The sequence below is a fragment of the Maribacter litoralis genome (genome assembly GCF_902506355.1).
Taxonomy (GTDB): domain Bacteria; phylum Bacteroidota; class Bacteroidia; order Flavobacteriales; family Flavobacteriaceae; genus Maribacter; species Maribacter litoralis.
In genome coordinates this window covers 952,672-1,068,014 of record NZ_LR733271.1, presented here as the reverse complement: position 1 = coordinate 1,068,014, position 115,343 = coordinate 952,672, and the positions used below count along the sequence as shown (strand labels likewise).

General features: G+C 36.6%; 96 protein-coding genes and 2 tRNA genes (2 of these 98 only partly in view). 34 read left to right on the top strand and 64 right to left on the bottom strand.

What is annotated here, in order from left to right; genetic code table 11:
- The 3 genes in view from EXIGUO8A_RS04430 to EXIGUO8A_RS04420 are tightly spaced (at most 57 nt apart) and all read left to right on the top strand, a layout consistent with a single transcriptional unit that may run on beyond the window.
- Positions 1-961, top strand: the 3' portion of a protein-coding gene (locus EXIGUO8A_RS04430; RefSeq protein ID WP_159302083.1) for a TolC family protein. The gene continues 404 nt to the left of window position 1, outside the view; the window shows 961 of its 1,365 coding nt (coding positions 405-1,365); its start codon lies off the left edge, out of view; its stop codon occupies positions 959-961.
- A gap of 57 nt (positions 962-1,018) precedes the next feature.
- Positions 1,019-1,687, top strand: a complete 669-nt coding sequence (locus EXIGUO8A_RS04425) for a hypothetical protein (protein ID WP_159302082.1) — start codon at positions 1,019-1,021, stop codon at positions 1,685-1,687.
- A gap of 9 nt (positions 1,688-1,696) precedes the next feature.
- Positions 1,697-1,879 (top strand): CPXCG motif-containing cysteine-rich protein, encoded by a 183-nt coding sequence (locus tag EXIGUO8A_RS04420; RefSeq protein WP_159302081.1) that lies wholly within the window; start codon positions 1,697-1,699, stop codon positions 1,877-1,879.
- Here the strand turns inward: EXIGUO8A_RS04420 and EXIGUO8A_RS04415 are convergent, their stop codons facing one another.
- The gene (locus tag EXIGUO8A_RS04415; RefSeq protein ID WP_159302080.1) at positions 1,880-2,557 is read right to left on the bottom strand and encodes a head GIN domain-containing protein; all 678 of its coding nucleotides are present in this window, start codon (positions 2,555-2,557) and stop codon (positions 1,880-1,882) included.
- A gap of 236 nt (positions 2,558-2,793) precedes the next feature.
- Between EXIGUO8A_RS04415 and EXIGUO8A_RS04410 the strand changes: the two genes are divergently transcribed.
- The 4 genes from EXIGUO8A_RS04410 (at position 2,794) to EXIGUO8A_RS04395 (ending at position 7,651) form a co-directional block, all read left to right on the top strand.
- Positions 2,794-5,109, top strand: coding sequence for a glycoside hydrolase family 113 (locus EXIGUO8A_RS04410; RefSeq protein ID WP_159302079.1), 2,316 nt, complete (start codon positions 2,794-2,796; stop codon positions 5,107-5,109).
- Between the two features lie 242 nt (positions 5,110-5,351).
- Positions 5,352-5,735, top strand: a complete 384-nt coding sequence (locus tag EXIGUO8A_RS04405) for a hypothetical protein (RefSeq protein ID WP_116771073.1) — start codon at positions 5,352-5,354, stop codon at positions 5,733-5,735.
- A 123-nt stretch (positions 5,736-5,858) separates the two neighbouring features.
- Positions 5,859-6,893, top strand: coding sequence for a sensor histidine kinase (locus tag EXIGUO8A_RS04400; RefSeq protein ID WP_159302078.1), 1,035 nt, complete (start codon positions 5,859-5,861; stop codon positions 6,891-6,893).
- Complete coding sequence (locus tag EXIGUO8A_RS04395; protein WP_159302077.1) at positions 6,890-7,651, top strand: LytR/AlgR family response regulator transcription factor; 762 nt, start codon at positions 6,890-6,892, stop codon at positions 7,649-7,651. Before EXIGUO8A_RS04400 ends, EXIGUO8A_RS04395 begins: the two co-directional genes overlap by 4 nt.
- 9 nt (positions 7,652-7,660) lie before the next feature.
- Here the strand turns inward: EXIGUO8A_RS04395 and EXIGUO8A_RS04390 are convergent, their stop codons facing one another.
- From EXIGUO8A_RS04390 to EXIGUO8A_RS04380, 3 genes are all read right to left on the bottom strand, one after another.
- Complete coding sequence (locus EXIGUO8A_RS04390) at positions 7,661-8,179, bottom strand: hypothetical protein (RefSeq protein ID WP_159302076.1); 519 nt, start codon at positions 8,177-8,179, stop codon at positions 7,661-7,663.
- A gap of 4 nt (positions 8,180-8,183) precedes the next feature.
- Positions 8,184-8,684, bottom strand: a complete 501-nt coding sequence (locus EXIGUO8A_RS04385) for a hypothetical protein (RefSeq protein ID WP_159302075.1) — start codon at positions 8,682-8,684, stop codon at positions 8,184-8,186.
- A gap of 502 nt (positions 8,685-9,186) precedes the next feature.
- A complete protein-coding gene (locus EXIGUO8A_RS04380; protein WP_116771068.1) occupies positions 9,187-10,425 on the bottom strand; it encodes a DUF2130 domain-containing protein in 1,239 nt (412 codons plus the stop codon).
- A gap of 166 nt (positions 10,426-10,591) precedes the next feature.
- Between EXIGUO8A_RS04380 and EXIGUO8A_RS18825 the strand changes: the two genes are divergently transcribed.
- Positions 10,592-10,726 carry a hypothetical protein gene (locus EXIGUO8A_RS18825; protein ID WP_262885552.1) on the top strand — a complete coding sequence of 45 codons (135 nt, stop codon included), beginning with the start codon at positions 10,592-10,594 and terminating at the stop codon, positions 10,724-10,726.
- 14 nt (positions 10,727-10,740) lie between these two features.
- On the opposite strand, the gene EXIGUO8A_RS04375 is transcribed toward EXIGUO8A_RS18825, so the two are convergent.
- From EXIGUO8A_RS04375 to EXIGUO8A_RS04360, 4 genes are all read right to left on the bottom strand, one after another.
- Entirely contained in the window at positions 10,741-11,277 is a 537-nt protein-coding gene (locus tag EXIGUO8A_RS04375) for a DinB family protein (RefSeq protein WP_159302074.1), read from the bottom strand.
- Between the two features lie 29 nt (positions 11,278-11,306).
- On the bottom strand, positions 11,307-11,810 hold the full coding sequence (locus EXIGUO8A_RS04370) for a hypothetical protein (RefSeq protein WP_159302073.1): 504 nt from the start codon (positions 11,808-11,810) through the stop codon (positions 11,307-11,309).
- 24 nt (positions 11,811-11,834) lie between these two features.
- Positions 11,835-12,047 (bottom strand): hypothetical protein, encoded by a 213-nt coding sequence (locus EXIGUO8A_RS04365; RefSeq protein WP_159302072.1) that lies wholly within the window; start codon positions 12,045-12,047, stop codon positions 11,835-11,837.
- 200 nt (positions 12,048-12,247) lie between these two features.
- Entirely contained in the window at positions 12,248-13,999 is a 1,752-nt protein-coding gene (locus EXIGUO8A_RS04360) for a DUF4209 domain-containing protein (RefSeq protein WP_159302071.1), read from the bottom strand.
- Positions 14,000-14,803: 804 nt separating this feature from the next.
- Between EXIGUO8A_RS04360 and EXIGUO8A_RS04355 the strand changes: the two genes are divergently transcribed.
- Positions 14,804-16,333 (top strand): hypothetical protein, encoded by a 1,530-nt coding sequence (locus EXIGUO8A_RS04355; RefSeq protein WP_159302070.1) that lies wholly within the window; start codon positions 14,804-14,806, stop codon positions 16,331-16,333.
- Positions 16,330-16,860, top strand: a complete 531-nt coding sequence (locus tag EXIGUO8A_RS04350; protein ID WP_159302069.1) for a YceI family protein — start codon at positions 16,330-16,332, stop codon at positions 16,858-16,860. Before EXIGUO8A_RS04355 ends, EXIGUO8A_RS04350 begins: the two co-directional genes overlap by 4 nt.
- A gap of 209 nt (positions 16,861-17,069) precedes the next feature.
- Here the strand turns inward: EXIGUO8A_RS04350 and EXIGUO8A_RS04345 are convergent, their stop codons facing one another.
- From EXIGUO8A_RS04345 to EXIGUO8A_RS04305, 9 genes are all read right to left on the bottom strand, one after another.
- Positions 17,070-17,453, bottom strand: coding sequence for an endonuclease domain-containing protein (locus tag EXIGUO8A_RS04345; RefSeq protein WP_159302068.1), 384 nt, complete (start codon positions 17,451-17,453; stop codon positions 17,070-17,072).
- 342 nt (positions 17,454-17,795) lie between these two features.
- A complete protein-coding gene (locus EXIGUO8A_RS04340) occupies positions 17,796-18,671 on the bottom strand; it encodes a sugar phosphate isomerase/epimerase family protein (RefSeq protein WP_159302067.1) in 876 nt (291 codons plus the stop codon).
- A gap of 29 nt (positions 18,672-18,700) precedes the next feature.
- Positions 18,701-19,402: an NUDIX hydrolase gene (locus EXIGUO8A_RS04335; protein WP_159302066.1), complete on the bottom strand. Its 702-nt coding sequence runs from the start codon at positions 19,400-19,402 to the stop codon at positions 18,701-18,703.
- A gap of 195 nt (positions 19,403-19,597) precedes the next feature.
- Positions 19,598-20,449 carry a putative beta-lysine N-acetyltransferase gene (gene ablB, locus EXIGUO8A_RS04330; protein WP_159302065.1) on the bottom strand — a complete coding sequence of 284 codons (852 nt, stop codon included), beginning with the start codon at positions 20,447-20,449 and terminating at the stop codon, positions 19,598-19,600.
- Positions 20,450-20,478: 29 nt separating this feature from the next.
- The gene (locus tag EXIGUO8A_RS04325) at positions 20,479-21,678 is read right to left on the bottom strand and encodes a glutamate-5-semialdehyde dehydrogenase (RefSeq protein ID WP_159302064.1); all 1,200 of its coding nucleotides are present in this window, start codon (positions 21,676-21,678) and stop codon (positions 20,479-20,481) included.
- A complete protein-coding gene (proB, locus tag EXIGUO8A_RS04320; RefSeq protein WP_116771055.1) occupies positions 21,678-22,466 on the bottom strand; it encodes a glutamate 5-kinase in 789 nt (262 codons plus the stop codon). The genes EXIGUO8A_RS04325 and proB overlap by 1 nt, the downstream gene beginning before the upstream one ends.
- Entirely contained in the window at positions 22,459-23,274 is an 816-nt protein-coding gene (gene proC, locus EXIGUO8A_RS04315) for a pyrroline-5-carboxylate reductase (protein ID WP_116771054.1), read from the bottom strand. Before proC ends, proB begins: the two co-directional genes overlap by 8 nt.
- Positions 23,275-23,317: 43 nt before the next feature.
- Positions 23,318-23,509 (bottom strand): hypothetical protein, encoded by a 192-nt coding sequence (locus EXIGUO8A_RS04310; RefSeq protein WP_159302063.1) that lies wholly within the window; start codon positions 23,507-23,509, stop codon positions 23,318-23,320.
- Positions 23,510-23,649: 140 nt separating this feature from the next.
- Positions 23,650-24,510, bottom strand: coding sequence for a sigma-70 family RNA polymerase sigma factor (locus EXIGUO8A_RS04305; protein WP_116771052.1), 861 nt, complete (start codon positions 24,508-24,510; stop codon positions 23,650-23,652).
- Positions 24,511-24,873: 363 nt separating this feature from the next.
- Here EXIGUO8A_RS04305 and EXIGUO8A_RS04300 point away from each other — a divergent pair, with 363 nt between their 5' ends.
- From EXIGUO8A_RS04300 to EXIGUO8A_RS04270, 7 genes are all read left to right on the top strand, one after another.
- Entirely contained in the window at positions 24,874-26,526 is a 1,653-nt protein-coding gene (locus tag EXIGUO8A_RS04300) for a sensor histidine kinase (RefSeq protein WP_159302062.1), read from the top strand.
- Positions 26,527-26,688: 162 nt separating this feature from the next.
- The gene (locus EXIGUO8A_RS04295) at positions 26,689-28,485 is read left to right on the top strand and encodes an alpha-amylase family glycosyl hydrolase (RefSeq protein WP_159302061.1); all 1,797 of its coding nucleotides are present in this window, start codon (positions 26,689-26,691) and stop codon (positions 28,483-28,485) included.
- Positions 28,486-28,663: 178 nt separating this feature from the next.
- Positions 28,664-29,197: a helix-turn-helix domain-containing protein gene (locus tag EXIGUO8A_RS04290; protein ID WP_159302060.1), complete on the top strand. Its 534-nt coding sequence runs from the start codon at positions 28,664-28,666 to the stop codon at positions 29,195-29,197.
- Between the two features lie 24 nt (positions 29,198-29,221).
- A complete protein-coding gene (locus EXIGUO8A_RS04285) occupies positions 29,222-29,674 on the top strand; it encodes a response regulator (RefSeq protein WP_236564431.1) in 453 nt (150 codons plus the stop codon).
- 131 nt (positions 29,675-29,805) lie between these two features.
- Positions 29,806-31,734 carry a PAS domain-containing sensor histidine kinase gene (locus tag EXIGUO8A_RS04280; RefSeq protein ID WP_159302059.1) on the top strand — a complete coding sequence of 643 codons (1,929 nt, stop codon included), beginning with the start codon at positions 29,806-29,808 and terminating at the stop codon, positions 31,732-31,734.
- A gap of 123 nt (positions 31,735-31,857) precedes the next feature.
- Entirely contained in the window at positions 31,858-32,019 is a 162-nt protein-coding gene (locus EXIGUO8A_RS04275) for a hypothetical protein (protein ID WP_159302058.1), read from the top strand.
- Positions 32,010-32,999: a helix-turn-helix transcriptional regulator gene (locus EXIGUO8A_RS04270; protein WP_159302057.1), complete on the top strand. Its 990-nt coding sequence runs from the start codon at positions 32,010-32,012 to the stop codon at positions 32,997-32,999. The genes EXIGUO8A_RS04275 and EXIGUO8A_RS04270 overlap by 10 nt, the downstream gene beginning before the upstream one ends.
- 244 nt (positions 33,000-33,243) lie before the next feature.
- On the opposite strand, the gene EXIGUO8A_RS04265 is transcribed toward EXIGUO8A_RS04270, so the two are convergent.
- From EXIGUO8A_RS04265 to EXIGUO8A_RS04240, 6 genes are all read right to left on the bottom strand, one after another.
- Complete coding sequence (locus EXIGUO8A_RS04265; protein WP_116771047.1) at positions 33,244-33,687, bottom strand: response regulator; 444 nt, start codon at positions 33,685-33,687, stop codon at positions 33,244-33,246.
- Between the two features lie 179 nt (positions 33,688-33,866).
- Entirely contained in the window at positions 33,867-34,307 is a 441-nt protein-coding gene (locus tag EXIGUO8A_RS04260) for a response regulator (protein WP_159302056.1), read from the bottom strand.
- A gap of 14 nt (positions 34,308-34,321) precedes the next feature.
- Positions 34,322-35,179: an SDR family oxidoreductase gene (locus EXIGUO8A_RS04255; protein WP_159302055.1), complete on the bottom strand. Its 858-nt coding sequence runs from the start codon at positions 35,177-35,179 to the stop codon at positions 34,322-34,324.
- A 24-nt stretch (positions 35,180-35,203) separates the two neighbouring features.
- On the bottom strand, positions 35,204-35,446 hold the full coding sequence (locus EXIGUO8A_RS04250; RefSeq protein ID WP_236564430.1) for a four-helix bundle copper-binding protein: 243 nt from the start codon (positions 35,444-35,446) through the stop codon (positions 35,204-35,206).
- Between the two features lie 242 nt (positions 35,447-35,688).
- Positions 35,689-36,210, bottom strand: coding sequence for a DUF421 domain-containing protein (locus tag EXIGUO8A_RS04245; RefSeq protein ID WP_159302053.1), 522 nt, complete (start codon positions 36,208-36,210; stop codon positions 35,689-35,691).
- Between the two features lies 1 nt (position 36,211).
- On the bottom strand, positions 36,212-36,466 hold the full coding sequence (locus tag EXIGUO8A_RS04240) for a SemiSWEET family sugar transporter (protein WP_116771042.1): 255 nt from the start codon (positions 36,464-36,466) through the stop codon (positions 36,212-36,214).
- A 206-nt stretch (positions 36,467-36,672) separates the two neighbouring features.
- Here EXIGUO8A_RS04240 and EXIGUO8A_RS04235 point away from each other — a divergent pair, with 206 nt between their 5' ends.
- Together EXIGUO8A_RS04235 and EXIGUO8A_RS04230 are read left to right on the top strand one after the other, a co-directional pair.
- Positions 36,673-37,122 (top strand): hypothetical protein, encoded by a 450-nt coding sequence (locus tag EXIGUO8A_RS04235; protein ID WP_159302052.1) that lies wholly within the window; start codon positions 36,673-36,675, stop codon positions 37,120-37,122.
- Positions 37,123-37,154: 32 nt separating this feature from the next.
- On the top strand, positions 37,155-37,721 hold the full coding sequence (locus EXIGUO8A_RS04230) for a hypothetical protein (RefSeq protein WP_201304104.1): 567 nt from the start codon (positions 37,155-37,157) through the stop codon (positions 37,719-37,721).
- Positions 37,722-37,726: 5 nt separating this feature from the next.
- Here the strand turns inward: EXIGUO8A_RS04230 and EXIGUO8A_RS04225 are convergent, their stop codons facing one another.
- The 3 genes from EXIGUO8A_RS04225 to EXIGUO8A_RS04215 form a co-directional block, all read right to left on the bottom strand.
- Positions 37,727-38,158, bottom strand: coding sequence for a BLUF domain-containing protein (locus tag EXIGUO8A_RS04225; RefSeq protein WP_116771040.1), 432 nt, complete (start codon positions 38,156-38,158; stop codon positions 37,727-37,729).
- A gap of 127 nt (positions 38,159-38,285) precedes the next feature.
- A tRNA-Arg gene (locus EXIGUO8A_RS04220) sits at positions 38,286-38,359 on the bottom strand.
- A 104-nt stretch (positions 38,360-38,463) separates the two neighbouring features.
- Positions 38,464-38,910: a MarR family winged helix-turn-helix transcriptional regulator gene (locus EXIGUO8A_RS04215; RefSeq protein WP_159302051.1), complete on the bottom strand. Its 447-nt coding sequence runs from the start codon at positions 38,908-38,910 to the stop codon at positions 38,464-38,466.
- Between the two features lie 120 nt (positions 38,911-39,030).
- Between EXIGUO8A_RS04215 and EXIGUO8A_RS04210 the strand changes: the two genes are divergently transcribed.
- The 5 genes from EXIGUO8A_RS04210 (at position 39,031) to EXIGUO8A_RS04190 (ending at position 44,847) form a co-directional block, all read left to right on the top strand.
- A complete protein-coding gene (locus tag EXIGUO8A_RS04210; RefSeq protein ID WP_159302050.1) occupies positions 39,031-40,137 on the top strand; it encodes a pyridoxal phosphate-dependent aminotransferase in 1,107 nt (368 codons plus the stop codon).
- A 64-nt stretch (positions 40,138-40,201) separates the two neighbouring features.
- Complete coding sequence (gene hppD / locus EXIGUO8A_RS04205; RefSeq protein WP_159302049.1) at positions 40,202-41,332, top strand: 4-hydroxyphenylpyruvate dioxygenase; 1,131 nt, start codon at positions 40,202-40,204, stop codon at positions 41,330-41,332.
- A 75-nt stretch (positions 41,333-41,407) separates the two neighbouring features.
- Complete coding sequence (locus tag EXIGUO8A_RS04200) at positions 41,408-42,568, top strand: homogentisate 1,2-dioxygenase (RefSeq protein ID WP_159302048.1); 1,161 nt, start codon at positions 41,408-41,410, stop codon at positions 42,566-42,568.
- 133 nt (positions 42,569-42,701) lie between these two features.
- Entirely contained in the window at positions 42,702-43,937 is a 1,236-nt protein-coding gene (fahA, locus tag EXIGUO8A_RS04195) for a fumarylacetoacetase (protein WP_159302047.1), read from the top strand.
- A 19-nt stretch (positions 43,938-43,956) separates the two neighbouring features.
- Positions 43,957-44,847 (top strand): flavin reductase family protein, encoded by an 891-nt coding sequence (locus EXIGUO8A_RS04190; protein ID WP_159302046.1) that lies wholly within the window; start codon positions 43,957-43,959, stop codon positions 44,845-44,847.
- 6 nt (positions 44,848-44,853) lie between these two features.
- Here the strand turns inward: EXIGUO8A_RS04190 and EXIGUO8A_RS04185 are convergent, their stop codons facing one another.
- Both EXIGUO8A_RS04185 and EXIGUO8A_RS04180 read right to left on the bottom strand, forming a co-directional pair.
- Entirely contained in the window at positions 44,854-45,726 is an 873-nt protein-coding gene (locus EXIGUO8A_RS04185; protein WP_159304393.1) for a cation diffusion facilitator family transporter, read from the bottom strand.
- A 66-nt stretch (positions 45,727-45,792) separates the two neighbouring features.
- A complete protein-coding gene (locus EXIGUO8A_RS04180) occupies positions 45,793-46,335 on the bottom strand; it encodes a DUF4287 domain-containing protein (RefSeq protein ID WP_159302045.1) in 543 nt (180 codons plus the stop codon).
- Positions 46,336-46,586: 251 nt separating this feature from the next.
- Here EXIGUO8A_RS04180 and EXIGUO8A_RS04175 point away from each other — a divergent pair, with 251 nt between their 5' ends.
- The 3 genes from EXIGUO8A_RS04175 to EXIGUO8A_RS04165 are packed head-to-tail and all read left to right on the top strand — an operon-like array spanning position 46,587 to position 53,376.
- The gene (locus tag EXIGUO8A_RS04175) at positions 46,587-49,910 is read left to right on the top strand and encodes a transglutaminase family protein (RefSeq protein WP_159302044.1); all 3,324 of its coding nucleotides are present in this window, start codon (positions 46,587-46,589) and stop codon (positions 49,908-49,910) included.
- A gap of 11 nt (positions 49,911-49,921) precedes the next feature.
- Positions 49,922-52,483 (top strand): circularly permuted type 2 ATP-grasp protein, encoded by a 2,562-nt coding sequence (locus EXIGUO8A_RS04170; protein ID WP_159302043.1) that lies wholly within the window; start codon positions 49,922-49,924, stop codon positions 52,481-52,483.
- A 2-nt stretch (positions 52,484-52,485) separates the two neighbouring features.
- Entirely contained in the window at positions 52,486-53,376 is an 891-nt protein-coding gene (locus EXIGUO8A_RS04165) for a transglutaminase family protein (protein ID WP_159302042.1), read from the top strand.
- 5 nt (positions 53,377-53,381) lie between these two features.
- On the opposite strand, the gene EXIGUO8A_RS04160 is transcribed toward EXIGUO8A_RS04165, so the two are convergent.
- From EXIGUO8A_RS04160 to EXIGUO8A_RS04135, 6 genes are all read right to left on the bottom strand, one after another.
- Complete coding sequence (locus EXIGUO8A_RS04160) at positions 53,382-54,104, bottom strand: hypothetical protein (protein WP_159302041.1); 723 nt, start codon at positions 54,102-54,104, stop codon at positions 53,382-53,384.
- 201 nt (positions 54,105-54,305) lie between these two features.
- Entirely contained in the window at positions 54,306-54,971 is a 666-nt protein-coding gene (locus tag EXIGUO8A_RS04155; protein ID WP_159302040.1) for a response regulator, read from the bottom strand.
- A 3-nt stretch (positions 54,972-54,974) separates the two neighbouring features.
- Positions 54,975-56,639 (bottom strand): tetratricopeptide repeat-containing sensor histidine kinase, encoded by a 1,665-nt coding sequence (locus EXIGUO8A_RS04150; RefSeq protein WP_159302039.1) that lies wholly within the window; start codon positions 56,637-56,639, stop codon positions 54,975-54,977.
- 276 nt (positions 56,640-56,915) lie between these two features.
- Entirely contained in the window at positions 56,916-57,584 is a 669-nt protein-coding gene (locus EXIGUO8A_RS04145; RefSeq protein WP_116771025.1) for a bifunctional 4-hydroxy-2-oxoglutarate aldolase/2-dehydro-3-deoxy-phosphogluconate aldolase, read from the bottom strand.
- Between the two features lie 7 nt (positions 57,585-57,591).
- Complete coding sequence (locus EXIGUO8A_RS04140; protein WP_159302038.1) at positions 57,592-58,812, bottom strand: 6-phosphofructokinase; 1,221 nt, start codon at positions 58,810-58,812, stop codon at positions 57,592-57,594.
- Positions 58,813-58,846: 34 nt separating this feature from the next.
- Complete coding sequence (locus tag EXIGUO8A_RS04135; RefSeq protein ID WP_116771023.1) at positions 58,847-59,893, bottom strand: sugar kinase; 1,047 nt, start codon at positions 59,891-59,893, stop codon at positions 58,847-58,849.
- Between the two features lie 150 nt (positions 59,894-60,043).
- Here EXIGUO8A_RS04135 and EXIGUO8A_RS04130 point away from each other — a divergent pair, with 150 nt between their 5' ends.
- Positions 60,044-61,060: a LacI family DNA-binding transcriptional regulator gene (locus EXIGUO8A_RS04130; protein ID WP_159302037.1), complete on the top strand. Its 1,017-nt coding sequence runs from the start codon at positions 60,044-60,046 to the stop codon at positions 61,058-61,060.
- Between the two features lie 58 nt (positions 61,061-61,118).
- Here EXIGUO8A_RS04130 and EXIGUO8A_RS04125 read toward each other — a convergent pair whose 3' ends face one another.
- The 5 genes from EXIGUO8A_RS04125 to EXIGUO8A_RS04105 all read right to left on the bottom strand — a co-directional run bounded on the left by EXIGUO8A_RS04125 (position 61,119) and on the right by EXIGUO8A_RS04105 (position 68,819).
- On the bottom strand, positions 61,119-61,883 hold the full coding sequence (locus EXIGUO8A_RS04125) for an SDR family NAD(P)-dependent oxidoreductase (RefSeq protein WP_116771021.1): 765 nt from the start codon (positions 61,881-61,883) through the stop codon (positions 61,119-61,121).
- A 39-nt stretch (positions 61,884-61,922) separates the two neighbouring features.
- Positions 61,923-63,221, bottom strand: coding sequence for an MFS transporter (locus tag EXIGUO8A_RS04120; protein WP_159302036.1), 1,299 nt, complete (start codon positions 63,219-63,221; stop codon positions 61,923-61,925).
- A 115-nt stretch (positions 63,222-63,336) separates the two neighbouring features.
- Complete coding sequence (locus tag EXIGUO8A_RS04115; RefSeq protein ID WP_116771019.1) at positions 63,337-64,038, bottom strand: FadR/GntR family transcriptional regulator; 702 nt, start codon at positions 64,036-64,038, stop codon at positions 63,337-63,339.
- Positions 64,039-64,225: 187 nt separating this feature from the next.
- On the bottom strand, positions 64,226-65,755 hold the full coding sequence (locus tag EXIGUO8A_RS04110; protein WP_159302035.1) for a RagB/SusD family nutrient uptake outer membrane protein: 1,530 nt from the start codon (positions 65,753-65,755) through the stop codon (positions 64,226-64,228).
- A gap of 28 nt (positions 65,756-65,783) precedes the next feature.
- Positions 65,784-68,819, bottom strand: a complete 3,036-nt coding sequence (locus tag EXIGUO8A_RS04105; protein WP_159302034.1) for a SusC/RagA family TonB-linked outer membrane protein — start codon at positions 68,817-68,819, stop codon at positions 65,784-65,786.
- A 651-nt stretch (positions 68,820-69,470) separates the two neighbouring features.
- Between EXIGUO8A_RS04105 and EXIGUO8A_RS04100 the strand changes: the two genes are divergently transcribed.
- Positions 69,471-70,571: a type I phosphomannose isomerase catalytic subunit gene (locus tag EXIGUO8A_RS04100; RefSeq protein ID WP_159302033.1), complete on the top strand. Its 1,101-nt coding sequence runs from the start codon at positions 69,471-69,473 to the stop codon at positions 70,569-70,571.
- Positions 70,572-70,682: 111 nt separating this feature from the next.
- Here the strand turns inward: EXIGUO8A_RS04100 and EXIGUO8A_RS04095 are convergent, their stop codons facing one another.
- The 6 genes from EXIGUO8A_RS04095 to EXIGUO8A_RS04070 all read right to left on the bottom strand — a co-directional run bounded on the left by EXIGUO8A_RS04095 (position 70,683) and on the right by EXIGUO8A_RS04070 (position 81,817).
- Positions 70,683-71,936, bottom strand: a complete 1,254-nt coding sequence (locus tag EXIGUO8A_RS04095) for an Nramp family divalent metal transporter (RefSeq protein ID WP_159302032.1) — start codon at positions 71,934-71,936, stop codon at positions 70,683-70,685.
- A gap of 117 nt (positions 71,937-72,053) precedes the next feature.
- A complete protein-coding gene (locus EXIGUO8A_RS04090) occupies positions 72,054-72,428 on the bottom strand; it encodes a cupin domain-containing protein (protein ID WP_159302031.1) in 375 nt (124 codons plus the stop codon).
- Between the two features lie 12 nt (positions 72,429-72,440).
- The gene (locus EXIGUO8A_RS04085; protein ID WP_159302030.1) at positions 72,441-74,675 is read right to left on the bottom strand and encodes an alginate lyase family protein; all 2,235 of its coding nucleotides are present in this window, start codon (positions 74,673-74,675) and stop codon (positions 72,441-72,443) included.
- Between the two features lie 8 nt (positions 74,676-74,683).
- On the bottom strand, positions 74,684-77,020 hold the full coding sequence (locus EXIGUO8A_RS04080; protein ID WP_159302029.1) for a chondroitinase-B domain-containing protein: 2,337 nt from the start codon (positions 77,018-77,020) through the stop codon (positions 74,684-74,686).
- A gap of 232 nt (positions 77,021-77,252) precedes the next feature.
- Entirely contained in the window at positions 77,253-79,487 is a 2,235-nt protein-coding gene (locus EXIGUO8A_RS04075) for a heparinase II/III family protein (RefSeq protein ID WP_159302028.1), read from the bottom strand.
- 11 nt (positions 79,488-79,498) lie between these two features.
- On the bottom strand, positions 79,499-81,817 hold the full coding sequence (locus EXIGUO8A_RS04070) for a chondroitinase-B domain-containing protein (protein WP_159302027.1): 2,319 nt from the start codon (positions 81,815-81,817) through the stop codon (positions 79,499-79,501).
- Positions 81,818-82,030: 213 nt separating this feature from the next.
- On the opposite strand from EXIGUO8A_RS04070, the gene EXIGUO8A_RS04065 reads away from it, so the two are divergent.
- Positions 82,031-82,996 (top strand): sugar phosphate isomerase/epimerase family protein, encoded by a 966-nt coding sequence (locus EXIGUO8A_RS04065; RefSeq protein ID WP_159302026.1) that lies wholly within the window; start codon positions 82,031-82,033, stop codon positions 82,994-82,996.
- Between the two features lie 23 nt (positions 82,997-83,019).
- Positions 83,020-83,736, top strand: coding sequence for a ribonuclease activity regulator RraA (locus tag EXIGUO8A_RS04060; RefSeq protein WP_159302025.1), 717 nt, complete (start codon positions 83,020-83,022; stop codon positions 83,734-83,736).
- Positions 83,737-83,834: 98 nt separating this feature from the next.
- On the opposite strand, the gene EXIGUO8A_RS04055 is transcribed toward EXIGUO8A_RS04060, so the two are convergent.
- Together EXIGUO8A_RS04055 and EXIGUO8A_RS04050 are read right to left on the bottom strand one after the other, a co-directional pair.
- Entirely contained in the window at positions 83,835-84,344 is a 510-nt protein-coding gene (locus EXIGUO8A_RS04055) for a peroxiredoxin-like family protein (RefSeq protein ID WP_116771007.1), read from the bottom strand.
- A 111-nt stretch (positions 84,345-84,455) separates the two neighbouring features.
- Positions 84,456-84,935 (bottom strand): hypothetical protein, encoded by a 480-nt coding sequence (locus tag EXIGUO8A_RS04050; protein ID WP_159302024.1) that lies wholly within the window; start codon positions 84,933-84,935, stop codon positions 84,456-84,458.
- Between the two features lie 212 nt (positions 84,936-85,147).
- Here EXIGUO8A_RS04050 and EXIGUO8A_RS04045 point away from each other — a divergent pair, with 212 nt between their 5' ends.
- Positions 85,148-85,585 carry a BLUF domain-containing protein gene (locus tag EXIGUO8A_RS04045; protein ID WP_159302023.1) on the top strand — a complete coding sequence of 146 codons (438 nt, stop codon included), beginning with the start codon at positions 85,148-85,150 and terminating at the stop codon, positions 85,583-85,585.
- Here EXIGUO8A_RS04045 and EXIGUO8A_RS04040 read toward each other — a convergent pair.
- The 9 genes from EXIGUO8A_RS04040 to EXIGUO8A_RS04000 form a co-directional block, all read right to left on the bottom strand.
- A complete protein-coding gene (locus EXIGUO8A_RS04040) occupies positions 85,582-87,219 on the bottom strand; it encodes a sulfatase family protein (RefSeq protein ID WP_159302022.1) in 1,638 nt (545 codons plus the stop codon). The two genes, EXIGUO8A_RS04045 and EXIGUO8A_RS04040, sit on opposite strands and share 4 nt — an antisense overlap.
- Before the next feature lie 39 nt (positions 87,220-87,258).
- Complete coding sequence (bglX, locus tag EXIGUO8A_RS04035; protein ID WP_159302021.1) at positions 87,259-89,529, bottom strand: beta-glucosidase BglX; 2,271 nt, start codon at positions 89,527-89,529, stop codon at positions 87,259-87,261.
- Positions 89,530-89,550: 21 nt separating this feature from the next.
- Positions 89,551-90,345, bottom strand: coding sequence for a carboxylesterase family protein (locus tag EXIGUO8A_RS04030; RefSeq protein ID WP_159302020.1), 795 nt, complete (start codon positions 90,343-90,345; stop codon positions 89,551-89,553).
- Entirely contained in the window at positions 90,335-91,771 is a 1,437-nt protein-coding gene (locus EXIGUO8A_RS04025) for a glucoamylase family protein (protein WP_236564429.1), read from the bottom strand. Before EXIGUO8A_RS04025 ends, EXIGUO8A_RS04030 begins: the two co-directional genes overlap by 11 nt.
- Positions 91,768-93,126, bottom strand: a complete 1,359-nt coding sequence (locus EXIGUO8A_RS04020) for a glucoamylase family protein (protein WP_159302019.1) — start codon at positions 93,124-93,126, stop codon at positions 91,768-91,770. Before EXIGUO8A_RS04020 ends, EXIGUO8A_RS04025 begins: the two co-directional genes overlap by 4 nt.
- A 45-nt stretch (positions 93,127-93,171) precedes the next feature.
- The gene (locus tag EXIGUO8A_RS04015; protein WP_159302018.1) at positions 93,172-94,971 is read right to left on the bottom strand and encodes a LamG-like jellyroll fold domain-containing protein; all 1,800 of its coding nucleotides are present in this window, start codon (positions 94,969-94,971) and stop codon (positions 93,172-93,174) included.
- Between the two features lie 12 nt (positions 94,972-94,983).
- The gene (locus tag EXIGUO8A_RS04010) at positions 94,984-96,531 is read right to left on the bottom strand and encodes a RagB/SusD family nutrient uptake outer membrane protein (RefSeq protein WP_159302017.1); all 1,548 of its coding nucleotides are present in this window, start codon (positions 96,529-96,531) and stop codon (positions 94,984-94,986) included.
- Between the two features lie 10 nt (positions 96,532-96,541).
- Positions 96,542-99,580 carry a SusC/RagA family TonB-linked outer membrane protein gene (locus EXIGUO8A_RS04005; protein ID WP_116770998.1) on the bottom strand — a complete coding sequence of 1,013 codons (3,039 nt, stop codon included), beginning with the start codon at positions 99,578-99,580 and terminating at the stop codon, positions 96,542-96,544.
- A gap of 263 nt (positions 99,581-99,843) precedes the next feature.
- Positions 99,844-102,603, bottom strand: coding sequence for a helix-turn-helix and ligand-binding sensor domain-containing protein (locus EXIGUO8A_RS04000; RefSeq protein ID WP_236564428.1), 2,760 nt, complete (start codon positions 102,601-102,603; stop codon positions 99,844-99,846).
- Between the two features lie 513 nt (positions 102,604-103,116).
- Here EXIGUO8A_RS04000 and EXIGUO8A_RS03995 point away from each other — a divergent pair.
- Positions 103,117-104,157 carry a sterol desaturase family protein gene (locus EXIGUO8A_RS03995; RefSeq protein WP_159302015.1) on the top strand — a complete coding sequence of 347 codons (1,041 nt, stop codon included), beginning with the start codon at positions 103,117-103,119 and terminating at the stop codon, positions 104,155-104,157.
- Positions 104,158-104,538: 381 nt separating this feature from the next.
- Here EXIGUO8A_RS03995 and EXIGUO8A_RS03990 read toward each other — a convergent pair whose 3' ends face one another.
- From EXIGUO8A_RS03990 to EXIGUO8A_RS03955, 8 genes are all read right to left on the bottom strand, one after another.
- Positions 104,539-105,390 carry a glycerophosphodiester phosphodiesterase family protein gene (locus EXIGUO8A_RS03990; protein ID WP_159302014.1) on the bottom strand — a complete coding sequence of 284 codons (852 nt, stop codon included), beginning with the start codon at positions 105,388-105,390 and terminating at the stop codon, positions 104,539-104,541.
- 10 nt (positions 105,391-105,400) lie between these two features.
- Entirely contained in the window at positions 105,401-106,345 is a 945-nt protein-coding gene (locus EXIGUO8A_RS03985) for a glycerophosphodiester phosphodiesterase family protein (protein WP_159302013.1), read from the bottom strand.
- Positions 106,346-106,366: 21 nt separating this feature from the next.
- On the bottom strand, positions 106,367-107,755 hold the full coding sequence (locus EXIGUO8A_RS03980; RefSeq protein ID WP_159302012.1) for a RagB/SusD family nutrient uptake outer membrane protein: 1,389 nt from the start codon (positions 107,753-107,755) through the stop codon (positions 106,367-106,369).
- Positions 107,756-107,767: 12 nt separating this feature from the next.
- Positions 107,768-111,250 carry a SusC/RagA family TonB-linked outer membrane protein gene (locus EXIGUO8A_RS03975; RefSeq protein WP_159302011.1) on the bottom strand — a complete coding sequence of 1,161 codons (3,483 nt, stop codon included), beginning with the start codon at positions 111,248-111,250 and terminating at the stop codon, positions 107,768-107,770.
- A 129-nt stretch (positions 111,251-111,379) separates the two neighbouring features.
- Positions 111,380-112,366 carry a FecR family protein gene (locus tag EXIGUO8A_RS03970; protein WP_159302010.1) on the bottom strand — a complete coding sequence of 329 codons (987 nt, stop codon included), beginning with the start codon at positions 112,364-112,366 and terminating at the stop codon, positions 111,380-111,382.
- Positions 112,367-112,447: 81 nt separating this feature from the next.
- Positions 112,448-112,978 (bottom strand): RNA polymerase sigma-70 factor, encoded by a 531-nt coding sequence (locus tag EXIGUO8A_RS03965; protein ID WP_159302009.1) that lies wholly within the window; start codon positions 112,976-112,978, stop codon positions 112,448-112,450.
- A 227-nt stretch (positions 112,979-113,205) separates the two neighbouring features.
- Positions 113,206-114,861 carry a S8 family serine peptidase gene (locus EXIGUO8A_RS03960; protein ID WP_159302008.1) on the bottom strand — a complete coding sequence of 552 codons (1,656 nt, stop codon included), beginning with the start codon at positions 114,859-114,861 and terminating at the stop codon, positions 113,206-113,208.
- A gap of 115 nt (positions 114,862-114,976) precedes the next feature.
- Positions 114,977-115,049: transfer RNA gene (locus EXIGUO8A_RS03955), tRNA-Met, on the bottom strand.
- 195 nt (positions 115,050-115,244) lie between these two features.
- Between EXIGUO8A_RS03955 and EXIGUO8A_RS03950 the strand changes: the two genes are divergently transcribed.
- Positions 115,245-115,343 carry the beginning of an alanine/glycine:cation symporter family protein gene (locus tag EXIGUO8A_RS03950; RefSeq protein ID WP_159302007.1) on the top strand. The gene runs 1,266 nt beyond the window's last position, so 99 of the gene's 1,365 nt are visible here — the first part of the coding sequence; the start codon lies at positions 115,245-115,247; its stop codon lies off the right edge, out of view.

Here is a 115,343-nt window from a genome sequence, read left to right as displayed (position 1 = left end):
GCTAAGTACCTTACAGGCACGTGAGACTATTGAGAACACCATGATCCAAATGTTTACGGTCTATTTTGAAATTGCCCGTTTAACTGAAAATAGAAATGTACAAAAGCAAGCTTTGGAGATTTCTAGGGATAGGATTACCAGGTCTGAATATTCATTTGAATACGGACAAAACACCAAATTGGATATTTTGAACGCACAGGTAGATATGACCAATGATAGTATTGCATTATTGAACACTGAGCAGCAATTGGCCAATGCAAAGCGCGATCTAAACGTAGTGTTGAATCAAGATTTAAGTTCACAGTATATGGTAGATACCACAGTGGTCTTTATACCTAAGTTTCAAATAGTGGAGTTTATGGATCAAGCCATAGCCAATAACGTGGCCGTACTACAGACAGAGACCAATTTGAACATTAATGCCTATGACATTAAAGTAAATAAGTCTGGGTATTTGCCTACTATTGGGCTAACGGGTTCTTACGGTTGGAATAGAAACCAGAATGCTCCTTCTGCATTTTTAACGGGAGCGGTTTTTCCAGGTACAAATTCTAACGTTGGTAATTATGCATTGGGTGCCAGTTTAACATGGAATCTTTTTGATGGCGGTAGTACAACGGTAAGCGTAAAGAATGCAAAAATTGCCTATGCCAATCAAGAATTGTTAAGAAAGCAGGTAGAGCTAGAGGTAAATCGTGATATGCAGAACGCCATGGCGTTATATGAGAATCTGCTGAAAATATATCAAATACAAGAACAGAACGTATTTACCAACCAGAACAATTTTGAACGCTCAAGAGAGCAGTTTCAATTGGGTAGTATTACATCAATAGAGTTTAGACAGGCACAGATCAATTTACTGAACGCGCAGACCAATAAGAATTTGGCAAAGTACGATGCTAAGTTGGCAGAACTACAGTTATTGCAGCTTACTGGGCAATTATTGAATGTAGAATTATAAGCGGTAGACCTTTAAGTTTTTAATCTCGATTACCGAGTAAATTAATTACAAAAGAACATGTATAGCGATAGAACAAATAGCGAGCTCATAGAGATAATGAACCAACATTCATTGCTCACGTTTGAAGCACAATTAAGTTTACAAGATGAGTTGCAAAAACGTGCTGTTGTTGTAGATATGAGCGATTTAAATACGACCATAGCCAATAAAAGGGTACAAATTAAGAATTTGGATTACTTAAAGGATTTTGGTTTTCAAGCCAATAGAACCGCAGATGAACTTATCGTAACCAGAACTCAAAAGGCTTTGTTTACCGATATTTTAGCGGTCATAGTAGGTCTATTGGTATTCTTGTTGGGTATTTACGGTTGCATTAATTTGGTTTATACGTTTATAAACGGTGATGAGTTAGATGTGTTTACCTTGGCATATAAATTTGCCATGGCCGGTTTACTTTTTATAGGCTTTAGCTTTTTTAGTGGATTACAACGCCTATTCGACTTTTATGGCTTTGAGTTGAGAAAATCGAATAGCTCAGTTACTTTAAAAAAGCGATTTGATGTAAAATTGGAAGAGATCAACATTGATCCGGCAGATGTACATTTAGAGGAAGACGAAGATATCTTGGCTTTAAAGCTGGGGCGTGAGACCATTTTCACTTCCAATAGCGGAAACTTGATACAAACACTTACATTACAAGATTTGGCAAAAGAACTGAAAGCTTAATGTATAGCTATGTTCGAGCATTACTTTCAATGTCCGTATTGTTGGGAAGAAGTATCCATGCTTCTTGATCCATCTATTTCTCAACAAACATATGTAGAAGACTGCGAGGTGTGTTGCAACCCTATTGAAATTACACCACAATTTCAAGATAATGAGCTTATTGCTTTTGATGTTCAGAGTATAGAACAGTAGTCATTCCACTATGGCAATTTTACCACCAAAAGTATCGTCTTTATCCACAGATGTGGGGTTTCCGTAAATTGTAATGGCTCCACCGGCTTTTACCTTGGCAATGACCGCTTCACTGGCATAAACTTCGGCACTGCCACCAGAAAGTACAATTACGGTGCTGCTTTTTGTTTTTAATCCTTGGTTCAAAAGTTTTCCACCGGTATTGATCATAACCTCTTGGTGACTACTGGTACCGGACAGTTTTATTTCACTTCCACTAGTGCTTTTGGCGGACACGTTATTATAGGCAATATTTAAGGTGATGGTACTGGCATCTTGTGCTTCAATGGCTAAATCGGTACCGATCACCAGTCCCGTAGAAATAATCCTCGAATTTTTGTTGGCATCAATTATGGATAACGCCTCGGTATAGAACAACTTTAAACTTAGAATGGTATTTAATACAGATTCCCCTGAACACATTTTTAATCGTAATCGCCCGTCGTTTTCGGTAATGCTAAGGTCCTTTTTATCGCTAGCAGGTATTTCGATCTTATTCTCATCACCTTTTACAAGGGTAACACTAATTCTATCATATACCTGTAATTCGGTAAAGTCTTCTAAAGGTATGGTTGCATTGTTTTGGGCGGCCAATAGGTAAGTGCAAAAAACAAAGGTTGAGAATAGTACTGATTTCATGAAGCGTTGGCTATTTAGTAGTACAAAGTTAAGGTAGAAATAGCTTATTACCACAACAGCTATGTTTTGCAACTCTATTTGCGTAAATATCAGGTTGGGCTTCATAGTATTGATAGTACGGTCAATTACAGGTTTGGGTATACCAATGTCCTTTTTTTAAGTTAAATAATGCCTTGTTCGGCATTAGGTTTTGCAGTTTTGCTATCTTATACTGTCGTTTAATTCTCATTAGGTCCATGAACAGGAAATATCTATTGGTAGTCTTATTTGTTATTGTCGGTATCGTCGGCTTTGCCGGAGTGCAATATTTACCAACAGCTGAAAATGAGGGTATTTCGATAGGTCTGGATTCCGTTTCCTCCAGAAGGGATTTACGCAGAACTTTTTTTGATAAAAGAGAGATTTTGGTGGTTTATGGAGCAAAAGACCCAACATTACAGCAGCAGTATAAAGATTTACTTCACGAACTTTCTAAAAAAGAGATCACACGTTCACGGCGCAGTGTTAAAGTAAGCTATAAGGCTGTTGATGAGGTTGATGATAGTAGTTTTAAAAATTCAATTGTCTTTTTGGTAGGTACGGTAAATGAGAATCCGTTCATTAAAAAATATATGGGCAGTACACCGTTTCAGGTGTCGGAAACGAATATTAACATTGGTGCTAAAGAAGTACCTAATAACAATTCCATTCTTGGCGTGTGTTTTTATCCGAGTCCCGTAGATCCAAAAATTCCCTTTGCCTTTTTAACGGGTACCAATGCCAATGAAGTTTTTGAGTTATTTGCAGAAAAGGTGGCAGAAAAAGGACAGTCGTTCTACCGTCAGAATTTGGAATATGAGGTGTATGAGCAAAAGGAAAGATTGGTCATGGGCGATTTTAATGCCCAATGGGGTATCGAGGGTTCCACATTCTTCAATTTCGCCACAGGTACAGAAATAGTATTGGATACCGATGAGTTTAAGTTTATTAACCACCAACAAGCTCTAGATCCTGCAATGGTGGACAAAAAGGTAGCGGAGGTAAAGGCAGCCAAGGCTAAGGTTGTCGGTTTTGTCGGTAGAAATAATGTGCCGAAAATCACCTATAATTTCTACACCTGTACAGAAGAAAAAGGTCTAATGACGGGCAATACCGACCACTCTACTTTTGATGTGGCAACCAACTCGGTTCACACCATTATTAATAATATATATGCCAACAATTATATTGGTAGAGACAATGCTTTAATGCTGTACAACCTTATAGGGGAAAGTAATAAAACCATTTTTAATGTGGGGCTACCTATTTATTTTACCGATACTTGGCAGATGAAGGGCTATAAATATTGGGCGGCAAGATTGGTGGAGTCTGAAAACACGTATACGGTGGCAGAGTTGCTGAACAACACATTTTTGGAGATGGAATCGTCATTGATCAGGGATTGTATGGCGGGTGCGTTCGCAGATTTTCTAATTAAGACGTGGGGCAAAAACAGGTACTTGCAACAGTATAAGAATGTATCGCTTTCTAGCGGAGAGATAAAAAGCCTTGATCTTAAATGGCAACAGTATTTAAAATCCTTACCAAAAGCACATCCGAAGGAAAAAAAGGAGACCAAGAAACTACCTTACCTAAAAGGCTTCAATTTTGCCCATGAAGGTTATAGTATTTACAATGGTTATGGTTCGCAAAAAGCTACCGAAGCATTATTGAAGCAAAAGAATATGGGTAGTAATGCCATGGCCATAGTACCGTATACGGGCATCAATGACATCAACACCCCTACGCCCTTACATTTTAGTGATAATGCGGGTAGTGAAAATGATGACGCCGTGGTACATGCTGTTTCAATGGCAAGTGATATGGGTATGTATACCTTATTGAAACCTCAAATTTATGTTGGTGGTAGTTGGCCTGGCGGTATAGATATGCCTACGGATGCACAATGGGATAAATTCCACGATTATTATTATCGGTGGATTCGACACTACGCATTTTTGGCAGAAATTCATGAGATGGATGCGCTCTGTATTGGTGTGGAGTTCACAAAAGCAACATTGGCCCAGCCAGAAGCTTGGCGTGAGATGATTAAAAAAACAAGGGCGCTGTATTCGGGGCAACTAACGTATGCAGCCAATTGGGGTGCCGAATTTGAAAATATTACGTTTTGGGACGATTTGGATTTTATAGGACTTAACTCTTATTATCCTTTGAGTAAAAAGGATAACCCTACCAATGAGGAGATGAGTTTACGGTTCGATACGGTAAGAACCAAAATTAAAAAAGTATACGACTATTTTAAGAAACCGATAGTTTTTACTGAAATAGGGTTTAGAAGTATAGATGCCCCTTGGAAGAACCCGCACGCTGAGGCAGATGATACCATAAACGAAGAAGCACAGCAAAGGGCGTACGAAGTTATTTTTAAAGGTATTGAGAACGAACCATGGTGCCAAGGCATTCTATGGTGGAAATTTCCCAGCTACATAGAATACCGTGGTGAACATAATAATGCCTTCACGCCCAATAACAAATTAGCCGAAGAAACGGTGCGAGATTGGTTCACTAAGTAGAGATGTATCCGTAAAAACGAATGTTATTTAATTGTTTGGTAGCATCAAATGAATAGTGCTCAAGTACTATTATATTCAAAATTATTCCCGCTACATATCCACCGATAATAATTCATAACTGTCTAAAGCTGTTTTAGATGGCAAATTCGACAGTTGGGTCACTAATATTATCCGAGAGCAGTATTGCTCAATATCTTTGGGGTATAGAAAAACAATTCTAAAAACTTAAAAATTATAAAATCATGAAAAACATTAAAATTTTATCAGCCGTGGTCGTAGTGGCCGTCACCTTTATATCATTTAAAGGAGTACAGAAACAAAAAGAAGCAGAGAAGGCAGAAATCACTGCTATTTTCGAAGATTGTAGTATTGATTTTGAAGCACAATTAAAAGCTTCTTTAGAAATGGGCAATTTAGACGCCAGTGAAATAGAAGTGGTAGAGATTGAAGAAGAAGTAAACCTAGGTTTTGACACCTTTGAATATTTACCCCTTGATTTTGATCCCTACGCAGGTGCCAATTTATCCGATATAGATTTTGAAATTTTTGAAGAGGAAGAAATAGTGGAATTAGGTTTTGATACAGCGGCATATTTACCTGCCGATTTTGATGCCTATGCACTTTAAGAAGTTAGTGTAGTTTAAATTTAAGTTGGTCTTTACTTAGTAAAGGCCGGCTTTTTTGCGTATTGCAAATTCAAAGTTATTATTACGGTATATTTGAGAAGTACCATTTAGAAAAGAGGTTATATGGCATTGACAAAGGTTAAACAGGGCGAAGTAGTTAAAACGGCCCTGCTTATAGGTATTTTGGTATCACTGCCAAAAACAATCTATTTATATAATGGTATTATGGAGGGGAATTTAAACTTCTCTATGTCTTGGGTTACCGATTTTTTATATAGGTACCTATTCTTCTTTTGTTTTTCATGGTCGGTAATTCAGTTGAATGCCAATATAGATTATGATGCATTAAAATGGCCGCCAATAGTAAAGTGGCTATTGATATTGCTCATCAATGCTTTATCACTTTTTGCCGTGGTGAAAATCATAATAGCGGTTTATCCTTTGGTAAATGGTAGAACGTTGGATTCCCATGAAGAAGGCTGGGTCAATTTTACCTTTATAAATTTGTCCATAGTGCTATTTTTTATTGCCCGTTTATTGCGGGTAAGTACAGATAAGCAAGAAAGTAGAATAGAGAACGAGCAGCTAAAACAACAAAATTTAGAGAATGAACTTGCGGCCCTTAAAAACCAGATAGACCCACATTTCTTGTTCAATTCCTTAAACTCGTTGTCCTCTTTAATACGAGAAAACGAAAAGGCGACACAATTTGTAAATAAGCTTTCGTACATGTACCGCTATATTCTGCAGAGTAGCGAAATCAATTTGGTACCTGTAAAAGACGAAGTAAAATTTTTACGCAGTTATATCTATTTGATGGAAACCCGCTATCGTGATCGCCTACGCATAGAGGTGCATATAGCTGAAGAACTGTTAGACCGTAAAGTGCCACCATTGGCATTGCAGTCATTGGTAGAAAATTCGGTAAAACATAACGAAATATCATCTACCAACCCGTTGACCGTAAAAGTATATTCAGTAGAAAATTCATTATTCGTAGAAAACCCTATTCGTGCACGTACAACCATGGCAGAAGGTATGGGCACGGGGTTGTATAATTTAAAGAAGCGGTATTTACTTTTGCTAAAGAATGAAGTTAAGGTAAGTACCCAAAATGATATATTTAAAGTAGAATTGCCCTTAAACCGCCCGGCATGAAAGTAATTATTGTTGAAGATGAACTTGCTGCAAGTGATAACTTGGCATATTTGCTCACTAAGATCGATCCGAATATTGAGATCGTTAAGGTGTTAGATACCGTTAAGGCCGCCGTAGATTTTTTCAGTAACCCGTACGAAGGTATTTTGGTGTTTATGGATATTCATTTGGCAGACGGTATATCTTTCGAAATTTTTGATCAGGTGACCATCAATATTCCTATTATATTCACTACCGCTTATGATCAATATGCGTTAAAGGCTTTTAAAGTGAATAGTATTGATTATCTGTTGAAGCCTATTGATCAAGAAGAACTGTCTGATGCGTTGCAGCGTTTTAAGACCCAAAACCAAAAGCAAGGTATAGATGAGATGCAAATGCAAAGTCTTTTGCATTTAATACAGACCAAGCCCAATAATTATAAACAGACATTTTTGGTTGGTATGGGTGAACAGTTGATTCCTGTAAAAACTGCCGATATTGCCTATTTCTTTATAGATACAGGGGTTGTAAAAGCAGTTACGGTGCAAGAGCGTTCATATGTATTAGATGCCAAATTAGAGGAAGTGGAAGAGGCGCTGGATCCATCACTTTTTTATAGGGCCAACCGTCAATTTATTTTGCGTAGGGAAGCCATTGTTACCATAAAACTTCATTTCAACAGCAAATTATTGGTAGAGGTGCATCCCCCGTGTAGTGAGCGTATTATAGTGAGCAAGGCAAAGGCGTCGGACTTTAAAAGTTGGGTAGGTAGGTAATAAGGTTTATTAGGGGATGGTGCCGATCTCGTTTAATTTCCATACATCATCTTCATTTTTCACAAAAGAAAAAATATGTTGGGCGCCTTCAAAAAATGCAGTAGGTAGGTTAGTGGTTACCAGTATATGGGCGTATGTAACCCCATTGGTTTCTTCACTGGAAATTATGGTTTCATTTTCCTGAAGGATTTTTATAAAGTTAGGGTTGAACAAGATGTCATAATCATTTGCGATAAAACTATCTATGGGAATATAAATAAGGTCCTCATAAATTTTAGAGTACCAGAGCGAATCATTTTCTCGTAACAAGTTCATGTGTTGCACTTCGGATGGCGTATTCTCCAAACAATCATAACAACGAATGGTCTCAGCAGATGCCTTCTTAAAAGCTTCTTTATCCTCAGTCGTTAAATCAGATAAAAAGGATGCCCATATAACAGATACGTCATCACCTGATGCTCTCTTTTCTTGCTGGCATGATACGGAAGTGATAGTGAGTAGTAAGAAAAATGATAGACTTTTTTTCATAGTATTATTCTGAAAAATCTTCTATTGCTATTTTACCGTAATATTTAGGAATGATTTCTACTGTAAGCTGATTGTTTTCAATAGAGATAACTTTAAATTTTAGTATTTTAAACTTTTCAGGTGATCCCCAACTGGCATATTCTTCAGGGTCAAGTTTCTTAAACTTTTTTAACCATTCATGACCAGAATATAAACTAACTATTCTTGTGTTTTCGTCATATTCCCAAGTACCTTTTTCCATAAATGTAGTGAAGCAAACATTGGGGGCAGTGCTTTGATATTCACTCTCATTAAATGCGAGGAGAGAAATTTTTGAACCAAATTTTACATTTTCATGGGCTACATCTTCACAAGATTTATATACGATGATGCTGTTAGAAGGTCTTGTATTCTTTTCCAGTACCCAACATCCATATAAATCAAATTCAGAAATTGATGATTCTTGGGCATGGCTACTTATCACCGTAAGGATTAAAATTATACTAAGAAATAAAGATTTCTTCATACTTGTTAAGGCATCAAAAATTACACCACAAAGCGATATGTTGTTTGTTGCCTAAAATTTAATTTTTTTCTACTTTTTCATCAAAACATGTAACAATTTGCATAAAAATGCTACATATAGGTGTAATTAGTTATCAAAACTGTTCAAAAGATGCAAAAACACATTCAGCCCGTTACAATGAAAATTTTAAAATATTTTATTCTTACCGTTGGTGTTTTAGGTTTAGTAGCAACACTTTTAAATGTGTTTTATTTTAAAGATACATCAAGTAGCAATTTCGGTAGTTTTATTAGCTGTGTATATTTAATATTTATCTCCTTTAGATTTGAAAAGATGATTACATGGCTAAATTCCAAACTAAAAAAAGCTTAGCGCCCAACGCTAAACGCAATGCGTGGCACGCTTGGCGCATAATTTATTAAGGGCTTTGTGCAAAGCGCAAAGTGAAATTCATTATTTTACCAACAACCAACAACCAACAACCAACAACCAACAACCAACATTAATCATCAATCTCCGCATCCGGTAAATCTAGGATGGTAGAGGTAGATAGGGAGTTTCCGGCAATACCTTTAATGGAGCCGAAAAGTACGTTGATATTCTCCTGTACGCCCCATATTTGCTTTTCGCGAACCGCAAAATTCTTGTATGCTGCTTTCTTTTCGTAGTTCAGTTGCTTGATCATAGAATCATAGTTTTCAATAATTCTATTAATGTTCTGCACAAACTCGTTACTGGTTAAATAAGAGTACAGCAGTTCCATTTTTTCGCCCTTATTTTCATCAGAAGATTTAATGGATTGTGTTTTTAAGAGTAGCTCACGTAATACGAGCGATACACTTTTTACTTCATTGAATCCGCAGATCCAAACACCGTTTTTCTCTCCAAAACGGTCCATATCGGGCGGAAAGGTTTCCGTAACAATTACCGCAATATCTGCCTTGCAATTGATCTGGTCTTGCTTTAACTTATTGATCCAGTCGTTACTAAAATTTTTGGTACGCTTACTCTCGTATACGATAGAACCGCAGGTCTGCTGAAGCGAGTTCACCACCGTTTGTATACAGTCCGCCCCACGAATACCCTTGCCCACTTCCTCAATAGTATCGAAGGGGTAGGTGCTGCGCAACAATTCTTCTAATGCCAGTTCTTGAATTTCACCCTGCATTTGCATAGAACCTTGCTCTGCCTTGCGCTTCATTTCATCAATAAGCTTCTTTTGGTCGTCTAGCTGCTTTTGGTATTCCTTTTCTTTAAGTGCCATGGCTTCGCGCTCTTTCGCCTTGGCTTTTTCTTCAATGACAGATTGTTTCTCCAACAATTCTTTCTGCACGTTCATTTTAAGCTCTTCGGCTTTTTCCTTTAATTCGTTCTCACGCTTTAAAAGGTCGATCTCTTGTGCACGCAGCGCCCTGTTCTCCTCTTTCTTTTTTTCGTTCTCTTGTTGCAGTGCACGTAACTGTTGCTCAAAAGATTCGTTGGTCTGCTTCTGTATTTTCTCCGACTCTTTAGCAAGGCGTTGTGCCAGTTTCTCTTTAAAAAGCTCGTTCTCTTTTTCTTTCTTCTTCTCGAACTCTTCTACCTCAAGCTCAAGCTTTCTACGTTCTTTATTGAATTTCTCTGCCTGCTCTGCTACTTTACGTTCGTATTCTGCCTTAAAATGAGCCTGCATTTTGCCAGAAAGTGCCTCTTCAACATCAAACTCATGCGCACAATTCGGACATTTAATTTTATCTACCATTTTCAAATATCATTTGTAACTATAAAAATACAGAACCCAAATAAGGCATACAATCTTTAGGCGATAATCAAGGTACAAATACATCGTCTATTTTGGTGAGCTGACAATTGTCATAGAATAAACAGCCGTTAGAAATTACATTTACGGCAATTAAAATGACCAAACTATGATAACAACGAATCTTCCCTTGGTAAACTGGAGCAATGGTGTTGTAATGATCGCTGTATTTGCCGGTGTTTGTATTGCCCTGGTAGGTATAGTACTTTCTATTATGAATACCGATAAAAAGAAGCAAGAATAGTTGCTAGCTTGGCTCTATTGATAAAGCACATATCTTGGTGGCGTTAACCCGTTAAGGCGCATGGCAACCAGCATTTGCCCTCTGTGGTGCGTAATATGGTCTGCCAATAGCATGCAAATTTGCCTTTTGGAACGGTCTAGACCAAAATAATCTAAATGATCATCTAAGGCTTTAGGGTCAAATTCTTGTAAAAGGATAATGGCTTCTGCAAAGGTTTGGTCTATACGTGTCATCATTTCCGTTTTGGTTTTATTGGCGGGTTTAAAAACGGTATCGGTTTGGTACACGCGAGCTTCACGACCCCCTAAGAGCGACTGGCTATGCCAATCTAGCGCAAAGCCAATATGCATTAAATTCTCGGAAAAACTTAAGGATTCGGGCGTTACTTTATAATCGTATTTTTCTTCGGGCATCATATCGGCCACGAGCAGTATATACTTGCGGGAGTTCTCTAAGCGTTCAATGGAATCTTCCAAAAATGCATTTTGCTGAGCCAGTAGTGGAGTTGTAGTAAATAGAATAAACGAGATAAGAATAATTGTTGTTTTCATGATGATTGATGATGAGGTGAACAACTAATTTACTCCATTTGGGATAAAGCACAGCCATTTTTACGCTCTTCTTGGGAGAGAATCCAAACATTGATGACTTTTTGGTCTAAGTCATTTTCTTCATTTGGCATTACAAGGTCTATGGTCGCAATACTTTCTGTTGCAATGGTATAGGTATCATGTTCCAATAAATAACCGTTTACATATACAGGGTTATTTTCATCCAAATCTAGAAAGGTGTTCAGTTCAGCTTGTGTTTTATAGGGTATTTCCTTTTTTAGTTTGGCAAACAGAATACCGTTTGCCGTAAGATTATAAAAATACGTTTCGTGACTAGGTTTATCTTTTATTACTCCTATTTCTTCAATATCTTCCTTTGAAGTGATTATATTTTTATTGGCGATGATATGCTCGTCAATCAATAGCATTGGGCAGTTGATTTTTGCTGCTATTGGGAGTTTATTGAAATCATCTTGGGCGTAGCTGTATACATGAAGAAGGATGAAAATGATGGTGGAGAAGATGGTTTTCATAGGGATGGATAGCTTACGATAGTTTTACTCGTTTTTTTGCCTTTTGGAACTACGCACTATTTTATAAATTAAAAAAAGAGGAATCGACATAGGTATCATACCCAAGGCATTTTTCTTATAAATGGATGCCACCGTGCCAATGACAAATATAGAAGCGAGAAATCCAACTAATGCCGCATTGATCAGTTGTCTTTTTCTTAATTTCTTTTCTTGGTTTTCCAGGTTAATGTTGTTCAATCTGGTGATTGGTTTTACGGTCTTGTGTATGAAACGTAGCGTGCAAAAAGACACTAACTTTTCGGGTTAACACAGAGCCGAATTTTTATATTCTAAAAGCCAAATTTAAACATTTGGCGGTCTACGCACATAAGCACAAACCTCTCGATTTAGCAATTACTAGCTATGTTTTATACACGTCTTAAGTTTGATTCTCAGTATTATTTTTCAATTCTATTAAATTTATAATTCCCAAGTTTTAAAAAGGCACAAGTTAATAACCACATCACAGCAGCTGAATAATTTTTAGGTTTGTAAAAACAATGAGCAATATTATTTCTCAAATTCATGCCTTCTGAAGTGAATATAAATTTAAAAAAAGCAATATCATCCTCTGGTATTATATCTTTAATTTTGTCATTTTCAAGAAGCTTCTCAAATGAAATTCTTTCTTGAGTACCATTTTCTTTAATATCAATTGTTTGCGCTCCAATATTTCTGGAAAATGACCTTAGAACACCTTCAAATTTTAAAACTAACGAGTCAATTGATAAAATGTAACCAGTTACACTATTTTTATTTTCTTTTAAATCAATTTCTGATTGCGTAAAATAACTTGCAAATGAAGGCATTAAAAGGTCAAGCCAATTGAATGTTTCTTTTATCCCATCAGCATTAGTACTGATAATATCTTCTCCATACCAAGTATGACTTTTAAAGTAGTCTTTCAACGATTCAAAACCAATCTTTTGATTTTTTAAACCTTTAGTGAATATTAACCATAAATGACGCAAGGAAAAATTTTGAATATGAATGTTGTATTCATTTATTCCACTACTTTCAGAACCACTAACATTTCGATTAATATCAAAGTTCATTGTACTAACTAAATCCATCATAACAGATTTGACTTTTTTGTCAAGCACATCTGCTTTTGGGAATATATTAGCTAATATTAGATATTCATAAATTTCTTTGCTTTCTCCCTTGTCTGCAAGTTCTGTTGTATATGCTTTTAGATTATCCCACCATTTTTGTAATTCAGGACTTGAATGTTCAGACTTAATAGATTTAAAATTGAGGTTGTCCTTAGCTTTTTCAATTAATAAAGTTACTTCCTCTATTTTTTCTTTATTACCTGCCTTTTGATATTGTTTTAATGCTTTAAGATAGTAATCGTGTACAGCAAAACTCTCTTCGTGTTTTTCAGAATCTATAATATGAAAGTCACCAAGTTTATTCTGATATTCCTTAGCGGAAACACCTTGTTTTGAGCAAATTAGAATTAACAAGTTTAAATACTCTTTTGAAAAGTCCGGATATAAAGTATTATCAATTACAGATTTTGAATAGTTAAAGAAATCTTCTACATATTTTTTAATCACTTTTTTTCCTTTTGAAAGGATAAAGTCCATAATAGAATATTTTTGATATCCGTTTAATTCATCTTTGTTCAAATGACTTATAAAAAATTCAATTATCTCTTTCTTCTTATAGTTTATAGTTTCACTTAAAATGAATAAGTTTTCATAGTTTAATGTGAAACCTCGATTAGTTAAATTATCATCTTTGGGTAAACTAATATTTTTTAGAAATGTAAAATAATTATCAATAGCCCTTTTTGCATAGTCAATATGTTTCTCAGGGCTTTCCCAAATAATGTGATTGTATTTAGCTTTGTTTCGAGGATTTGCAATGTCCTTCGAAGTTGCTCGAGATTTTATGTACTCAAAGTTGTCGTCAAATAATGACAATTCTGGATATGATTTTTCTCCTATCGAATATTTTGGAATTAATTTGCCTTTTTCAAAATTCAAATCATTGAAAAACATCTCGTATGACAGTATTTTTTTTTCAGTCACATCCTGAGTTTTTTCTATAATGGAATTTAACTTATTAGATATACCATAACTCCTAATCAGACTGTTGTCCTCTTCTAAAAAATCATAATATTCTTCTAAGTTTTCAAACATTGGATATAAGTTTCTGGATATTGGGCACAACAATTGTATATATAAACAATTACACATATACGTAAATATTAAGATGTGTAGTTATTTATTAAAATTGTTTTACTAAAGTAGTAGGGGAGTGTACTTTGCTTGGTACTGCAATATAAAGAAGTTATGGTATATTTTCTTACGGGTTTCCGTAAAACTGTCAGAAAAATAATGGGTTGGTAACCATGGTGTGGGGTCGTTTTGTAGTTGAGAATTAGTGCACCGTAGCACCCACCCCTTTGGTCCCCTCCCAAGAGGGGAGGTTTTGGTTATTGTTTGCGGGTTTGTTGCTGGTTGGGGAGTTGCGTTTTTAAAAGAGTTACTTCGTCTGTTTTGCCTAAAAGGTCTAATAATAGTCACAAACTGTTCCCCTCCTCGGAGGAGCTAGGGGTGGGTCCTTTTGAGTTAGAATGTTCAATGTAATCTTAATCACCCGTAGTACCCACCCCTTTGGTCCCCTCCCGAGAGGGGAGGTTTTCGTTTTGTTTGTGGGTTTGTTGGTTGCTTTGGGAGTTGTGTTTTTATAAGAGCTACTTCGTCTGTTTTATCTAAAAGGTCTAATAATAGTCACAAACTATTCCCCTCCTTGGAGGGGCTAGGGGTGGGTCCTTTTGAGTTAGAATTTTGAATAAAACCTTCCTCACCCGATTCTTGAACAAATTACTTTACCGAAAAATTGGCTTTTTCTACCATCTGCAATGTTTTCTTAACGATACATAAAATTTTGATTTAAAAATTTTACTATGAATCGTAAATTAATAGTTCAACCATCACATTATGAGAACATTATATCGGGTGCTTCTGACTTGTATAGCACTAACAACCTTGTTTGGTTTTATGACCGTTACTATCGATATTCCAAAACCGTACATTAAAAAATATCTTGAAGGAGTGTATGTGCCGTTGGCAGATAGTACAATCAGAATAAACTACGTGCCAGAAGATCAGTATGAAAAACTGGCAACCCAAGAAATATATAAATCTTACCCTGTATATCTACCAGGAAGAGAACCTGAGGGATATTATGAGAGCTTATCACAATTAGAGCCAGAAGTAGTATTCAATGAAGATGAATTGACCTCTAATGAAGATTGGGTAAAAGCGGGAGAATTGGTTTTTGATTATAGCTTATCGCTACGCCCTTTAGACTCCGCTTTTCTAACAAGGTTGACTTTATTGCACGATAAAGAAAAGTTACCAGTTGGTAAAGACGGTATTATTCCATTTTATAAATTGGTAGTTCCGGAAAAAGGGGTGTTACTAATAACAGGGCGTTCTTGCGTTATGTGCCATACTAAAGTAATGCCCGATAGTTCTATAATTAAAGGCGCACAAGGCAATTTTCCTTTCGATCCCGATTATGCGGAAGATTTAAGAGGTTTATTAGATAATGCTCGAAGTCATAATGTTCCGCAAGAACAAATTATGCAGGGACTCTTAGGAGATAAAATGTTTCTATTTGGAGCACCGTGGATCAAATCTGTGGCACAGCAAAGATTAATGGATATGTCTCCCGAAGATTTTATAGAGAATATTGATAGAGCCTCTAGCGGTGTAGTACATAGGCATGGTACAAATATTGGAACACCGGCCAGTATACCAGATCTATATAATTTACAGGATAGGAAGTACTTGGATCATACGGGGCTCATGCGCCATAGATCGATCGAAGATCTAATGTTGTATGCCACATTTAACGAAGAAACCGATTTTATGAGCAAGTACAATAAATACAACATGCTGCGCCCTTGGCCCAATGAGCAAGAAAATCCGATGCAGGCGGGTAGGCGATATTCCGACGCACAGTTGTATGCCCTTGCCAAGTATATTTATAGTTTGAACGCACCTAAAAGTCCTATTTCGCAACCCGAAGAACTGGTGAACAAAGGGCAGCGTATTTTTGCTGAAGAAGGTTGTGTTACTTGCCACGCTCCGCCATATTTTTCCAATAATATGTTATTGCCGGTAGATGGTTTTACGTTTCCTAAATCATATAAAAGCAAGCTTGATATTTTTGATATATCTGTAGGTACCGATCCGCAATTGGCAATGAGTACCAGGCGAGGTACAGGGTTTTACAAGGTGCCATCTTTAATTGGTGTTTGGAATAGGCAGGCCTTGCTACATGATGGTAGTATTACCAGTTTAGAAGAACTGCTGAGCAAAGAGCGTTTACAGGATGATTTTGAACGTACAGGGTATAACGCAACTTATAATACAAGTCAAAAAGTTGAAGGCCATCCATTTGGGTTAGAACTTTCTACCGAAAATAAACAAGCATTAATTGCCTACGTCAACAGTCTATGAAAAGCTGCTATTTTACATTGATATTTATTGTTCTATGTAGTGGTACCGTTATTGCACAAAAACTGGTGCTAGAACAAGCCACTGTAAATTTTAAGGTTAAGAATGCAGGATTTTGGGTAAACGGATATTTTGATGAGGTAAAGGCAGAAATGGAATTACAACAATCGAAATGTAGAATCAAAAAACTGAACGGAAAGTTAAAAGTAGCTTCTATACACACAGGGATTTCCCTTAGGGATGAACACCTTATAAATGATGATTATTTCGATATAGAACAGTATCCAGAAATCTCGTTGGAATTGCTTTACTGTGAAGCCCAAAAAGGAAAGTCTTTAGATACGGTGTTTAAATTGATTATAAAAAATGTAGAACGGGAAATACATATTCCATTAACTATGGAGCGTGACTTAAATAGAATACTTATATCAGCGGATTTTGAAATTAATAGACAAGATTTTGGTATTGGCGGAGACAGTTTAACACTAGCGAACGAAGTTTTGGTAAATATTGCTGCATCTTTTAAGTGAGCTATTTGATTTTGAGAAGTATTTTTAGAATATGTGAGAACGGCGTTAGTATTCACCCACCCCTTTTGTCCCCTCCCAAGAGGGGAGGTTTTCGTTTTGTTTGCGGGTTTGTTGGTTGCTTTTGGGTTGCGTTTTTATAAGAGTTACTTCGTCCGTTTTATCTTAAAAAGTTTGTTTCAAGTCACAAACTATTCCCCTCCTCGGAGGGGCTAGGGGTGGGTTCTTCCTTGTTCTAATTCTTCAATATATCCTTTAATTTCTTCTAATACACTAGATAGATTATTCTTAACATCAGTATCTGAAAACCTGAGCATATGTACACCTAAAGATTCTAAACGTTCTTGCCTTATTCTATCTTTTTCTTGATGCCCTTCTTTAAAGTGAATACTTCCATCTACTTCAATGGCGAGTTGAAGATCTTTGCAATAAAAGTCTACTATATATTGGTCAATAGGAATTTGTCTGCTAAATTTCCGACCTAACTTTTTGCCTTTAATCTCCCGCCACAGAGCAATTTCACCTAAGGTCATATTATTCCTTAGCTTTTTAGCCAGTTCTACTAAATATGGGTGGTATGGTATTATTTTTCTCATCGTAGCACCCACCCCTCAATCCCCTCCCGAGAGGGGAGGTTTACGTTATTGATTGCGAATATATTAAGTACTGAGTGTTCTGTTTTCAAAATAATGATTTCGTCTAATATAATTAAAATGTTCTTACGTGTATTATAAGTTGTTTGTCCAGGGGAAGCATTTTAAATGTGATTTTCATCACCGTAGCACCCACCCCTTTGATCCCCTCCCAAGAGGGGAGGTTTTTGTTGGTTGGTCTTTCTTTTTGCGCTATTCATGATTGGTATAAAGTTCCATAAAAAAGAAAGCCCCAAAGAAAATTATTTCTTTGGGGCAATCTCCGTTGTTTGGTATTTAAACTTATTATTTGAACCCTATTTCTTTGAGTCCGTTGTGACTTATTTTGATAGCTTCTAACGGTTTTAGTCCGTCGAAAGTCATGTCTTGTTCTACCATATAGTATTTCATGCCAGAAAGTTCTTTGTTATCGAGGATGTTTTCGAAACCGATAGAACCTTGCCCTACAGGTGCAAATCTTCCTTGTTCATCCATATCCTTAACATGCCATATTTTAAAACGACCTGGGTATTTGTTGAAGTAGGCAATTGGGTTGGCACCTGCTTTCGTTACCCAGTAAAGATCCATTTGAAAGTTTAACAATTTGGGGTCAACATTTTCTAATAAGTAGTCGATCGGTACTATACCTTCTGCATTCTTTTTGAATTCAAAATCGTGATTGTGGTACAATAATTTCAATCCTGCTTTATTAGCTTTCTCACCTAGGGTAGTTAAAATATCAGCTAAGTCTTCTACGGTACCTGTCATGCCCATGGTCATATTCTCTTGGTTAAAAGTAAACATGCCCATTGGTGGTATAGGAACTACAAAATATTTGAAGCCTGCCGCCTTGGCATCTGCCATCATTTTGTCAGCATTATCTAGGGTAACGGCACTTTGATGCGTGCTAATTGGCTTTAGTTTTAAGGATTTTAATAAACCCTTGAAATCAGCCGGAGTCATACCATAATACTTGCCAACTTCATAACCTGCCGCTTCAATATTCTTGTAGCCGGCATCAGATACAGCTTGTAAGGTTGCCTTGGCATTGGAACCCATATCGTCTCTAACGGTGTATAGTGCCAATCCGCCAAATTTCTTTTGGGCGTAGGTAGTAACCGTCCCCAGCATAAAAAGGGCAATTACGGAACATTTAAAAAAGTTGTTAGTTGAAATTTTCATTGTTGTTGTATTAATTGAAATGTTAGTTGTTATTGTTTAAAGCTATAGAGGTATGGAGCTTTGTGAGCCTTACCTTCAAAAAGCTTTTCATGTCGCTCTAGAATGTCCATGGACAGCATTTTTCGTTGAAAGCTTGTGCGTCTTAACTTTTGGTCTAATATGGCTTCAAAGACCTGTTGTAATTGTTTCATTGTAAATTTTGGAGGCAACAAATTCATTCCTATTAGTTTCTCGCTAATGTTGTTACGAAGTACTTCTAGTGCTTTTTCCACAATTTCATTATGATCCATCATTAATTGAGGTACATTATCAATGTCGTACCAGCCAATGCTGTCTGAAAGATGGTCTGGTTTTGGATCTACCTCTTCATAATTGATCAGTGCGTAATGGCCAACGGTCAAAAAGCGCTCCATCATCCATTCATTTTTCTCTAGATCTTCATTATTCCCTTCTAAAATACGACGCGTAGCAGCAGGGTCGGACCTATCTAGTTTTCCGAAGATTTGAAATTGATCCATGAAAACATTCGTTAATCCTGTGCGGTCTTCTACACCTTTGTTGACTGCGTCTTTTAGGCTTTGATTTTTTTTGATAAATCCGCCTGGGAGGGCAAACAAACCAGTGTTGTGGTATTCAAGAATTAGAATTTTAAGTGTCTTGCCATTGAAACCAAAAATTACACAATCATATGAAAGGTTGGGAATGTAATTCGTATTTTTTGAGCCTTTCATAAGTGAAATTGATAAAAATCTATATGGTTTTTCAAATAAAGCACAAAATTGAATACAAACAAAGGATTATTGTCATAAAGTGAGACAATACATAAAAAGTGTTGATTTTGTACAATGATGAGTACAAAACCAACACTTTTAAATATGAAGTATGTTATAGTAATCTAAAGTGCCAATACACTAAGAAAATAGTTGTTATCGGTCATTTTTAAAGTACCAAACATTCATGCTTTCCATGGCATCTCTAACTATACAGTTATTGATTAGGGTTCCTGCCAATATAAAACCATGTTTACTGAATGTAATATTGAGCCCGTATGAAGTAGACCTCACCATTGTATAAATGGTTTTACAGCCCAATTTATCCATTTTGTTTTTAATGTCCTGCACCAAAAAATAAGACAGGTTCTGTCCTCTATAATTCGGATGTGTAACAAAATCAACAATTTCAACATTAGATTCGCTGGAATTTACCGCTAGAATTGCCGATACCAATAATTCTCCATTCTGAAAAAGCCCATAAAACCGATGGTTCAAATTTTTCAATTTAGAAAAATATGCAGCATCTTTAATTTGATGTGGGTGATATTTATAAGCCTTTTGGTGTAACTCTTCAAGCAAAGGAAAATCTGCAGAAGAAAGCTCTTTAATATCTAAATTTTCGGGCATCAGAAAATGTGAATCGGTATTGGGTTTATTGGCAGCTTCTGCAATCGTCTTTACCGTTGCAATGGTTTTCATGATTTTTTCATCATTAGCATAACGTTTTTCATTCGTATAATCTGCGAGAAAATACCCATCTACGCTACCATTGTAAAGACCAGGAATTTTGGCTTCCACTATAAAACCTTGTGACTTTAAAACGTTCAGGCCTTTTTCAGATGCCTTGCCAAGAATTTTCTCATAACGCTTTTTTTTGGCTAGGTCTTTCATTTTTTGAAGCAGATTATCTAAGTTAACATTTTTTGCTTCAGAGAAATAGATGCGGTTGTGCATATTGCCATGGTAGACCAATGCACCGTCTATATTTTCAATTGTTTCGAACATTATTTCACTTTTTGGGGGAGCTTAATTTGTTATTCTCGAATTTGTCCGTTACCAAATATATAATATTTATTGGTTACCAATTGTTTAAGACCTAATGGTCCGCGGTGATGAAGCTTATCTGTGCTAATTGCAAGTTCTGCACCAACCCCCATTTGACCACCATCGGTAAATCGCGTAGATGCATTTTGATATACTGCGGCACAGTCCACCTCTTCCATAAATTGTATGGCGGTATCTTTATTAGACGTCATTATGGTAGCTGAATGCCCTCCAGAATTATCGTTTATTTTTTCGACTGCTTCATCGAGAGATTCAACCGAGCCTAAGCAACATTTCATGGCAAGGAACTCTTCTTTCCAAATAGCGTCATCTTTTATTTGCTGGGCGTCTTTTAGAATATTATTTACATCGGCATCTACCAAAGTTTCTACCCCTTTCGCATTTAAAAGCTGATAAATATCTGTCAATTTCTGTTCGTAGTTTTCAATATTGGAATTGATCAATATTTTATCCAATGCATTACATGCCGATATTTTTTCGGTTTTTGCATTCATGATGACCTTTACGCTTTTCTCCCAATCTGCTTCCTTGTCTACGAACAAGAAGTTGTTACCTCTACCACTAACGAGAACGGCACATTTAGCATGTTCCTTTACAAAATTGATCAGTCGTTCACCACCTCTAGGTACAATTAAATCGAGTTTTTCGGTAGGATTTCTTAAGAAGTCCTGCGTTTCTTCTCTATTCATGGTCAATTGCTGAATGTACTCTTTTGATAGTCCATTTTCTTCAAGAGCTTTGTGCCAAAGATCAACAAGAACGGTATTGCTATGCAATGCCTCTTTACCGCCTTTTAAAAGAATTTTATTGTTCGCTTTAAAAGCAAGAACCGCAGCCTCAATTGTTACATCGGGTCTTGATTCATAAATGATCATAATTGTACCAAAAGGAGCTGTTTTATTGGTGATATCCAATCCGTTTTCCAAATTTTGGGTAGAAATGGTCTTACCTACAGGGTCTTCTTGAGACATTACTTCTTTTATGGAACCGATCATACCATCAATTTTGGCATTGGTGACGATAAGTCTATCGTACATGGCTTGATCATCCTTTTTAAAGAGGTCTAGATCTTTTTTGTTCGCATCGAGAATGCTACTTCGGTTTTCATCCAAAAGTCGCATCATGCTATTTAAAACCTTATTTTTTATTTCCGTTGAAATTATCTTCATTATGCTTCTGCTTTATCTTCTAGGGTTACTTTTGTACCCACATTTTTTCCTTCTATAATATCAATTATCGTACGGTCTTTTTTACCGTTGGCGATGAATGTTGGTATGTTTTTGGCTGCTGCCTGTTGGGCGTAATCTAATTTAGATCCCATACCACCACGACCTTCACCGGCTTTTTTATTATTATCTTGAATGAACTTATCTAAATTCTCTTCAGGATTTACATGTGCTATAAGATCACTACTCTCTGCGTTAGGGTTACCCGTATATAATCCGTCAATATCGGTTAGAATAATAAGTTTATCAGCATCAATAAGTTGCGCTATTAAACTAGCGAGCTCATCGTTGTCTGAGAACATACTCATGGTAACCGACACGGCATCATCTTCATTTGCAATGGGTATAACCCCTTCAGACAATAAACCTTCTACGCAATTGATCATATTCTGTCTGTGTACGCCGGGTGTAAAATCTCTTTTTGTAGGTAGCACCTGGGCACATTTCATACCATAATCATGAAAAATGTTATAGTATAAGCGCATCATTCTGGGTTGCCCAATGGCGGAATAGACCTGCCTACGCTGTGTGTCATTTTCAATAGTTGATGCACCTAAGACTTCGCGCCCCGCAATAACGGAACCCGATGAAACAAGCACGGTCAAAATATCCTGTTCGTATAATTCTGCTATTTGCTGTACCAAATTTCGTAATACCGGCCTCACGATACGATTGTCCTTATTGGTCATTACGTTGGTGCCTACCTTTATTACTATTTTCTGTTTATACATTTACTTTTTCTTTTCCAAGTTCAACTGCACGTTCAAATGCTGCGAACGCGGCTTCTTTAATTAATTCTCCTACATTATTATTTTCCATAGAATCTAATGCTGCACGTGTGGTGCCACCTTTGCTAGCTACTTTGTCCATCCAAGAATTTGGCGAAAGCTCGTTCTGGTTAAAAAGCTCTATTGCTCCTGTAAATGTCTGTGCTACCAAAACTTTCGATACACTTGGGGTAAAGCCCATTTTTAACGCAGCTTCCATCATACTTTGCATAAAGTAAAATACATAAGCCGGTCCACTACCTGAAATACCTGTAGAGGCATCGATAAAATTCTCATCACTTACCAGAATGGATTTTCCTGTAGTATCCAATAAACTTTCAATTGTCAATAGTTCAATTCTTGTTACATCATTAGAAGCAACAAAAGATGTTAGCCCTTTACCGATCTGTGCCGGTAAATTTGGCATGGCACGTACTATTTTCGTTAGGCCAGTTAGGTTTTGAATCGTTTCCATAGTAACCCCTGCCATTATTGAAATAACGATCTGGCCAGGTTTAACCAACGGATTCAGTTTTAAGAACACACTTTCTGCATGATATGGTTTAACGGCTATAAAAATGATATCGGCCTGTGGAGCACAATTTTTAAGGTCATCAAAAGCATCGAACTGAGGGTTCTCACGTAACTCTTCCAATTTATCTTCGGAAGTGTCGAGCACCATTATGTTTCTTTTCTTAAGTAATTTTGATTTGGACATGCCTTCAGCATAAGTCAATCCCATGTTGCCGGCTCCTATTACTAATATCTTCATGAATTCAGTTTAAAAAATGGATAATATTTATTTGTTATTGAAATTATATAAATAGCATTTTCTCAATAGCGTTATTCTTACGCCCTTGATAAATTTGTTTGTATGTATGTATTGTTTTTACTGGTATTCCCATAAAGTACTTGGTGATCGATGTGACTTTCGATTTCATTAGTCCCGTACGGGTTCGGTATAATTCTTTGATATTGCTTTCTCTTTTAATGTAGATTAATTTCATGTAGTAATTTTTTTATATAGTAACATAGCATATGCATCGCCAATTACAAATTAGCGATGTTAAGCTTGTGTTATACTATTTTTAACGGGTGTTAATAATAGGTTGTATATGAGTTTATTAGCTGTTTTTTTAGCTGTAGATTATAGATAGGCTCGTAATACCTCGGTATTGGATGCCCGGCGTAAAGATTTAATGCCTTTATCCTTAATTTGGCGTACTCGCTCTCTAGTGACATCAAAAACTTCACCTATTTCAACCAAACTCATTGGAGGTTGATTACCAAGACCAAAAAATAAGCGCAAAACATCGCCCTGTCTTTCAGGAATTTTATTCAATACTTGGTTGATATCGGTTTCTAAAGATTCGGCCATAACTTCCTTATCCGGTTTGTCTAATGTGTTAGACGCTATAACATTATATAGGTTAGAAGATTCACCTTCTTTAAAAGGGGCATCCAATGAAATTGATTTGCCCGAGTTTTTCATGGAATTTTTCACCTTTGAAACACTCATGTCCAATTCTTTTGCAATTTCTGCGGCACTTGGTGATCTTTCGTTTTCCTGCTCTAAAGTTGAATATACCTGATAGATTTTTGAATTGACCGCAATTTTGTTCTGAGGAATGCGAATCATACGCGATTTTTTAGAAAGCGCTTGTAAAATAGATTGGCGGATCCACCAAACGGCGTAAGAGATGAACTTAAAACCTCTGGTTTCGTCAAAACGTTTTGCTGCTTTAACCAGACCTAGATTTCCTTCGTTAATAAGGTCGGTAAGGCGTAGTCCTCTATTTTGGTATTGTTTGGCCGCAGAAACTACGAATCTAAGGTTCGCACTTACCAATTTATCCAATGCCTTTTGATCACCCTCACGAATTTTACGTGCCAATTCTACTTCCTCGTCAGCAGTGATCAAATCGATCTTGCTGATTTCCTGAAAATATTTTTCTAACGATTTGGCATCTCGGTTCGTAATTTGTTTTGTGATCTTTAATTGTCGCATAGAATACTTTTGGGTTAAATAGTAACATAGTAAAATTCAGTTAAAATGCAAGAATTTAACGCGTTTTATGATTTATTTGACTATTTTAAAGGGTTTTTGCTTGTTTTTGAGTAAAAATTGGCATTTTTTAAATCATTCAGTTTTATGTTTATAAACAAGAATTGAATGATTCCTTTCCTTTTCTAAATACTACTGCGATTTTTTTAAAGAGCAATTCTATTTTATTGAGTTAAAACTATTCTCTAATAATTATTTAATTTGTAGATACGGGTTTTAATAAACTATTGTAATTAGTTTTTTTAAAATAAAGTTTAGAAATAGCTTGTGAACCCTTAATTTAGAATCTTCAACTTTACGATCCTTATGAACAAAAAATTCCATTTTCTTGATGATGGTGGCGAGATGGGCAGGTTAATGCGAGAAAAAGATTGGTCTTTGACACCATTAGGTGAGCCAGATGGTTGGCCTCAAAGTTTAAGGACTACCGTTAATATTATATTGAATTCTCCATTCCCAATGTTTCTATTTTGGGGAAAGACATTAAAAAGTTTTTATAATGATGCTTATCGACCAATTCTAGGTAATGATGGCAAGCACCCAAAAATACTTGGACTAAACGGTAAACAGGCTTGGGCTGAAATTTGGGAAGAAATAGAGCCAATGCTCAAGGTGGTGACCGAAAAAGGCGAGTCTATTTGGCGAGAGAACTTATTGATTCCCATATATAGAAATGGTAGGATTGAAGATGTCTATTGGACGTTTAGTTACAGTCCCGTTAAAAATGAAGATGGTGGTGTTTCTGGGGTTTTGGTTGTTGTAACCGATACTACAGAGGCAGTATTGTCTGAAAGGAGATTGAAGGAAAGTGAGAGAAGATTCAGGGAACTTGCAAATTTATCACCGGTATGGATCTGGATAACCGATAAGGATATCAATGTTGAATATGCCAATCGTGCACTATTAGATTATATAGGTTTTCAAAAAGAGGAAGATTTTACAGGTCAAGTTTGGAAACAGGTTGTACATGCAGATGATATTGATGTCGTTAGTGCGGGATTTGCAAATGCAGCAGAAAAGCAATCTGAATTTGCATTGGAGTATCGTGTTAAAAATGCCGCTACTGGAAAATTTGAATGGTTTAAAGTTCTTGGGGTTCCAAAATTTGAAGAGGGCGAAATGGTTGGTTTTATTGGAACCGGCACAAACATTGATAAGCAGAAATCGTTTGCCGATCATATGAAAAAGGAGGTAAATCTTCGAACCAAAGAGTTGGCGAACAGTAATACGAAGCTAGAGGCCATGAATAAAGAGCTGCAATCTTTTGCCTATATATCTAGTCATGATCTGCAAGAACCGCTACGTAAAATTCAAATGTTTTCCGAAATTCTGTTAGATAAGGAATATGATAAGCTATCAGATTCTGGTAAGGTAAAGTTTGAGAAAATACAATCGGCGGCCAATAGAATGCAGTCGCTTATTAATGATTTGTTGTCATATTCCAGAACAGATACCGAAGAGAGGGTTTTTGAGGTCATCGATTTACAAAATTTGGTTGACGACGTTAAAGGTGATTTAAGTGAAGAGCTTAAGAAGAAAGACGGTAAAATTACATTGCAACAATCACGTGAACTAGAAGTGGTGCCTTTTCAATTCCGTCAACTGATGTATAATCTCTTATCTAATGCCGTAAAGTATTCCAGAAGCGATGTTCCGCCAGTAGTGACTATTGAAACGGAAATAATTACCAATGCAAAAACTTTTGATAGTAGCTTGATCAATAAAAAAGAATATGTGAAAATTACCATTACCGATAACGGTATTGGATTTGAAGAGCATTTTTCAAAAAAAATATTTGAGGTTTTCCAGCGATTACACACAAAGCAGGAATATGTTGGTACCGGTATAGGTTTGGCAATCGTAAAGAAGATCGTAAAAAATCACTCTGGGTTTATAAGTGCTACTGGAGAGCTGAACAAAGGCTCGGTATTTACCGTAATTATTCCTAAGGAAAAATAAAAGGCTTACTTTTTAAAAGTTTAATATCGATTGATTTTTCGATAAACTTTAGAATACCAGTACGTTAGAGGTGTTCGTGTAAAATTCTAAATAAATTTTATTGGGTTAAAGCATATCCTTTTCAGGTTAGCACTAGTGGGTATTGCCATCTATTTTTGGCATATGAATACTACTATAACAAAATCGGCAGGTATGGGTGCTATTGTAAGTGATGGCACCGTAACCTTTAGAGTATGGGCGCCTAATGCAGAAAAGGTCTTTGTGGCAGGGAGCTTTAACAACTGGTCAGAAAGTGAAATTCCTCTTGAGTTAGAAGAAAATGGTTATTGGTCTGTGGTAACCGATATGGCATCACCAGGTGATGAATACAAATATTTTATTGAATATGAAGGCAGTCTTTTGCCTAGAAATGATCCTTACGCTTTTGAGGTAACCAATAGTAATGGGAATTCCGTTATTCGAACATTAGATTTTGATTGGGATGATGATGATTTTAAAATGCCCAGTTGGAATGAATTGGTAATATATGAGTTGCATGTAGGTACTTTTAATAGGTCTTCGCCAGAGGCCGTTGGTACTTTCGATGATGTAATTGAAAAGCTAGATTACTTAAAAAATTTAGGTATTAATTGTATTGAATTATTGCCGGTTGCTGAATTCGCTGGTGGTATATCGTGGGGGTACAATCCTGCTCATCCATTTGCAATTGAACAAGATTATGGTGGTCCCGAAGCATTTGCCAAACTGGTGAACCTGGCTCATAAAAAAGGTATAGCGGTAATAATGGATGTGGTGTATAATCACTTCGGTCCGTCAGATGTTGATTTGTGGCAGTTTGATGGTTGGAGCGAAAATGGTAAAGGCGGTATTTATTTTTACAATGACCATAGAAGTGATACCCCTTGGGGCGATACCAGACCCGATTATGGTAGGGAAGAAGTACGACAGTATTTGCGTGATAATGCGCTTATGTGGATAGAAAAATATCATTGTGACGGATTGCGGATGGATGCCACTTCTTACATTCGCTTTGAAGGTGGCGGTATGGGGTATGATACTGAAATTGAAGAAGGGAATATTCTAATGAGAGACATCAATATGGAGCTTAGGGAGAAGTACCCACATGTGTTAACCATCGCGGAAGATCTTAAGGGAGATAGCCGGGTTACCGATGCTGCTGAACATAATGGTTTATTGTACGGTTCTCAATGGGATATGAATTTTGTGCATCCAGTAAGGGAGGTTATTGAAGATACGCATGATGACGGTAGGGATTTAGAAAAAATTGTAGGTGCTCTAAGTTATATGTACAGTAACGATGCCTTTAGCCGCGTAGTGTACACAGAATCTCATGATGAAGTGGCAAATGGAAAAGCAAGAGTGCCGGAAGAAATACAACCCGGAGATGCAGAGAGCGATTTTGCTAAAAAAAGAGCCATTTTAGGGATGGTTTTAACATTAACTGCGCCAGGTATACCAATGCTTTTTCAAGGTCAGGAGTTTATTGAAGATGAATATTTTAAAGATACCGAAGGCTTAGACTGGAATAAAGAAAAAAAACATAGTGGTATTGAAACGCTAATAAGTGATATCATTAAATTAAGAACAGGTGAAATTTTGGGCGGTAAAGGTTTAAGAAGCCAGCAAATAGAATTTCTGCACGTTAATAATAATACCAAGATATTAGCATACAAACGTTTTGATGTCAACGATCCTACAGAGCCGGTATTGGTCATTCTTAATTTTAGTAATCAAGCATATGAAGATTATGGAATTGGTTTAAACGAGAAAGAACCTTTTACCTTAAAAATTAATGCAGCCAGCGATATCTATGATGATGCATTTTCAAATATGGAGGTGACCGATATGGAAATTAAAGATAAAACGACAGATGCAAAGCAGTTAACAGGCAAAATGAGCATACCTGCATATGCCGCATTAATTTATACAAAAGCTTAACGGCAGGGCTGTTATTCATTACTAATGCACCGAAAAAATGAAATCTTTACCTTACAATTATAATTAAATGACAAAATGGCTCAATAGTGGTCAATATTTATTGTATTTTGTTATGTTAAATTTTATTTAAGTAATATTTTTACATCTTAAAATGTTGCAAATTAATTGTAGTCTTTAAATGGAATATAGTTTCATAGTCGACCCTGAAAAAATGGTTAGTGAAGTATTTCGAAGAACAATGGTTGCAGCGGGAGTTGATTTTGAAATTTTGAAAGATGGTACTATTAAGCTTCCTGAAGATTTAAGCAATGAAAAGCTTGAGTCTATATCAAAAGAGCTTAAAGACTTTGGAGTAAAAATCCAAACAAACGACAATAAGGATCTCGTTGAGGAAATAAAGATCTATATAAAGAAGATGGTGTATGATGGTAATATTAGAAATGTAAAAATATCAGAATTACTTTCTAATAAATTGGGTTTTAGTTATCCATATCTATCAAATCTGTTTTCTAGTAAAACATTTACCTCAATTGAGAATTTTTATATCTTAGTGCGCATTGAAAAAGTGAAGGAGTTAGTACTTTTAGAAAATGCAAGTTTAAGCGAAATTGCTCATGACTTGAATTTTAGCAGTGTACCTCATTTATCGAATCAGTTTAAAAAAGTAACGGGCTTGACGATAACCCAATACTTGAAGTTTAGAAAAAAGTAAGAAGAACGGTTCTTCTCTAGAAACATGAAAAGTGAAATGGATAAATTAAAGATACTCCTAGTAGACGACGACGAAGACGACAGACAGTTTTTTGCAGATGCGTTAGAAGGGATAGAGCTTAATACAGATTTACATCAATTGGAAAATGGTAAAAGCTGTATGGAGTTTTTGCTAAGTGATGAAAAAAACACTCCAGACTTGGTGTTTTTAGATTTGAACATGCCTATTATGAATGGGTTTGAGTGTTTAGAGGCCATTAGAAACACACCACATCTAAAAGATTTGTTGGTTGCAATTTACTCCACTTCTTCCGCAGAAAGAGATATTGAAGAAACTTTTGAAAAAGGGGCGAATATTTATATTAAAAAACCTTCAAGTTTTAGTGAACTTAAAAAGTCATTGAAACAGGTAGTTAAAATGAATTGGGCATATCACCTAAACGATTTTAAAAAGGAAAATTTCTTATTGAAAATATAGGTTTTCAATGTACTTTATATAAAAAAGTTGCTTCGTTAGGAGCAACTTTTTTTGTTTTAGCACTATTCAAATCATAATATAAACGCTTACTTCGCAATGCCTTAACCCTAGGGTGGTAAAAGTATAAAATAATGATAGACAGCGCAGCAGGTAGTTTTTTCGAGAAAATTGTTGATAATTGCAACGTTGCTATGCTGTTTGTGGTTCAAGAAATTGATCCTTCTTCAAAAAATAAAGAATACATAGTTAAATATGCCAATAAGAAAGCGCATGCCTTTTTTTCTGGTTCTATAAAAAATATTAAGAATATAACCTTAGGTCAACTAGCTAATTGTGATCAATTGCTGGTTGTGGCGAACAAGGTTTTTGCTACGCATGAAAAGGAGAGTTTTATAATTCTTGGAAAGGAGAATGAAAACTTAGACCATCAAGTTGAGGTAAGCTCGTTAAATGCAGGTTTATTGGTCACGGTAACAGAAATAAAGCAGGAGTATATAAAGGATCAAGAATCTAAGTTACCACTTGGTGATGCAAAATCTAGATTGCGCGAACTGGAGATTTCGAGTCTTTTTGGTATTAGGGTGTTAGATAGTAATGACAGTATTATTTGCTATTTAAAACCAATATTTAATGACCAAGAGGAAATTATTGATTTTCATATAGACTATATGAATAATCGAATGGATGAAATTACCAATGAAGAAGCTAGCAAAATAGTTGGAATGACCGTTTTGGAATACTACCCAAAGAACGCAGATAACGGAGTACTGGAAATATTGGTAGAATGCTATAATACTGGCGAAAATAAAGAGTATACCAAAGAATTCGTTTTTAATGATGAGCCGTATTGGTTAAGTACACGTGCCGTAAAAATGAATGAGGGCGTAATCTTGTTCTCGAAAGATGTTACCCAAGAGAAAAGATATGAGAACGAATTGTTCATTCAAAATAGATTACTTTCTGAAGCAGAACATGTAGCCCATATCGGAAGTTTTAGATGGAATTTAGCAAAAGAACAAATAAAGTATTCTGATAATGTTTATAGACTGTTCGGTTATGAGCCTCATGAGTTCGATGGCAAGTATGATCGTTTGCTGTCTTTTCTTCATCCAAATGATATAGAAAAGGTAAAATTTAGCTTTAAAGAAGCCAAGAGGTTGAAGACAAAATCTGATCTTGTGTTTAGGGTGTATACCAAGTCTAACGAGCTTAGGTATATGAATACCATTGGTGAGTGTTATCAAAAAGAAGGTAATTGGTACATGGTTGGCGTTATTAGGGATGTTACCAATCAAATAGAATCAGAATCGATACTTCAAATTAAAAATGCCGAATTAAAGCGAACCAATGCCGACTTAGAAGCCTTTAACAGAGTTGCAAGTCACGATTTACAAGAACCCTTACGTAAGATTCAAATGTTCGTTAGTCGTTTAGATGAAGAAGAAGCGGGTCGATTAAATAAACGTTCGCAAGGGTATTTGGATAAGATTAAATACTCATCCGATAGAATGCGCAATTTAATAAGTAATCTGTTGTCGTACTCTAAAATTGATGAGGTCAATGAGCAACCCAAACGTGTAGATCTTAATGATGTTTTAAATAATATTTTAGATGACCTTGGTGAACGCATAAGTGAATTGGACGCTAAAATAGATGCAGAAAACTTACCAGTGGTTAACGGTATCCAATTTCAATTGGAACAACTATTCTCTAACCTTATCGGCAATTCCTTAAAGTACGTGCATGAAGGTGTGCAACCACATATAAAAATCATCAGCAGTATAATTAGTGGTAAAAATGCCAATGTAAAAAGTCTGCTACCAAGCATAAATTATGTGAAATTACAGTTTATAGATAATGGTATCGGATTTGATAAAAAGTATCAAGAGAAAATTTTCGAGATTTTTCAACGCCTACATGGTAAAACCGAATTTACCGGTACGGGTTTAGGACTGTCCATTTGTAAAAAAATAGTGCAATCTCATAATGGAGTCATACACGCTGAGGGTGAAATCAATAAAGGGGCAGAGTTTACCGTTTATCTTCCTACATTGCTCTAAATGTCTTCCATTAGTTACATAAAACCCCTCTTTCTTAAAATTGTGTAACAGCTTCTAAAAATCATGTAACAGATTTACCCTTCATTGGCTGCATCTTTGTAACAACAAGAAATGCAAGTCCCTATGAATAATTTTCAATATGCTAGAGTAGGTAACGTAAGACGAAAAAGTTCTTATGACCAAACGTCAAATGTAAAAGGTAGCACTCCTGGTTCATCAGATGCTTTTGAGGCACAAGAGGCTGCATTAAATAATAACCTTCAAAATAATATATCATGCAAATAGTTCATAATCAATTAAGTTATTTCAATAATGTTTTAGGCGGAAGTATTTCTAGCTTTCAAGGCGATCGTATACTTCAGTATGATAATGATAAAGGAACCGGTAGAATACAAACTGTTTCTTTAGGATCTGGAATATCTTACAGCGAATATGATATGGACTTGAATCAAGATTTCAATTTCGATTTAAAACTGGATCAAAATCGTAGCTTATATTTTATTTACTGTTTAGAAGGTAACTTTAGATTCACAAAAGGTAAGGAGTCTCAGAAAGTAGAGGCATTACAAACTGTTGTAGTAGGTGGGTCTAATGAAACGATCAATATAAAATTAAGGGAGGCTACCAAGTCTAACTTATCTATAATTAAGGTAACTCAAGATGGTGATGCACCAAACAATAACAATCAAAAGTTATACGAGCAATTGTTCGCTACGTTCCTTAATGAAGATGGAAATGCACACATAGGTACATTTAACTTAAAGATTAAAGAACAACTTTTGCAGATTAGAGCTATTACCCAAGTAGGTTTGGTGAGAAAGCTTCTTATTGAGGGTATCGTAAACTTTACCCTGGCTTTAGAGATTTTACATTGCAAGGAAGATATGGAGAACGAAGGTCAAGTTTCGACCATGTTGACCAAAAAAGAACTTCTGAGAATAGAAGAGGCGGTAAATGCAATAAAGAGAAAACCTGAATACCCCTATACGGTAACCGATTTAAGTAAGGAATATGGTCTATCTCCAACGAAGCTTCAAGAAGGTTTTAAAGTAATGGAGGGTACTACGGTAACAAACTTTATTAGAAATGAACGTTTAATTCTAGCTGAAGAACTAATTAAGACTTCTGATATGAATATTTCTGAAATAGTATATTCTATAGGCTTTACCAGTAGAAGCTATTTTTCTAAAATATTTAGAAATAAGTACAACTGTACACCAAAAACATACCTAATGAACATTAGAAATATGTCTATTTCAGCATAAGAAAAAATATATGAAAAAGATGAAGCCAGCTCAATTGAGCTGGCTTTTTTAGTTTTATTGATGGCGATTTAGTAATTTTTAATGTTGCTCACTATGAGGTAATATACCCATATTATAAAAGGAATAAAGACCTAATTAGGGTCTTTTTAAAATGTATCGATTTTTTGTAGCTACTATATTAGTCTAAATGGATATTGAGGATGCGCAGTAGAAGATGAGGTTAAAAAGCAGTAGTAGGGTACTTTTAAATGGAGATCACAAATTCTTTGTCTATAATATTTCCATCAGCATTATTTACATAACGAAGACATTTGTGTAAAAGCGTTTTTAATTGATTGTACGAAGACGGTTTTTGTAAATATAACGATGCACCCATTTCATTTAGTCTGTCTATTTCTTTTGGGTGATAAGAAGTAGAGTATATAATTACAGGTGTATTTATATACTGTTCCAGGTCTCTTATGTCTGCTAAACACTCAAAACCATCCATCATTGGCATTTTTAAATCCAAGAATATAACATCTGGTTGCTCTGCCGTATTAGAAAGTAACTCGGCCATTAAATCTACACCATTGTTAAACTCCGATATTTTGGTCTGTATCGGTATCTCGCGCAAAGCGTCGGAGAAGAAAGTTCTGTCGTCGCTGTCATCATCTGCGAGAAAGACATTTAAAATTGGTTTGCTCATGTTCAAATATTAATTTGTACGCTAATATTATCTGGTTTGTAGTCTAATAATAATAGGTGAAACTTCAACAGCAAGGTAGTTATTGCCATACCCATGCAATAATGCGATTGATTTTAAAAATAGCTCAATACCTAAATATTGAATTAACCTTTAGAGCACAAAACGCAATTGAATAACTGTTATTCTACGTAGTTTATTATTGCAGTACCGCCCAAAGTGTTGTTTTTAATAGATTCAATTGTTCTTTTTAATGCATAAGTCAATGTTTTAAAAGAATTGGGCTTATGAAGATATCTATTGGCGCCATTTTCAAATAAATTTGAAATACGGTCAATATTATATTCATTGGAGAATATAACTACGGGAATATCATCAAAAGCTTCAATGCTTCTAATTTTAGCCAATGTCTGCTCTCCATTTAATTTAGGCATAAAGAGATCTAGAATAATAACATTGGGGCTATCGCTACTGGTATGCAATGCTTCCATTAAATCGATACCATTAGAGAACATGGTCACCTTTAAATTACCACCAATATTTGCTATTGCCTCTCTAAATATTTGTTGATCTTCTAGATCATCTTCAGCCATAAATAAATGAAACTCATCGTCTTCCTTCATCGTCAAAAAATTAATTAACCACCAATGACTTCACCACCGTTTACATGAAGTACTTGACCGGTCATGTAACTACTGTCTTCACTTGCTAAATAAACGTAAGCGGGTGCAACCTCTGCAGGTTGGCCTGCTCTTCCTAACGGTACGTCCTTTCCAAAATTCTCCAATTTTTCACCATCGAAAGTAGCGGGAATTAAAGGGGTCCATATTGGTCCGGGTGCTACGGCATTTACACGAATACCCTTCTCTGCAAGTGATTTTGATAAGCTTCTGGTAAATGAAACAATGGCACCTTTAGTACTGGCATAGTCAATAAGGTGTTCTGAACCTCTATATGCAGTAACAGACGTAGTATTGATAATAGTGTCTCCAGCTTTTAAATGCTTCATGGCAGCCTTTACAATGTAGAAATAAGGGTATATGTTGGTTTCAAAAGTAGTATGAAGATTTTCTATTTTAATATCTTCAATATGTTCCGTTGGAAACTGCATAGCTGCGTTATTGATAACACAGTTTAAAGAACCAAAATTAGAGATGGTTTTATCTATGGCCTCTTTACAAAACTGTTCATTTTTTACATCTCCTTGTAGTAAAAGACACTGGCCCCCTTCATTCTCAATTTCATTTTTCGTCTGTAATGCATCTTTCTCTTCGTTCAAATAGATGATGGCTACTAGCGCGCCCTCTCTGGCAAAATGCACGGCAATACTTTTGCCGATGCCACTATCGCCACCGGTTAGCAAAACAACTTTGTTTTTAAGTTTATCACTGCCTTTATAGCTGTCACGTATGGTAACCGGTTCCGGATTCATGTTAAACTCCTTTCCTGGTTGTGTTTTTTGCTCTTGATTTTTATCTATAGTTATATTTTCCATGTTCTTCGTTTTAATAATTACTGATTACGCTGCAAGCTTTCTGCATTCTTCGGCACATGCCAAACAAGATTCTGCACATTTTTTGCAGTGTTCATGTTCGTGTTGTTGGCATTGTTCTGCACACCATTCACAAATTTCAGCGCAAAGTGCTGCCTGTTTTGAGATAAAGGGACTATCTGCTATCAATAATTTTATAGTATTTAAACAAGCGTCAACACATTGAATGCAACAATTTGGGCAATCGTTCATACTCTCTAACTGAGCCATATTGACAACGCAGTTTTGACAATCGACAAAACATTTTTGACAGGCTTCTAAACAACTTTGATATTTTGAATTCATAATTTTAAATTTTTAGGGTGAAAAATTTCCTTATCCTGAAATTAAAGTTTGAACTCAGAATTGTTTTGCTCTTTTCATTAGAAGTTGTGCGTTATAACTATGAGAGAAATAATGGTATTAAAACAGCACAAAAAAGGTGAATTGATGGGTAATAAAGAGTAAGTTAATTATGATCGTTTTACATCTTTCAAAATCCATAAATCCAAAGGAGAATCATTTTTTTTGTGTAGAACAGATATATTACCGGTAGTTTCAAAAACAACTGCTTTAATTTGGCTCAGTTCCGTAACATTTGCTTCTCTCAATTTTGATCTAAGGTCGCCCTCGGTTACTCTTGCCTTTCTTAAGTTAGATGAGATAATTTCCTCCCCATCCATTAACAGTAATGGTGAGTTGTCTACAATTTTTTGCACCGATTTATTTCTTCGCGCTAATGCAACGCTTATCTGTAAAAGATATACTATGCCTAAACCAACGATGCCTTCAATCATTTTTACCGTAGATGATAGAATGGTACTAGCAACGATAGACCCTACGGCTACGGTCATGGCAAAATCAAAACTCGACATTTTTGAAAAACTTCGTTTGCCCACAATGCGGGTAAATAGGATTACTGCTATGTAAATTCCAAACGCGCTGACCGAGATCAGCATTACGGTTTCCCATGAAGTTTTGAATAGTTCTTGCATATCACTTTTTTCTAAATTTAATAATAAGTATGAGCATGGTTATGTTTAAGATGGTAGAAATACCGTTGGTAATAATAATGGGAATATCTTGTTTCATTGCACCGTAAACAGTCCATAGCGAAACGCCTATGGTAAGTACCAAAAACATTTTTGGGGAAACGTCATCTACTTTTTTTGTTTTCCATGCTCTAAAAATTTGTGGCACAGCGGCAATGGTCGTAAAAATTCCTGCTAAAATTCCAATAATTTCTTCCATCAGTCTGATCGGATTTTTTAGACGATAGATTTTTTATATCATTGGTATTTCTACATGTCGTCTTTCACACCAATGAAATTAAGGGGGTTCGGTTTTAAAAAGTAATCCATTAAAAACTATTCTTTGTTCAATACATTTTAGATAGATTTCGAAGCCAAAAATTTATTTAATTTTCTATATCCTAACGATTTAAATAATATTCAGATATGGAGATTTTGGCGATATTTTTCTCTGGCATTTTGGGTACCGCCATAATGACCGGGTTCAGCCATGTTGTAGAATCAGTTACCGGTCATAAGTTTAATGAAGCTCATTTGTTAAACGGACTCATATCAAATTTGAAGTCCGTTAATTCAAGTATCGGGGATAACCATTACCTCGGGTGGATTATTCATTTTGTTATAGGCATTTGTATGGCGGCTATACTGTATTGCTACTATGTGTATATAGCTGGTGATATTTTGGTTTGGACAGGTTTGTTCTTAGGATTCATTTTGGGAATAATAGGTGTTGCAGGCTGGTCAATGATGATCAGTTTTCATAAGGATCCGCCAAAAATAAATTGGACATATTTCTTTTTGCAATTGATCATTGCACATATGATTTTTGGTATTACCGTGACCTGGGTGTTTGTACGGTTTGTAATGCCATTTTAGAATTTTACGATTAATTAATTTGTTTTAAATAGATGAACATTAAAGTATCGGGGTATACAAAACGAGCAATTATTGGGGGCTTAATTTCATTGGCCTTTATTGGTTTAGGTACCTTAATGCTCGGTAATTTAAGTGGCTATGAAGCTAAGGTCTTAATAAAATCTAGCTTAACAGGGTTGAACACGCTGTGTAATACCATAGTGTTGGCATCAGCAACAATTTTGGCATTGATGTTGACTTTGCTGGGTGTTAGTTCGGGTACAAATTCAAAGTTGAAGAACGATCATTATATGCACATAATGCAAATAGCAAAGCTAGATACTGCAATTTTTATAGCTTCCTTACTGTTCTTTTTGGTTTTTAATTTACCGGTTACTGAGAGTGAAAATATACCTTCAAGCTATTTTGATGCCATTTATTACATTACGATCGCAGTAAGTGCCATATTAAGCTCGGCATTAATAGTGGTGGTATTAATGTTATATAACACCATTATCAATATTATTAAGATAATCGGTTTAGGTAGAACAGATCATCCGTTAATTAAGGACAGTGATGATGATAAGAGTGATAACGAAAATGAAAATTCAGAGGACTAAATAAATTATTTAGGTGGCTCGGCTATCATTGTTTTTGTCTTTATCCAAAAATGTTTGGCCGTTAAATTGGTGGGCTCAATAAGATCGGAAAGTAGTATTAGGTTTCTTTTAAACTGTTCAAGTTCATATTTATTTGGGTGTTCATCATCCATCGGGTAGTAGGCCATACCCCAATTAGGGAAAGTTCTGTTTGCAATCTCATCCTCAGAAAATAAAGTAACTTTTTTATGGCGTGGATCTTCGACTATTCTATCGTAAAGCTCTTGTACTTTCTTTTTATCACCTTCCAATAGTTGTACAAATTTTCCTTTATAATAAATAAGGCAGCCGGTAATGTTTTCACTTTTGTTATGTGTTCGTGCTTTTTCAAGCAAAGACTCCATTTCTGCACTGGTTAAGGTTTTAACGGCTGTAGATTCGTAAGTGAGTGTATACATAGAGGTTTGATGATGGTCTTGGTATCTCAAAAGTAGTAAAAAGCTTAAGATTAATAGACTAACATAATATTAGAATTATTTGAATAAATAAAAGGTACAAAAAAGCCCCTTAAAAGGGGCTTCAGAGTGATCGCAGGAGGATTCGAACCTCCGACCGTCTGCTTAGAAGGCAGATGCTCTATCCAGCTGAGCTATGCGACCGACACCATTTTTTCAAATGTGGGTGCAAACTTAGTGATTTTTATAGACTGGTAAAACCAAAATCAATAAAATTTTAATTATTTCTTTTATATGCTAAAATACAGCTATGAACGACCTTCATATTGGTCAAAGTTTTCCCATAATTGATCAAGAACTTTATAGAAGATTTCAAACTCTTCTTCGGTGATTCCTAGGGTACTAACTTTCCTTAAGTCAAGAATAAATGGCATTACCTGCTTAATAAGAGTAGAACCTTCTTCTGTAATCACCAGTTTATATCTTTTCTGATCATCCCTAAATCTAGACTTTCTTAGTAACCCTTTTTTGCATAATCCGCTAATGACCCTAGATGTTGTAGCCCTATTTCTAAAATTAGATTTGGCAATATCTGCCTGTGAGGCATCTTTACCTTGTAGATGTACACGTTGTAAAATTACCCACTGCTCAATAGTTAGGTCAATGTTATTTTCTGCAAAAACCTGTAAAAATGTACTCTGTACTTTTTTTAAAGTACGATCAATATATACACCAAAGCCCTCCGTCCTGTCCATAATCTCAAAGTTATTCTTCCAAAAATACAGGAGTTTATCGTTAAAATTGTTGTTAATGCAACAATATACAAAATATTTTGTATTTTTACTTTGTCCAAACAAGGTATAAAGTAGAAGAATATGCAACTAGGTTTCAAGAAATATATATTAGAAGACAGCACCTATAAAGGTGGTGGTAAGAAAATTGTAATGCCAGATGGTATTACGGTGCACAAACTTTCATCTAATGAGAATCCGTTAGGATATTCACCAAAGGTAAAAGAGGCATTGTCAAATGCACTTGAAGATTTAAGCCTATATCCAGATAATACAGATATTAGGTTGCGAGAAGCTTTGGTAAAAGATTTTGACGGAGCTTTAGTTGCAGATAACTTTATAACTGCAAATAGTGGTTCTGAGATTATTGATATGATTTCAAAGGTATTTTTAAGCGAAAATGATGAGGTAATCGTTAGTCAGCCATGTTTTCTTCCCTATACCGCTTTTACCCGTTGGATGGGCGCTAAGGCTATCAATGTGCCAATGACCGAGAATTATGACTATAATTTAGATGGAATTCTAGCAGCTATAACAAATAGAACAAAGTTGGTATTTCTTGCCTCACCTAATAATCCGTCAGGGAATTATATTCCAATGGCGGATTTAAGAAGCTTTATTGAAAAATTACCGGCACATGTAGTATTGGTATTAGATGAGGTGTACAGACATTTTGCAGAAGCAGAAGATTACACATCAGGATTACCCTTTGTGGTAGAAGGTAAAAATGTTGTAGCTATCAATAGTTTTTCAAAGACTTATGGTTTGGCAGGTTTACGAGTAGGGTATTGCTATGCTCCTTTAGAAATTAGTAATTACATGCGTAAAATCTGTAAGCCCTTTTTACTGTCCACTCCCGCTTTGGAAGGTGCTATTGCCGCATTGGAAGATGTAGGTTTTGTAAACAAGACCGTAGCATTGGTAAAGGAGGAAAGAAGGTTTGTTTTGAACGGACTTGATGCTTTACAAATCAAATACTGGCCTACCCAGGGTAATTTTGTACTAATAGATCCGCCTATTAATGATATGGAGTTTACTACATTCTTAGAGCAGCGTGGTATTATGGTGCGCCCGGTAGGCAATTTTGGAGCTCCGGGAAAAGTTAGAATTTCATTTGGAGTAAGAGAAGCGAACAAAGCACTTTTAGCAGCGTTGGAAGTAATGATGAAATCGCAAACGACCACAGCTTAAAAAATTTTAACACATATGTTGCAGAAGCAACAATAAACGAAATAAAAATATAAAACCCAGAACTATGTCAACAGCAACAGTAAAACAAAACAATCACAAAGAGGCACAAGATTTTATGCCTATTAACGGTACCGATTATTTAGAACTTTATGTAAGTAATTCTAAACAAGCGGCACATTATTATAAAACGGCATTTGGTTTTAAGTCATTGGCATATAAAGGTCTTGAAACCGGTAGTAGAGATTTTGAATCTTATGTGGTAGAACAAGATAAGATCAGGTTAGTATTGACCTCTCCGCTTAAAAGTGGTACAGATGTGGGTAGGCACATAGACAAGCATGGCGATGGTGTTAAGGTAACTGCCCTTTGGGTAGATGACGCTACATATGCCTATGAAGAGGCTATGAAAAGAGGTGCTAAAAGTTATATGGAACCTAAAACAGAAGAAGACGAACACGGTAAAGTAGTAAGTTCGGGTATTTATTCTTACGGTGAGGTAGTTCACATTTTTGTGGAGCGTAAAGATTACAGTGGTACATTTTTACCAGGATACCAAAAATGGGAAAGCGATTATCAACCAACATCTACAGGATTAAAATTCGTAGATCACATGGTAGGTAACGTCAACGAAGGTAAAATGAACTATTGGGTAGATTTCTACGCAAATGTTATGGGCTTCAAGCAAATAATGTCTTTTGACGATAAGGATATTTCTACGGATTATACCGCGCTAATGAGTAAGGTGATGAGTAACGGTAATGGTCGAATCAAGTTTCCGATAAACGAGCCGGCACCTGGTATGAAAAAATCTCAAGTTGATGAATATTTGGAGTTTTACGAAGGAGAAGGAGTTCAACATATTGCTGTGGCAACAGATGATATCGTAAAAACGGTTTCTGATTTAAAAAGTAGAGGGGTCGAGTTCTTGACCATACCTACAACGTATTATGATGTATTGACCGAAAGAGTGGGAGAGATAGACGAAGATATTGAGTCATTGAGAAAACTGGGTATTTTAGTAGATCGAGATGATGAAGGATATTTATTGCAGATTTTCACCAAAACGGTACAGGCAAGACCAACGATGTTCTTTGAAATCATTCAACGAAAAGGAGCTACTTCTTTTGGAAAAGGAAATTTCAAAGCATTGTTTGAAGCTATTGAGCGTGAGCAAGAATTAAGAGGTACCTTATAAGTTCAAAAGATTTCTTGACAAGCACAGAATAGCTTAATTTTAATAAAATAGTAGTAACTAGCAAAACGAACGTATATGCCTATTTATCATAAGCAGGGAGCGTTGCCACCTAAACGGCATACGCAGTTTAGAAAGCCAAACGGAGAATTGTATTCAGAGCAATTGTTCGGTACCATTGGCTTTGATGGTATGTCTTCTTTACTATATCATCATAACCGACCAACTATGGTCAAAGAGATTGTGAAGAGTACAGACGTTTCTCCTAAAATTGCTTTGGAGAAGAATATACGTTCGTTGAAACTAGTGAGTTTTAATGCGCCTGCAGAAGATGATTTTTTAGCTGCGCGCGAGCCACTTTTGGTCAATAGCGATATCATTATTGGAGTAGCGGCTCCACGAAAGTCATTGCGTGAGTATTTCTATAAGAATACCGATGCCGACGAAATGTTGTTCATTCACAAAGGTTCAGGTACCTTAAGAACTATTTTTGGACAGATTCCTTTTGAGTATGGAGATTATCTGATAATTCCCAGGGGTACAATTTATCAAATAGATTTTGATAGTGAGGACAATCGCATTTTGTATGCGGAATCGTACTCGCCTATCTATACGCCAAAAAGATATCGTAATTGGTTTGGTCAGCTATTGGAGCATTCCCCATTCTGTGAGCGCGACTATAAATTGCCGCAGAATTTAGAAACCTTTACAGATACCAATGAGCACTTGATAATGGTGAAAAAGCAAGGGGTCATGCATGAAATGGTGTATGTTGGGCATCCTTTCGATGTTGTTGGTTGGGATGGTTATAATTTCCCGTACGGATTCTCCATTCACAATTTTGAACCAATAACCGGTAGAATTCACCAGCCGCCACCAGTGCATCAAACTTTTGAGACAAATGCCTTTGTAATCTGTTCTTTTGTACCAAGATTGTACGATTATCATCCGCAGTCCATACCGGCACCATACAATCATTCTAACATAGATTCTGACGAAATGCTGTATTATGTTGATGGCGATTTTATGAGTAGAAACGGAGTGCAGCCAGGTAATATATCTTTGCATCCTGCAGGTATACCTCACGGTCCGCACCCAGGTGCTGCAGAACGAAGCATAGGTCAAAAAGGTTCGGAAGAACTTGCTGTTATGATTGATACTTTCAAGCCTTTAATGGTTACTGAAAATGCCCTAAAATTAGACGATGGCGATTATTATAAATCGTGGTTGGATAAGTAAAGCGATAGATAGTGGTAGTAGAAAATCATTTTGAGCTTGTCTGACTATTGGAAGGTGTTGTTTAATTGAATTGATATTGTCACCCTGAGCGCAGTCGAAGGCTAGATTGGTTAGAATATTTAAATAAAAAAGCTTGGCAAAATTAAATACATGGGTCTCAGTACCCAATAACTCAGATTTTTCTATCTATAACCTTCCTTTTGGAATCTTCTCTTTAAATTCAGATGAACCAAGAGCAGGTATTGCTATTGGTGAACAGATTATTGATTTGGCAGCAGTGTCAGAATTGGGTTTGTTAGATGTAGAGGCTACTTTTTTTAGGCAGAAAACCTTAAATGAGTTTATCGCGTTAGGAAAGAAAACCACCAACAAAGTTCGGTTAGATATTCAGAAGCTATTGGTAATAGAGAATTCTCCGCTAAAGAATCACCCAGAAGTTTTTGTGTTGCAGAAAGATGCTACAATGCATTTGCCTGTCCAGGTGGGAGACTACACGGATTTTTATTCCAGTATAGAACACGCTACTAATGTGGGTAAAATGTTCCGTGATCCAGAAAATGCTTTGTTGCCCAATTGGCGACATATTCCTGTTGGTTATCACGGTCGCGCATCCTCAATTGTGGTGAGTGGCACGGATATTCACAGACCTATGGGGCAGGTTAAGACCAATGAAATGGAAGCACCTGTTTTTCAGGCATCCAATCGTTTAGATTTTGAATTGGAAATGGGGTTCGTAGTAGGCAAATCTACACAGCTTGGTGAGCGAATATCAGTTGAGAATGCAGCGGAACATATTTTTGGTCTTGTATTGTTCAACGACTGGTCTGCCCGCGATATTCAGAAATGGGAATACGTGCCTTTAGGTCCGTTTTTAGGAAAAAGCTTTGCATCTTCCATGTCACCATGGATCGTTACTTTAGAAGCATTAGAACCGTTTAAGGTAGAGGGTCCGGAGCAAGAACCGACAGTACTTTCTTATTTAGAAGTTGAAGGAGAGCATAATTATGATATTCAGTTAGAAGTAGGCATGGCTTCGCAAGCATCGGAAGAAACCATAATTAGTCGCTCAAACTTTAAATACATGTATTGGAATATGATGCAGCAATTAGCACATCATACCGTAAATGGGTGTAATGTAAATGTTGGCGATGTCATGGCATCGGGTACCATATCCGGAAAAGATGAAAGCTCATATGGATCATTGCTAGAGATTTCTTGGGGCGGTAAAAAGCCTTTCGAATTAAAAGACGGAAGCATGCGCACCTTTATTGAAGATAATGATACCATAACCTTAAAGGGCTTTGCAGAAAAAGAAGGCGTAAGGGTTGGTTTTGGTGAAGTAACCGGCACTATATTGCCTAGTAAATAATTAAGAATAATAGAGCACAATGTCACAACACGAAGAAATAAATACCATAGATCCCGCAAATATTTCACAACAAGAATTACACGGTTATTTACTGTCTGCCGTTGCGCCAAGACCTATTTGCTTTGCCAGTACGGTAGATAAAGAGGGTAATGTAAATTTGAGTCCGTTTAGTTATTTTAATCTATTTAGCGTTAATCCGCCGATCATGATTTTTTCACCGTCCAGAAGAGGGCGTGATAATACCACCAAGCATACCTTGGAGAATGTATTGGAGGTAAAAGAAACGGTAATCAATATCGTGAATTATGACATGGTAGAGCAAATGTCATTGTCTAGTACCGAATATGGTGATGGGGTAAATGAATTTGTAAAAGCAGGTTTAACGCAAGTACCAAGTGATAAAGTAAACCCGCCAAGAGTGGGAGAGGCACCCGTGGCATTTGAGTGTGTGGTTGATCAGGTAATAGCATTGGGCGACGGACCGGGGGCAGGTAATTTAGTCCTAGCCAAAGTGGTACAGATTCATGTAAAAAAAGCGTTTCTAGATGCCGAAGGGAAACTGGATACTCCAAAATTAGATTTAGTTGCCCGTATGGGTGGTAATTGGTACTGCAGGGCTAATGGCGATGCTTTGTTTGAAATTCCTAAACCTATACGTACCAAAGGTATTGGTGTAGATATGTTACCGGAAGCCGTGCGTAATAGTACCGTTTTAACAGGTAATAATTTAGGGCGATTAGGAAATTTAGAACAATTACCTACCAAAGAAGCAATAGCCATTATTGCTGAAAATGCAGAGGTAAAATCCATATTGAATAGCGGTGAAAATAGTACTGCATTGCATAAATTAGCACAGCAGTGGTTGGCAGAAGATAAAACCGAAGATGCTTTGGCGTTGTTGCATTTGTAGTTTTTGCTACAAATCATCGGGTTCAATATGAATTAATATATGACCTAAGTTCGGAATTTCGTTATGTAAATGGTCTTTTAGTAAATGTGCAATATCATGACCTTTTGTAACCGATATAGTACCATCTACCATAGCGTGTAAGTCAATATGAAATTTCATTCCCGCTTTTCTTATAAAACATTTTTCGGTACCGGTAATCCCTGAGACCTCTAGTGATTTTTGACGTATTTCTTCTAGTAGTTCGTCATAGCGTTGCTCGTCCATTATTTCACCTAAGGCAGGGCGTAAAATTAAATAGCTATTGTAAAGAATAAAACCAGAGGCAATTAGAGCGGCCCAATCATCTGCCGTTTCGTAGCCCTTGCCAAAAATTAGGGCAATTGATATACCTATAAAAGCCATGATCGAAGTAACAGCATCACTTCTATGGTGCCAAGCGTCTGCTTTTAAAGAGGAGCTTTGTGTCTCATTACTCTTCTTAATAACAACGCGATATGAGATTTCTTTCCATACAATTATCAAACCTAGAACAATTAATGTCCATGCTTTTGGAACTTTATGGGGAGTCTGAATATTTTCAATGCTTTCATAGGCAATAACCGTTGCCGATATCACTAGAAAAGCAACAATTAGGAAAGTGATGATGGGTTCTATTTTGCCATGACCGTAAGGGTGATTTTCATCTGCTGGTTTCTCTGCATACTTAAACCCTAACAATACTAAAATAGAGGAGAAAATATCGGTTGTTGATTCTATGGCATCGGCTATAAGAGCGTATGAGTTACCGAAGAATCCAGCTAATCCTTTAATAAGAGCTAAAAGGATATTTCCAATAATACTAAAATATGTGGTTTTTATAGCAGTCTGTTCAATACTCATTGGGCAAAGGTACAGTGCCATGAAAAAGTATGATAGCTTAAAGTAATATAATTAATATGTGTTTGGTTAACTAACCTTTTCATAAGCTTCCTTTAACCAATCAATTAATTCAGAGTCCACTTGAGAAACTTCGGTGAGCTGAACCCTATGTGTACACATAGTGCCAAACGGACCAGAATTTTGTAAGCGATCTGTTGTTGGCTTATCCTTTATTTTTATGCCCAGGTCAATTCTAGTTTTAGTTGCCGGTTTAATCAAGGCAAATTGTTTTTTACGAATAAGACTTACCGTAGTTTTCTTAGGCGTTATTACAACATCATTTCCAAAGGTTTTTACAGCATTAAGAATAGCTTCATAAATTGGAAAAAGGTTTTCTTTTCCTTTATACTGCTGATCGACCAAGTCGGTAGGGGAGTTGTTTTCTTCTTTTGATAAGGTGACGATAGTGTTGGCAAACCCATGTGTTACTCCGTGTTCCTTCTTTAAAAAGTTTACTCCTTCAGAATGTTTGGCAAATGATTTTTCTTTGAGAATGGTTTTCCATTCATTTAAAGATTTTCCCGTTTTTTCGGGCATATTATCAATCATGGTCTGTAGTGCCTTTTCCATATGTTAAGAGCTTTGTGCAAGTTTCAATTTACGAAAAAATAGATGAGTCTATAATGGATAAGGTCAATATCATTATGGTTCTTCTTTTGTTCTATCCAAAAAAAGTCAACAATTATACCCTCGCATTAAGAATCTATCAATAAAAAACGTTCCAACTCTAATTTGTATAAAAATTTTGTGATTAAGGTGTAGTTGTATTCATTTGCTGATTTTAGTGCTTATATTAGGTATTACCGAAATCCCACAACCGTATGGCACTAAAAGTAGCAATCAAACACAAAACCAAATACATCTATGACAGAAGTATAAATTTGTCACCACATATTTTTAGGTTACGCCCGGCACCACATAGCAGAACTCCTATAGAGGCATATTCAATAAAAATAAAGCCAGAGAATCATTTCTTTAATTGGCAGCAGGATCCTTTTGGTAATTATTTGGCACGAATTGTTTTCCCTGAAAAGACTACAGAGCTTTCTGTTGATGTAGAAATCATAGCGGACTTAAAAACAATAAATCCGTTTGATTTTTTTGTTGAAGAATCAGTGGAGGAATTTCCTTTTGAATATTCTGAAGAGGCTAAAAAAGAATTATTGCCTTATTTGGAAAAAGTGGAGAGCGGTCCACTTTTAAAGGAATGGTTATCAACGATAGACCTAACCCCAAAACGAAGTATTGATTTTCTAATCGAGTTGAACGGCAAGCTTTATGACCATTTGAATTATACCTTGCGAATGGAGCCCGGTGTGCAAACCTGTGAGGAAACCTTAGAAGCGAAATTAGGTTCTTGTAGAGATTTTGCTTGGCTGCTAGTTCAAACACTTCGCCATTTGGGCTTGGCGGCACGTTTTGTTTCTGGGTATTTGGTACAATTAAAATCCGATGAAAAATCATTGGATGGTCCGTCAGGTCCTGAAGAAGATTTTACGGATCTTCATGCATGGGCAGAAGTATATTTGCCCGGAGCCGGATGGATCGGTTTAGATGCCACATCTGGACTTTTTACCGGTGAAGGTCATATTCCACTAGCGTGCACGCCATCGTATGAAAGTGCGGCACCGGTAAGCGGATTCAGTGATTTTGCGGAAACCACTTTTGAGTTTGAAAATTCGGTAACTAGAATATTCGAATCGCCACGAGTAACAAAACCATACACGGAAGAGCAATGGAATGCCATTTATAATCTTGGTTTTAAAGTTGAAGAAGAGCTACAGGCGAATGATGTTCGTTTAACAATGGGCGGCGAACCTACATTTGTTTCCATAGATGATATGGAATCTGAAGAGTGGAATACTGCAGCAGATGGGGAACATAAAAGAGAACTGGCGAGCAAACTATCCACAAGATTATTAGAGGTGTTCGGTAAGGGAGGTGTTCTACACCATGCGCAAGGAAAATGGTACCCTGGTGAAGCATTACCTCGTTGGTTGATCGGTATTCATTGGCGAAAAGATGGAAAACCAATTTGGAACGACCCTAGCCTACTCGCATCTTTTTCTGAGGAATACAAAATGCCCAGAAATATCACCAAGCGATTTTTAAAGACTTTAGGCGGGTTTTTGGGATGTAAGACCAATAGCGTAATGCCTGCTTATGAAGATGCATTTTACTTTTTGTGGGAAGAAGGCAAACTACCGGTAGATGTAAATCCTAAAAAATATAATAAAGATGATAGCCACCTTCGCAGAAAGCTAGGTGAGATATTGGAAAATGGTATTGGAGAAGTTGTGGGGCACGTGTATCCTCTAACTAAAAAGAACAGCAAGTGGCTCACGAATAAATGGAAATTTAGAAACAAGCATTTGTTTTTAACACCCGGTAACTCGGCTATCGGACTCCGTTTGCCCTTGGGCGCATTGCCTCAAGACCCGCCTATACCTTCTGAACCAACGGCAGAGGTTGAGTTATTTGAACCTTCACCAGACTTGCCCATACCGGGCGAAGCATTGCAGAAGCGCTTGAAAATGAAGTCAAATGGTCACCCAAGAAAGCACCCTTATGTACGTACGGCTATTTGTGCTGAGGTAAGGGAAAATAAATTTTTCCTTTACCTGCCACCATTAGATAGTGCCGAAGACTTTTTGGATCTGGTAGCGAGTATAGAAGCAACCGCAAAAGAGCTGAACGTTCCTGTAATTTTAGAAGGTTATGAGCCACCTAGGGATAATAGGCTAGAAGTACTGAAAGTAACTCCTGATCCTGGGGTTATTGAAGTAAATGTGCATCCGGCAAAAAACTGGCAAGAACTAACGGATAATACATTGACACTTTACGAAGAGGCAAAACAAGCCCGTTTAGGTACCGAAAAATTTATGTTAGATGGTAAGCACACCGGTACGGGTGGTGGCAACCATGTAACTTTGGGTGGAGTAACTCCGGCTGATAGTCCGCTGTTACGGAATCCACAGTTATTACGAAGCTTATTGACCTTTTGGCAACATCACCCAGGTTTATCCTATTTATTTTCCGGGGCATTTATAGGGCCAACGAGTCAGGCACCACGTGTAGATGAAGCTCGGTTGGAGAATTTATATGAGCTAGAAATCGCTTTTTCTCAAATACCCGATGATGAAGAAGTACCTTTCTGGATCACGGATCGTTTGTTCAGGCATTTGTTGACAGATATTACGGGTAATACCCATAGGGCAGAGTTTTGTATAGATAAATTATACTCGCCCGATTCCTCATCTGGGCGTTTGGGCATCTTAGAGCTACGTGCCTTTGATATGCCCCCACATGCACAAATGAGTTTAATGCAAATGTTATTGGTGCGTACGTTGGTATCATGGTTCTGGAAAAAACCTTACAAGCATAAATTGGTGCGTTGGGGAACAGAATTGCATGATAAGTTTTTATTGGAACATTACGTAAAAGAAGATATTAAAGACATAGTAGAGCAGTTGAACGAAGCGGGTTATCCGTTCAAGTTAGACTGGTTTGATCCTTTCTTTGAATTCCGTTTTCCATTATATGGTATGGTCGATGTCAATACCATACAAATGGAACTACGTATGGCCATAGAACCTTGGAATGTGCTTGGGGAGGAAATGACCGGTGGAGGTACATCGCGTTATGTAGATTCTTCGTTGGAAAGGGTACAGGTAAAAGTCAATAATTTTAATGAGAAACGTTATTCGTTGACATGTAATGGCGTAAAAATTGAATTGAGCTCAACGGGAACAAAGGGAGAATATGTAGCGGGCGTTCGCTTTAAGGCCTGGGAGCCGTGGTCTGCATTGCATCCCACCATTGGTGTAGATACGCCGTTGGTATTCGATATAGTCGATGATTGGAACGGGCAGTCAATTGGTGGCTGCACCTATTTTGTGGCACACCCAGGTGGTCGTTCTTATGATACTTACCCGGTTAATAGTCTTGAAGCAGAATCGCGAAGAATTAATAGATTTTGGGATATTGGCATGACGCAAGATGAAGTGACACCTACAGAATTGGTCGCTTCAACAAATTTTACGGGCAGAATGGTAGAACCTAAGAAAGGTTCAAATACATTTGTATACAAAGAGATGCCGGTCAATCCGGAATATCCACATGTAACGGATTTACGTAAGAAGTAATTGAAGAGGTAATGCCAACAACAAAAACTACCTGGTTTAATAATTATGATACCCAACGTGGCAATGATGAAATGTATTCATTGAACAATGGTATGAAACCCTATTGGAGTAAGTTATTTTCCAGTTTTGATACATTAGGAATTACAGGTTTATCAGCACGTCAAAAAGATATTGACTGGTTGTTATCTGAAAATGGGGTCACATATAACGTCTATAACGATCCTAAAGGAATGCATAGACCTTGGAACCTAAATGTAGTTCCATTTATGTTACACCAAAATGAGTGGGCAGAGGTTGAAGCAGGATTAAAGCAAAGGGCAGAACTGCTCAATTTGGTATTGAAAGATGTTTATGGTGAGCGAAAACTAATAAAGAACGGCATAGTACCGTTTGAGGTCATTTATGGTCACAGAGGTTTTCTTAGGCAATGTTCTGGTATGGAACTTCAGTTAGAGCGGTATTTATCTATTTATGCTGCAGACCTATGTAGAGGTACAGATGGTCGTTTATGGGTGGTAAATGATAGAACGGAAGCACCTTCGGGCATGGGCTACGCTTTAGAGAATAGATCCACGACCAGTAGAATTCTATCAGATCTATATGCCGAAATGAAAGTAAAGCGTTTGTCGGGTTTCTTTCAAGAATTCAATCAAATGCTAATCGATGCCGCACCGGGTAAAAAAGAAAATCCCAATATTGTAATTCTTACCCCCGGATCACATAATGAAACCTATTTTGAACATGCCTATATGGCTTCTTTCTTGGGTTATCCATTGGTACAAGGTAATGATTTGGTGGTACGTGATGGGTATCTTTGGATGAAATCCTTACAAGGATTAAAACAGATCGATGTAGTATTGCGCAGGGTCGATGATGCCTTTACAGATCCTTTAGAACTTCGTGAAGATTCACATTTGGGCGTTGCCGGATTATTAGATGTGGTACGTAGAAAAAATGTAGCTGTCATTAACCCTATAGGGAGCGGAGTAATCGAAAATCCTGGTTTAATTCCTTTTATGCCCGCCATTGCCAAGTTCTTTAAAAACGAAGAATTAAAATTACCCCAAATAGCGTCTTGGTGGTGCGGTCAAGAAAAAGAAAGAAACTACGTTCTTGAGAACATATCAAAATTGGTCATAAAAAGGATTGATCGCACCAATAGGGAAAGTATCTATTTTGGTGAGCAAATGAGCACTGAAGAGCTAGAAGAATTAAAAAAAGTAATTAAAGAACGGCCGTATCGTTTTGTTGCACAAGAACGTATCAATTTTTCTACCGCACCAAATTTTACCAAAGAACAATTGGAGCCAAGAAATGTGGTAGCACGAGCTTTTTGTATCGCTTCAAAACAAGAGTATTCGGTTATGCCGGGTGGTTTGGTAAGGGTAGCGCCAGATGGGGAAACGGTACGTGTTTCAAACCAGAGAGGAGGTACCAGCAAAGATTTTTGGATACTGGACGATGAACCTATTAAAGAAGATAAAAGCAGACATTGGCAACGCAAATCATCTGTAGCCATATCAGGCCTAAATGACCTACCGAGTTTAACGGCTGAAAACTTATACTGGGCAGGGCGCTATGTGGGTCGTACATTGGTAAATGCACGTTTTTTACGCACCGTAATGCGGCAAATGGCGATTGTTCAACATAGAGATGAACAGCCAGATTCAGAGAAATTGAAGGTGTTGTTTAAAGCAGTAACCCAGTTGACAGGTACTTATCCTGGGTTTGTAGATAAGGATAAAGATGGCAAGTTGGCCATGGATAATCCATATGAAGAAATGCTTTCGGTTATTTTAGATAAGAATAGAGTAGGCAGCTTGGCACATACCATAAGTATGTTCGGTAATTCATACTATTCCATTCGTAATTTGTGGTCCTCAGATATGTGGCGGGTTTTTGAGAATATCCAGAAAATTTGGAATTCGTTGGTTGAAGGTGAGGATCACTCCATTAATAAAATTCTGAAAGTATTAAACCAGTTGATTACTCGCTTAATTGCTTTTATGGGGCTTATTGAGGAAAGTATAATGGTACAACAAGGTTTGTTGTTATATTTTATAGGCTTGCAATTAGAGCAAAGTACCTTGAATATTACCAAATGTAGGGCCCTCTTAACCATAAAATATGATGAGCAGGTAGAGTATGATCTGTTAGAATATTTGTTGACCAGTCATGAAAGCCTTAATATATACAGATACAGTTACCGTTCTCATATAGAATTAGCGCATGTGTTGGATTTAGTAGTGTTGGACTTGGACTATGCCCGTTCTTTGACCTTTATGATCAATAGATTGCAAAAAGATATCGCAAGACTGCCGCACTCCAAACATGATCATCAATTAAGCAACTATCAGAAATTTGTTTTTGAAGCATTCTCAAAGTTAAGGTTGGCGGAATCTATTGAATTAGCAAAAACCAAATCAGAAACAGATTTTAAGCGAGACCGGTTAGATACCCTTTTAAAGGAGCTGTCAGATTTGTTGTATAAAACATCGCAATCAATATCTAATACTTATTTTAATCATACAGACAAGCAAACTCAATTGTTTATTCAGTCTTTTCCTATTTAACAATGATATTCAACGTTACACATATCACCCAATATGATTATAACGCTCCGGTAAGTTATTGTCATAATATTGCTACGTTACGCCCAAGAGCTTCTAAAGGGCAAGAGCTGTTAGATTATGTTATAGAAATTTCTCCCGAGCCTGCAGAAATTACCGAGCGTAGAGATTTCTTTGGTAATTATATTACCCGTTTTTCTATACAAACAGAACATAGAAACCTAAAGGTTACTACAAGAAGTAAAATTAAAAGGGAGTATGCAAAGTATCATGAATCCTTCAACAGCGAAGCATGCAAAAATATTACGATGAACGATGCCCTTGCTGCTTTACAGAGTGTGGATGCGGAAATTCTTGATGCCAAACAGTATGTTCTAGAATCGATTTTCATTAGACGAACAGATAAGGCGATACGTGATTATGCAGAATTATCATTTAAAGGAGATAGGTCTGTTTTTGAAGCGGCATACGAATTGATGCAGCGCATATATACCGATTTTGATTTCGACTCAGAATTCTCTACCATTTCTACACCAATTGAAGAAGTGATGAAGGAGAAAAAAGGTGTTTGTCAAGATTTTGCCCAAATAGCTATTGCCTGTATACGATCTGTTGGTTTACCGGCAAGGTACATAAGTGGTTATATAGAAACCTTGCCAGCTCCAGGTAAAGAAAAGTTAATAGGTGCCGATGCTTCACATGCCTGGTTTGCCATTTACATACCGGGTTTTGGTTGGGTAGATTTTGATCCAACAAACAATCAGATTCCAAAGGATCAACATATAGTAGTGGGTTGGGGTAGAGATTACTACGATGTGCCGCCTTTAAAAGGGGTTGTTTATGGAAGCGGGCAAAGTAAACTAAAGGTTGCAGTTGATATTGCCGCGGCTGTTTAACTTATTTATTCTTCAAAAAAGAATTCATGCAATTCAATTAGACTACTTCTTTTAATTTGCACGAGGTCTCTTGTATCTTTCAAGAAAATACCTAAGGATCGTTCGTTATAAATAAATTTCATCTCATCGGAATAGTCGGTAACAACATACATGTCACCGGAAAGTTGATAGAATGGTATGGTCATTTTATTTTTGATTTTGACACCTTTGTTGACAATACGTCCCTCTTGTAAAGTTGATGTTACATTGAAATCACTAGAGACACCAGATGCAACCTTAACATAAGATACCATCATGTTGGTCCATTCCGCTTCATCAATTAGAAACCATTTTATTTTATTGAAATCAATACCATATTCATTTATCCAACCGTGACTTGTAAAACCCAGCAATACTTGTTTCTTACCATTTAACTCAGGTTTATCGGCAGGTATAAATTCTTGTATTTTAAAGGTGATGACAGAGGCAGAAGACATGTCTTTTAATTTTTTACCTTCAAAATCAATTGTCTTTAATGAAAAGCTAGTGATGTTCGGGTTGTTCGCCAATAACCATTCGGTTGCGGTCAATTCGGCACGTTCTTTCATTTGTTCTACTGCAGCTACACCTGCTCCGATCGCGGCTAGTGCACCAACTGCACCGGCAACTACGGCACCATTATCTTGAGCATTGTTTGTATTGGGAATTAGAATTGAAAAAAGAAATAATAAGGTAATTAGTTTACGCATAATTTTTTGTTGAATGGTTTAATTTATTAAATAGGCCATACCCGCCAAATCGGTCAGTTCCCCCGAAATACCTTTTCAGCAGGATGGCCATGGTAATAGTTGTTTAAATTTATGGTCAGTGTGCCTATTGCTAAGCTACAACAAACCTAATATCATTATAGGTAAGAGTATTACGGTTTTCCGTAAGGTTTCAATATATTATTAAATTAGACCTAAATCTTTTACAATAGCCACAAGGTGAATGGCATTTTTGGCATTGAATTGAATTCGTAATTTGTTCAGTCTTTTTTCGATAGAACTTAAACTTGCAGGTGAAATATTCTCCTTTCTGTATAATGCACTGATTTCATCTTGAGATAAGCCCTTACTGAGATGATCTAAAAGTAAAATGTCATAGTCATCAATTTCAAGCTCGTTTTCGGTACTAAATGCATTTGAAACCTCCGGAGATAAAAATTTGTTGCCTTGGGCAATTTCACTAATAGCCTGTGTTAAATTTTTTAGTCCTGATCTGCTCTTACAAACATAGGCATCGATATGATGTTGGTTAAACAGTGTACGAACGGCCTGTAGGCGGTCTTCTACCGAGTATACGATTACTTTTAGGTTTGGGAAATCAGTTTTGAGTTTAGCGACTAAATCTTGCCCAGATGGGTATGTTTGCGATCTGTGGTCTACTTTAAAAGAAAGATCAGATATGACTAAATCAAAAGGAACTGAATCCAAATCAGCTCTTTTTATCTTTAAATAGGCATCATCACAATATTGTACCTGATCTATTTGTGTTACACCCAATTCGGTCAGTAATGAAAACACACCTTTGTTGATGTCTTCCATATCCTCCGCAATTAAAACTTTTTTGAACATGCATTAAATTATTACTGATGCCTTAAAGCCATCACCTTGCTTAGTTTCAAAATTAATAGTTCCATTTAAAGAAGCGATACGGGATTCCGTATGTTGAAGGCCATTTTTTTTAAAAAGATCACATCCTACTCCGTTATCTCGATAATTTATGTGAATTTTTGAACCTTCTTTTTGAAAAACCAAAGTGACGAATGTGGCTTGACTATGTTTGCGCATGTTCGTCATCAGTTCTTGTAAAACCCTATATATAGCGGTCTTTTTAAGTTCAGGAATATTCTCCCAAGGCATTTTAGAAAGATTTCTGGTAATTACTTTTACTTTATCATTCTTATACCCAAGTAACAAATCGTTTAATTGAAGTCCGAAATCTTGTCTTAGGTCAATTGCACTATTTTCTCTGGAAATATCTCGCGTTTTGGTATAAATTTTTTCCATTTCGTCTAAAACCTTACTATCTATGCCCGAATTATTCTCAAGAGAGGTCATTACTTTATACATATCATTTGCAACTTCATCATGTACCTTTTTGGCAATTCTAGTCTCTGTTTTATAGACTTCTTCAATTTTTGCTTTTCGGTATCTATTTCTATAAATGAAATAAGACCCAATGAAGATTAAAAAAATAATTAAAGCAAGTGCTTGGTAGGCTAAACGTTTACGTGATTCTATTTCTTGCAGTAGTATGCTGGCTTGGGTTTTCTTTTGCTCTTCTGCGACATTGTATTTAAGGTAAGCATTTTTATTTTCTGCCATTTGTTTGGCATTCGAAATACTATCGGTCAATTTCTTATACTCATGAATTAATGGGTTTTTGTTCAAGTTCATCAATTGTGAAATAGATTCTAACTTAAAAGAACTGCTATTGAGTTTATCTGATAGGGCAAGGGCTTTTTTAGCATATAACAGAGCTTTTGTAGTATCCTTTCTGTCTAGATAATACTCAGACAAGTGAGTGTTGCTAGCATGTTGGCCAATTATATCGTTATTTTTTTGCCTTAGTTTTAAAGCATTCCTTAGGTTTTGTAAACCCTCTGGTATATTAAGTTTTGATTGTACAAGTCCTAAATTATCTGTTACTAATGTGGTTTGATAGTCATTTGAAAAATGAGAACGTTTTTCAAATAAGAACGAATAAATACGTAATGCATTTTTATAGTCTAGTAGGTCTTTGTAGATGTTGGCCTTGTTATTTAAGATAATGACACTGTCATTTAATTTATTGGCAATGAGCAATGCTTTGTCAAAGGTTTTAATGGCTTCGGCTGAATTGTGAGAAGCTCTATAGATACGCCCTAATTGGTTGTAGAGACCAACTCTTGAATTGATCAATGTATCTTTTGCCTGCATAGATTCAATAAGATTCAATGCTTCAACAATGTGATTTTCACTACTAAAATTATTACCTATTTTAAATTCGGCGATAGAAAGAAGCCTTAGGTCATATATTGCGTTTAAGGTGTCTCTTAACGCTAAATCTTGATTTTTTTTCTTGGAGAAATAATGTACTCCCGAAGCAAGGTCTTGAGGTTGAGAAGGGTTTATGATAGCTTTTCTGTAATGCAGGGAGCTGTCAATTGAAGTTTGCGATTTTGAGCTAATAGGCAAAAAAAACACAAAAATAGCCAGTATTAATTGTAGCCTGTACATGGTGCTTAAATTGCATTTCATGCTTCTAAAATATAAACTAATTGGGTAATAACTTTGTTAGAGGTCGTATTAATTAAGTTATCATTATGTATTGTAATAGTAATATTAACCTATTAGGTTGATAGCCAATAATCTATTCATTGAGCGTAGACTTTCTTTCGGTTTAAAATAAAAAGGGCACAAAATCTGGCGTATTGCCATGATTTTAATGCCCTTTTCCAACTAACAACTTAAATATGCACTTTTAAAAGACAGTTCTAAATATAGTTGTGATACTTAGTGTACTGCCTCTATACTTTATGATCTTAATTTTTTGATCGTTGCCAAGGTCTCTTTAACCAAAGCTTCTAACCCTGCGTAATCTCTATTAGCTAAAATATCTTTGCTGATTAATTTTGATCCCATACCAACGCAAGTTACACCGGCATCGAACCAACCTTTTAAGTTATCCTCATCTGTACTTACACCACCTGTTGGCATAATGCTTGTCCAAGGTTGAGGTCCTTTAATTCCTTTTACAAATCCAGGTCCGTAAAGAGAACCAGGAAATAATTTTACAATCTCACAGCCCATTTCTTCGGCTTTGTTGATTTCGGTCAATGAACCACAACCAGGAGACCATAATACTTTTCTACGGTTACAAACAATTGCAATATCTTCTCTTAAAGATGGTGTCACAATAAAATTTGCACCTATTGACATGTAGTAAGAAGCTGCCGCAGCATCGGTGATAGATCCTACACCCATAATCATACCAGGTAAGTTCTTAATAGCGTACTTGTTCAATTCAGAAAACACTTCGAAAGCGAAATCGCCACGAGCGGTAAATTCCATTAAACGTGCACCACCATCATAACAAGCTTGTAAAATCTTTTTACCTAACTCAATGTCTGGGTGGTAGAACAAAGGTACCATACCCGATTCCTTCATTACATTTGCTACTTCTATTCTTGAATATTGTGCCATTTGTTTTTTATTTCTCGGTTAAAATTTTGTTGAAATCGTAGTCTGAAGGGTTGTCAACATATTTTTTTGCATCATCATAATCACCTTCGCCTACATAAAATAAATTTTGAAAGCATAATTCTGCCAATTCTGAATTAATTTTCACCAATCTAGGCGCAATTTTACCATTTTCATCTTGTATTTCAGACAAGAACAAAGGCGTTATTTCACCTCTAGAATTTGCTGTGACCATACAGCTACTTTTGCCTTCATCGAATAATTTTTTTACGCCTAGACCTAAAACCGTACAAAGTGTAAGGTCAAAACCAATAGGTCTGCAACAGCGTAATTCGTAACCCAGTTCAACTGGTCTACTTTTAATATGAATACCTAATTCTTTTAATTTTTTTTGAACGAGCATATTAAAAATATGCGCTTTGCTTACATTGCCTAATTCTGGATGCCCGTGGTCATCATATGTGAAATTAATATCGCACTTTTTCAATTCTGAATCGGGCATATTGTGAAATACACCTTCACTTATTAGAGCAACACCATAATGGATATTTTCAATTTTACGTTTGATCATTGAAGAAATGACCATTCGTACCACTTTATCAAAGGTGATAGAAGTACGATCGAACATTTCTGGTATGATCATCATTGGAAAGTGGCAACTTGCCGCTATACCAAAAGCCAAGTGCCCTGCAGACCTACCCATGGTAGACATAACAAACCAGTTTTGACTTGTACGTGCATCTTCATAAGTAGTGTTCCCTATACGTACACCTTCATCTTTTGCAGAATGAAAACCAAATGTTGGGTTTCTATCCGGTAACGGTAAATCGTTGTCAATGGTTTTAGGTACGTGAATATTAGCAATAGAAATACCTTCTTTCTCTAAATAACCAGTAATTCTGTTGGCGGTAGAGGCGGTGTCATCACCACCTATACTTACCAACAGCTTTACATTGTTATCAATAAACAGGTTAGTGTTTAGTTTTTCATTTTTAGGTTTAAAACGACTCATTATTAATGTAGAGCCGCCTCTACTGAAAATCCTATCTGCATGGAAAAAGTCAAATTCCTTTATTTGCGGATTTTCATTAAAAATTCCCTTAAAACCTTCATGCAAACCTAAAACGCGATAATCATCTTTTAAAAATGCCTTCGCAACAGTACTGATAACGGTATTGATACCGGGAGCAGGACCACCGCCACAAAGGATTAAAACAGATTTTTTCGACATTTTTTTGGTTTTAGAAGTATAGGTTATGTTCTATTTATCTTGCAACTCTACCAGAGGCATCACCACCCATAAGTTTTTCAACTTCAGAAACGGTAACTAGGTTGGCATCACCTTTAATAGTATGCTTTAAACAAGATGCTGCAACTGCAAAGTCAAGTGCGTTTTGATCATCTTCTGGGTATTTTAATAATCCGTAGATCAAACCTCCCATAAAAGAATCACCACCACCAACACGGTCAACGATATCGGTAATTTGGTATTGGCGGGTTTCGTACATTTTATTTCCGTCCCAAAGAACACCTGCCCATGTATTATGAGAAGCAGATATAGAACCTCTTAAAGTAGTAATCACTTTTTTCGCTTTAGGGAATTTTTTCATCATCTGCTTACATACAGATAAAAAAGCTTCCGCTTTAACATCGGCACCATCTTTATGTACGTCAAGTCCTTCTGGGTGAATTCCAAAGTGTTTTTCAGCATCTTCTTCATTACCTAAAATAATATCACAATACTCGGTTAAACCGGCCATTATTTTTTCTCTATGTGCATCATCACAGTATGTCCAAAGTTTAGCTCTATAGTTTAAATCCGTTGAAATCGTAATACCTTTTGCACTTGCAGCTTTAACAGCTTCTAAACAAACATCTGCGGCACCTTGTGAAATGGCCGGTGTAATACCCGTCCAATGAAACCACTCTACATTTTCAAAAACAGCATCCCAATCGATCATTCCAGACTCTATCTCTGCAATGGCAGAATGAGCTCTGTCGTAAACAACTTTACTACCTCTAGATACCGCTCCCGTTTCTAGGAAATAAATACCTAAACGATCACCACCATATACAATTTTATCTACACCAACACCTCTTTTGCGCATTTCCATCATGGCACATTCACCAATGTCATTCTTAGGTAAACGTGTTACGAAATCTACAGGAACACCATAATTAGCTAATGAAACAGCAACGTTAGATTCTCCTCCACCATATACTACATCAAAATTATTGGCTTGTGAAAACCTTAAAAATCCTTGTGGTGCTAAACGAAGCATTATTTCACCGAATGTTACTACTTTTTTCATGTTGTTTATTAAGTTTTATATGTACTAAATTATCGTTTGTTTAATCGATTAACCACTTTAGGTAAAAAATAACCAAAATAGACCTTTTTTGTTTACTTCAATTAAAGTCTTACTTTTGGTTAATCGATTAAACAAATATATATAAAGTAATTGAATAAAAAAAGAACAACTTTAAAAGACATTGCTAATGTTTTGCATATTTCTACCGCAGCGGTTTCCAAAGCTTTAAATGACGATGCGCGAATAAGTATAAAGACGAAAAAAGCCGTTAAGCAAGTCGCTGAAGAATTAAATTACCAACCTAATCATTTGGCAAGTGCCTTACGAAAAGGAAAAAGTAATTTGGTAGGGGTAATCGTGCCTAGAACGAATAGTAATTTCTTTTCATCGGTAGTCGAAAATATGGAGGAAGTTCTTAATAAGGCCGGGTATAATATTATTATCACCCAGTCTAACGAGTCATTTGAAAAAGAGTGTAAGAATATTGATGCACTTTTATATACTCAAGTTGATGGCATCATTGCTTCTATGGCCAATGAAACCGTTGATCTTTCTTATTATGAGAAAATAAAATCCAAGGGTATTCCTTTGATCTTGTTCGATAGGGGTGAGAATGACCTAAATGTGGATTATGTTGGTATTGATGATTATCAAAGTAGTCATATGATCGTGGATCATTTAGTTGCCCAAGGGTGTAAACGCATTGCACATATAGGCGGATTTAGAAGAACAAGAATTTTCAATAACAGAATACGCGGCTATGTCGATGCAATTAAGAAGCATAAGTTACCTACCGAAGACGAATTACTTATCGAAAGCGGTTTAACTTTGGATGATGGAAGATTGCAAATTGAAAAGTTATTAGCTCTAAAAAACAGACCGGATGCCGTATATGTTGCCAGTGATTATGCTGCTTTGGGAGCTTTGCAGGTTTTAAAGGAAAAAAATATAAAGGTTCCTCAAGATATAAAACTTGTAGGTTTTGGTAATGAACCGTTTACATCTTTGGTGACCCCTTCCATAACCAGTGTTAGTCAACATAGTGCACAAATAGGAAGGTTGGCTGCCGAAACATTTTTAGGCTATATAGAAAAAGAAGTCGTAAAGCAGACGTTGAATAAAATTATTTTAGAATCTCAATTGATCGTTAGGGATTCATCTAAATAAAAAAGCGTCATCGTAAATAACGATAACGCTTTTGATATATAAAAAAATAGTTTTCCTATTAAATTCCTAATGCTTGACCGCCACCAATTTGAATAGTTTCTGCGGTGATAAAAGAAGCATCTTTGCTGGCCAAGAAAGAAACAACACCAGCAACATCTTCTGGTTGTCCTAATCTACCTAACATGATATTGTTTGCCCATGAAGCAAATACTTCTGGTTTAGTAGCTTTGATCTGTGCATGGAAAGGAGTGTCTATAGTACCAGGAGATACTGCATTTGCTCTAATACCATATTCTGCCAAATCTTTTGCCAAGGCTCTAGTTATTGCGTGAACTCCTGCTTTAGACGTACCGTAGATACCAGCTCCAGGTCCACCAGCAGTCCACCCTGCATTAGATGTATAGTTGATAATTGATGGGTGCTCACCTTTTTTAAGGTAAGGGATTGCAGCTCTTGAAGCAAAGAAAGTAGAATCAAGGTTCAACGCCATAACAGATCTGTAAAATTCTGTAGTCATTTCTTCAAAACGAGATCTACCACCTAATCCACCAGCATTGTTAACCAATGTGTCTATTTTACCATACTTTTCACCAATTGCTTTAATGTTTTTGGTTACAGCTTCTTCGTTAGTAACATCGAAACCTAAGTATTCTGCGGAAATTCCTTCTGCAGTAAGTTCTTTAATTCTTTGAGCACCGGCTTCGTCATCTATTCCGTTTAAGATAACCGTATACCCATCTTGTCCTAATCTTTTAGCAACTTCAAATCCGATACCTCCAGTTGCTCCTGTTACTACTGCTATTTTTCCGTTTGACTCACTCATTACTTTTGTTATTTACTTTAATTAAAATTATATGCTTAGTTATTTTTGTTTTAAGGGTTCTATTTTACCACATAAAATCCAGATACTTGCTAGGGCAATTATTGCCATTGTTGCTCCAATGACGAAAGCTGGTGTGTAATTTCCACCTGACGTTAACCATGGTACAAGGTAAATTAGCGCTGCAGCTGTTAATTTTGCTGCCATACCGGCAATACCAGATAGTGTTCCTATTGTTTTACCTCCAAAGAAATCACTTGGTAAAGTTTGAACATTTCCGATAGCAGTTTGAAAACCAAATAATATTAGCGCCATTATGATAACAGCTGTGGTAGGTCCGCCTGGATTTGCCATTGCCAATAAGCTTGGTAACATAATAAGACAACCAATCGTAATAATAATTTTTCTTGTTTTATCTACGCTCCAACCCGCTTTTAATCGATTCTGTGCAAACAAGCCGCCGAACCATGCGCCTAGCATTGCTCCAGCATAAGGTACCCATCCGTAGATACCAATTGTCTTAACATCCATACCGTATACTTCGTTAAGGTATATTGGAATCCATACTACGAACAACCACCAAATTGGGTCAATTGCTGCAGAGGCTATAATTACACCCCAGCTTTGTTTATGAGATAGCAATTTTCCTGTATCTGGGTTATATCCTTCATCATGAGTACCATCATTATCGATATCTTGGTTTTGTTGACCTGTTAAAATATAATTACGTTCTTCCTCAGAAATCCAAGGATGTTTTTTTGGAGGAGCTTTTACTAAAATCAACCAAGGTATTAACCATAACAATCCTAGGAGTCCAACGATTACAAATATCATTTCCCAGCTAAAGTAAACCGTCATAAAAGCTATGGCAGGTATTGCAATTATACCACCTACAGCAGCACCAGAATTAAATAAACCTTGTGCAAATGCTCTTTCTTCGGTAGGAAACCATTCTGCGTTGGCTTTTGCAGCTCCTGGCCAGTTACCGGCTTCAGCGATTCCTAGAATGGTTCTAAAGAAACCAAAACTTAAAACTCCTCTTGCTAAAGCATGTAGGGCAGTTGCAATTGACCAAACTCCAATGGATAATGCAAAGCCAATACGAGTACCTACCCAATCTAATATTTTACCGAAAATAGCTTGACCGAATGCGTATGCGAACATAAACACTACCGATATGGTTGCGAAAATTTCTTTACGTTCGTCGTTAGTACTTTCAGGAAAAAGGTCTTCGGCTATATCCGGCCAAAGTACACCTATAGATTGTCTGTCTATATAATTTATTATAGTCGCTAATGCAATTAAAGCGATAACCCACCATCGTAAACCCCTAATTTTCATAATTCTTTATTTTAATTGGTTATTGCTTGTCGATGATAATATTTAGCCTTTTGAGGGTGTTGCTCAAATGCCCTTGTATTTTCATTCAGTTGGTTAATTGGATAAATTGTATCCTTTAAATATTGTAACAATACTTATATAGCTCGTTGAAATGATCTTTCATCATTTGTTTTGCTAGTTGAGTATCTTGTTCTTTGATAGCATTAAAAATATTTTGATGCTCTTTTATTCTTTTTGGACCTTGATCCTTATCACATACATGATATTTTTCAAAGTTGTTGATGATCTCTGGTGTAATAATCAACATCATTCTATTGATGGTACTATTTCTACATGCTTGTGCAATAGCTAAATGAAAAAGCAAATCTTCTTGTACGGCATCTTCGTTATTCAGTACTTTTTCTTTGTATGATTCTAAAGCTTCTTCCATTTTTGCCAAATCATCATCAGTTCTTCTTTTAGCGGCTAATCTTACTGTTTTAAGTTCTAAGAGTATTCTTGTTTCTACCAGCGATTTAAAATCTGGGTCTTCTAAAGCAAGAATATCGTTCATCATACCCTTCATGGCCACTGGACCGATGTCTGCCACAAACGTTCCACTTTGTGGTTTTGATTTCAGTATGCCATAGAATTCAAGTTTTTGTATAGCCTCACGAACATTGTTTCTACTTACTTCAAATTTTTCCGAAAGCATTCTTTCAGAAGGCAACTTGTCGCCCGGTTCAAGATTTTTAACAATTATTAAATCTCTTATTTTGGCAATAATTGTATTGTGAAGTTCCTTATGCTCATTTCTTGTTAAGATTTCTATCTTCATAGTTCACATTATTAATTACGAAAAAATTGGTTAACCAGATTGGTTTATCAAATTTATAAAAATAACTGTATAAACAAATTTTTCGTCGGTCTAATGTTCAGAACTTCTTTAGTTTTAAAGGAAAAGATGGGCTGGCTATCTCAAAAGCCAGCCATCTTTAAAAAAACCAACTCAAACAACTTCGTTATTAATACCCAGGATTCTGTGTTAAATTTGGGTTTCTTTCTAGTTCATCTTCAGGTAATGGAAGCAGATAATCATCTTCAGAAAAGAATGGTTTTTCTCCTTCAAGACCAGATGCGTTAAATACCTCGTTACCTATTTTTCTTCTTACAATGTCGTACCATCTTTTTCCTTCAAAGGCAAATTCTAGTCTACGTTCTTCTAAAATATCGTCTACAGTGACAGTGCCCGATAAGTCTGCGGGAACAGTGCTTGGAGCATATGTTACTGGAACACTAGCACCTGTTTGGGTTTCGCCACCCATTCTAGCTCTTGCTCTAACTTGGTTAACATAATTAAGTGCTGTTGCATTGTCGCCTAATTCTACTGCTGCTTCAGCAGCAATTAATAACACTTCTGCATAACGCATCATTGAATAGTTGTGGCTGGTCGCCCTTGCATTTGCACGGGCAAAAGGACCGGGAAAACGAGTGTACTTTGCTATGTATGGGTTGTTTTTTGCAAATTCATGGCCACTGATATCAAATTCAGTATAATCTACAACAGTACCATCAATAGATGCTTCGTCATCTAAACTAACCGCTCTTCTGTAATCTGCGGCATCCCATGTCGTGTACACTTCTAACGTTGGAACTGCGACAGACCAACCTCCTCCTAAGTTTCTATCGTCTCCTCTAATTCCTGTCATTGGAGCTATTTGATCGTAAGCATTGTCATCGGCTTCGAAATTATTATAGTCCAAGGCAAAAATCGGTTCAAGAGATGCGTCTATGGCATCGGCATTGAAAAGGTTTTGAAAATTAGGTTCTAATGCTAAATTATAAGTACCCGCATTATCTATAACTTCTTGTGCTTCGTCATATGCATTTTGCCATTCTCCCAAAGTCAAGTATACTAATGATAAATATGAACTAGCTGCTGCTTTTGAAGGAATTGCTCTAGAGGTAACCGTTGATGGTAACCAAGTTTTTGCATACTCTAAATCTGAAATAATATTTTGATATACTTCAGCCGCAGGAGTTCTAGTGATTGCCGTAGCAGCGTCAAAATCGGTAACAGGTTCATCGATATAGGGAACATCTCCAAATAACCTAACCAAGTGGAAATAGTAAAATGCCCTTGCAAAATAAGCTTGAGCCGTAATCGGATTTTTAATGGCGTCATCTACATCTACATCTTCTGCACCTGCAATAGCAGCATTTGCTGCAGCAATACCTTGATACGTTTTTGGCCAGAATTCACTGATCATACCGTTACTGGCAAGAGTTGTGAATTCATTCATTTCAACCCTTCTTGTTTCGTTAGAGGCAAGACTCACCATGTCTGAACGTAACATTAATGCAATCGATAATTTTCTACCCCAAAACTTCTCATTAATAGCATGGGTCAAAGAACCATCTACTGCCGTTTGAATATTCGTAGTAGTTTCAAAGAAACCTTCTGCTGACAATATACCTACAGGTTCTTCCTCTAAATCTGAACAACCCATTATTGATAAACCTACCAATAACAGTAATAATTTATATATTTTCATTTTTCTAAATTTTTAAATTAATTCTTTATTAAAACTTTAAGTTAAGACTCATGGTTACGGTTCTCACCGTTGGGTAGTTACCAAAATCAAAACCTTGTGCGGTATTTGCCGAGGTATTGTTGTTACCACCAGAACCATAATAACTAACTTCAGGATCTAAACCAGAATAATCTGTAATTGTTAATAGGTTTTGTGCACTTAAAGATAATCTTAGGTTATCAAGACCTAATTTTTCTGTAATGTTAGCAGGTACTGTATAACCTAAGGATATATTCTTAAGTCTTATATAGCTGCCGTCTTCTACAAATCTAGAAGAGATTTCCCTGTTACTGTTATTACCAACGCGTGGAGCGTTTGTGTCAGTATTTGTTGGTGTCCAAGCACTATTGTAGTAAGCACTAGTAGTATTGGCATCTCCATTAGTTAACTGTACGTTGGTCAAGTTAAAGATGTCTCCACCTTGAGAACCTTGAAAGAATATACTTAAATCTAAGTTTTTATAATTGAAGTTATTAGTGAAACCCCAAGTAAAATCTGGGTTGGGGTTACCAATAGTAGTTCTATCCGCTTCGGTAATGTCGCCACTACCATCGATATCAGCGAACAATGGATCACCTGCTACACCGCCTGATAAGGTTTGTGTTCCTGCAGGTACTGTTCCACCTTGGTAAACACCAGCATACTCATAGCCCCAAAACAGACCAACTTCCTCGCCAACTCTTAATACATAACTTCTGTCATGACTAAAATAACTTGGCGTTGCATCGAAAAACAAATCTGCATCGTTTACCAAGCTAACCACTTCATTTTTATTAAAAGCGATATTGAAATCAGTTGTCCATCTAAAATCCTCCTTAAGAATATTTTTTGTGCTCAAAGCAATTTCAAGACCTCTATTGTTTATTTCACCAACATTAGCTAAGATGTCATCACCAGAGAATCCTAAGTATTCGGTTATACTGTTATCCGTTAAAATTAAGTCTTTGGTGTCTATATTGTAGTAATCCAATGATACGGATACTCTATTATTGATTAAACCTAAATCTATACCAAAGTTTGTTTGATAAGAAGACTCCCACTTCAGATTTGGATTTTCAGCTTGTTCTGGAGTAACGGCACTTACAGTCTGTCCGTTGCTAGAAGCGTAAAGAGTCTCAAGTCTTGATAAAGATTGGTATGCACCAATTGATGGGTTACCGGTAACACCGTAACTAGCTCTAAATTTTAAGTTGGAAATTGCCTTGCTGTCTTTAAGAAAGTTTTCATTTGAGACTTTCCATCCTAAAGCTGCGGAAGGGAATAGGGCATACTTTTCATTTGCTGCAAAGTTTGATGCACCATCTCTTCTTAAAGTTGCCGTTAATAAATATTTATCATCATAATCGTAATTAAAACGACCAAATTGAGATTGAATTTCCACTTCTGATTTTGAAGAATCTGGTTGTAAGATGTTCGTTGCAGAACCTAAACCATAATAAGAAAACCCATCTGATATGAAACCGGTTGCTTCAGAGAAAAAGTTTTCTGAAACTGTTTTTTGATAAGAGTAACCTCCTAATAATGTTAAATTGCTTTTACCGAATTCTTTGGTATAGGTCAAATAGTTCTCACTTAAAACACTTGTTTCTCTATCAGTATCTACAATTGCTCTTCCACTTTCCCCACCTGCTGTCTGTGTTAGTATTGAAGGAAAGAAAATACCTCTAGTCTGATTTTCTGTACTTAAACCAAAAGTCGTTTTAAAACTTAAACCTTCTAATATTTCATAATTAGCATATAAATTAGCTCTAAAATTATCAGTTTTTGTTTCATCAATTCTTTCTGTTGCTACAGCGAAAGGGTTGTCAACTGGATCACCAACGGTATTACCAAATGTATACGTTCCATCAGCATTATAAACTGGTTGATCTGGTGCATATCTCAAAGCTAATGTGATAACATCATCTCCACCGGCAGAAACTGAACCGTCAGATTGTGTTGCAGAACCATTTTTAATACCTCTACTTCCGAAAAGGTTCATTCCTAACTTTAATTTGTCTGTTACTTGCGCGTCAATGTTAGATAAGAACGTTAATCTTTCAAAATCAGAACCTATTATAATACCATCTTGTTTGAAGTAGTTGGCAGAAGCATAAAAATTAATTTTTTCGCTACCCCCTGAAAATGACACTTGGTTATTAGATGTGCTACCTGATCTATAAATTAAATCTTGCCAATCGGTATTGGCAGGTCCTTGAGTGTATGGAGTGGTAACACCGTTGTTAGTTCGAATTTGATTTTGATAATCGGCAAACTCGCTTGCGTTCAATAAATCTAATCTGTTTGATATATTTTGAATCGCATATGTAGTATTTGCTTCAATGGATAATTTTCCGCTTCTACCTTTTTTCGTAGTAACCAAAATTACACCATTAGATCCTCTTGAACCGTAGATAGCTGTAGCTGATGCATCTTTTAAAACTTCCATTGATTCAATGTCGTTTGCCTGTGGCATTGAAGCACCAACGAAACCATCCACTACAACTAGGGGAGAACTACTAGCGTTAATAGAAGTATTACCTCTAATTTTAATGCTGATAGGAGCACCTGGCTCACCTCCGTTATTAGATTGTACAACAACACCGGCAGCACGTCCTTGCAATGCCTGTTCTGCATTTAATACCGGATAAGCATTTAGTTCTTCAGACTTAACCGAAGAAACAGACCCTGTAATATCACTCTTTTTTTGGGAGCCGTAACCTACAACAACAACCTCTTCAAGTTGGCTGGCATCTTCTGCAAGAACAACGTCTAAAGTTTGCTGTCCGTTAATAGTAACTTCTTGTTTGGCATAACCAATTGAAGAAAATTCCAATACATCTCCATTAGAAACTGTAATGGAGTAATTACCGTCAAAATCTGTAGAAGTACCTGTCGTCGTATTTTGGATAACAACGTTAGCACCAGGTACTGGCATACTTGTTTCATCGGTAACCGTACCGGTCAAAGTATACCCTTCTTGTGCGAATAAGGAGATGTTTAGGAGCAACATCATCACTAATGCTAATTTCGTTTTTAAATTCATTTGTAGTCTTGTTATGTTAATTTAAGTTCGACTTATTGAAGTCAGATTAAAGCATTTAAAAAATGAAAATCGAGTTAACTTCCATTTCTACTTATTTTACGGGCCCACGTTGCTTCCAGTTATGTATAACTCTTGCTGTGGAAGAAAGTTAAGCGGTAAAATAATTCGTTGTAAAAAACTTTTTTTGCTTGATTGTTGAAAGTGATATTGGTGATTTGTTTTTAAATTTTGATCATAGAGTTTAGATTAATTTTAAAGTTCGATACTAATTTGAGTCTAAATAAATTTTGGTTTTCCAAACTGGTTATCCAATTTGGTTTACCAAATATATGTTATTTAATCGTTAAAAAAAGAGATTTTTATATTTTAACAACTTTTACTGTGTTGAAATCTTGTAATTCTGCTTTTAAGCCCTATGAATATTGAGGATATGGTATTTTGTTAACAAATACATCAATTTCTTAAAAAGGATTCTTTTAAGCTCAATAAGATGTATTTTTCGCTTAAAATTCATTGATAATTCGTTAAATTTGAGCGGTTTTCCTCTCTGAAATTTCAATTAATATTAGGTTTTAAAAAATTCTCGATGAATTCAATACGTTGATTTTCATTGTATTTTGATATTTCTAAACATTCAATAATTACATACCTATGAATACTAATTTTCAGCAATACGCATATATACCTCTAAAACAATTTTCAAACCGGGTTTGGAGAACTTATGAAGGTGGTGCTTTAATAGATAAATGGAAAAAAGCCGCACCCGAAGTTGATGGTAGTATGCCCGAAGAATGGATTATGTCTACTGTAACGGCTAGAGGAAATGGAAGACCGGAGAATGAAGGTTTGTCTATGGTAGAAACTCCTTCAGGTACTTTTTCCTTAAAAGAATTAGTGTCATCTAACAAAGAACTTTATTTGGGCAAGGCATTGGCAGATAAGTTCGGTACTACAGGTGTATTGATCAAAATGCTTGATTCAAAAGAACGATTAACGATACAGGTACACCCCGATAAAGCGTATGCTAAAACTATGTTGAACTCCACTTTTGGAAAAACCGAATCTTGGTATGTATTGAACAAACGTGAAATAAATGGCGAAAAGAGTGTCATTTACATGGGGTTTAAAGAGGGAGTGACCCGAGAACAATGGGAAATCTTATTTAAAAATCAAGACATAGAAGGTATGCTGAATTGCTTACATAAAATAGAGGTGCATCCTGGTGATGCCTATATGATTTATGGAGGCGTGCCGCACGCCATAGGTAGCGGGTGCTTTTTGATGGAGGTACAAGAGCCTACCGATTATACCATGCGCGTAGAAAAAGTGACTCCTGCCGGATTAAAAATTTCAGATGAACTTATACATCAAGGTGTTGGTGAGCAAAATATGCTTGACTGTTTTCATTATGATGGCTGTTCTTACGAAGAGGCGTTGCGTAGGTGGAAAGTTACCCCTCATGCTGTTGATTCGTCTGAAACACACACTTTGAATAGCATATTTAATGAAACGCATACAGACTGTTTTGGGTTAAGTGAATTAGAACTAAGCACAAATGCAGAGCATACGTTGAAAGCTAATGGTAGTTTTTTTGTAGCCGTTATTTATTATGGGGAAGGAACTATAATTTGTGGGGGTAAGGAGTATAGCTTTTCGCAAGGAGATGAAATATTCTTTTCCGCAGCTATTGAAGAGGTGAATTTCAAATCAAATATAGAAACGAAAATACTTTTGTGTTATCCTCCAACTTAAAAATGACATGTAAGAGTTAAGTTAAGATTGTACAAATTGTGAAAAAGGAGAACAAAATCTAATATCTTGTTCGCTTTTTTTATGAATTACTTTGTCTTAAAAAAATAGTAACTACGATATAAAATCGATAAAACCGTTTAGTGCAACATATAGCATATAGCAATTGAAAATGAATGTTGCGCCTAATGCCAAATTCATCCAAAGTCCTATTTTATGTGATTTCATGACGCTTTCTTTGTTCAATAGTATAAGCAGAAAAAGAGTGATCAGTGGCATTACAAACGGACTCAAGGCCTGTGAAGCAATTAAAATCCAAACCGGTTTTCCTCCTAAAAGAGGAACTATTAAACCCGATAGGGCAACTAATACCACTATGAGTTTATAAAGAGGCTTTTTCATATCGCGTTCTGTACCGGTATAGTCGGAAACCAACCAAGGAAAAAGTAGTAAGTTGGGAAAGATCGATGAGAGTCCCGCTCCTATAATTCCCAGAGTAAATAAGGTAAGTGCGAAATCTCCTGCCCATGGTCCTAAAGCGTGCATCATATCGGTGGCGTCATCAACTTTACCTCCTTTAAAATATAATGTTCCAGTAGCACTGATCATAATGGCGAGGCTAATAAAGAAAGTCATGATCATAGATGACATGGCATCTTTATTTTCTGTTTTTAGATCTTTTAACCCCCAATTTTGTTCTTGAACCAAAACACTTCTAGAGGCTAAACATACACCAGCCATTGTGGTGCCCACAATACCGGCAATAACCAATCCATTATTATCGCCTGAAGGTAATTCAGGAAAAAATGAGGCGATAGAAGTACCTGCTTCTTTGACCACCATAAAACTGGTTACAATAAAAGCCAAGGCCATAAACCCGACCATTATACTCATGGCTTTTATAAAATTTTCGTGCTTTCCAGTCCAAAAAAGTGCAATTAGTAATGCTATGAAAAAGACGGCTACAATAGGGCCGTTAAGAAAAGAAATATTTGTCTTCACCGAAATCCATTCCATGGTTACCTCTGCGACAACGCCCATAACCCCTATACAAGATGAGACTATGGAGACCAATAGGGCGGTAATTATAAATATTGTTAATGGCTTACCAAATGTCTTTTTGAAATTGAACATTAGGGTATCACCAGAAACTATGGTCAATTTGCTAATGGCGACCAAAAGAAAGTAGGTAAAAAAACAAGACAACAGTAGTGCCCATGAAAGGCTAAGTCCATACTTTGCCCCAGATACTACCATTGAGGTAACACTGCCAGTACCTACAACATAGCCTATGATAAAAAATGCTGGGCCAAAATTTTTAAGGCTTCTTTTAAATTTTCCTATAGCGGATGTATTTTTTGTTGCCATATGTATTGGTCCAGCATTTAAAGTGTTATTGAAATATGTTTACATCAAGTAATTTTATGTGTTGATATAATACATTTGTTGATCCGTACAGTCTAAAACAAGACTCGGTTTACTTTGTTAAGATTTGTCGCCAAAGTACGATACTTCGCCACCGCTTAAGAAATCTTCTCTAACAGGGCTAAAAGTGTCTATAAGCATACCTTCTTCTAAACAAACGGCACTATGTAACAAGTTAGGTTCAATGTAAACACCATCACCAGCTTCTACTATTTGCTTTACACCATCAATTTCAAATTCGAATTTACCCGATACACAATATGTGGCTTGCGTATGAAAATGTTGGTGAGGTGCACCTAAAGCCCCTTTTTCAAACTTTACCTTAACCATCATAATTTGATTGTCATATCCTAAGAATTTTCTTGATACTCCGCCACCAAGTTCTTCCCATTCCATGTCTTTTGCTATGACATATTTTTCACTGAATCTTTTCATAATCTATTTCTGTTATTGTTTATTAAAGTAATAAGAACCAGACCATTCATAGTCCTTATCGTTTATTTTTAATTTATGATTAGCGTCTTTAGATGCGTTTGTATTTGCTAAAATAAAAATGCTTGTTCCATCTTTTACATCTTTAATTTCAATTGCCGTATATGCAGCACTATCAAAAATAACCTTTAGCTCTTTTATGTTGCTATTGGAATTTAAGGCTAACTCAGAAACCGGACTATAACTACCATGAGATTCTACTGTGGATACAAAAAGTGTATTTTGGGTATCTTTTCTGCGTAAAATTAAACCGGCTTCCCTTCTTAAATTAAACTCGGGATCATTTGCACCTATTCTTACGAATTTAAATTCATCATTGTTATTGGTTGCAGATGTTAAAGTGTAGAACCTACCATTTTCTAACCAACTAAATTTGGTGTTTTCATCTTCAGTTGTACCTGAACCCTCTAGCCATAAATGCTGGTATCCATAGCCGTTTCCTAGTGCCTCTAGTGTTTTAGGAGCTTCATAATCAATATTGGTACTTACAACTTGTCCCATAAAATAGAAGGGGAGGTCGTATTGATTCGTGCTGTCTGATGATATTTTTAAAATATCTAGCATAAAGGGCTTTTCAAAACCGTCTTGCTTTATTATAGCCATGGTCCTGTGCATTTCGGTGCCTGGGTAGGCATTTGTTTCTTTAGCGCTTACAATTTGAATATTTTCTTTAGCGCTATCAAAGACATATAAACTAGGGTGGTACTTGCTGCCAATATCATATTTGCCTTGGTAATGAGATTGTTCATTTAGTACTACGGTATTATGAGCTATGGTCTGCTTTGCCCAAGTTTTATTTTCTTTCAAATAATTTCCACCGCCTTTTTGTTCAATGTTTACAAAACGGGCCAATCCGTAATCTTGTAGCACTTCATCGCCGTTTTCGTAGAATGAATAAGATAACTTATCGTAATGGCCGTGGCTAGATCCTTGCGAGGCATATTTAAAAACAAGTTCTAAACCTTCGCTTCTTAAAATACCTACACCACCTTGTTTGCCATTTGGACCGTCAGATAGGTTGATCGATTTTTTTTCAAATGGTAGTGCTTTCCCATTTTTAACCCCTAATGCGACTGCCAGACCAGAGTCATCTAACAAGACTTTATTTTGCTTAGCGGCTATGCTAAGTAGACCAGGGTCTTGGTTGCCAAAATAATAGGAAATATCTACGGCTGTAACCAATGCGTTATTATAAAATGACATTCCTTTTTGCCCATCGTTAAGAGGAAAAAAGTCGCCATCGGCATCAGATAAGTTTAAAAGTGCATCTATGGATTTTAATAGCACGCCATCTTTGTATTCAAAAATTTTAAGTTCAGGTTTTACATTGTGCAATCCTTCAGCGAAAATTAGAAATGGATACATGGCATAACGTTGGTAGTAAGGACCTTCGTTGTAATAACCATCTGGAGAAAAGGGCTCTTCGATATTAGCTAAAAATCCTGCCTTACCATCTTTATTTAAAAATCCACCATCATCATCTTTGGCGGTTTTGTCTAAATTAACTCCTTTTATACCGTATAATGCCCGATCAATCAATTCTTGATCGTTCATCACCAAACCAATCATGCCTACAGCGGCATTTCCCCAAGTACTGTGATTGTGAACCCTTTGGTAAAATTGCGGACTGTCTACCGATATGTGGTCTGCAAAAGGTCTAAATAGATTTTTTTCAAGCTTTTTTCTTTCCGCTTTATCCAAATAATCATAAATACAATCATAAGCTTGGCTAACGTAAACCAACCAATTAGAGTCATTTAAACATTGCCAAAATAATTTACCCCTAGCATACGATCTTGTTTTTGGATGCAGCGGTAATGTCTTATACATAGCTTCATATTGCATAAGCATATCCTTTACATATTCGGCATACTTTTCATCTTCCAGTATTTGATAGAGAACACCTGCTTGTTGCATCACCACCATATTACGTTTATGGCGTTCATGTGTATAGCCGCCAGAATAATCTTTGGGTACGGGTGTATCTATACCTAAGTTTATTTCTGCATCTATTTCTTCTTTTAGCTGTTGTAGGGTAGCATCGAATAAAGGCACATTACCTAATTCTGCCCGAATTTTTTGCACACCTTTCTTTGTAAGAATCAAACTAGGGTGTTCTTGAGCCATAGTATTTAGGCAAAGAAAAATACAGCAAATAAGTATCTGCAATGTTGTTATGTTTTTGGTCATTCTTGTTGTTAATTTTTAATTAGACCTAAGTCTTTGCCATCGGTACCTTTACCCTTTAGAGGAGAGTCTGTACTCAATAAATAATTACTGCTTTCGTCAAATTCGGGAGCAAGTTCCCATTGATTGTCCACTTCATATTTTTGGTCGCCGGTAACAATTAGTTTTTCAGAATTGCTTAAAGCATTGTTGAGAACCTTTACAATAGGTTCACCAACAACCAAATGCATATTTATAGCTTTGCTGTCTTTAAAAATATTGTTCTTGATGTCAATTTCCTGCACACCGTATAAAGAAAGGGCGGCGTCATATTTATTTTTTTTGCCATAACCTACATGGTCGAATACATTATGCTCTACTTCTAAAAACGGACCAAATGTACTCTCATCTTTACCACCTCTGTATAGCCTTAATGCCGCACCTTGCAAATCATTGATGGCATTGTTCTTCATTATAAAATATTCTACATTATAAGCGCCTATATCGTCCGTTTCTTTATCCAATGCAGCAATACTTCCAGAAATATTTTTAAAACTGGAGTTCTTAATGCTTATGGTATCGGCAAATGTTCCTTTAGAAACCCTAAGAACATCAAAGGAGTGGTTTACTACCATGTCCTTAAATTCGCAATTTTCAATAAACAGTTTATAATTGTCTATCATACTGGTTTTACTGGTGCTTATAACAGAATTGCCGGCGTAATCAGGAGATTTGGTACCGTTAAAACTAATGTTCTCTAAAGACAAACTACCTCCGTTCTGTATTTCGAAAGCCATCATTCTTTCAAAAAGGATGGTCGCTTTTTCTTCGCCGTTAGTTTTAAAAGTTAGTGGATGGTCAATCTTTACCGCTTTGGTCAATAAATAGGTGCCTCCCTCTTCTAAAATAATAATATCTCCAGGTTTAGACACTTTTACGACCTCATATAAGGTATTGATGCCAGCATTCGCCTTTATAGTGTTGCCAGAGTTTAAAGCTATATAGTTGTCGGCTTTTGAATACCAGCTTGTACCTGTATTTTCTTTGGTCGCAATTTTAGGGCTGATAGATACTTTTGATTTAATTTTACTAGAAGTAGGAATCAATAATCCGTTTTCGTCTTTCAACAGTTTAATTTTGGCATTTTTAAACCCTTCTTCTATTGTGGTTTCAGAATTTTCACCCAGAATGTTATTCTTAAATGTAATACCGCTAATATCATCATCAATGGTGAATACATCTTTTTTGGTTTCGTTATAAATAATGTTTCCTGAAAACTCTGAAGTTTTGGGTGCCTGACTTCTTTCGTCATCGCTGCCTGCCCCAAAAAGAATGTTGTCGCAGTTTACAAATGTGTTGTTGTTCACCTTAGAGTCTATAACAGGTACATATCTATTAGGAGGTGAGTTGGGTACACCGTTCATCATAACAAAAGCACCTCTAAAACGGTAACCGGTTAAACCAATATGGTAGTTGTTTATTACTGTTTGACTTTCATTGATTACACGAATACCACCGGTACTTGGTTTGTTGTTTCCAATGAATACATTGCCATCCACTAACGTTTCATTGCCGTGTCTCATGGTCAATGTACCTGTACATTCAAAAAAAGTGTTGTACTTAAAAGTATTGTTACAGGCTTTGTTCGATATAATCTCATGCTCGCCATTGGTTCTGTCAAAATAATTGGACTCGACAAAAGTGTTCGATTTTTCCAAAGCATGATGGCTAGTGCCAATTCTTAAGGTTTCTCCACCATTATTACCGTAGGTAGGTCTTGGCCCAAAATAATTATGGTCGATTTTGTGATTGTTATCTCTACTTTCTTCAGTGTCCAAACCAACGATCATTGTAACGCCCAAATTCTTTTTGCCAGCTATATGGTTGTGGTCAATTCGATTGTTTTTTCCGTAAATAGTAATCCAGTAATCTTGTACTTGGCGTTCTGGATTATTATAATTGTCAATGACACATTCTGTTAAACGAGAATTATTGGCCATTTTTTCTCTACTTTTTCTAAAGGATATTACCGCGTTGGTAGGCGTATAGCCATTTTTAAAAACAAGCCCCTTAACTATTAAATGGTCTCCGGCAATCCTTAAATTCGACTCTCCAGATAAAATTACTTTGCCCATTTCTTCAACCGTAAGGGTTATCGGTTTTTCTGAAGTACCATTGGCTTCAAAAAGTAATTCAGCGTCCGTCCAAACTCCATTCGCTAAAACAATGCTATCACCGGGCTGAACTTGTTTTAGTTTGGTCTCAAACTCTTCTACTGTATGAACTAGGTTGGGTGTTGTTGTGTTTGGTGCAAAAGAAAATACCAAACAAAGACACAACAATGAAAATAATAGGTGATGAGGTTTCATAAATCAAAACTGGTTAACCAAATTGGTTTACCAAAAATAAGGATATTTGTAAGACTTACAAATATTTAACATAATATCGGTCGTTTTAATTATATAATCATAATTAAACCCCTGAGTGGTTACTAATTTCGTAAAATGTATAATGTCGTTATTCTTATATAAAATCCCTTAGATTATACTAAATTTTGGGTTTGCTAAGTACTTTATAATAAATTAATTAACGACTAAGAGCCTAGTGATTTAATGAGTAGAATTCCCAAGTTTCACCAGGTGAGAGGGTTTTGCTAATTTTCTTAGATTTCGGTTTTGAAATTGTTAAAGTGATTTGATCGGTACCAATTGCCGTTATTCTAAAATTGTGTTCTTCATATTGTATTAGAAAATCTGCTTTTTTAGAAGAGGTTATCTCAACTTCTTTAAATGTTATGTTAGATGCATCAAAAAAGTAAGCCGTGTTTTCTTTTTTAATACTGGTAAAATTTTCACCTTGGGAAGAAGATGTACTTATGTTCCAACCGTTCAAGATGGGTGCTTCACTTGTTTCATCTATTCTATTATCATATCCTTTATAGGGATATATAATCGTCAAAAAACTAAAGTCTTTTTCGTTAAGTTTAGAAACTTGGCTCCAATTCTTACCTCGGCTTCCTGAAGTGGTTACGCTATCTGTAGCGTTTAGTTGTAAAATATCATGTCCACTAGCATCGGGAGCAGTAGCTCTTATTAGATTAGAGCCATTTTCGGTGGTATAATGGCCTTGCCATATTTGGGTATACTCGTGTTGCTGATCAGATGAAAAATTATCTTTCACGATCCAGAAGTCATTTTTAATAAAAATAACCTGTCTTGAGTAACTTACACCTACGTTGTTAAAACCATCGTGTTTTCCAATAAATAGGTCATAGTCTTTGTTCGTGGTCCAATTAATAACTGTTGGGGTAGGTAGTTTGCCAAATTTACCAAAACCACTTCCACCTTTGTTAGAGGTCCATTGTTTACCTTGCAGTTCATTATCAACCAAAGCAACGTTTTTAACCAGTGAGTTTTTAAACAGTTCAAAATCTTCAAGAGAGTATCTAACCTGGTAATTTGGTAGAATTGCATGACCGTTTGCCATAGCCTGAATACCTAACATATCTCCATGTTGGTGATCTGGTTTGTCCTTGTCAAGTCCGGCACTAATGATCATCATTTTGTCATTTGCATTCCATCCTTCACGCATTACGTAATAGTTAGTGCTGGGCAGGGAGAGGGACTCGTAAGAAGGTTTTTTACGTTCAATATTTTGAAGTAGATCGAGTTGTTTTTTATTTAAAAACCAATACATTCTTTCTTTAACATTATCTGAAGCAAAGTATCCGAACTCGGGATCTTCAAATAACAAATACCCTAGGGTCATTATTTTTGAAATGTCATTGGTTTCTGCCCAAGGTATTTCAGTATCGTCTTGCAGTACGGGAGCACTTTTATCTGGATAAGCTATTTTTGCCAAGGTGGTAAATAATCCCTCCAGCTTATCTTTCCAGGCCTTATCAATGCTAATATCATTGATCTTTGCCAATTGGTAGACGTAATAGTAGTTATTGATATCGCTCATATGATAATGAACAGAGCGTTCAAATTGAAATCCGTCATCGTTGATTTCCTTATCTAAATGCTCCCCAAGGCGTTGCATGGCTCTATCGTACCAAAGGTCGGTTCCTTCAAAATCACGGAATAAAATGGACAACATTGCCAAAGCCGACATACCTCTGGTTTGATGGTTGCCGGGTTGAAATTCTTGATTTCGTTCGTAAAGATGTTGCCCATGTTGAAGTAGGGTGGCTATGGTAGTAAGCTGATCTTTATCTGAATATTCCTCTTCGTTTAAAATTAAATTATGGATCCATAACCAATTGAGTATTCTATACCCAGATCTAAATACTTCGTAAACCCCATTTCCGTCTTCAATTTTCTCATAAGCTCCGCTTTCAAGTGCAGTATTCAAAGAACGCATTTGAGTTTCAAAGTACTTGATGTATTCAGGATTTCTGTCTTCATTAAAATAGGTTAGAATAATATCCGCCATTTTATGTTGTCTTGCCAAGTGACGTAAAGCATAGGCATTCACCGGCTCGCCGCTTAAGTGGTTAAAGGGCAGAATCCATTGGGTAGAATCTTTAAATTTTGAAATATGGTCTTGAGCTCTATTTTTATGCTCCTCAGAATTCTTATATTTTTCGTTATAGAACTTTAGTCGTTGCGCTACAGTTCGGTAATCATAGAAAAAGCGTTTTGAGAACCTCTCTCTGAAATAGGCGGCCAATTGCTTTTCGGTGATGTTATTTCCCTCATTTAATTTTGCTTTTGTATCAGGTTTAAGAACAGATACAAGCTCGTTAAATTCTAAAACGGTATTGGAGGGTATGTGTTGTGCGCAAAGAACTGTTGAAAAACCTAATAAAAATAAGATTAGCGTATTTTTCATGTCTAATTGAGTTAGTACATTAATTTCATGGGTAAGTTTTCTTGTACGATCAATTCCCCAGAATTTTTTATGACATTATCTTTTGCGCTATTGTTTTTGGCACCCCATAGGCGAGCTACAAGTTTTACGGGGTTATCAATGAATTCATTGTTTGTTAGATTAACATTGATAATACCATAGGTGTTTAAAAGCAAACCGCTATCAGCTGTTGGGCCACAATGGGTAAAGGTGCTATTGGTAACAACAAGGTTACCCCCAACGGTAGATTCGTCATAACCACCCCTATAATAATCGATCACATTACGTGCCACACTATCAAAAGTACAGTTGTTGATAACGATGTTTTCTGCATTGTATTCACCTTTGTCCTCCACTTCTTCAGAAAGTTCCAAGCCATTCGTACAATTTAAAACCGAGGAAGATTCAAAAGTGATGTATTCAGAGAAAGAATATTTGTAGGCTTTTAAGACGTAATCGAAGTCGGATATAATACAATCCACTACGTTTAAATTATATAAGCTAGACATGTTTTCTTTTAAACTGGCAAAGGCATATTGCTCTTTTTGCCCATTTAGATGTACATTTTGCAGGCTGAGTTCACCTTTAGGGTGCATTTCAAAAGCAGGCGTTTCCTTTGGACCATTATACACTATAGTTTTTTTTGAGTTCGTTGAGGCACCCAATATCGAAAGCTTTTTATTGATTTTTAAAGGGTTGTTTATTTCATAGCGTTCGGCTGATAAAATAATGGTATCTCCATTTATGGCCGATTCTAGTGCAGTGGTAAGTTCTTTAGTCGTAGCAGCGGTATGGGATTTAGATGTGGTATTTTTTGAGGAATCTTTATTGAACCAGTCTGGTCCGTACAACGAAGTATTCATCATATCGGTTTTACCGGTTGGTTTATCAACTACGGCACCTACCATATTTTTATCGGCTCTTGAGTTACCAAATAAATCCGTTTTGATCTGGTCAAACTCAAAACCATGATACAGTTCAAAGTCCGATAAAGGTTGTTCTGGCATTAAAATATTGCCTTTAGCTACGGTCATGGAGACATCTTCTTGTATAAGTCCGTCAACAGCATTGAAAATACCGCCTTGGTTATTGATGATATTACTTTTAAATAGAATACCATCTATAGAATCGTGTCTAACTATTGGCTGTTTGTCATTTGTTTCGTTATAGATAAGGTTATTGGCAACAATTGTTCTTATTGGTGTAGCCGACCTTATTTCAGATTTTGGTAGAATATCTTTTTGGTCAATATTTGAGCCCACTCCAAACTGCCACGGAGATACACAATTGACCCACGAATTGTTTGCAACAACCACATCGGTAACCTGTAAATACCTGTTCAAAGGAGATTTTGGAATTCCGTTCATAACGGCTAGGGGACTCCTAAATGTTTGTCCGTTTAAATTATAGAAGTAATTATTGGTGACCCAATGCCCTGTCCCTATCAACCTAATTCCACCAATTTGATCAGAGTTGTCATCACCTATAAACACGTTGCCGTCTACAATACAGTAATTGCCATGTCTTGTAACTAGAGATCCCTCACTTTTATAAAACACATTGTTTCTAAATTCATTAAAGTTGGTTTTACTCGAAATTATTTCTACTTCACCGTTACAATGATCAAAAAAGTTATTGGCTACCAGAGTGTGGCTAGGCGCCATTGAGGTAAAACTGTTGCCCAATTGAATGGTCTCTGCACTGGGACCACCCTTTGGAGGTCTTGGACCAAAATAATTGTTGGTGATTTTATGGTAGTTTTTAATACTATTCTTTCCGGCAAGGTCTATTCTTACGGTAGGGCCTCTATTTGATTTTCCGGCGATGTAACAATGATCAAGTTCATTATGGCGGCCTCTAAAGCGTACCCATAAATCGGTCATATTTCTTTGGGCTTTATTAAAATCGGTTATAACACTGTTAATTACTTTAGTATGATTGGCTACAGTATCTTGAGAAATGCCGAAATCTATAACTGCCTGCGATGGCGATGCACCGTTTGTAAAATGTAGCCCGTTAACTATAAGGTGTTCTCCACCTAATTTTAAATCAGATGAGCCTGTTATTTTTACTTCACCGGCCGTTTCGGCACGTAAGGTAATTGGGCTTTCTTCATTTCCATAGCCTACAAACTTAATGTTGACATCCTTCCATTCGCCATTGGTCATGACTATTTCATCACCGGGACCGGCATTTGATATGGCCGAATTCAATTCGTTTATATCCTTTACCGTAATGGTATTGGTATTTGAAGTTTCTCCGCAGGAAACGAATAAAAAAACAGAAGCTAATAGAAAAATATACTTATTCATTGTAATCGAGTTAAACTGATTTGAACTTTTTTTGATGGATTAGTTAACGTCATCAACTACATTTCGCCTATACATAGGGAAGCAAAAGGATTTTAGTGAATTTCAAACACTAAACTGGTTAACCAATTTGGTTGACCAAAATTACATATATTTGTAAGACCTCCAAATTTTTAACATTTAAACTGGTATAAAAATAATTTTAAGCAAGTGAAAATGAGAAATGATGATAAAATGATGTCAAGGCGACAATTCACAAAACAAACGACTACCGTGCTGGCTGGTATACCGTTACTACATATTAATGGTGCTTTTGCGTCATCATTTTCTACTGCTAATAATAAATTGGAGATTAACCTGTTCTCCAAACATTTGCAGTTTTTAGATTATAATGAAATGTCTGCTCAGGCTGCGGAAATAGGTTTTGATGGATTGGATGTAACCGTAAGACCAAAGGGTCATGTATTGCCAGAAAGAGTTGTTGATGATTTGCCCCTTGCGGTAGAAGCCATGAAGAAATACGGATTGAAACCTCATATGATGACGACCAACGTATGGGACATAACCAAACCAGAGGAAAAGCAAGTGCTAGAAGCTGCCAGCAATGCCGGATTCAGTCATTATCGTACCGGTTGGTTATCGTATCCAGAAGATGTCTCAATAGATGCGAGTCAGGCACAATTTGCAGCACAAGCTGTTAAGTTGTCAGAAGTTAATAAAGATTTAGGGTTGGTTGGCTGTTATCAAAACCATGCAGGAAATCATGTTGGAGCACCAATATGGGACCTGCCACCAATTTTTGCCAATGCCAATAGGAACTACTTAGGATGTCAGTATGATATAAGACATGCAGTTGTGGAAGGTGGAAAAAGTTGGGAGCTAGATTTAAGGCGTATTCAACCGTTCATAAAATCGTTGGTCATCAAAGATTTTAAATGGGGAATAAAAGATGGGGTGTGGCAACCAATCAATACACCGTTAGGTGAGGGCATGGTAGATTTTACACATTATTTTTCCTTACTTAAAAAGTATAAAATAAACGTGCCAATATCATTGCATTTAGAATATGACCTTGGTGGGGCTGAGCATGGTGCAACTAAAATTACCATGGATAAAAAAGAAGTATTCGCTAAAATGAAAAAGGATTTAACCTTTATCAAAGAAACCTGGAAAAAAGCTTAACAATACAATTTTCAAGAGAAATTATGACCAAAGTATCTATTTCTACTAAAGAGAAACTTAAAAAAGTAAGTACGGCAACAGTGGCCACTTGCTTGTTTAAAAAAGGACTCAAAAATCAATTTATACAAAGTGTAAAGCCATTAAAGTCAGGTAGACCAACAATGGTGGGTGAGGCATATACGCTTCGCTACATTCCTGCTAGGGAAGATTTAAATCCTATTTCTGTTTTTAGAGATCCAAAACATTTGCAAAGGGTTGCGGTAGAGGAGTGCCCAGAAGGTGCTGTTTTGGTGATCGATAGCCGACAGAATGGTAGGGCAGCTTCGGCAGGGTCAATTTTAGTAACCAGACTTATGGTACGCGGTGCAGCTGGTATTGTAACCGATGGAGGGTTTAGGGATTCTGCCGAAATAGCAGCGTTGAATTTTTCATCTTATCATAACAGACCAACAGCTCCTACCAATCTTACTTTACATCAAGCTATTGCCATAAACGATCCAATTGGTTGTGGTGATGTTGCTGTATTTCCTGGAGATATTATTCTTGGAGATGATGATGGTGTAATGGTCATTCCGGCACATCTAGCAGATGAGGTAGCCGATGAATGTATCGATATGACATTGTACGAAGAATTTGTCATGGAAAAGGTAGAGGGCGGTACACCAATTATTGGTTTATACCCAATGGTAAGCGAAGAAGCAAAAGCATTGTTTCAACAATGGAAAGAAGGCAAGGTTTAAAAGAGGAGTACAATAGTATAGCGCATAAAAAAATAGTGATTTGTTTCGTTCGGAAACAAATCACTATTTAATATTTCAGACTACCTGAAAAGTTGGTCTTATTCACCACCTCTAGCGGGGTAATCATTTTTGGTAACATAATCTATTGCATTTAAGATATCGTCCCAATTAGGTCTTGCAAATGGCATAGTTTGTATGGCACTTGCGTACAAAGTATTGTCTGGGCGAATTAAAAATAAACCAGGTTCAGAAAATTCGTCCGGCTCCTTGTCAGATGTTTTTTTAGAAACATATAAACCCCATTCCCGAGCTGTTTCTATAGGTAAATCATATCCAACGGGTAGCTCTGGTATATTCCATTCTTCACCAGCTTTTTTTGCTCTCTCTTCACTGTCACTGCTTATCGCAATTAAATGAACCCCTTTGTCGCTAAAATCCTTTAACTTTTTAGTTAAAGCTTCAAGATAATTTTTACAAACCGGGCAATGTAACCCTCTATAAAAAACAAGCATTGTAAAAGTTTTACTGTCTTGGTCATATAGACTCCACTGCGTATCGTTTATCAATGGCAGTTTTAATTCAGGTACTTTTGATGTAGGTTTTATCATTGTAATATTATTTTATAATTAGTAAAGTATAAAGGTACAAGGGGCTGCTGCCATAGGTTTGTTGAATACCTTTTAGAATTGATGCAATACATTATTAAACAAAACGGTTAATTATTGGTTATTAGCTAACCACTCTTCATATTTGGCATATTGACCACTAGAAAGAATTTCTTCTAATTGGCGGGTACGTTCATTTTCAATACTACCCAACATTTCACCGCTTGGCATATTGGCTTGTTTAGTTTTGAACCTGTTCATAGCAGAAGTAAACGTGCTAATTTGTTCATCGCTCATTTCTAACTTCGAGAACATTTCAGCATACTCGCTAGCTATAGTTTTTGAAGAACCTTGTGCCATTAAGTTATTCATGGCTCCTGTTGATCCATTTGCCTGTGCTGCCATATTTTGTTGCGAAATAGCAGACGAATCTTCAGCGTCCATCTCAGAAGAAGAAGAAGAAGTGGATGTGTTTTGAACAGTACTTACTTGTTCTGTTGTAGTTTCAGTATTATTTGTTGATGTTTTTTTTGTGCTTGAACATGATGCTAATATCAAGGTCAAAGCTGCCGTTAGAACTATTTTATTTTTCATAATATTCATGTTTTAAGTGTGTTAATGAAATTTATGAGTTATATGTAAATTCTGTAGTCGTTATCAAATATAAAATTGACCCTACAGGTTCGTAGCTGGTATTTGGATTGGATTGGGAATTGTATTATTTGTAAGAAAAATATGTCTTTTTGTTCGATTGAATTGTTAAAAGATGCTATATTGAATTCTAAATAATTTCCAAGTAGTTTTCAATGTATAATTTGGTCTACAAATCTATAGCCAAGACACTTAGTACTTCGCAGATAAATGAAATACTGGTAAAATCAAGGGATTTTAATTCTAAACATGATATTACGGGTTGTCTCATATATCATGAAGGAGTATTTATTCAATATCTCGAAGGAGGGTCAAAAGATGTATTATATCTGTTTGAAAGAATTAAGGTTGATGATAGACATTATGAAGTAAAATTACTTTCTAACGGAAATATATATTCTAGAGAGTTTGACACTTGGAGTATGGCATTTTTATCTGAGGAAATACCAAATGAGGCCTTTGAGTATATTAAACTAATGGTAAGTTCTAATGATGGAGAAGATGAGGATATGTCGGTAATTCCGAACCCCACTACCAAAAAATTTTGGTTAGCTGTAAAGAATTTGGTGATCCGGTTAAAGCACAAAACCTAGTTAAAAGTAGCCGGTGTTCCTCTAAGTCTTTTAAATTGGTCGTACGATCGATCTACTTTTTCTTTCGGTGCTGATTTAAACTCAGACTGCGTAACACCGTAATGTCTTTTAACACTATCTAACTTAATATGCATTTCATTTAAAATATTGGCATATTCAGAATCCATGATCAAATTTGTTTTTTCCTTTGGGTCCTTTTCCAGATCATATAATTCCCAAGTATCTATATCATCATAAAAATGAATTAGTTTATAGCGTTTGGTACGTATTCCATAATGTTTTTTCACCATGTGAAAGGCGGGGTAGTCATAATAATGATAATACACCACATCTCTAAAATCTTCTTCTTTTATAGTGCCATTCAATAACCCTACGAAAGATTCTCCTTGCATATCGGTACTTAAATTAGAAAACCCGGTGAGGTCTAAAAACGTTGGTGCAAAATCTAGGTTTTGAACCATGGCGTCAATTTTGGTTCCCGATTTTATTGTACCTGGTAATTGCATTAATAGGGGAGTTTTAAAAGATTCCTCGTACATAAATCGCTTGTCGAACCAACCGTTTTCACCCATCCAGAAACCTTGGTCAGAAGTATAGACCACCAACGTATTTTCATCGAGACCGCTTTCTTCCAAATAATCCAGAATTTTGCCTACACCTTCGTCTACAGCTGCAATGGTCGCCATATAATCTTGTATGTAGCGTTGTCCTTTCCAAATAGCAAGTTCTTTATCTGATAATTTAGCTTTATGAAAAGCATTGTTTTTTTTCAAGTATGCCGCATCCCAAATTTCACGTTGATTTGGGGTCATTCTGTCATAATCTGTTGTCCATGGGTTGTTCAATAATTCGGTACTACCATATGCTGTTGTCATTTTAAGATCATGACCTTCGTACATGTCTTTGTAAATGGTCTGTAGTTGTTCTTTAGCGGCCCATTGCTTGTTAAATTCAGGAAAATAACTATCCGGAAGCGGAAACTGCACCGAATCGTAAAGGTTTGTATGTCGTAGTGCGGGCATCCAATTTCTATGAGGTGCCTTATGCTGTACCATTAAAAAGAACGGTAGGGAGTCTGTTCGGTCTTGTTTTAACCAGTGTAAAGCATCTTCGGTAATAATATCGGTAGCGTAACCTTCAATACGGGTAGTGTCGCCATTGTCGATAAAATCTGGGTTATAATAGTTCCCCTGGTCAACAATAATTTTCCAGTGATCAAACCCTTCAGGATAACCATGTAAATGCCATTTGCCGAATACGGCGGTTTCGTAACCAAATTGCTGCAGCATTTTTGGCAATGTAGGCTGACTGCCATTAAAATGATCGCCGTTTTGCCTAAATCCGTTTATATGACTATGCTTTCCTGTTAAGATAACGGCTCTACTGGGCCCGCAAATAGAATTGGTGACGAAACTATTTTGAAAAATGGCTCCGTTTTCGGCAATTCTATCAATATTCGGAGTTTTTGCTAATTTACTAATAGGATGTCCATAGGCACTGATCGCTTGAATAGCATGGTCATCTGCCATGATAAATACAATATTTGGCTTCTGGTCAGTATTCTTGCCCGATTGTGAATTAGTATTACAAGAAATAGAGATCAACCCAATTAGTATTAAAATACCTATGCGCATAGTCAATTTGAATTTTGTTCTAATTGTTGGTTTAAAAGATTATTCGAGCTCAAATTCGGCTGAAAGTTCAGCATTGGAATTTCCACCCACGAACACCATAAATTTTCCTGGTTCTGAGACAAATTCTAATTCGCTATTGTAGAATTTTAAATCATCTGCAGAAAGGGTTATGGTCACTGTTTTCGTCTCGCCTTTTTTAAGGAATACTTTTTTAAAACCCTTTAGTTGTCTTTTGGGTGGTGTTATACTACGCACCTCATCTTTTAAATACAGTTGTACCACTTCTTCACCATCGTAGTTGCCAGTATTTTTTACGGAAAAAGACACATTTACTCCTTCGTTTTGTGTTATTTTTTTCTTGTCGACAGCTATTGAACTATACTCAAAAGTGGTGTAGCTCAGTCCATATCCAAAAGGAAAAAGGGGAGATATTTCACTATCGAGATAGTTAGATTTAAATTTTTCGAATTGATGGGTTGGTGCTGGTCTACCTGTATTTTTCATGCTGTGGTAAATAGGAATCTGACCTACATTTCTTGGCCAACTTGCGGTAAGTTTCCCAGACGGATTATAATCTCCGAAAAGTACATCGGCAATGGCATTACCGGCTTCAATACCGGGGTTCCAGACTTGTAGAATGCTTACTGGCAGGTTAAACTCATGGGAAATGGTCAATGGTCTACCGCTAAATAAAACCAATACTACCGGTTTTCCGGTTTCTGCTAAGGCATTAATTAATTTTTTCTGACTCTGTGGTATCGATATTTCAGTTCTGCTTGCAGCTTCCCCGGCAAATTCTGAAGCCTCCCCAACAACGGCTACGATTACATCTGCATTTTCACTGTTTTTCAAAGCTTCCGCTAACATAGTCTCAGGCGTTCGTTTATCAATATCTACCCGTAGTCCAAATACATTGGCACGTTTGGCAAGCTCAGTGTCATTAGTAATATTGGCGCCTTTTGCATATGTAATTTTAGCTTTAGGGGCTACATTTTTTAACCCTTCTAAAACAGGAATTGAAAGTTGCGGGTCTCCCGTAGGAGCCCATGTACCCAACATATTGTTTTTGTCGTTCGCTAATGGTCCCACCAATGCAATTTTGGCATCCTTTTTTAGTGGAAGCACATTGTTCTCGTTCTTCAGCAGTACAAAAGATTGTGTGGCAATTTTTCTTGCAGCCGTTCTGTTTTCTACAGTTAAGATGTCTTTTTTAGGTCTAGAAGTATCCGAATATTTATAGGGATCATCAAACAGTCCTAATTGATGTTTTGCGGTCAAAATTCTTCTACATGCAATAGTAATTGCCTCTTCGGTTACTTTACCTTCTTCAACAGATTTTTTTAACGTGGTCAAAAATCCTTCGCCTACCATATCCATATCCAATCCTGCATTGAGCGCTTGTGCCGATACGGCTTGTAAATCTCCCAAGCCATGAGCGGTCATTTCATTTACGGAGGTGTAGTCGGAAACTACAAATCCTTTAAATCCCCATTGCTTTCTCAATAAATCTGTAATCAGCCATTTGTTTCCTGTAGCCGGTATACCGTCAATATCATTAAAAGAGGTCATGGCACTACCAACACCGGCATCAACTGCTGCTTGGTAAGGTGGTAAATACTGGTTGTACATTTTTACCTTGCTCATGTCAACCGAATTATAATCGCGCCCAGCTTCCACGGCACCATAAAGCGCCAAATGTTTTACCGTAGCCATCATGGTATAGGCATCACTTAAATCTTTTCCTTGATACCCTCGCACCATCGCTTTGGCAATAGCCGAACCTAAGAAAGCATCTTCCCCAGAACCTTCTGAAATTCTACCCCATCTGGCATCACGAGAGATATCGACCATAGGTGAAAAATTCCAATTGATACCATCTGCGGTAGCTTCTTTAGCCGCCATTTTTGCCGCATTTTCAATGAGCTCCATATTCCAACTAGAAGCCACACCAAGCGGAATGGGGTAGGTGGTCTTATAACCGTGAATAATATCGGAACCTATTAATAACGGAATTTTTAGCCTAGAATTCTTAATGGCGATTTCTTGAGCCTGTCTTACTTTTTCAGGACCTGATACACCAAATAGTCCGCCTACTTGACCAGCTTTAATTTTTGCCTCTACATTTTCGCTAACAACGGAGCCAGTAGCTATACCACCACCGGGAGTCAATAAGTTTAACTGCCCTATTTTCTCCTCTAAGGTCATTTTGCTCAATAGTGCTTCAACCTCAGGAATTTTTTCTTGTGCAACACTATTAAGGCCTGTTAAAGTCAATAAAAGTAAGGGGAGTATTTTATATATTTTAATCATAGATGTCAGTTTTAGCGGCTTTTACTCTTTGTTCAAAATATTCGAGAAAAGCCATGGTAATAATTCTGGTTCTGCAAATGCAGGATCCCAACTATTATGGTTGGCAAAATCGTATAAGGTAAGCCGGGGGAAAGCTCCCTCGTTCAATAGTGCGGTAACCATTTCCATAGAATGTATTGGTGCAACAACATTATCATGAGCACCATGAAATGCCCATAAAGGAATTTTTTTTGCGTAATTGGATACGAAAGCTGGATCGCCCGCACCGCATATTGCTATGGCAGCGGCAAAACGATCTGGTTGTCTTGCCAAAAGTTCATACGTTCCCATACCGCCCATGGAGAGACCCATGGCATAAGTTTGGTTTTTATTTACAAAGCTTTCTTTTTGATAGTTTTTCAGTAATTGCAAGACCATTTCCATTGCTTTGGTGGGGCCTTTTTCAAATTGAAAAACTAACTGTACGGGGTAATTTTTGCGATCTACGTCTACCTGTGCCCAATAATCATTTGTAGGACATTGGGGCATAATTACAATTGCAGGAAATTTGGTTCTATTGTTTTTATTTAAAAACAAAGAACTACCATGGGTCAGTTGCTTTTCGTTATCATTTCCTCTTTCACCTGCACCATGTAAAAATAGTACTAACGGATATGTTTTTTCGGTATCAAAATTTTCTGGATAGAGAATTCTGTACCGCAACGTATCTTTTGCAATGATCAATTCTTTTTTTTCAAATAGATTGACATCTTGCGCTGTACTTATAAAGTTGCCAATGACCAGTAAAGCAAGAAAAAGGAAGTGTTTATTTTTCATAGGTAAATCCGAGTTTGTCAAGTCCGTTTTGAACGTCTTCATTTTGCATAAAAAGATTCCAGAGTAGCCCCGTTCTGTAGTTTTCTATCATAACGATTTCAGGACCTTGGTCTATAGCCAAATATGCTTCTGCCACCCAAAAATTGTTCTGCGGACTAAAAGCATCATAAAACCCTGCAGGCCCTAATAATTCATCTTTGTTCTGATAGAAATAGCGTAACGCTTTTAGCGATTCTTCGGGAGTATACGGTATAGAACTTATGGCTGCCGTTGGCGAAACCACCCCTATATCATTGCTTGGGCTATGCGCATTGTAACCTAAAGTACCATCGGTATTTCTAGAGTAGCTTGCCGTTAATCCCCAGCAATTTTCACCATAATCGATGTAGTTTTTAGGATTCTCAACGCAGTACAGGTAGTTAATTTTTGAATGGTTTACCGCTGCGTCCCAATAATTGACGAATCCGTCACTTAAATTGTTTGGGTTAAGACCTAAAAAAGAATAGTGCGAAAAAAATAAAGGTCCGCCCTTTGGGGAGTTTCCTGCATGATCCACCACCAACGGAATATTATATGCACTGGTTGCATCTGTAATAGACCCGTTTGATGCCCAACCATTGGTATAAACCTCTTTATCAATTGAAAAATCTGGTGAAGCGGCAGCCATTACATAAGTAATCATTACCTCATTATACCCCTTTAGCTCTAGGTTGATGTCAAAACCATAATTGGGGCTCCAGTGCCAGTAAAGGCTATTTTTTTCCTGGGTATACCAGTTCCATTCAACACCTTTCCATAGGGCATCTGCCTTATCTGCCAGTGATTTTTCTGCATCGTTGCCATTCTTAAAATATTCTTTTATACAGATTAAGCCTTGTGCCAAAAATGCGGTTTCAACTAGGTCGCCTCCATTATCCATTTCGCTAAAAGGTCTAACCGTACCGTTTGCACCATCTAACCAATGTGGCCACGCACCGTGAAAACGGTCTGCAGATTCCAAGAAATTTAAAATCTGTTCAATACGTTCTACGGATTCACTACGTGTGATAAAGCCTCTTTCTACACCAACCAACAGCGCCATTAAACCAAAACCTGTGCCTCCTATACTTACCGTATTTGGATCGTTAGAAGGTTCGTTAGGATGAAAACGTTCTCGAGCCGCACCAGAATTTGCTTCAGCATAATCCCAAAAATATTTGAAGGTTTCTTGCTGGGTTAAATCCAAAAGTTCTTCATCTGAAATTTCTGGTACTTGAGGATCTGTTTCTGGTTCGGTAGGAGTTTCCGGAAGTTCAGATTCACCCGTTGGGGCATCAGGTTCCGATGATGAACATGCCATCACGGTTACCGTTAAAATTCCCAAGAGTACTACGTACGCCTTTTGGAGTATTTTCTTTTGATGCCTTTGTTGGTTTCTGCCCTTCATTGTGGTGATGCTACTGAAAATCCTAATTTATCCAAGCCTTTAACTATATCTTTATTGGTCATAAACAGCATCCAGAATAGTCCGCTTCTGTGGTTTTCGATCATTACAGGAATAGGACCTTGATCTATAGCCAAATATCTGGGCAATACCCAATTTTCCTCTAAGCTGAAAGCATCATATGGACCATATTTACCAACAAGCGTATCATGATTAGTATATAGGTTTCTTAAAAATGCCATACTCTCTTTAGGTGCATACGGCATGGACGAAAGAGCTGCAGTTGGCGAAATAACACTGATATCCCTATCTGGTCTATGCCCTGCATATCCTTTCATGGAGTAACTAGAAGTAAGTCCCCATAAATTTTCGCCATAGCCTTTAAAATTCTTCGGATTATCAACGGCATACTTGTATTGGATCATCGTATGGTTTTTGTTCAATTCCCAATAATCTGCATATTGGTCTTTTAATCCTTTAGGATTTAATCCCGTAAAGGAATAGTGTGCCCAGAACATTGGACCAACGGGTGAAGAATCACTTTCATAATGGTCTAAAACAGTTGGTAGCCCGTAAAAAGTAGTGTCTTTTGAGATTGCTCCGTCCCTAGCCCAACCTTGGTCGTAAACCTCTTTAGAAATCGGATGCGTTGGAGAAGCTGCTGCCAAAATATACATGATCAATGCTTCGTTGTAACCACCAACAGGGAAATTCATGTCCCACTCATATTCAGGTGACCAGTGCCAATACAGTACATTTTCACCTTTCGTGTACCAATCCCATTCTACTTCTTCCCATAATTGTTGTATGTGTTGGGCAAGTTCTTGTTCACGTTGGTTACCATCTTTAAAATATTCTTTAACGGTCAATAAACCTTCAATAAGAAATGCGGTTTCTACTAAATCACCGCCATTATCTTTTTTACTGAACGGCGTCATCTTTCCGTCGGGAGTTAGCCAATGTGGCCAAGCACCATGAAAACGATCAGCATTGTCTAGAAAATCTACTGCTTTTTCAAGTCGCTCAAGACCCATTTCGCGAGTAATAAAACCCCTTTCAATACCTACTAAAATTGCCATAACACCAAAACCAGAACCACCAATTGTAATGATATCTTTATGATGAGTTGGGTAAATATCGTCTAAATGAATTCTCTCCCTTGCGAGTCCCGAAGTGGGCTCTGCACCTTCCCAGAAATAATTGAACGTCTGCTTTTGAACGGAATCCAACAATTGTTCATCCGTAATTTTAATCTGTTCTACATTCTGGCTCTGTTCTCTAAGTTTGGACTTAGAGGATTGACCATTGCACCCCACTAACAAAGCTGCAATGGTCATTGAAATTAAGAATAACCTCATAAAAATCTACTGCATTAACTAATTTAAACTAAACTATTATCGTATTTAAAGACCTGCTTGTCTTATATCTTGAATTTCTTGTTGTGTCAAAGCCTTGTTGTATAATCTAAGTTCATCAATAAAACTAAGATCAAAGCCATGGCCCCATTCGGTAAATCGCGGAGCTCCCGAACCGATGGATAAAATATCGCACCCTGTCCAATCTACTCCTGTGAAATCACCTTGTGATACAATTTCACCATCAAAATACACTACACACTCGGTGCCAGAGATGGTAAATGCCAAGTGTACCCAATCTGTAGCGGTAGGGTCTAACGCAGCTGCATCGCCACCGTCAAACCAAGATTCACCTTCACCATTACCAACATTCAATTTGAAAACCTGTCGTGTGGCATCGCCCTCTCTAAAGAATCGGAACCCGTTGGTACGTTTGTTCTGTACATCGGGGTATCCTGCATTATCCACATCTTCAGGACCCATTACCAGAATGGAACCTCTTGTTGGATCGGCATTCAATTTGTACCATAGCGTGGCACTGAATTCTTCTGTAGTTAAAGCTCCGGATTCATTCGTTGGAAAAGTCAAATAAGAATCTGTTGCCCCGGCATAAGCATTATCACCTTCTACACTTTCACCGGCAAAACCTGGTGTACCTACAACGGTAGCGTCAATGTTTCTAAAACGTTCATTGTAACTACCATCAAATGGCATATAGAACATTTCACCGTCAAAAGTAGGAGGGTAGGTAGAAACAAATTCACCAGAATCGTCAGCCATTATTTGTTGAATTTCTTCTTGAGAAATGGCTCTGTTGAAAATACGAAGCTCATCTAATAAGCTTTCGTCCGATAAGTGGTTCCACGCTGTAAAGTTAGGTGCGCCCGACATAATGGAAAGTACGTTAACGTCTGTCCAGTCAATTCCGTTAAAAGCACCTTTACTTGCAATTTGACCATCTATATACACAGCTGCTTCAGAACCGGAAATAGTAAAGGCAAGGTTTATCCATTCTCCGGTCGTTGGGTCTACATCTGCAGCTTCGCCACCGTCAAACCAAGTTCCAGCATCACCAGAACCGGCATTCAGTTTAAAGCGCTGCTTACCATTGGCATTTTCACGGAAAAATCTAAATCCTTTCGTAAGGTCATTATCGGTACCATCGATCAACGGGGCACTTAAGGTTAAAATACCTGCGCGATCAGGAGTACTGTTTACCTTCATCCAAAAAATAGCACTGAATTCGGCATTTTTAAAACGTTCTGAATCTAATGTCAAATAAGTATCGGTTGCACCTTGGTATGAACCATCGCCCGCAATATTATCTTCACTTATAGATGGACTTCCAATTTCTTCAGCTTCTTCAAAACTGATCAAATCAACATATGCGCCATCAAAAGGCATGTATAGAATTTCACCTGGATATTTAGAAACATAAGCAGGTTCTTTGGTGAAGTTGACCATGCTGTTGGTTGTTTTGCCATCTAGATCGATTGCCGTAACGGTAAGCACGTGCTCACCATCTGCTAATTGATCGTATACAAGATCATCTACGACCAATCTTCTATAATCTAGAAAATCTGAATAGCTTTTAATTGTGGTGCCATCTAAGGCAACACTTACAGAAGCCAATTCGATATCGTCTTCGGCTTCAAATTTTATGGTGATCGTTGCTAGTTCTTCGTTTACTTTTACCGCCAAACCTTCGGTAGGTGAAGTAATTGTGATATTCGGTGCAGTTTCATCGGCACCTGGATCAACCTCGGTAAGAGAATCTATACCATCTTCGCAGGCAACCATAAAAAAGGCGGCCAACAAGAAAGTAAATATGTGTTTTAAATGTTTCATGGTAGTTCGTTTTTAGTTTGCTATTTCACCTAATATTGGAAACTCGTCTATTTGATCTTGGTGATAGGTTACAAAAGCCTTGTCTTCGGTAAATGTTCTTCCGTCAAAACTTAGTTCATCATATCTGCCCAATCGTACCATATCAAAAAAGCGTTTACCCCATTCCATGGAAAGCTCGGCATATTTTTCATCAACGATTTGATCAAGCGTAACACCGCTTAAAGGAGCCATGTTTGCCCTTGCACGTACTTGGTTTACTGCCTCATCTGCTGTCATAACAGAATTATTGGCACCTTGAACCAAGGCTTCTGCATACATTAATAAAGTTTCAGAGTAACGAAAAACAATATTGTTTTTGTTACTGCCATATTCGGTTCGCCCAGGTATTAATTGATTGGTCGGTAAATAGTGCTTACCACTTGAGAATATGGAACGAACGGTAGACGTATTTTCATCACCGTCTCTAGTTACTGGCGATACAAATGAAGGCAAAGTTTCTGCCGTGTAAGGTGTAGTAGCAATTAAGCTGTCAATTCCTTTTTGGCTAAAGAAAACAGAAGTTTCCAAACGGTCTGTCTCACCTCTGTCCAACATAAATTCTATAAACTTTAAACTAGGCTCAAAGAATCCCCATCCGTTACTGGAACCATCTACTGCCGGATTCCATGAATTAGGACCATAGGGAGCGTATAAGTGACTAACCCTATCGCCTTCGCCATTACCAAAATCGGAATATTGGAATTCAAATAAGTTTTCATCGCTTAATTTTCCCGGAGTTTTGAATAGCTCATAATAATCTGGGAAAAGACTGAATTTTCCAGAAGCTATGATTTCACCTGTAGCATCTGCAACAGCTTGGTAATTTTCAAGTTCTTGATTTGCTTCCGCCTTGATCATCAAAGCGGTGTATTTGGTAACTCCGCCAGGTAAATCTGTACGTTCATTAGGTCTTAGGTCAAGTAAGAACGGAATGGCTTCATCCATTTGATCAGAGATATGCTGCATTACTTCATCTTTACTTGGTACCGAAGTAACATCTGCAAAATCGTTAAGGTTCGATGAGGTTGGTATAAATACCGAACCGTACACCTGTGACAATTGAAACAAAAGGATAGCTCTCAAAACTTTAGCCTCGGCTATATACTGGTTACCTAAAGCGATACCTTCATCATCTGCAAACTCCATATATCTTTCAATCTGCTCCATACCTGTATGGGCGCCGATGATATCGCCATAGTAGGTTTCCCATAAGGTTCTTGATCCAAAGAAAGAATTATCATACACGTAACGATCTTGGTTTTTTAACCCTTGTTGGTCACCTGCGGCATTAACATCATCACCTCTTGTGGCAACCACCAAAGGTTGTTCCCAACCTCTATCGGCAACGGATTGGTAAACTCCGATTAGTGACAAAATCATATCATCTGTCTGTGAAAAATCTGTTCCTCCGGCAAAATTATTGTTCAGTTCAGGTTGGTCCAGGTCATCGGAACATCCTATTAGTACAGTACCTAGAAAGGCTAAAAGCACTGTTAGTTTATTTACTTTTATATATTTCATAGCTGTATTTTTAAATTTTAATATTTACGCCAAATGTGTATACACCAGGTATAGGATAGGTTTGTGTATCTCTACCATCTGAAACTTCTGGGGTAAAACCATTATAGCTGAAGAATGACAATGGACGTTCTGCAGTAATGTAGAATCTAATATCAGGATTAAATTTTCCATTTAGCTTTGGAAGTGTATAGCCCAAGGTTACGTTCTGTAGTCTTACATAATCTCCTTTTTCAACAAAGAAGCTGCTTAAGAACTGGTTGCTCCAAGGGTTTCTAATACCTCTGGCAGATGGGTAGCTATTTGTACTACCGGCACCGTTCCATCTATTTACTGCAAAATCCCTATCAATATTGGCATCTGGAGTCTGACGGATAGCAAAACGCTTTTGGTTTGCGATTACATTTCCACCTTGCCCAATAACATTCAGGTTAAAATCCCATGCCTTGTAATTCATTCCTAAGTTGAATCCGAACGAATAGGTTGGAAGATATGAGCCAAGATCGACTCTATCTTGAGCATCGATCACCATATCTCCGTTCTGATCTACAAATTTTAAATCTCCTGGGGCAACGGTCAGTCCGTCTGCAATGGCAGCCTGTGCAGCGGGGTCGGATTGAATTTCCTCATCGGTCTGGTATACACCGTCTACTTTTAATCCGAAGAACGGACTAATAGTACCACCAACGACAGTACGTTGGGCAGTGTCACCACCTGTAGTAAGGTTTTCTTGACCTGCTAGATCCAATACTTCATTTTTAAGAGTAGAGAAGTTACCGCCAACACTAAAACTAAAATTGTCGGATACTCTTTGGTTCCAATTTGCAACGATTTCAAAACCGGAGTTTCTAATTACGCCCACATTTTGTCTGGTCTCCCCTGGCACCAATAATCTTGATACCGGTATAACCGCATCGCGAGTTTCCCTAACGTAGTAATCAGAATCAATGGTTAATTTATTATCGAATAATCTGGTGGTTAAACCAACGTTGGTTTCTGCAGTAACCTCCCACTTTAGGGCTTCAAAATCACTACTGGTTACTAAGCCCGGATAGCGAACATCACCAAAGGCAGCATCTACGGCATCAGATGTAATTCCGCCGGTACTTGAGTCTACATTGGCATTACCCAATTCTCCCCAACTGGCTCTTAATTTTAAAAAGTCTATTACGTTGCTGTTCTCTAGGAAAGATTCTTCAGATAGTACCCAACCTACACCAACAGTAGGGAAATAGCCCCATTTTTCTTGGTATTTACTAGTACCGTCGGCTCTAAATGTTCCGTAGATAAGGTATTTGCTGTCATAGTTATATGCAACACGACCAAAGTAAGAGAAGAAATATTGTCTTACTCCGTCATCACCAACACCAGCGACATCAATAGAATTGGCAAGATCTAGATAATAAGACTCATCACCAATACCTGTACCGTTAGGGAAATTAAGACCTTTTGCCTCCAATTGCTCATAAGAACGGTCTCTGTATGAAGTACCTACCAATGCTGTTAAATTATGTTTACCATAGCTGTCATCATAGGTTAATGTATTGTCCCAAGTTTGCTCGGAGAATGTGGCATTCTTTTTTACCAGCTCAGCATTTTCCCTAAAAGCATTACCATTTCCGAAAAAATAAGGTAAGTCAACCTCTCTAGTTTCGGTGGTTTCGAAATTGTGGTAAAAAGCAGTTTTTAGTGTTAATTTATCCGGAACTAATTGGTAGTTTAAATCTACCGTAGTCAAGGTGTTTCTAATTTTATCCCTGTTTTCAGTATTTTCCATTATTGGAAATGGATTCTGCGTACCTCTATACCCTAAATCTTGAGCATTTGCATAAGGTCTTGGGTATGCCTCAGTTTTTGAAGGGTCAAGAACAGGCATTGTAGGGGTGGCATAGTATGCCAATGCAAACGCTGTCTCTTCTGGTCTGTATGTTGTTCCGTTACTGAATAGTGTTGAAATACCAATATCTAAACGATCGGTAATATCTACATTGATTTTAGATCGAATGTTGAATCGCTCGTAATCATTTTTCATATTCAAGATACCTTCTTGCTCAAAGTAGTTTAAACCTAAAGAATATGTTACGGATTCCGTTCCACCGGCAACACCAATACTGTGATTCTGTTGTAATGCATGGCGAAGAATTAAATCGTACCAATCTGTATTTACATCAGGTACATTAGGGTTGATTCTACTTCTACCATAACGTTGTATGGCATTATCTATAGACTGTGCTTCTGCAGCAGATCCAGATTCCCTTGCTAAAGTTGCAAACTGTTCTGAATTTGAAAGTGTTACCACATTTTGGGCAATCTGTACACCTTGGTAACCATTATAGGTTATTTCTGGCTTTTGGTTGATCTTACCCGATTTGGTTTCGATCAATACCACACCGTTTGCGGCTCTTACCCCATAAATTGCAGATGCAGATGCATCTTTAAGAATAGAGATGGTTTCAATATCCTCTGTATTTAAAAAATCTATATCATCGAAGAAAGTACCGTCCACTACGTATAGTGGGTTAGAGGCACCGCCCACATAAGAGCCGATACCACGAACACGAATTGTTGGTCCTGTACCCGGAGCACCGCTACTCACTACTTGGAGTCCCGCTACTTTTCCTTGTAATGATTGCATGGCGGCACTGGTAGGGGTTCTGGTGATATCCTCAGTTTTAATTGTTGTAATTGATCCCGTAAGATCCGCTTTCTTCTGTGTACCGTAACCGACTACCACAACTTCATCTAAAGCTTGAGAATCTTCAGATAATGAAATGTCTATGGTTGTTAGACCGTTAACAGCGATTTCTTGAGTAGAGTAACCGATGTAGCTAATTACAAGTGTACCATTATTGGGTACATCGTTTAATGCATATAATCCGTCAAAATCAGTTTGGGTTCCTGTTGTAGTACCTTTTACAATGATACTAGCGCCTGGTAATGGTTGTCCACTATCATCGGTTACAGTTCCCGAAACCGAAATTCCATTTTGCGCAAAAACCGTCAAATGGGTCAGTAAAATGCAGAATGTTAAAATTTTGATTCCTATTTTCATAATTGTTTAAAAATTGAGTTGTAAAATTATCAAGTTGTTAATTTCAGTAGCAAGTTATCAAAACAACTAGCCCTTACTTTTTATTAAACTACATAAAAAGTACATCAATGGAGTGTGTAGCGTGAAAACCTTTAAATATGGGCACTTGCAGTAGTAGATGTGTTAATATAAGAGTGAAAATTAACGTAATGATGTAGTAATGATGTATACAATTAACGCATTCTTAATACGGGTAGTAGTTCTGAATACGGTGAATTATTGTTTTATTTAAATTTTATGAGATAGTTTGATAGGTTTTGAGAGCTGTCTATGTTCAATTTTTTACGCAAACGATACCTATGTATTTCAACACCTCTTACCGAAATACCCATTAAAGGAGCTATCTCTTTTGTAGTATGATTCATTTTTAGATAAGCGCATAATCTGAGATCCTTTGGAGTTAGTTTTGGGTACTTCTTTAAAAGGTTTTCAAAAAAGTCTTCATGCAATTCTTTAAAACTAACCTCAAAATGTTTCCAATCTTGATCTTCGTTCATTGAGCTGTCCAGTTTTTTAGATAGAGATCTAAAACGTTGTTTGTTGGTAAATGCATCTTGATTTAGCGCAATAAGGTCTTTAAGTTCGATAATCAATTCATTCTTTTTGGCAACGCTCATTGTCGTTCTTGCCAGTTCGGTCTGTTTTCTTTTAATTTCTTTTTCCAGCTTCTCTTTCTCTATTTGTGCCAAGCGTTCATCTTGCTCTCGTTGCATTTTAATTTTTAACAGGTTATGTTTTTTGGCTAATTTCTGTTTGTTGTACCAACGTACGAGAATTATACTGGCTATAAATAACAGCAAATACCCTAGTAAACTCCAATTGGAAAAATACCATGGTCTCAATATTTTGAATTCAATGGTTTTAGGTACAGAAAGTTCGTTGCCGATACTTACCGTATGTATTTTTAAAGTGTAATCTCCAAATGGTAGGTTTTGAAGATTGATTGTGCCATTGTTTAAGTAATTAGATTGATCAATAGGCCCCTTAAGCTCATAGAAAAAAGTATACTGTTTAAAACTACCGGCAGATACGTTAACAAGTAAAGACTTAGACTTGTTAAATGGTATTTCAAATGAGTCGGTGTTTAATAAATAGTTTTCATTGTCTTCAACCTTAAAAGAGCTTAATCTTGGTGTAGGTAGTTCTACGTTCTTTAGTTCATTCTCAAATTTATTGAGGTTAAGTTTTCCAAAGCCATCTGTAAGTGTAAAGTAATAAATAGAATCATTGTAATTAACTATGGTTTCGGTTTCTATAGCCAGTCTTTTTCTAAGTAGTGCATCATCTAAAGTGAATTGATTATTCGCCAAATCTGTATGAATCAGCTTCTTCTGGTTGTCATTATCAAAAAACCAATAGCTGGTGTCATTATAGTTGACAAGATTCATGTTTACATAATCCTTGAATTCTTCAAACTCTGAAATAACATCTGTTATAGGGTCATATTTAAACCATTTACCTTCACTTGATAGAATTATCTGATTCTTAATGTTGTATAACTTAATGTTATATGTATTGGGTATTGTACCCGATTCTATTTCTGTTATCGTTAGGACCTTCGTGTGAGAATCGTTCATTTTTATTTTGAAAAGCCCTTTATATGGGTGAGCTGCCCATACTGTTGTTGCGTTTTCAAAACATAATTGCTTCACCGGAAAATCAATACCCGTAACCCGGTTGGATGTCCAATTCCCATTTTTATCTTTCTTGTAATTCGCTAAACCGGTATATGTTCCTTGAATATATGAGGATTGGGTTTCAGGTACTTTGGCTATCTGGTAGCCTCCAGAAATATCCGAGACTTTATTCAGTATTCCGTTTTTTAATATGAAAGTACCAGTATTGTGTCCGCAAAAAAGGTCACCGTCTATAATTTCTAAATCCCAAACATGGCCTTGTGAACCTGGTACAAATTGTAATTGGTCATCTTCAAAATAATAGATACCCGTATTACTGCCCAAATACAATTCATTGTTGTAATCAACAAGGTCATACACCGTACCCAAAACACCCGAATGGTCAGTATAATAAGTAATAGGGTTTTTTAATTGAATCTTGTCTATACCATTATCAAGACCTAACCATAATTGATCTTTAAACTGTAACATTGCCAAAACAGTATTGTTTTGCAGCCCTAAAGATTTGTTGAGGTTTTGAAAGGTGTTGTGTTTAAAATTATAAGTATAAATTCCGTTTTTGATAGTGCCAAAAGCAACTGTATTTTGGTCTACTGATAACACCTTGTTTAATTGATGTTCCTTTAATTCATTATTTATGGAATCGTCGAGTAATTCAACCTGACCGTCTATAAGTAAAAAACAGCCGTTGAGTTTGGTGCCAATTAATAGATGATCTCTAAAAGAGACCATATCAACTATGGTTTTACCTTCTAAGATATCTTGTGATTCTAGGGGGATAAGCTTATTGTCTTCTATCCAGTATAATCTTTTTTGCTCTCCGGCAACTATAATTTTATTTTCATGCTTTGCTATGTTGGTGACAACAAAAGGAGCATCTAAAACCGTAATTTTTTCATTCTTGTAGACATAAACGGTGGAAAATGATCTAAAAATGATCTGGTCATCAAGCGGTATAATTTGCCAGAATTCTTCGTTCGTAAATTCATGTTCGGTTATTAAGTGTGTTAAGGATGTGTACTCTAAAGAACCATACGGGTTCATTTTCCAAAACCCGAATTCTTCATAAGATCCGGTGAAAATTTTGCCCTTATCATAGGTGACAGAACGAATAATAGTTTTATTAGGTAATTTGTTGAGTGTCCAGGATTCTCCATTAAAATGTAGCAGTCCGTTGTTATTAGCTACATATAACTCTCCGTTCTCATCAATGGACAAACCCCAATTTTTACTGGCAGCGTTATACTCATAGCTGCTATAATTTCGTATTGGGGGAGACAAGTTTTGACCAATACTCCAAAATGGCAGCATACATAAGGTAATGATAAGAAGTAAAGCGGTTTTCATCTTTTGGAAAAACATTTTTTAAAAGGAGACGATAAAGGTAAGTTAAACCAACATTCCTTAAAACCAATGGTTAGAAAAACAAAATTATCACTAGTTACACTGGAAGGAAAGATTATATCATAAAGATAATTAACTCTAAAAATAAAGACAGGCTTGTGTGTAAATTAACTCAAATAGGTTTTTGCAATGAATTGGGTTAAAATAAAACATTAGCTTCTTTAGCTTATTTATCTGAAGAATTTTGGCTTAATAATAAAGGATTTAGCTGATAATTTTAAGAATACGAATCATGTTGTTTAGGGTTTATTTTTAGATGTTCGGCTAAATTAACACATATGCAATTAGGTTATATGGGTAAATTGAAAAGGATAAAAAGCCATGGGACTGGGAGTTTTAATTTAGAACTCGATCGCAAAATTAAATTAATACTGTGCAATCAATACTAATAAGGAGGTATAAAAAAAGCAGCGTTTATGGCATTTAAGATGATGGTATAACTTAAAATATGGATGAATGGAAGTTTTAGATACGTTGTATAATGAAGTAATAGGTTTTTTGGGAATATCGCAGGCGTGGGAAATTTTACAATCTGGTAATTACAGTACATTTACAACATATGATGGCGTGGTATCGTTGATCTACCCAATAATTCCTTTGTTATTGATTTTGGAGTTTATACTGGGGTTAGTTTATAAAAAGCCGGATACTAAGGTGTATAAAATCAATTTTCTGATTTATATATTCAATAGGTTTATAGGAAGGTTTATAGCGATAGCCATGATTACGATATGTATTGGGCTATTTCAAAAATATGCGCCATTTCAGACAGAGATGACATGGTATTGGTTCGTTTATGCCTACCTCATATGGGAGTTTGCACATTTTCTATATCATTATTGGGGGCATAAAGTCCGTTTGTTTTGGTGTCTACATTCTACACATCACGCACCGGAAAATATGAATTTGTCGGTAACACATGCGCACTTTTTTTTAGAAGCCCCATACGCAGATACAATAAGGACCACAGTATGTATTCTTTTGGGAGTACAACCAGAATTATTGTTTTTGATTATGTTTATCGATGGTACCTACGGTGCGTTTATTCATGTTGGGGAAAACGTAATTAAAGATGCGCGTTTTGGTCCATTGAATAAGATTATGTTGACCCCGTCTCACCATCGAGTACATCATGCAAGAAATCCTTTATACATGGATACCAATTTTTGTAACCTCCTAAATATCTGGGATCATGTATTTGGCACCTATCAAGAAGAGGAAAATGAGGTGAAAATAGAATATGGTATTACAAGAGAGATGGATTCTGGTAATTTTATGGATGTTTATTTCGGGGAGTTTGTGGCATTATTTAAAGATGTAATTAAAGCACCGGGTATTAAGAATAAAATTCTCTACATTTTTATGCCACCAGGTTGGAGTCATTTAGGAGACCATAAAACCTCTAAATTAACTCGAGCGGTATATTTTAAGGAAAACCCAACTTTTGGTTCTAAGAATAAATGGAAACTTACCAAGAACTTAAAAGGTGGGGTTTAAGGTGTTTCTTTTACGATTTTGTCTTTCTAAACATGAAAATATATTTCAAAATGAAGTTCATAAAAAAAGCCACTGAATTTTCAGTGGCTTTTTTTTCTTAGTAGCGGGGACTGGACTCGAACCAGCGACCTTCGGGTTATGAGTTCAAGAAAATTCCTATACTAAAAAATTAACTAATTGATTATCAAGAATTTATATTTTTAATTTTTCCGAAAATTGCTTCACACCGTATGCGGTAGCGTATTCGGTCTTATTTAAGGTGAAGATAATAAATACTTAAGGAGAAAGAAAAATCGGTGAATTGATTTTCTAATTTGAACTATTCTTGGTCAAAGATTCGGCAAGAACTATAGCGCTATTAATATTTAGGATGTGAGAATATTATTTTTTAATCAATAGAAAATTACTTAATTCCCTGGGTAGGTCCGTTTGTATGATATTGATATTCTTTTGCTTTAATAAGGCTTCAAAACCGGAATTTTTTTCTGTTTTTTCCATGGTATCATACTTTCCTAAAGCATTCATCCATACTCGTACGTTGGCATCCAGTATGCGGTTCATGAGTGTATCATCGTAAAAACTATCATCAACATGTATAACTTTTATGTAATTCCACTTTAAAATTTCCTCTACTTCATTCTGATTATGTGCCCTGGGCATAATTATAATAGCCGGACTTTTCTTATGAAGTTTCGGCGATAGCTTGTGGTCATATAAAAAGAAGATAATCTGGTTTTCCATTTTATGTTTTTCAATAAGAGCCAAGGCTTTGTCAATGTTTTTGGGCGCTGCTTTAAAGTCTATGTCAATAAGTATTTTTCCTGTAGCTTCTACGAGTACCTCTTCTAAAGTAGGCACCTGTTCATCGGTCAAATCATCTTTATGCTTAAGGCGAAGGCTCCGTATTTCTTCGAATGTAAGCTGATCTACCTTACCGGATCCGTTTGTCGTACGGTCTACGGTTCGGTCGTGCATCACTACCAATTTATCATCTTTTGTAACCCGGATGTCCAATTCAACAATGGCTATCCCCAGACGTATGCTTTCGCGAATTGCAGCAATGGAGTTTTCAGGATAATTCTGGTGAGCGGCCCTATGGGCCGCCACTAGAATTTTTTCCGGTCTGTGATTGAAATCGAATAATATACTATCAGCCTTGCTTGTTTGGCAGAAACAGTTATCAACACAAATTATAGCAAAAAGTATAGTACAAATGCTAATTTTTAGATTCATTCCATCAATTTTAATGTACCGTTTTCATTGTTCTTAATCCTTTGCTTTCAAGATAGAGAAGTAGTTCTTCAGGTCTATCCGTCATGATAGCGTTGGCACCTTGTTCAATTAACCAGCCCCATGCTTTATCAGGGCCTTCCAATAATGCCATTTCATCGGTTCTACCTGCACAAAGTTCGTTCCACAGGGCAATGGCCAAAAATCCATCGCCGTTCTTTTTCATATTGGATTTAGCAATTTTTAGGGGTTCGGCATTTTCGGTATCAAAAATAGTTTCATAGTAAAAGGGGTCTATGTCTTTTTCATACCCTTGATATAGCTCTTTTACTTTTGAATTCTTGTACCATAATTTGGGCATGTATATAATACTATCCATTAAGGAGCCATATTTACTACGCATTACCGCAATATCATCATTACCTTTAAAGATAGCATGGTCTATGGTTTTGGTCTTCTTCAATACTTCATAAGATTCTCTTACCCACTTGCTTTCGGTCTTGTCCAAGTTTACCATTATCTTTCCCTTTACTAAGTTCATAACCTCTTCTAGAGTGGGTACTTGCTGATTGGAATGTCTCACCCCTGCTGCATTTTTCAATCGAAATTGTTTTATTTCCCCTAAGGTCAATTCGCTTACTTTTCCAGTTCCGTTGGTTGTTCTGTCCACGGTGGTATCGTGCATAGCCACTAAGTGACCATCTTTGGTAAGTCTAAAATCCAGTTCTATAACATCAATACCCAAGTCTATGCAACGTTGTATGGCCATTAATGAATTTTCTGGAGCATAGCGCCAATCTCCTCTGTGGGAAATGGCAACGATATATTCCGATGATGGATTTTTAAGCTGGTGTAAAATTTGTTCGGCCTTGTTTTGGGATGCGTTGTGGGACTCTTGCCCCACAACTATTTGCATTCCAAATATTAAAAATAAAAAACCCTGAATTGTGCGTTTCATCTGTTTTTTCATGATCTGTTCTTAGTATCCTGGATTTTGAACCAATGCCGGATCCGCCGCAATTTGACTTGCAGGCAACGGAAGTAGTAATTTATTGGCATCTGTTATACCTAATACGGACTGTGCACGACCTTGACGCAATAAATCGAACCAACGGTGACCTTCCCATACCAATTCTAAACGTCTTTGTAAATCTATTTCAGCGAACAAAGAGGTTTTATCGGTAGAACCACTATAATCCCCAAGATTTGCTCTGTTACGAATTTCGTTCAAATAAGAGACTGCATCCGTGGAGTTGCCCAATTCGTTTTCTATCTCGGCCAGCATGAGAAGCACATCTGCATAACGCAGTACCACCCAATCGCTAGGGGAATCGCCTATTACCGTAGTTGGAACAGCAATTTTATTGTTATATGCTAAACCAGATTCCAATTGGCCTACAAATACGCCTTTTCGGCTATCGGTACCATCATATAATTCGAAAAAATCAGGTTTAAGAACACCATGTCCTTTTGTTCCTGCCATACCGCCATCTTGTCTCCCTGTCGGGTTGAACATTCTATAGGCATCTGAACCTTCCCCGTTTGAGTTTATTCCCGATGCGTACTGAACTACAAAAATGAGCTCCTCATTAAGTTCGTTATCAACGGAAAATACTTCGTCTACCGCTATTAGATTATGGGCATTGGAGTTTACGACCTTCAATAAATTTTCTCTTGCGGCTGAATAATTTAATCTGGTGAGGTAAACTTTGCCCATAAGTGCTTGAGCTGCGGTTTTTACTACCCGCCCTCGGTTACCGTCATTACGAACAGGGAGTAAACTTTCCGCCGTTTGCAAATCTGAAATGATTTGTGCATAGACATCTTCAATGGGAGTTCTAGCTTGTCCAAAATATTCTTGCGGATTTTCAACTTCATCAACAATCAAAGGAACATCACCAAAGGTTCTCACTAAATTGAAATAAAGTAGTGCTCTAATGAATAACATTTCTCCAGTGCGCGCATCTTTTAAAGCGGCATCTTCAAACTCTACTTCTTGAATTCTGCTCAGTACAATATTGGCTCTTTGAATGCCCTTGTAGGTGTCTTCCCAAACATCGGCTATAAGGCTACTTTGTGGAATAACGATAAAGTCGTCCAGCATTCCATAGTTTCCACCATCATTGGCCGGAGTTTCATCATAGGCATCTTCACCAGGTAGTTCTCCAACAGCGGGCATGGCCGTGTCATATACACCTGTAAATTGCAGAGTAGCGAATACGGCATTTACCGCTTCTTCCATTTCTGCCTCATTGGCATAAAAATTATCGGCAACCTTAGTTGTGGTTGGGTTTTGTATCAATTCTTTTTCGCAGCTTACCAATCCCAGAACAAGAACTGCAATAGTTAAGGATATATACTTTTTCATTTGAATAGCTTTTTAGTATGAAATTTTTAAACCGATTGTGTAGGTCTTGGAAATAGGGTAGTTGCCGCCGGAGTTGTAGCCGGAGGTAAGTATGTCACTAGAAGTACCATCTGGGTTCCAACCTCTCCATTTGGTAGAGGTAAACAGATTATTTCCTGAAAAATAAACTTGCAAGCCGGAAAGTTTAATGCTTTTTAACACGTGTTCCTGAAAATTATAGCCTACTCGCAAGTCTCTAAATCTGAAGTAATCACCGTTGTTTTCTTCTACAGTTACAGAACTACGCAAAATTTTTCTTGAGTTGGAGAAATTACCAAAGTTTGGTTGTCCTAAAAATCCGTCAGGGTTGTTGACTGGGTGGTACCTATTGTCAAAGTAATATTGTGTAGGAACGCCAAAACCTTCCCCGGATTCAGTTATTGAACTAAGGTCGCCATCCAATAAAGTTCTTCCTTCAACACCTACAAAATTAGCACTTAAGGTAAAACCTTTGTAATCTAAGTTAACACCGAAGCCATAAGTATAATCAGGAGCATAAGTGCCTTTGGATACTTTATCCTCATCATCTATTACACCATCGTTATTTATGTCCACAACTTTTAAATCACCCGTAAGGGTACCGTCTAGATGAGGTGTTGAGTCAATTTCTTCTTGTGTTTTGAACACGCCATCTAACGTATACCCATAGATTTCTGCAATAGGTCTACCAATTTGTGTTGTAAAAAGTTGGTCTCTACCGGTAGCAATTTTATCCTGTCCAGGTCCTAAAGCAATAACTTTGTTCTCATAAGAGGTCAGATTGGCGTTGAAACCTACGCCTAATTCTCCTACTTTAAAACCGTTTCCAGATATTTGGAATTCCCAGCCTTGGTTTTCCATTTCACCAATATTGGCCAATACATTATCATAACCTGTTTGCTGTGGAACGGGAACATCCAATAGCAGATCTTTGGTGTTGGTTTTATAATAGGCCATGTTAAAGTTCAATTTGTTATTGAACAACCCAAGGTCCAGACCAACGTTAAAGGAAGAAGCTACTTCCCAACCCAAATCTGGATTTGGTGCAGAAGTGGTAATGTACCCTGGGGCAATACCGCCATCAAAAACATAGTTGGAATCGGTCACTAAAGCTTTAGAAGCATAGGTTCCAATTTGGTTGTTACCAGTTTGACCCCAACTGGCAGATACTTTGCCAAAACTTACGAAATCATTTACCGGAAAAAAGCCTTCTCTTGTAAATACCCATCCAGCAGCTACAGAAGGGAAGTTACCCCATCTGTTATTGATTCCGAATCTCGAAGATCCATCGCGACGAATAGCTGCAGATAGCAAATACTTCGAATCAAAATCATACTGTAAACGAGCCAAGTATGATTCTAAAGTCCAAATACCTACATCCGCTGACGCGGTAAAAGCACTAGCACCCGCAATATTTTGAATGTTATCATCAGCAAACCCTGTACCGATTACCCTTGTGTAATCTGTATTTTCCTTTTGAAAGGTATAACCACCTAATATGTTAAAGTGATGTTTTCCAAAATTCTTGTTGTACGTTAAAGTGTTCTCAAGTAAATAATTGATTTTATTTTGCTTACGTTGCTCACCATTAGCATCGGCTCTTGGGGCGGGTGTACGGTAGGATCCTACGCCAATTGGGTAGTAGTAGTCACGTACATAAGAATCATAATCACCACCTAAAGAAAATTTGTAGTTTAGCCCTTCTAGAATTTCTGCATCTATAAAGGCATTTCCAAAAATTCTAAACCGTTTTTTTACGTCAGTAATTAAATTGGCAGTAGCTATTAAACTTTCAACAGGTGTACCATTAATACGCACGCCTTCAACTTCGTGCTGTTCGTTTACAAGTTGGTCACTTATATTAATACTACCATCTGGATTGTATGGGCTGTAAAATGGAAAATTTAGAACAGATAGACCTAAAACACCGTTACTTCGACTACCTTGGTCTACCGAATTCTCGATGGAGTAGTTAGGTTTCAAGTTAATACCGAATTTTACTTTTTCAGATATTTTACTTTGTAGATTTACCGATCCTGAATAACGCTTAAAATCTGTACCAATAACAACACCTTCCTGATCAAAATATCCCAAAGATGTATAGTAGGTTGTTTTTTCATTCCCCCCAGAAACGGAAAGCGCATAGTTGGATAATGCTGCATTTCTAAAACCTTCATCTATCCAGTCTGTATTTACAAGTCCGGGTTCTCCATTTAGGTAAGGTGTTAATTCTGGTAAGAAAAGTTCTCGCCCATCAATCTGTTTTCCGTCAATAAGTTTTGTAACCCTCACGGAATTTGGGTCTGTTTCACTTCTGTTAATGGGATCTTTAGAAACATAGCCCCAGTTTCTAGCTTCGGTAAGAAATTGAGCAAATTCATAACCGTCGACCAATTCTACGCCAGAACTTTGTTGTTGCACTCCCCCATAAGTTTCTAAAGTCACCGTTGTTTTTTGATTGCTGGTGCCTGATTTGGTTGTAATTAAAATAACCCCGTTTGCTGCTCTTGAACCATAAATGGATGCTGAGGCGGCATCTTTTAGTATGTTGATTTCGGCAATATCGTTAGGGTTTACAGAACTTAAAGAACTACCCTCTGTAAGAGGAAATCCGTCAACGACAATTAAAGGATTTGTACCTGCGGTTAATGTTCCTGTACCTCTAATGATAATTTGAGAATCTGTGCCCGGTTGCCCATTGGATTGGTTAATTATTACACCTGAAATTTTACCGGCTAATTGTTGGTCCACAGTTGCGGCGGTAACATTTTCGAGTTCGCTATTCTTGATTTCGGAAACGGAGCCGATAATTTTAGCCCTAGCTTGTTGACCGTATCCTATGAGCACAACCTCTTGTAGGGCAGAGGATGCCATAGATAAACTAATATCTATTTGAGTTTTGTCGCCTACAGGAATGTATTCGGTATTATAACCAATATAAGAGACTATCAATACCGCATCCGGAGCTACGTTAATACTATAATTACCATCAAAGTCTGTTGCCGTACCATTAGTAGTTCCTTTTTCTACAATAGAGGCACCAGGTAGGGGTTGACCGGTTTCGTCAAGAACCCTTCCTTCAACCAATTGATATATTATGTCGACAACTTTCTTATCGGTTTTCCTTCGTTTATCTATAGAAATATTCTTATCAATTCGTCTGAAAGCTACGCCTGCATCCTTGGCTAATAGTTCTAGAACGGATTTTAATGAAACGCCACTGTAATTTAAATTATAGCGATTTTTTAAATTGGTAATGGATCGCCCATATACAAAGTTAAATGCGGTTTGTTCCTCTATAGTAGAAATGACATCTTCTATAGAGGCATTTTCTAGTGATAGTTCTACGGAAATTTGGTCTAATCGTTGAGCCTCGACCCTCGAAGCAAAAAGAGGGTTCATTAGCGCAACAATCATAAGTAGAACGGTAATTTTCATTGTCAACGCAATAAATTGTTTAATACTAAGTGAATTCATAACTTCACAGAATGTTTAATGGTTATCTAATTAATCGTTAAATGCTATGCAGTCTGTTGATCCTCGCCAAAGTGTCACAGGCTGCTTTTTTGTTTTGAGTATGTTTTATTTACATGGTGTTAATTGGTTTTAGTGGTTACACGATCCTTTTAATAAAATTTTATTGTTTGCTAAAAATTCGTAATCCATTCCTTTGGTAGCAAATTTTATACTCTCTAAGACAACGTTAAGTTTTGCTTTCTCATAGCGTGCCGTAACATGGCAGTTTTTAAGGGATGAAGATTGAAAATCTATTTCAATACCATACCATCTAGTAAGCATGTCAGAAGCTTCCAAGAAAGTGATATCGTTGAATCTGATAATTCCATTTTTCCAATCTAGATAGTTTTCATTGGCAACGATAGAGGTAATAAGTTCATCACCTTTTTTACTGTATGCAGCCATTTGGTTGGGAACCAAGTATACCGTATTGACGTCACCAACTTTATTTTTAGATTGTACCCGTACTTTCCCGGTCTTGACCGTTACAGAAATATTCTCGCTAAATTCATAAGCGTTAACATTGAACGACGTGCCCAATACCTGAGTTGTTACGTTCTGAGTATGTATGATAAACGGTTTATTGGGATTCTTTGCTACTTCAAAAAATGCTTCACCATTTAACTTCACTTCTCTTGTTGATAGCGCAATGAAATTCTCGGGAAACTCAATACTGCTGCCCGCGTTTAAGGTGATTTTTGTTCCGTCTTGCAGTGTAAAGGTTGAGCGTTGACCCCATTCCGTAGATTTAGTTATAAAAGATTGGGATGTTAATTTCTCTTTTTCATACGGATTTATATGATAAAAAGTAACACCTATACTTATTAAAATCAATACAGTAGCGACGGCATGTAGCCATCTTTTATTGGATGATTGTTTTTTATTGGAATAAATTTCCTTTTTAAAAATGTTGGAATGAATATCGGCTTTAATTCTAGATTCTTGGTCAATCTTTTGTGAAGTAGCATCTTCATCGTTATAACTGTCTAGAGCTTTATCCAAAAGCTCCTGCTCTTGTTGGGTACAGTTACCTAAAAGGTATTTATCTATTAAATCTTGAAGTTCTTTTTCCGTCATTACTATGGTGCTCTATAAGTAAGAGAGAAAAAAGTGGGTTAACCCTAACCAAGAAAGTACTTTTTTTTAAAAAAAATAATTTCAGGAAGCAATTACCGGAGTTAATTGTTTGATTGATTGGGTGATATGGTATTCAACCGTTTTAATGGAAATATTTAATTTGTGGGCAATCTCTTTGTTAGAAAGGTCATCATACCTGCTCATTGTAAAAATTTGCCTAGTTTTTTTAGGAAGCGTATTGATACCTTTTTCAATTTCAAACTTGGTTTCTTTAAAGTCTAAGTCCCTCTCTGTATTATTTTCCAAATTGACCTGATTTACCCGAGATAGTAATTCAGTATAATTCTTGTTTTTTCGAATATATTCCAAACACTTATATTTTGTCGCTGAAAATAAATAAGAGTTTATGTTTTTTATTTCAAGTTCTTTCCTTTTGGTCCAGAGGTTACAGAAAACATCTTGAACTACATCTTTTGCTTCCGTTTCGTTCTTCAGTAATTTTAAAGAGAATAAATAAAGACTTTTCCAAAGACGATCATATAATTGATTAAAAGCTAACTCATTGTCTTTTTGGGTAAGTGTAAATAAATAATTGGAATCAGAGGTTCTCATTGGTGTGGTCTAACACCTGCAATGATACCCAGATAAGTTAATGCATATATTACCTAAACTTTAACTTTATCTTATAATAACAATATGTCACTATAATATTGCTGATTACCAGTATTGTATTTTTTTGTTTCATACAGGTTTTGGTAAAAAGCCTATGCATTATTTAATATATAGTTGATAATATATCTTTGAGGAGAGAGAAAATTGGACGAATGATGATAAAGATTTTAATTTGAACTATTCTTGGTTAATGATTCAGCTAGAACCAAAGCGTTATAAACATTTACTACACTACCTGTTTTGGAAAGTTCATTGAAGGGTATTTTAATGTTGTTATCCGATGAATCTTTCATAGAAACTTCTATGTTGTATTGGACTCCAGTTTTAAGAAGAATGTCTTTTAATTGTTCGGCTACTAGTTCAGGGTAGTATGATTTTAAAATGGCAGCTGATTTCGATACAACTGCAGCAGCCTCAGATGTACCGCTTCCATAAGCGTAATCTTCATTTTTGATGGAAGTAGCAGTGTATATTTCTTCTCCGGGAGCAAAAATATCTACTTCGGTTTTACCATAGTTTGTAGCAGGATGAACAAAGGTGCTGTCTAGAGTGTAATTTGAAGTGCCAACTCTAATAAAATTGTTAGAGATTTCTGTATGACCGGTAGGGGAGTTGTCATTAGGATATCTATATTTTGGTTCAGCATCTAGATCAATACCTACATTACCAGAAGAAACAACAATCAATACATCTTTAGATTCAGCATATTTAATGGCATCATGAACCCAATCTTCATGAAGAGAAAAGTATTTTCCAGAACTGATGTTAATGATATCGGCACCATTGTCAGCTGCATATCTAATTGCTAGCGCCATATCCTTGTCGTTCTCTCCACCCAAACCGGAAATAGGCAATGGCATTATTTTTATGTGTTTCATAATATCTTGGAGTGATTCTTCTTCAAAAGAAGAAACGATTACACCTGCCATTTTTGTACCGTGGGTGAGTATTTCGGTATTATGGCTAACATTGTTATTACCATAATCTCTATCATTTAGGTTGTTTGTATCATCACCTATGATTGCTCTATCGTCGTAGTCGAGATTTAATTGAATATCGATTCTCTTTTTAGCCTTTAGCATCATGTTGTTTACATAAGAATCATCAACGTTTTCGTCCTGGTACATTCTATGTAATTCTATGGCTTCTTGTAATTCAGGGTTAGATAATGATAGACTATCTAATTTGGAATCAATAATTATTTTATCATGAAAAAGTTTGCTCAATGTATTCTTTGTGCTGTAATAAAAGCTATCCATTTTTTTTACGCCTAATAAATTTTCTTCAGCATATGCCATCCTTTCATTATATACTTTTTGCGCTCTTGGGAGTTGACTAGCCAACTCAGGTCTTAATGGTAATCCCATCTTTTCCGCAATTAAAAATCTGGTAAATTCATAATGCATGAATATGATATTTTCATTTTTAGAATTGCCTATAAAATTCCAGCCATGTATGTCATCAATGTAGCCATTTTGATCATCGTCAATATGATTACCTGCAATCTCATTTGTATTTTTCCAAATATTATTTTTTAATGCTTTATGGTCTATTGAGATTGGCATATCTATTACTGCAACGATAACGTCAGTTCCATTCTTATCGATCAGTAGTTCCTCGGCTGCCTTTGATAAGCTAATGCCGGGTATTGTATCTTTCTGAATATCTTTAATCAGCCAATTTTCCTTTGCATCATTAATACCATTCTCGGATTTTATAGAAGCAAGAAATATCTTTTGGTTATGGATAATTATTGGCTTGTTGTTTTTGGAACAAGAAGATAAAACATTAAGGAAAATGAGGATTAAGCTAACAATTTTCATAAGCTTAAATGTAAGAAATATATTAAGTGGATTTAGTAAATAATTAGTCCCTAATAGTTCTTGTTGCTTATAAAATAAAAAAAGCCACTGAATTTTCACTGGCTTTTTTTCTTAGTAGCGGGGACTGGACTCGAACCAGCGACCTTCGGGTTATGAGCCCGACGAGCTACCTACTGCTCTACCCCGCGATATGGGTTTTTTATCTCACTTGTTTTGCAACTTCAGGTCATTAAGCTGACGAGATAAAGGGATGCTACTATTCGTAGCGGGGTGCAAATATACAACACATTTTCTCTATATTCAAAACATATTGGGGAATATTTTTTTGAAGCTATATCTTTTAAAATGCATTAAATCCATAACTTCGAACTTTTAGCGTTTTTATGGATACAATTAATGACTTTATTGCCAGCGCACTACCTTATACGGAGTGGCCAATGTTTCTTTTGTTAATAGGTGGCGGGCTATTTCTGGTTTTCTAT

Excerpts from the sequence above, each read along its gene's own strand:
- EXIGUO8A_RS04425 (WP_159302082.1), top strand. The coding sequence starts at position 1,019 with ATGTATAGCGATAGAACAAATAGCGAGCTCATAGAGATAATGAACCAA.
- EXIGUO8A_RS04420 (WP_159302081.1), top strand. The coding sequence starts at position 1,697 with ATGTTCGAGCATTACTTTCAATGTCCGTATTGTTGGGAAGAAGTATCC.
- EXIGUO8A_RS04415 (WP_159302080.1), bottom strand. The coding sequence starts at position 2,557 with ATGAAATCAGTACTATTCTCAACCTTTGTTTTTTGCACTTACCTATTG.
- EXIGUO8A_RS04410 (WP_159302079.1), top strand. The coding sequence starts at position 2,794 with ATGAACAGGAAATATCTATTGGTAGTCTTATTTGTTATTGTCGGTATC.
- EXIGUO8A_RS04405 (WP_116771073.1), top strand. The coding sequence starts at position 5,352 with ATGAAAAACATTAAAATTTTATCAGCCGTGGTCGTAGTGGCCGTCACC.
- EXIGUO8A_RS04400 (WP_159302078.1), top strand. The coding sequence starts at position 5,859 with ATGGCATTGACAAAGGTTAAACAGGGCGAAGTAGTTAAAACGGCCCTG.
- EXIGUO8A_RS04395 (WP_159302077.1), top strand. The coding sequence starts at position 6,890 with ATGAAAGTAATTATTGTTGAAGATGAACTTGCTGCAAGTGATAACTTG.
- EXIGUO8A_RS04390 (WP_159302076.1), bottom strand. The coding sequence starts at position 8,179 with ATGAAAAAAAGTCTATCATTTTTCTTACTACTCACTATCACTTCCGTA.
- EXIGUO8A_RS04385 (WP_159302075.1), bottom strand. The coding sequence starts at position 8,684 with ATGAAGAAATCTTTATTTCTTAGTATAATTTTAATCCTTACGGTGATA.
- EXIGUO8A_RS04380 (WP_116771068.1), bottom strand. The coding sequence starts at position 10,425 with ATGGTAGATAAAATTAAATGTCCGAATTGTGCGCATGAGTTTGATGTT.
- EXIGUO8A_RS18825 (WP_262885552.1), top strand. The coding sequence starts at position 10,592 with ATGATAACAACGAATCTTCCCTTGGTAAACTGGAGCAATGGTGTTGTA.
- EXIGUO8A_RS04375 (WP_159302074.1), bottom strand. The coding sequence starts at position 11,277 with ATGAAAACAACAATTATTCTTATCTCGTTTATTCTATTTACTACAACT.
- EXIGUO8A_RS04370 (WP_159302073.1), bottom strand. The coding sequence starts at position 11,810 with ATGAAAACCATCTTCTCCACCATCATTTTCATCCTTCTTCATGTATAC.
- EXIGUO8A_RS04360 (WP_159302071.1), bottom strand. The coding sequence starts at position 13,999 with ATGTTTGAAAACTTAGAAGAATATTATGATTTTTTAGAAGAGGACAAC.
- EXIGUO8A_RS04355 (WP_159302070.1), top strand. The coding sequence starts at position 14,804 with ATGAGAACATTATATCGGGTGCTTCTGACTTGTATAGCACTAACAACC.
- EXIGUO8A_RS04350 (WP_159302069.1), top strand. The coding sequence starts at position 16,330 with ATGAAAAGCTGCTATTTTACATTGATATTTATTGTTCTATGTAGTGGT.
- EXIGUO8A_RS04345 (WP_159302068.1), bottom strand. The coding sequence starts at position 17,453 with ATGAGAAAAATAATACCATACCACCCATATTTAGTAGAACTGGCTAAA.
- EXIGUO8A_RS04340 (WP_159302067.1), bottom strand. The coding sequence starts at position 18,671 with ATGAAAATTTCAACTAACAACTTTTTTAAATGTTCCGTAATTGCCCTT.
- EXIGUO8A_RS04335 (WP_159302066.1), bottom strand. The coding sequence starts at position 19,402 with ATGAAAGGCTCAAAAAATACGAATTACATTCCCAACCTTTCATATGAT.
- ablB (WP_159302065.1), bottom strand. The coding sequence starts at position 20,449 with ATGTTCGAAACAATTGAAAATATAGACGGTGCATTGGTCTACCATGGC.
- EXIGUO8A_RS04325 (WP_159302064.1), bottom strand. The coding sequence starts at position 21,678 with ATGAAGATAATTTCAACGGAAATAAAAAATAAGGTTTTAAATAGCATG.
- proB (WP_116771055.1), bottom strand. The coding sequence starts at position 22,466 with ATGTATAAACAGAAAATAGTAATAAAGGTAGGCACCAACGTAATGACC.
- proC (WP_116771054.1), bottom strand. The coding sequence starts at position 23,274 with ATGAAGATATTAGTAATAGGAGCCGGCAACATGGGATTGACTTATGCT.
- EXIGUO8A_RS04310 (WP_159302063.1), bottom strand. The coding sequence starts at position 23,509 with ATGAAATTAATCTACATTAAAAGAGAAAGCAATATCAAAGAATTATAC.
- EXIGUO8A_RS04305 (WP_116771052.1), bottom strand. The coding sequence starts at position 24,510 with ATGCGACAATTAAAGATCACAAAACAAATTACGAACCGAGATGCCAAA.
- EXIGUO8A_RS04300 (WP_159302062.1), top strand. The coding sequence starts at position 24,874 with ATGAACAAAAAATTCCATTTTCTTGATGATGGTGGCGAGATGGGCAGG.
- EXIGUO8A_RS04295 (WP_159302061.1), top strand. The coding sequence starts at position 26,689 with ATGAATACTACTATAACAAAATCGGCAGGTATGGGTGCTATTGTAAGT.
- EXIGUO8A_RS04290 (WP_159302060.1), top strand. The coding sequence starts at position 28,664 with ATGGAATATAGTTTCATAGTCGACCCTGAAAAAATGGTTAGTGAAGTA.
- EXIGUO8A_RS04285 (WP_236564431.1), top strand. The coding sequence starts at position 29,222 with ATGAAAAGTGAAATGGATAAATTAAAGATACTCCTAGTAGACGACGAC.
- EXIGUO8A_RS04280 (WP_159302059.1), top strand. The coding sequence starts at position 29,806 with ATGATAGACAGCGCAGCAGGTAGTTTTTTCGAGAAAATTGTTGATAAT.
- EXIGUO8A_RS04275 (WP_159302058.1), top strand. The coding sequence starts at position 31,858 with ATGAATAATTTTCAATATGCTAGAGTAGGTAACGTAAGACGAAAAAGT.
- EXIGUO8A_RS04270 (WP_159302057.1), top strand. The coding sequence starts at position 32,010 with ATGCAAATAGTTCATAATCAATTAAGTTATTTCAATAATGTTTTAGGC.
- EXIGUO8A_RS04265 (WP_116771047.1), bottom strand. The coding sequence starts at position 33,687 with ATGAGCAAACCAATTTTAAATGTCTTTCTCGCAGATGATGACAGCGAC.
- EXIGUO8A_RS04260 (WP_159302056.1), bottom strand. The coding sequence starts at position 34,307 with ATGAAGGAAGACGATGAGTTTCATTTATTTATGGCTGAAGATGATCTA.
- EXIGUO8A_RS04255 (WP_159302055.1), bottom strand. The coding sequence starts at position 35,179 with ATGGAAAATATAACTATAGATAAAAATCAAGAGCAAAAAACACAACCA.
- EXIGUO8A_RS04250 (WP_236564430.1), bottom strand. The coding sequence starts at position 35,446 with ATGGCTCAGTTAGAGAGTATGAACGATTGCCCAAATTGTTGCATTCAA.
- EXIGUO8A_RS04245 (WP_159302053.1), bottom strand. The coding sequence starts at position 36,210 with ATGCAAGAACTATTCAAAACTTCATGGGAAACCGTAATGCTGATCTCG.
- EXIGUO8A_RS04240 (WP_116771042.1), bottom strand. The coding sequence starts at position 36,466 with ATGGAAGAAATTATTGGAATTTTAGCAGGAATTTTTACGACCATTGCC.
- EXIGUO8A_RS04235 (WP_159302052.1), top strand. The coding sequence starts at position 36,673 with ATGGAGATTTTGGCGATATTTTTCTCTGGCATTTTGGGTACCGCCATA.
- EXIGUO8A_RS04230 (WP_201304104.1), top strand. The coding sequence starts at position 37,155 with ATGAACATTAAAGTATCGGGGTATACAAAACGAGCAATTATTGGGGGC.
- EXIGUO8A_RS04225 (WP_116771040.1), bottom strand. The coding sequence starts at position 38,158 with ATGTATACACTCACTTACGAATCTACAGCCGTTAAAACCTTAACCAGT.
- EXIGUO8A_RS04215 (WP_159302051.1), bottom strand. The coding sequence starts at position 38,910 with ATGGACAGGACGGAGGGCTTTGGTGTATATATTGATCGTACTTTAAAA.
- EXIGUO8A_RS04210 (WP_159302050.1), top strand. The coding sequence starts at position 39,031 with ATGCAACTAGGTTTCAAGAAATATATATTAGAAGACAGCACCTATAAA.
- hppD (WP_159302049.1), top strand. The coding sequence starts at position 40,202 with ATGTCAACAGCAACAGTAAAACAAAACAATCACAAAGAGGCACAAGAT.
- EXIGUO8A_RS04200 (WP_159302048.1), top strand. The coding sequence starts at position 41,408 with ATGCCTATTTATCATAAGCAGGGAGCGTTGCCACCTAAACGGCATACG.
- EXIGUO8A_RS04190 (WP_159302046.1), top strand. The coding sequence starts at position 43,957 with ATGTCACAACACGAAGAAATAAATACCATAGATCCCGCAAATATTTCA.
- EXIGUO8A_RS04185 (WP_159304393.1), bottom strand. The coding sequence starts at position 45,726 with ATGAGTATTGAACAGACTGCTATAAAAACCACATATTTTAGTATTATT.
- EXIGUO8A_RS04180 (WP_159302045.1), bottom strand. The coding sequence starts at position 46,335 with ATGGAAAAGGCACTACAGACCATGATTGATAATATGCCCGAAAAAACG.
- EXIGUO8A_RS04175 (WP_159302044.1), top strand. The coding sequence starts at position 46,587 with ATGGCACTAAAAGTAGCAATCAAACACAAAACCAAATACATCTATGAC.
- EXIGUO8A_RS04170 (WP_159302043.1), top strand. The coding sequence starts at position 49,922 with ATGCCAACAACAAAAACTACCTGGTTTAATAATTATGATACCCAACGT.
- EXIGUO8A_RS04165 (WP_159302042.1), top strand. The coding sequence starts at position 52,486 with ATGATATTCAACGTTACACATATCACCCAATATGATTATAACGCTCCG.
- EXIGUO8A_RS04160 (WP_159302041.1), bottom strand. The coding sequence starts at position 54,104 with ATGCGTAAACTAATTACCTTATTATTTCTTTTTTCAATTCTAATTCCC.
- EXIGUO8A_RS04155 (WP_159302040.1), bottom strand. The coding sequence starts at position 54,971 with ATGTTCAAAAAAGTTTTAATTGCGGAGGATATGGAAGACATCAACAAA.
- EXIGUO8A_RS04150 (WP_159302039.1), bottom strand. The coding sequence starts at position 56,639 with ATGAAATGCAATTTAAGCACCATGTACAGGCTACAATTAATACTGGCT.
- EXIGUO8A_RS04145 (WP_116771025.1), bottom strand. The coding sequence starts at position 57,584 with ATGGCACAATATTCAAGAATAGAAGTAGCAAATGTAATGAAGGAATCG.
- EXIGUO8A_RS04140 (WP_159302038.1), bottom strand. The coding sequence starts at position 58,812 with ATGTCGAAAAAATCTGTTTTAATCCTTTGTGGCGGTGGTCCTGCTCCC.
- EXIGUO8A_RS04135 (WP_116771023.1), bottom strand. The coding sequence starts at position 59,893 with ATGAAAAAAGTAGTAACATTCGGTGAAATAATGCTTCGTTTAGCACCA.
- EXIGUO8A_RS04125 (WP_116771021.1), bottom strand. The coding sequence starts at position 61,883 with ATGAGTGAGTCAAACGGAAAAATAGCAGTAGTAACAGGAGCAACTGGA.
- EXIGUO8A_RS04120 (WP_159302036.1), bottom strand. The coding sequence starts at position 63,221 with ATGAAAATTAGGGGTTTACGATGGTGGGTTATCGCTTTAATTGCATTA.
- EXIGUO8A_RS04115 (WP_116771019.1), bottom strand. The coding sequence starts at position 64,038 with ATGAAGATAGAAATCTTAACAAGAAATGAGCATAAGGAACTTCACAAT.
- EXIGUO8A_RS04110 (WP_159302035.1), bottom strand. The coding sequence starts at position 65,755 with ATGAAAATATATAAATTATTACTGTTATTGGTAGGTTTATCAATAATG.
- EXIGUO8A_RS04105 (WP_159302034.1), bottom strand. The coding sequence starts at position 68,819 with ATGAATTTAAAAACGAAATTAGCATTAGTGATGATGTTGCTCCTAAAC.
- EXIGUO8A_RS04100 (WP_159302033.1), top strand. The coding sequence starts at position 69,471 with ATGAATACTAATTTTCAGCAATACGCATATATACCTCTAAAACAATTT.
- EXIGUO8A_RS04095 (WP_159302032.1), bottom strand. The coding sequence starts at position 71,936 with ATGGCAACAAAAAATACATCCGCTATAGGAAAATTTAAAAGAAGCCTT.
- EXIGUO8A_RS04090 (WP_159302031.1), bottom strand. The coding sequence starts at position 72,428 with ATGAAAAGATTCAGTGAAAAATATGTCATAGCAAAAGACATGGAATGG.
- EXIGUO8A_RS04085 (WP_159302030.1), bottom strand. The coding sequence starts at position 74,675 with ATGACCAAAAACATAACAACATTGCAGATACTTATTTGCTGTATTTTT.
- EXIGUO8A_RS04080 (WP_159302029.1), bottom strand. The coding sequence starts at position 77,020 with ATGAAACCTCATCACCTATTATTTTCATTGTTGTGTCTTTGTTTGGTA.
- EXIGUO8A_RS04075 (WP_159302028.1), bottom strand. The coding sequence starts at position 79,487 with ATGAAAAATACGCTAATCTTATTTTTATTAGGTTTTTCAACAGTTCTT.
- EXIGUO8A_RS04070 (WP_159302027.1), bottom strand. The coding sequence starts at position 81,817 with ATGAATAAGTATATTTTTCTATTAGCTTCTGTTTTTTTATTCGTTTCC.
- EXIGUO8A_RS04065 (WP_159302026.1), top strand. The coding sequence starts at position 82,031 with ATGAGAAATGATGATAAAATGATGTCAAGGCGACAATTCACAAAACAA.
- EXIGUO8A_RS04060 (WP_159302025.1), top strand. The coding sequence starts at position 83,020 with ATGACCAAAGTATCTATTTCTACTAAAGAGAAACTTAAAAAAGTAAGT.
- EXIGUO8A_RS04055 (WP_116771007.1), bottom strand. The coding sequence starts at position 84,344 with ATGATAAAACCTACATCAAAAGTACCTGAATTAAAACTGCCATTGATA.
- EXIGUO8A_RS04050 (WP_159302024.1), bottom strand. The coding sequence starts at position 84,935 with ATGAAAAATAAAATAGTTCTAACGGCAGCTTTGACCTTGATATTAGCA.
- EXIGUO8A_RS04045 (WP_159302023.1), top strand. The coding sequence starts at position 85,148 with ATGTATAATTTGGTCTACAAATCTATAGCCAAGACACTTAGTACTTCG.
- EXIGUO8A_RS04040 (WP_159302022.1), bottom strand. The coding sequence starts at position 87,219 with ATGCGCATAGGTATTTTAATACTAATTGGGTTGATCTCTATTTCTTGT.
- bglX (WP_159302021.1), bottom strand. The coding sequence starts at position 89,529 with ATGATTAAAATATATAAAATACTCCCCTTACTTTTATTGACTTTAACA.
- EXIGUO8A_RS04030 (WP_159302020.1), bottom strand. The coding sequence starts at position 90,345 with ATGAAAAATAAACACTTCCTTTTTCTTGCTTTACTGGTCATTGGCAAC.
- EXIGUO8A_RS04025 (WP_236564429.1), bottom strand. The coding sequence starts at position 91,771 with ATGAAGGGCAGAAACCAACAAAGGCATCAAAAGAAAATACTCCAAAAG.
- EXIGUO8A_RS04020 (WP_159302019.1), bottom strand. The coding sequence starts at position 93,126 with ATGAGGTTATTCTTAATTTCAATGACCATTGCAGCTTTGTTAGTGGGG.
- EXIGUO8A_RS04015 (WP_159302018.1), bottom strand. The coding sequence starts at position 94,971 with ATGAAACATTTAAAACACATATTTACTTTCTTGTTGGCCGCCTTTTTT.
- EXIGUO8A_RS04010 (WP_159302017.1), bottom strand. The coding sequence starts at position 96,531 with ATGAAATATATAAAAGTAAATAAACTAACAGTGCTTTTAGCCTTTCTA.
- EXIGUO8A_RS04005 (WP_116770998.1), bottom strand. The coding sequence starts at position 99,580 with ATGAAAATAGGAATCAAAATTTTAACATTCTGCATTTTACTGACCCAT.
- EXIGUO8A_RS04000 (WP_236564428.1), bottom strand. The coding sequence starts at position 102,603 with ATGAAAACCGCTTTACTTCTTATCATTACCTTATGTATGCTGCCATTT.
- EXIGUO8A_RS03995 (WP_159302015.1), top strand. The coding sequence starts at position 103,117 with ATGGAAGTTTTAGATACGTTGTATAATGAAGTAATAGGTTTTTTGGGA.
- EXIGUO8A_RS03990 (WP_159302014.1), bottom strand. The coding sequence starts at position 105,390 with ATGAATCTAAAAATTAGCATTTGTACTATACTTTTTGCTATAATTTGT.
- EXIGUO8A_RS03985 (WP_159302013.1), bottom strand. The coding sequence starts at position 106,345 with ATGAAACGCACAATTCAGGGTTTTTTATTTTTAATATTTGGAATGCAA.
- EXIGUO8A_RS03980 (WP_159302012.1), bottom strand. The coding sequence starts at position 107,755 with ATGAAAAAGTATATATCCTTAACTATTGCAGTTCTTGTTCTGGGATTG.
- EXIGUO8A_RS03975 (WP_159302011.1), bottom strand. The coding sequence starts at position 111,250 with ATGAATTCACTTAGTATTAAACAATTTATTGCGTTGACAATGAAAATT.
- EXIGUO8A_RS03970 (WP_159302010.1), bottom strand. The coding sequence starts at position 112,366 with ATGACGGAAAAAGAACTTCAAGATTTAATAGATAAATACCTTTTAGGT.
- EXIGUO8A_RS03965 (WP_159302009.1), bottom strand. The coding sequence starts at position 112,978 with ATGAGAACCTCTGATTCCAATTATTTATTTACACTTACCCAAAAAGAC.
- EXIGUO8A_RS03960 (WP_159302008.1), bottom strand. The coding sequence starts at position 114,861 with ATGAAAATTGTTAGCTTAATCCTCATTTTCCTTAATGTTTTATCTTCT.